The 115343-nt window shown below is 50.5% G+C and carries 118 protein-coding genes, 2 tRNA genes, 2 pseudogenes and 1 riboswitch (1 of these 123 running past the window's edge); of the genes and pseudogenes, 81 read left to right on the top strand and 41 right to left on the bottom strand.

Translation table 11 applies throughout. From position 1 onward, the window contains the following. From H6859_07850 to H6859_07835, 4 genes are all read left to right on the top strand, one after another. A protein-coding gene (locus H6859_07850) for a co-chaperone YbbN (GenBank protein USO05061.1) crosses the window boundary here: on the top strand, positions 1–797 show its 3' portion. 148 nt of this gene lie to the left of the window's left edge; only the last 797 of its 945 coding nucleotides appear in the window; the start codon falls outside the window, past its left edge; it ends in the stop codon at positions 795–797. A 26-nt stretch (positions 798–823) separates the two neighbouring features. Continuing rightward, positions 824–1489 carry an LON peptidase substrate-binding domain-containing protein gene (locus H6859_07845; GenBank protein USO05060.1) on the top strand — a complete coding sequence of 222 codons (666 nt, stop codon included), beginning with the start codon at positions 824–826 and terminating at the stop codon, positions 1487–1489. Between the two features lie 32 nt (positions 1490–1521). Beyond that, entirely contained in the window at positions 1522–1701 is a 180-nt protein-coding gene (locus H6859_07840; protein USO05059.1) for a Trm112 family protein, read from the top strand. A 209-nt stretch (positions 1702–1910) separates the two neighbouring features. Then, positions 1911–3494 (top strand): 2-isopropylmalate synthase, encoded by a 1584-nt coding sequence (locus H6859_07835; protein ID USO05058.1) that lies wholly within the window; start codon positions 1911–1913, stop codon positions 3492–3494. An 81-nt stretch (positions 3495–3575) separates the two neighbouring features. Here the strand turns inward: H6859_07835 and H6859_07830 are convergent, their stop codons facing one another. Then, positions 3576–4199 (bottom strand): uracil-DNA glycosylase, encoded by a 624-nt coding sequence (locus H6859_07830; GenBank protein ID USO05057.1) that lies wholly within the window; start codon positions 4197–4199, stop codon positions 3576–3578. 109 nt (positions 4200–4308) lie between these two features. Between H6859_07830 and H6859_07825 the strand changes: the two genes are divergently transcribed. The 3 genes from H6859_07825 (at position 4309) to H6859_07815 (ending at position 8820) form a co-directional block, all read left to right on the top strand. Continuing rightward, the gene (locus tag H6859_07825) at positions 4309–4713 is read left to right on the top strand and encodes a DNA-directed RNA polymerase subunit omega (protein USO05056.1); all 405 of its coding nucleotides are present in this window, start codon (positions 4309–4311) and stop codon (positions 4711–4713) included. 147 nt (positions 4714–4860) lie between these two features. After that, complete coding sequence (locus H6859_07820) at positions 4861–7020, top strand: bifunctional (p)ppGpp synthetase/guanosine-3',5'-bis(diphosphate) 3'-pyrophosphohydrolase (protein USO05055.1); 2160 nt, start codon at positions 4861–4863, stop codon at positions 7018–7020. Positions 7021–7023: 3 nt separating this feature from the next. Then, entirely contained in the window at positions 7024–8820 is a 1797-nt protein-coding gene (locus H6859_07815; protein ID USO05054.1) for a sodium:proton antiporter, read from the top strand. A 25-nt stretch (positions 8821–8845) separates the two neighbouring features. Here the strand turns inward: H6859_07815 and H6859_07810 are convergent, their stop codons facing one another. Further along, positions 8846–9361 carry an adenine phosphoribosyltransferase gene (locus H6859_07810; protein USO05053.1) on the bottom strand — a complete coding sequence of 172 codons (516 nt, stop codon included), beginning with the start codon at positions 9359–9361 and terminating at the stop codon, positions 8846–8848. A gap of 81 nt (positions 9362–9442) precedes the next feature. Here H6859_07810 and H6859_07805 point away from each other — a divergent pair, with 81 nt between their 5' ends. The 6 genes from H6859_07805 (at position 9443) to H6859_07780 (ending at position 13604) form a co-directional block, all read left to right on the top strand. After that, complete coding sequence (locus H6859_07805) at positions 9443–10027, top strand: DUF2062 domain-containing protein (GenBank protein ID USO05052.1); 585 nt, start codon at positions 9443–9445, stop codon at positions 10025–10027. An 11-nt stretch (positions 10028–10038) separates the two neighbouring features. Beyond that, positions 10039–10446 carry a holo-ACP synthase gene (locus H6859_07800; protein USO05051.1) on the top strand — a complete coding sequence of 136 codons (408 nt, stop codon included), beginning with the start codon at positions 10039–10041 and terminating at the stop codon, positions 10444–10446. Between the two features lie 52 nt (positions 10447–10498). Beyond that, the gene (lepB, locus tag H6859_07795) at positions 10499–11359 is read left to right on the top strand and encodes a signal peptidase I (protein USO05050.1); all 861 of its coding nucleotides are present in this window, start codon (positions 10499–10501) and stop codon (positions 11357–11359) included. Beyond that, positions 11359–12039, top strand: a complete 681-nt coding sequence (gene rnc, locus H6859_07790; GenBank protein ID USO05049.1) for a ribonuclease III — start codon at positions 11359–11361, stop codon at positions 12037–12039. Before lepB ends, rnc begins: the two co-directional genes overlap by 1 nt. Next, positions 12039–12950, top strand: coding sequence for a GTPase Era (gene era, locus H6859_07785; protein USO05048.1), 912 nt, complete (start codon positions 12039–12041; stop codon positions 12948–12950). Before rnc ends, era begins: the two co-directional genes overlap by 1 nt. A 159-nt stretch (positions 12951–13109) precedes the next feature. Then, positions 13110–13604: a gcrA cell cycle regulator family protein gene (locus tag H6859_07780; GenBank protein ID USO05047.1), complete on the top strand. Its 495-nt coding sequence runs from the start codon at positions 13110–13112 to the stop codon at positions 13602–13604. Positions 13605–13677: 73 nt separating this feature from the next. On the opposite strand, the gene H6859_07775 is transcribed toward H6859_07780, so the two are convergent. Continuing rightward, entirely contained in the window at positions 13678–14133 is a 456-nt protein-coding gene (locus tag H6859_07775) for a CspA family cold shock protein (GenBank protein ID USO06734.1), read from the bottom strand. A gap of 288 nt (positions 14134–14421) precedes the next feature. On the opposite strand from H6859_07775, the gene H6859_07770 reads away from it, so the two are divergent. Beyond that, on the top strand, positions 14422–16113 hold the full coding sequence (locus H6859_07770; GenBank protein ID USO05046.1) for a long-chain fatty acid--CoA ligase: 1692 nt from the start codon (positions 14422–14424) through the stop codon (positions 16111–16113). Positions 16114–16250: 137 nt separating this feature from the next. On the opposite strand, the gene H6859_07765 is transcribed toward H6859_07770, so the two are convergent. Both H6859_07765 and H6859_07760 read right to left on the bottom strand, forming a co-directional pair. Then, positions 16251–17000 carry an anaerobic ribonucleoside-triphosphate reductase activating protein gene (locus H6859_07765; GenBank protein ID USO05045.1) on the bottom strand — a complete coding sequence of 250 codons (750 nt, stop codon included), beginning with the start codon at positions 16998–17000 and terminating at the stop codon, positions 16251–16253. Between the two features lie 2 nt (positions 17001–17002). Then, positions 17003–18982: a ribonucleoside triphosphate reductase gene (locus H6859_07760; GenBank protein USO05044.1), complete on the bottom strand. Its 1980-nt coding sequence runs from the start codon at positions 18980–18982 to the stop codon at positions 17003–17005. Positions 18983–19193: 211 nt separating this feature from the next. Between H6859_07760 and H6859_07755 the strand changes: the two genes are divergently transcribed. Next, positions 19194–19814: a hypothetical protein gene (locus H6859_07755; GenBank protein ID USO05043.1), complete on the top strand. Its 621-nt coding sequence runs from the start codon at positions 19194–19196 to the stop codon at positions 19812–19814. After that, the gene (locus H6859_07750) at positions 19804–20529 is read left to right on the top strand and encodes a methyltransferase domain-containing protein (GenBank protein USO05042.1); all 726 of its coding nucleotides are present in this window, start codon (positions 19804–19806) and stop codon (positions 20527–20529) included. Before H6859_07755 ends, H6859_07750 begins: the two co-directional genes overlap by 11 nt. 3 nt (positions 20530–20532) lie before the next feature. Here H6859_07750 and ubiM read toward each other — a convergent pair whose 3' ends face one another. Together ubiM and H6859_07740 are read right to left on the bottom strand one after the other, a co-directional pair. After that, on the bottom strand, positions 20533–21717 hold the full coding sequence (ubiM, locus tag H6859_07745) for a 5-demethoxyubiquinol-8 5-hydroxylase UbiM (GenBank protein USO06733.1): 1185 nt from the start codon (positions 21715–21717) through the stop codon (positions 20533–20535). An 89-nt stretch (positions 21718–21806) separates the two neighbouring features. Further along, entirely contained in the window at positions 21807–22880 is a 1074-nt protein-coding gene (locus tag H6859_07740; GenBank protein ID USO05041.1) for a HesA/MoeB/ThiF family protein, read from the bottom strand. 48 nt (positions 22881–22928) lie between these two features. Here H6859_07740 and H6859_07735 point away from each other — a divergent pair, with 48 nt between their 5' ends. The 8 genes from H6859_07735 (at position 22929) to H6859_07700 (ending at position 28776) form a co-directional block, all read left to right on the top strand. Next, entirely contained in the window at positions 22929–23672 is a 744-nt protein-coding gene (locus tag H6859_07735) for a VIT1/CCC1 transporter family protein (GenBank protein ID USO05040.1), read from the top strand. Positions 23673–23722: 50 nt separating this feature from the next. Next, positions 23723–24652, top strand: coding sequence for a glucokinase (locus H6859_07730; GenBank protein ID USO05039.1), 930 nt, complete (start codon positions 23723–23725; stop codon positions 24650–24652). Next, positions 24649–25356, top strand: a complete 708-nt coding sequence (locus H6859_07725; GenBank protein USO05038.1) for a polysaccharide deacetylase family protein — start codon at positions 24649–24651, stop codon at positions 25354–25356. Before H6859_07730 ends, H6859_07725 begins: the two co-directional genes overlap by 4 nt. 102 nt (positions 25357–25458) lie before the next feature. After that, positions 25459–25533 (top strand) — tRNA-Gly (locus H6859_07720). A gap of 175 nt (positions 25534–25708) precedes the next feature. Continuing rightward, positions 25709–25782: transfer RNA gene (locus H6859_07715), tRNA-Gly, on the top strand. Positions 25783–25919: 137 nt separating this feature from the next. Next, complete coding sequence (gene tuf / locus H6859_07710) at positions 25920–27098, top strand: elongation factor Tu (protein ID USO05037.1); 1179 nt, start codon at positions 25920–25922, stop codon at positions 27096–27098. Between the two features lie 88 nt (positions 27099–27186). Further along, the gene (locus H6859_07705) at positions 27187–27912 is read left to right on the top strand and encodes a hypothetical protein (protein USO05036.1); all 726 of its coding nucleotides are present in this window, start codon (positions 27187–27189) and stop codon (positions 27910–27912) included. A gap of 204 nt (positions 27913–28116) precedes the next feature. Then, positions 28117–28776 (top strand): hypothetical protein, encoded by a 660-nt coding sequence (locus H6859_07700; protein USO05035.1) that lies wholly within the window; start codon positions 28117–28119, stop codon positions 28774–28776. Here H6859_07700 and H6859_07695 read toward each other — a convergent pair. Continuing rightward, positions 28753–29661 carry a 50S ribosomal protein L11 methyltransferase gene (locus tag H6859_07695; GenBank protein USO05034.1) on the bottom strand — a complete coding sequence of 303 codons (909 nt, stop codon included), beginning with the start codon at positions 29659–29661 and terminating at the stop codon, positions 28753–28755. The genes H6859_07700 and H6859_07695 overlap by 24 nt on opposite strands. A gap of 29 nt (positions 29662–29690) precedes the next feature. Beyond that, positions 29691–30161, bottom strand: a complete 471-nt coding sequence (locus H6859_07690; protein ID USO05033.1) for a TIGR02300 family protein — start codon at positions 30159–30161, stop codon at positions 29691–29693. A gap of 189 nt (positions 30162–30350) precedes the next feature. On the opposite strand from H6859_07690, the gene H6859_07685 reads away from it, so the two are divergent. The 6 genes from H6859_07685 to H6859_07660 all read left to right on the top strand — a co-directional run bounded on the left by H6859_07685 (position 30351) and on the right by H6859_07660 (position 38091). Beyond that, entirely contained in the window at positions 30351–31478 is a 1128-nt protein-coding gene (locus H6859_07685) for a thiolase family protein (GenBank protein ID USO05032.1), read from the top strand. 92 nt (positions 31479–31570) lie between these two features. After that, entirely contained in the window at positions 31571–31831 is a 261-nt protein-coding gene (locus tag H6859_07680) for a hypothetical protein (protein USO05031.1), read from the top strand. Positions 31832–31834: 3 nt separating this feature from the next. Then, the gene (locus tag H6859_07675; GenBank protein ID USO05030.1) at positions 31835–32998 is read left to right on the top strand and encodes a hypothetical protein; all 1164 of its coding nucleotides are present in this window, start codon (positions 31835–31837) and stop codon (positions 32996–32998) included. 19 nt (positions 32999–33017) lie between these two features. Next, positions 33018–35435 (top strand): enoyl-CoA hydratase/isomerase family protein, encoded by a 2418-nt coding sequence (locus tag H6859_07670; GenBank protein USO05029.1) that lies wholly within the window; start codon positions 33018–33020, stop codon positions 35433–35435. 527 nt (positions 35436–35962) lie between these two features. Beyond that, a complete protein-coding gene (locus H6859_07665) occupies positions 35963–36232 on the top strand; it encodes a hypothetical protein (protein USO05028.1) in 270 nt (89 codons plus the stop codon). Between the two features lie 65 nt (positions 36233–36297). Further along, positions 36298–38091: an acyl-CoA dehydrogenase C-terminal domain-containing protein gene (locus tag H6859_07660; protein USO05027.1), complete on the top strand. Its 1794-nt coding sequence runs from the start codon at positions 36298–36300 to the stop codon at positions 38089–38091. A gap of 62 nt (positions 38092–38153) precedes the next feature. Here H6859_07660 and H6859_07655 read toward each other — a convergent pair whose 3' ends face one another. Continuing rightward, a complete protein-coding gene (locus H6859_07655) occupies positions 38154–39752 on the bottom strand; it encodes a hypothetical protein (protein USO05026.1) in 1599 nt (532 codons plus the stop codon). Positions 39753–39911: 159 nt separating this feature from the next. Here H6859_07655 and H6859_07650 point away from each other — a divergent pair, with 159 nt between their 5' ends. Then, positions 39912–40214, top strand: a complete 303-nt coding sequence (locus H6859_07650) for an SCP2 sterol-binding domain-containing protein (GenBank protein ID USO05025.1) — start codon at positions 39912–39914, stop codon at positions 40212–40214. Positions 40215–40368: 154 nt separating this feature from the next. On the opposite strand, the gene H6859_07645 is transcribed toward H6859_07650, so the two are convergent. After that, a complete protein-coding gene (locus H6859_07645; GenBank protein USO06732.1) occupies positions 40369–41016 on the bottom strand; it encodes an SCO family protein in 648 nt (215 codons plus the stop codon). A gap of 66 nt (positions 41017–41082) precedes the next feature. Next, complete coding sequence (locus tag H6859_07640) at positions 41083–41583, bottom strand: GNAT family N-acetyltransferase (protein ID USO05024.1); 501 nt, start codon at positions 41581–41583, stop codon at positions 41083–41085. Positions 41584–41724: 141 nt separating this feature from the next. Next, positions 41725–41831: riboswitch (TPP riboswitch) on the top strand. On the opposite strand from H6859_07640, the gene H6859_07635 reads away from it, so the two are divergent. Further along, complete coding sequence (locus H6859_07635) at positions 41826–42170, top strand: 5-carboxymethyl-2-hydroxymuconate Delta-isomerase (protein ID USO05023.1); 345 nt, start codon at positions 41826–41828, stop codon at positions 42168–42170. (Overlaps the previous riboswitch by 6 nt.) An 85-nt stretch (positions 42171–42255) precedes the next feature. Then, positions 42256–44040 carry a phosphomethylpyrimidine synthase ThiC gene (thiC, locus tag H6859_07630; GenBank protein ID USO05022.1) on the top strand — a complete coding sequence of 595 codons (1785 nt, stop codon included), beginning with the start codon at positions 42256–42258 and terminating at the stop codon, positions 44038–44040. Here thiC and H6859_07625 read toward each other — a convergent pair. The 3 genes and pseudogenes from H6859_07625 to H6859_07615 form a co-directional block, all read right to left on the bottom strand. Then, complete coding sequence (locus tag H6859_07625) at positions 44037–44363, bottom strand: DUF4263 domain-containing protein (GenBank protein ID USO05021.1); 327 nt, start codon at positions 44361–44363, stop codon at positions 44037–44039. The genes thiC and H6859_07625 overlap by 4 nt on opposite strands. 191 nt (positions 44364–44554) lie before the next feature. Beyond that, a pseudogene (locus H6859_07620) lies at positions 44555–45660 on the bottom strand (IS3 family transposase). A gap of 134 nt (positions 45661–45794) precedes the next feature. Beyond that, entirely contained in the window at positions 45795–46385 is a 591-nt protein-coding gene (locus H6859_07615; GenBank protein USO05020.1) for a hypothetical protein, read from the bottom strand. A gap of 202 nt (positions 46386–46587) precedes the next feature. Here H6859_07615 and H6859_07610 point away from each other — a divergent pair, with 202 nt between their 5' ends. From H6859_07610 to H6859_07600, 3 genes and pseudogenes are all read left to right on the top strand, one after another. Further along, a complete protein-coding gene (locus H6859_07610) occupies positions 46588–46932 on the top strand; it encodes an alkylphosphonate utilization protein (protein ID USO05019.1) in 345 nt (114 codons plus the stop codon). 153 nt (positions 46933–47085) lie between these two features. Continuing rightward, complete coding sequence (locus H6859_07605; GenBank protein USO05018.1) at positions 47086–47331, top strand: hypothetical protein; 246 nt, start codon at positions 47086–47088, stop codon at positions 47329–47331. 200 nt (positions 47332–47531) lie between these two features. Next, positions 47532–47756 (top strand): annotated as a pseudogene (locus H6859_07600) (transposase). An 18-nt stretch (positions 47757–47774) separates the two neighbouring features. On the opposite strand, the gene H6859_07595 reads toward H6859_07600, so the two are convergent. Further along, positions 47775–50177 carry a phenylalanine--tRNA ligase subunit beta gene (locus tag H6859_07595; GenBank protein ID USO05017.1) on the bottom strand — a complete coding sequence of 801 codons (2403 nt, stop codon included), beginning with the start codon at positions 50175–50177 and terminating at the stop codon, positions 47775–47777. A gap of 207 nt (positions 50178–50384) precedes the next feature. Here H6859_07595 and H6859_07590 point away from each other — a divergent pair, with 207 nt between their 5' ends. Then, positions 50385–51704, top strand: a complete 1320-nt coding sequence (locus H6859_07590; protein USO05016.1) for a peptidoglycan-binding protein — start codon at positions 50385–50387, stop codon at positions 51702–51704. Positions 51705–51758: 54 nt separating this feature from the next. After that, positions 51759–52898, top strand: a complete 1140-nt coding sequence (locus H6859_07585) for a hypothetical protein (GenBank protein USO05015.1) — start codon at positions 51759–51761, stop codon at positions 52896–52898. On the opposite strand, the gene H6859_07580 is transcribed toward H6859_07585, so the two are convergent. Together H6859_07580 and pheS are read right to left on the bottom strand one after the other, a co-directional pair. Next, entirely contained in the window at positions 52895–53332 is a 438-nt protein-coding gene (locus H6859_07580) for a GNAT family N-acetyltransferase (GenBank protein USO05014.1), read from the bottom strand. The genes H6859_07585 and H6859_07580 overlap by 4 nt on opposite strands. A 14-nt stretch (positions 53333–53346) precedes the next feature. Then, positions 53347–54447 (bottom strand): phenylalanine--tRNA ligase subunit alpha, encoded by a 1101-nt coding sequence (gene pheS / locus H6859_07575; GenBank protein USO05013.1) that lies wholly within the window; start codon positions 54445–54447, stop codon positions 53347–53349. A 106-nt stretch (positions 54448–54553) separates the two neighbouring features. On the opposite strand from pheS, the gene H6859_07570 reads away from it, so the two are divergent. Further along, positions 54554–54949, top strand: coding sequence for a hypothetical protein (locus H6859_07570; GenBank protein USO05012.1), 396 nt, complete (start codon positions 54554–54556; stop codon positions 54947–54949). Here H6859_07570 and H6859_07565 read toward each other — a convergent pair. The 5 genes from H6859_07565 to H6859_07545 all read right to left on the bottom strand — a co-directional run bounded on the left by H6859_07565 (position 54941) and on the right by H6859_07545 (position 60845). Beyond that, on the bottom strand, positions 54941–55606 hold the full coding sequence (locus H6859_07565) for an HAD family hydrolase (protein USO05011.1): 666 nt from the start codon (positions 55604–55606) through the stop codon (positions 54941–54943). The two genes, H6859_07570 and H6859_07565, sit on opposite strands and share 9 nt — an antisense overlap. A gap of 101 nt (positions 55607–55707) precedes the next feature. Continuing rightward, a complete protein-coding gene (locus H6859_07560; GenBank protein ID USO05010.1) occupies positions 55708–56457 on the bottom strand; it encodes an SDR family NAD(P)-dependent oxidoreductase in 750 nt (249 codons plus the stop codon). Positions 56458–56479: 22 nt separating this feature from the next. Next, complete coding sequence (locus H6859_07555; protein USO05009.1) at positions 56480–59101, bottom strand: penicillin-binding protein 1A; 2622 nt, start codon at positions 59099–59101, stop codon at positions 56480–56482. A 155-nt stretch (positions 59102–59256) separates the two neighbouring features. Further along, on the bottom strand, positions 59257–60030 hold the full coding sequence (locus H6859_07550; GenBank protein USO05008.1) for an ATP-binding cassette domain-containing protein: 774 nt from the start codon (positions 60028–60030) through the stop codon (positions 59257–59259). After that, on the bottom strand, positions 60027–60845 hold the full coding sequence (locus H6859_07545; protein USO05007.1) for an ABC transporter permease: 819 nt from the start codon (positions 60843–60845) through the stop codon (positions 60027–60029). The genes H6859_07550 and H6859_07545 overlap by 4 nt, the downstream gene beginning before the upstream one ends. A 90-nt stretch (positions 60846–60935) precedes the next feature. On the opposite strand from H6859_07545, the gene H6859_07540 reads away from it, so the two are divergent. Next, on the top strand, positions 60936–61658 hold the full coding sequence (locus H6859_07540; GenBank protein ID USO05006.1) for a D-alanyl-D-alanine carboxypeptidase family protein: 723 nt from the start codon (positions 60936–60938) through the stop codon (positions 61656–61658). A 116-nt stretch (positions 61659–61774) separates the two neighbouring features. On the opposite strand, the gene alr is transcribed toward H6859_07540, so the two are convergent. The 6 genes from alr to H6859_07510 form a co-directional block, all read right to left on the bottom strand. After that, positions 61775–62833, bottom strand: a complete 1059-nt coding sequence (gene alr / locus H6859_07535; protein ID USO05005.1) for an alanine racemase — start codon at positions 62831–62833, stop codon at positions 61775–61777. A gap of 3 nt (positions 62834–62836) precedes the next feature. Next, complete coding sequence (locus tag H6859_07530) at positions 62837–64333, bottom strand: replicative DNA helicase (protein USO05004.1); 1497 nt, start codon at positions 64331–64333, stop codon at positions 62837–62839. A gap of 331 nt (positions 64334–64664) precedes the next feature. After that, complete coding sequence (gene rplI / locus H6859_07525) at positions 64665–65438, bottom strand: 50S ribosomal protein L9 (GenBank protein ID USO05003.1); 774 nt, start codon at positions 65436–65438, stop codon at positions 64665–64667. A gap of 20 nt (positions 65439–65458) precedes the next feature. Beyond that, positions 65459–65743, bottom strand: a complete 285-nt coding sequence (locus H6859_07520; GenBank protein ID USO05002.1) for a 30S ribosomal protein S18 — start codon at positions 65741–65743, stop codon at positions 65459–65461. Next, positions 65743–66108: a 30S ribosomal protein S6 gene (gene rpsF / locus H6859_07515; GenBank protein ID USO05001.1), complete on the bottom strand. Its 366-nt coding sequence runs from the start codon at positions 66106–66108 to the stop codon at positions 65743–65745. Before rpsF ends, H6859_07520 begins: the two co-directional genes overlap by 1 nt. Positions 66109–66286: 178 nt before the next feature. Beyond that, on the bottom strand, positions 66287–66580 hold the full coding sequence (locus tag H6859_07510) for a hypothetical protein (protein ID USO05000.1): 294 nt from the start codon (positions 66578–66580) through the stop codon (positions 66287–66289). Positions 66581–66867: 287 nt separating this feature from the next. On the opposite strand from H6859_07510, the gene fabD reads away from it, so the two are divergent. The 6 genes from fabD to mltG all read left to right on the top strand — a co-directional run bounded on the left by fabD (position 66868) and on the right by mltG (position 72151). Next, on the top strand, positions 66868–67812 hold the full coding sequence (gene fabD / locus H6859_07505; protein USO04999.1) for an ACP S-malonyltransferase: 945 nt from the start codon (positions 66868–66870) through the stop codon (positions 67810–67812). A 107-nt stretch (positions 67813–67919) separates the two neighbouring features. After that, the gene (gene fabG / locus H6859_07500; protein ID USO04998.1) at positions 67920–68657 is read left to right on the top strand and encodes a 3-oxoacyl-[acyl-carrier-protein] reductase; all 738 of its coding nucleotides are present in this window, start codon (positions 67920–67922) and stop codon (positions 68655–68657) included. Further along, positions 68657–69328, top strand: a complete 672-nt coding sequence (locus H6859_07495; protein ID USO04997.1) for an HAD family phosphatase — start codon at positions 68657–68659, stop codon at positions 69326–69328. Before fabG ends, H6859_07495 begins: the two co-directional genes overlap by 1 nt. A 132-nt stretch (positions 69329–69460) precedes the next feature. After that, complete coding sequence (locus H6859_07490; GenBank protein USO04996.1) at positions 69461–69700, top strand: acyl carrier protein; 240 nt, start codon at positions 69461–69463, stop codon at positions 69698–69700. Positions 69701–69796: 96 nt separating this feature from the next. After that, the gene (gene fabF / locus H6859_07485) at positions 69797–71068 is read left to right on the top strand and encodes a beta-ketoacyl-ACP synthase II (protein USO04995.1); all 1272 of its coding nucleotides are present in this window, start codon (positions 69797–69799) and stop codon (positions 71066–71068) included. Between the two features lie 3 nt (positions 71069–71071). Further along, complete coding sequence (mltG, locus tag H6859_07480) at positions 71072–72151, top strand: endolytic transglycosylase MltG (protein USO04994.1); 1080 nt, start codon at positions 71072–71074, stop codon at positions 72149–72151. A 146-nt stretch (positions 72152–72297) separates the two neighbouring features. On the opposite strand, the gene H6859_07475 is transcribed toward mltG, so the two are convergent. After that, positions 72298–72918 (bottom strand): hypothetical protein, encoded by a 621-nt coding sequence (locus H6859_07475; GenBank protein ID USO04993.1) that lies wholly within the window; start codon positions 72916–72918, stop codon positions 72298–72300. A 74-nt stretch (positions 72919–72992) separates the two neighbouring features. Between H6859_07475 and asnB the strand changes: the two genes are divergently transcribed. Genes asnB through H6859_07460 form a run of 3 tightly spaced genes read left to right on the top strand, consistent with a single transcriptional unit; the run spans position 72993 to position 77024 of the window. Next, positions 72993–74897, top strand: a complete 1905-nt coding sequence (asnB, locus tag H6859_07470) for an asparagine synthase (glutamine-hydrolyzing) (protein USO04992.1) — start codon at positions 72993–72995, stop codon at positions 74895–74897. Between the two features lie 15 nt (positions 74898–74912). Continuing rightward, the gene (locus tag H6859_07465; protein ID USO04991.1) at positions 74913–75908 is read left to right on the top strand and encodes an NAD(P)-dependent oxidoreductase; all 996 of its coding nucleotides are present in this window, start codon (positions 74913–74915) and stop codon (positions 75906–75908) included. Further along, entirely contained in the window at positions 75909–77024 is a 1116-nt protein-coding gene (locus H6859_07460; protein USO04990.1) for a glycosyltransferase family 4 protein, read from the top strand. Here H6859_07460 and H6859_07455 read toward each other — a convergent pair. Then, a complete protein-coding gene (locus tag H6859_07455) occupies positions 77021–77482 on the bottom strand; it encodes a hypothetical protein (protein USO04989.1) in 462 nt (153 codons plus the stop codon). The two genes, H6859_07460 and H6859_07455, sit on opposite strands and share 4 nt — an antisense overlap. Before the next feature lie 82 nt (positions 77483–77564). Between H6859_07455 and H6859_07450 the strand changes: the two genes are divergently transcribed. Next, a complete protein-coding gene (locus H6859_07450; GenBank protein USO04988.1) occupies positions 77565–78146 on the top strand; it encodes a YqgE/AlgH family protein in 582 nt (193 codons plus the stop codon). Here the strand turns inward: H6859_07450 and H6859_07445 are convergent. Genes H6859_07445 through H6859_07435 form a run of 3 tightly spaced genes read right to left on the bottom strand, consistent with a single transcriptional unit; the run spans position 78143 to position 81426 of the window. Further along, positions 78143–78748, bottom strand: a complete 606-nt coding sequence (locus tag H6859_07445; GenBank protein USO04987.1) for a GNAT family N-acetyltransferase — start codon at positions 78746–78748, stop codon at positions 78143–78145. The two genes, H6859_07450 and H6859_07445, sit on opposite strands and share 4 nt — an antisense overlap. A 3-nt stretch (positions 78749–78751) precedes the next feature. Then, positions 78752–80014, bottom strand: a complete 1263-nt coding sequence (locus tag H6859_07440; protein ID USO04986.1) for an insulinase family protein — start codon at positions 80012–80014, stop codon at positions 78752–78754. Between the two features lie 5 nt (positions 80015–80019). Continuing rightward, positions 80020–81426, bottom strand: coding sequence for a threonine synthase (locus H6859_07435; GenBank protein USO06731.1), 1407 nt, complete (start codon positions 81424–81426; stop codon positions 80020–80022). Positions 81427–81515: 89 nt separating this feature from the next. Here H6859_07435 and H6859_07430 point away from each other — a divergent pair, with 89 nt between their 5' ends. The 3 genes from H6859_07430 to H6859_07420 are packed head-to-tail and all read left to right on the top strand — an operon-like array spanning position 81516 to position 83230. Continuing rightward, positions 81516–81866: a hypothetical protein gene (locus H6859_07430; GenBank protein USO04985.1), complete on the top strand. Its 351-nt coding sequence runs from the start codon at positions 81516–81518 to the stop codon at positions 81864–81866. Between the two features lie 54 nt (positions 81867–81920). Then, a complete protein-coding gene (locus H6859_07425; protein USO04984.1) occupies positions 81921–82271 on the top strand; it encodes a hypothetical protein in 351 nt (116 codons plus the stop codon). A 44-nt stretch (positions 82272–82315) separates the two neighbouring features. Further along, positions 82316–83230 carry a hypothetical protein gene (locus H6859_07420; protein ID USO04983.1) on the top strand — a complete coding sequence of 305 codons (915 nt, stop codon included), beginning with the start codon at positions 82316–82318 and terminating at the stop codon, positions 83228–83230. Here the strand turns inward: H6859_07420 and pdxT are convergent. The 5 genes from pdxT to H6859_07395 all read right to left on the bottom strand — a co-directional run bounded on the left by pdxT (position 83227) and on the right by H6859_07395 (position 87069). Beyond that, positions 83227–83811, bottom strand: a complete 585-nt coding sequence (gene pdxT, locus H6859_07415; GenBank protein USO04982.1) for a pyridoxal 5'-phosphate synthase glutaminase subunit PdxT — start codon at positions 83809–83811, stop codon at positions 83227–83229. The two genes, H6859_07420 and pdxT, sit on opposite strands and share 4 nt — an antisense overlap. Before the next feature lie 71 nt (positions 83812–83882). Then, a complete protein-coding gene (locus H6859_07410; protein USO04981.1) occupies positions 83883–84107 on the bottom strand; it encodes a hypothetical protein in 225 nt (74 codons plus the stop codon). Positions 84108–84185: 78 nt separating this feature from the next. Beyond that, on the bottom strand, positions 84186–85052 hold the full coding sequence (locus H6859_07405; protein USO04980.1) for a class I SAM-dependent methyltransferase: 867 nt from the start codon (positions 85050–85052) through the stop codon (positions 84186–84188). 6 nt (positions 85053–85058) lie between these two features. Continuing rightward, entirely contained in the window at positions 85059–85958 is a 900-nt protein-coding gene (gene pdxS / locus H6859_07400; GenBank protein USO04979.1) for a pyridoxal 5'-phosphate synthase lyase subunit PdxS, read from the bottom strand. Positions 85959–86058: 100 nt separating this feature from the next. After that, positions 86059–87069 (bottom strand): YeiH family putative sulfate export transporter, encoded by a 1011-nt coding sequence (locus tag H6859_07395; protein ID USO06730.1) that lies wholly within the window; start codon positions 87067–87069, stop codon positions 86059–86061. A gap of 145 nt (positions 87070–87214) precedes the next feature. Here H6859_07395 and H6859_07390 point away from each other — a divergent pair, with 145 nt between their 5' ends. Beyond that, positions 87215–87874: a hypothetical protein gene (locus tag H6859_07390; protein ID USO04978.1), complete on the top strand. Its 660-nt coding sequence runs from the start codon at positions 87215–87217 to the stop codon at positions 87872–87874. 9 nt (positions 87875–87883) lie between these two features. Here the strand turns inward: H6859_07390 and H6859_07385 are convergent, their stop codons facing one another. After that, the gene (locus H6859_07385; GenBank protein ID USO04977.1) at positions 87884–88060 is read right to left on the bottom strand and encodes a hypothetical protein; all 177 of its coding nucleotides are present in this window, start codon (positions 88058–88060) and stop codon (positions 87884–87886) included. Between H6859_07385 and H6859_07380 the strand changes: the two genes are divergently transcribed. From H6859_07380 to gcvPB, 7 genes are all read left to right on the top strand, one after another. Beyond that, positions 88059–88304, top strand: coding sequence for a hypothetical protein (locus tag H6859_07380; protein USO04976.1), 246 nt, complete (start codon positions 88059–88061; stop codon positions 88302–88304). The two genes, H6859_07385 and H6859_07380, sit on opposite strands and share 2 nt — an antisense overlap. Positions 88305–88368: 64 nt before the next feature. Then, positions 88369–89049, top strand: a complete 681-nt coding sequence (locus tag H6859_07375; GenBank protein ID USO04975.1) for an RNA pseudouridine synthase — start codon at positions 88369–88371, stop codon at positions 89047–89049. A 77-nt stretch (positions 89050–89126) separates the two neighbouring features. Further along, positions 89127–90227, top strand: coding sequence for a glycine cleavage system aminomethyltransferase GcvT (gene gcvT / locus H6859_07370; protein USO04974.1), 1101 nt, complete (start codon positions 89127–89129; stop codon positions 90225–90227). Between the two features lie 33 nt (positions 90228–90260). Further along, on the top strand, positions 90261–91634 hold the full coding sequence (locus H6859_07365) for a site-2 protease family protein (GenBank protein USO04973.1): 1374 nt from the start codon (positions 90261–90263) through the stop codon (positions 91632–91634). Continuing rightward, positions 91627–92004, top strand: coding sequence for a glycine cleavage system protein GcvH (gcvH, locus tag H6859_07360; GenBank protein USO04972.1), 378 nt, complete (start codon positions 91627–91629; stop codon positions 92002–92004). Before H6859_07365 ends, gcvH begins: the two co-directional genes overlap by 8 nt. A 99-nt stretch (positions 92005–92103) precedes the next feature. Then, complete coding sequence (gene gcvPA / locus H6859_07355) at positions 92104–93384, top strand: aminomethyl-transferring glycine dehydrogenase subunit GcvPA (protein USO04971.1); 1281 nt, start codon at positions 92104–92106, stop codon at positions 93382–93384. Beyond that, positions 93381–94922: an aminomethyl-transferring glycine dehydrogenase subunit GcvPB gene (gene gcvPB / locus H6859_07350; GenBank protein USO04970.1), complete on the top strand. Its 1542-nt coding sequence runs from the start codon at positions 93381–93383 to the stop codon at positions 94920–94922. The genes gcvPA and gcvPB overlap by 4 nt, the downstream gene beginning before the upstream one ends. Here the strand turns inward: gcvPB and H6859_07345 are convergent. After that, entirely contained in the window at positions 94919–95095 is a 177-nt protein-coding gene (locus tag H6859_07345; GenBank protein ID USO04969.1) for a hypothetical protein, read from the bottom strand. The two genes, gcvPB and H6859_07345, sit on opposite strands and share 4 nt — an antisense overlap. 136 nt (positions 95096–95231) lie before the next feature. Between H6859_07345 and secE the strand changes: the two genes are divergently transcribed. From secE to H6859_07245, 20 genes are all read left to right on the top strand, one after another. After that, a complete protein-coding gene (secE, locus tag H6859_07340) occupies positions 95232–95423 on the top strand; it encodes a preprotein translocase subunit SecE (GenBank protein USO04968.1) in 192 nt (63 codons plus the stop codon). Positions 95424–95448: 25 nt separating this feature from the next. After that, entirely contained in the window at positions 95449–95985 is a 537-nt protein-coding gene (gene nusG, locus H6859_07335) for a transcription termination/antitermination protein NusG (GenBank protein USO04967.1), read from the top strand. Positions 95986–96105: 120 nt separating this feature from the next. Continuing rightward, the gene (gene rplK / locus H6859_07330) at positions 96106–96534 is read left to right on the top strand and encodes a 50S ribosomal protein L11 (protein USO04966.1); all 429 of its coding nucleotides are present in this window, start codon (positions 96106–96108) and stop codon (positions 96532–96534) included. Between the two features lie 3 nt (positions 96535–96537). Next, positions 96538–97242, top strand: coding sequence for a 50S ribosomal protein L1 (gene rplA / locus H6859_07325; GenBank protein ID USO04965.1), 705 nt, complete (start codon positions 96538–96540; stop codon positions 97240–97242). 266 nt (positions 97243–97508) lie between these two features. Continuing rightward, positions 97509–98021: a 50S ribosomal protein L10 gene (rplJ, locus tag H6859_07320; protein ID USO04964.1), complete on the top strand. Its 513-nt coding sequence runs from the start codon at positions 97509–97511 to the stop codon at positions 98019–98021. Positions 98022–98058: 37 nt separating this feature from the next. Beyond that, complete coding sequence (gene rplL, locus H6859_07315; GenBank protein ID USO04963.1) at positions 98059–98439, top strand: 50S ribosomal protein L7/L12; 381 nt, start codon at positions 98059–98061, stop codon at positions 98437–98439. Between the two features lie 328 nt (positions 98440–98767). Beyond that, on the top strand, positions 98768–103030 hold the full coding sequence (rpoB, locus tag H6859_07310) for a DNA-directed RNA polymerase subunit beta (GenBank protein ID USO04962.1): 4263 nt from the start codon (positions 98768–98770) through the stop codon (positions 103028–103030). A 2-nt stretch (positions 103031–103032) separates the two neighbouring features. Further along, complete coding sequence (locus H6859_07305; GenBank protein ID USO04961.1) at positions 103033–103221, top strand: hypothetical protein; 189 nt, start codon at positions 103033–103035, stop codon at positions 103219–103221. 37 nt (positions 103222–103258) lie between these two features. Beyond that, the gene (rpoC, locus tag H6859_07300; protein ID USO04960.1) at positions 103259–107485 is read left to right on the top strand and encodes a DNA-directed RNA polymerase subunit beta'; all 4227 of its coding nucleotides are present in this window, start codon (positions 103259–103261) and stop codon (positions 107483–107485) included. Positions 107486–107611: 126 nt separating this feature from the next. Then, complete coding sequence (locus H6859_07295; protein USO04959.1) at positions 107612–108196, top strand: hypothetical protein; 585 nt, start codon at positions 107612–107614, stop codon at positions 108194–108196. A gap of 229 nt (positions 108197–108425) precedes the next feature. Next, entirely contained in the window at positions 108426–108797 is a 372-nt protein-coding gene (locus H6859_07290) for a 30S ribosomal protein S12 (GenBank protein USO04958.1), read from the top strand. Between the two features lie 15 nt (positions 108798–108812). Beyond that, positions 108813–109007, top strand: a complete 195-nt coding sequence (locus H6859_07285; GenBank protein USO04957.1) for a hypothetical protein — start codon at positions 108813–108815, stop codon at positions 109005–109007. A 13-nt stretch (positions 109008–109020) separates the two neighbouring features. Then, complete coding sequence (gene rpsG, locus H6859_07280; GenBank protein USO04956.1) at positions 109021–109554, top strand: 30S ribosomal protein S7; 534 nt, start codon at positions 109021–109023, stop codon at positions 109552–109554. A 36-nt stretch (positions 109555–109590) separates the two neighbouring features. Continuing rightward, complete coding sequence (gene fusA / locus H6859_07275) at positions 109591–111699, top strand: elongation factor G (GenBank protein ID USO04955.1); 2109 nt, start codon at positions 109591–109593, stop codon at positions 111697–111699. A 69-nt stretch (positions 111700–111768) separates the two neighbouring features. Then, positions 111769–112947 carry an elongation factor Tu gene (gene tuf / locus H6859_07270; GenBank protein ID USO04954.1) on the top strand — a complete coding sequence of 393 codons (1179 nt, stop codon included), beginning with the start codon at positions 111769–111771 and terminating at the stop codon, positions 112945–112947. Between the two features lie 30 nt (positions 112948–112977). Then, positions 112978–113304 (top strand): 30S ribosomal protein S10, encoded by a 327-nt coding sequence (gene rpsJ / locus H6859_07265; GenBank protein USO04953.1) that lies wholly within the window; start codon positions 112978–112980, stop codon positions 113302–113304. Between the two features lie 63 nt (positions 113305–113367). Further along, positions 113368–114138 carry a 50S ribosomal protein L3 gene (gene rplC / locus H6859_07260; GenBank protein ID USO04952.1) on the top strand — a complete coding sequence of 257 codons (771 nt, stop codon included), beginning with the start codon at positions 113368–113370 and terminating at the stop codon, positions 114136–114138. Between the two features lie 3 nt (positions 114139–114141). Beyond that, positions 114142–114765, top strand: coding sequence for a 50S ribosomal protein L4 (rplD, locus tag H6859_07255; protein ID USO04951.1), 624 nt, complete (start codon positions 114142–114144; stop codon positions 114763–114765). A gap of 4 nt (positions 114766–114769) precedes the next feature. After that, on the top strand, positions 114770–115084 hold the full coding sequence (locus H6859_07250; GenBank protein ID USO04950.1) for a 50S ribosomal protein L23: 315 nt from the start codon (positions 114770–114772) through the stop codon (positions 115082–115084). A gap of 21 nt (positions 115085–115105) precedes the next feature. Further along, complete coding sequence (locus H6859_07245) at positions 115106–115312, top strand: hypothetical protein (protein USO04949.1); 207 nt, start codon at positions 115106–115108, stop codon at positions 115310–115312. Positions 115313–115343: the final 31 nt, after the last annotated feature.

Below are 115343 nucleotides of genomic sequence, written 5' to 3'. Positions count from 1 at the left end.
GGGCGCCATGGTGTGGGCCTTGTAAACAGCTTATGCCCGTTTTGGAGCGTGCCGTACAGGCGGCTGGTGGCGAAGTTTTACTGGCCAAGGTCAATCTTGATGAAAATCCTGAGCTGGCAGGCGCCTTGCGCGTTCAATCCGTGCCGACCGTTTTTGGTTTTTGGGGCGGACAGCCGGTTGACGCTTTCCAAGGTGCGCAACCTGAAAGCGCTGTGCAGAGCTTTATTGATAAGCTTGTGCAAGCTGCGCGCGCAGCACGTCCGGATGCGATTGATATTCCGGAAGTTCTTAAAATTGCTGCCGAAGCGCTGGGCGCAAGCGATCTGCAAACGGCACAAAGTGCGTATGCGCAGATTTTGCAACAAGACGAGAAAAATGCGCACGCTTATGCCGGAATGATACGCACTTTTATCGCCGCAGGAATGATTAAACAGGCGCAAGGATTGGTGGCCGGCGCACCGGAAGAGATTACCAAAGCTTCCGAATTTGAAGCAGCACTCACCGCGCTTGAGCTGGCGCAAAACGTCCCTTCATCTGATGAACTGCTCGCTTTAGAGAAAAAGGCAGCAGATAACCCCGAGGATCTTGATGCCAAATGCGCTCTGGCTGAGGTTCAGTTTGGTGCAGACCAGAAAGAGCAAGCGATTGAAACGCTACTGGCGGCGATTGCTCAAGACCGGGAATGGAACGATCAGGAAGCCCGAAAGACGCTGCTACGGTTTTTCGAAGCCCTTGGCCATAGCGATCCGCTTACTATCGCGGGACGTAAAAAATTATCCAGACTCCTTTTTTCTTAAGAATTGCGGACTATTTAATTTGAGTTATGGAACATAATCCTTTCGCGCCGCAATTTGATGATCTTCCGCAGAGTCTGGCGGTCTTTCCGCTTTCCAGCGCGTTTTTGCTGCCTTCCGGGCATCTGCCGCTTAATATTTTTGAACCACGCTATCTGCAAATGGTTGAAGATGCATTGGCTGGCAATCGCCTTATCGGGATGATCCAGCCCCAGCCTCATCAACAGGATCAGGAAAGGCCGGCGCTTGTTAAAACCGGCTGCGCGGGAAAGATTGTTGAGTTTAGTGAAACAACCGATGGGCGCTATCTTGTCAATCTTTGCGGCATATATCGCTTTGATGTTACCGAAGAGATCAGCACACCTAAGGCTTACCGCGTTGTGAAGCCGGATTGGACGCCATATAAGGGTGATGTTAGCGCGCATCGCTGTCTTGATTTGGACCGGGAGAAGCTTAAAGCCTTGCTGCATAATTATTTTGACCAGCATGGCATGGATTGTGACTGGGGTATGCTCGACGAAGCGCCGGATGGACGGCTTATCACCTGCTTATCAATGGTTTGTCCGTTTGAGCAGGCAGAGAGGCAAGCTCTTCTGGAAGCGCCTTGTTGTAAATCGCGCGCGCAGATTTTTATGAGCATGCTGGAAATGGCTGTTCGCTCCGGTAAAGAGCCGCACTCTTGCTATAAGCATTGATTTATCTATTCCTGCGCGCTAAAGCTGTAATTATGAGCGCTAAAATCGATCCAAAATTGTTGGAAATTCTGGTTTGTCCTCTGGCCAAAAGCCCCTTGCGCTATGATAAAGAAGCGCAAGAGCTTGTTTCCGAGCAGGCCAAGCTTGCCTATCCTATTCGTAACGGCATTCCGATTATGCTGGTTGATGAAGCGCGGGCGCTGGATTCATAAAAAAACTTGCATATCCTCGTAAAAATCCGTTTATATACGCTCATGAGCAACGTGCAAACACAATTGCTGCTAGACCTTCTGCTCCTTATGCGCCCCTGAGCGATGCATGAGGCATTTTATGTGCCTGCGCTACAGGGGAAAAATTCCAGACATTGAAATATTAAGACAAGCGCATTAAAAAGAAGCGCATATTTAAGGAGTATACGCACATGACCCGTGCTTTCGATAAAGTACAAGCCGACCCAGGCCGTATCATTATTTTCGATACAACGCTGCGCGATGGTGAACAATCACCGGGCTGTTCAATGAATCTGGAAGAAAAGCTCAAAATGGCCGTGCTGCTTGATGAGCTTGGCGTGGACGTGATTGAAGCGGGCTTCCCGATTGCCTCGCCGGGCGACTTTGAATCGGTCAATGAAATCGCCAAGGTGGTTAAGAATGCCACCGTTGCCGGATTGTGCCGCGCTAAGCAGGCCGATATTGAAGCGGCGGGCAATGCGATCAAACCGGCGGAAAGCCGGCGTATTCATACCTTTATCTCCACCAGTCCTTTGCATATGAAATATAAGCTCAAAATGGGTCCGAATTCGGTAATAGAAGCCGTGCATGAAAGCGTTGCGCTTGCCCGGGGCTTTACTGATGATGTGGAATGGAGCGCAGAAGACGCCAGCCGCACAGAAGATGATTTCCTGTGCCAATGCGTTGAAACGGCGATTGCCGCCGGGGCGACCACGATCAATATTCCCGATACGGTGGGTTATGCTGTCCCTGAAGAATATGGCCGCCAGATCAAAATGCTGTTTGAGCGCGTGCCCAATATCGACAAGGCGATTATTTCGACTCACTGCCATAATGATTTGGGGCTGGCTGTGGCGAACTCGCTGGCAGGCGTACAGAACGGCGCACGGCAGGTTGAATGCACGATTAACGGTATTGGCGAGCGCGCGGGGAATGCGGCGCTGGAGGAAATTGTCATGACTTTGCGCACCCGCGCCGATGCGCTGCCCTATAAAACCGGAATTGAGACCACGCGCATTACCAAAACTTCGCGGACGCTTTCGACCATCACCGGCTTTTCGGTGCAGCCAAACAAAGCGATTGTCGGGGCGAATGCCTTTGCGCATGCCAGCGGCATTCATCAGGACGGTATGCTTAAGAACAACCAGACCTATGAGATCATGACGCCGGAAAGCGTCGGGCTTAATGAATCCAAACTGGTGATGGCGAAACACTCAGGCCGGGCTGCGTTTAAAAACAAGCTTCAAGAGCTGGGCTTTGATCTGGGTGAGCAAGCCTTTCAAGACGCGTTTGTGCGTTTTAAATCGCTGGCAGACAGGAAAAAGGAAATCTTTGAAGATGACCTGATTGCTTTGGTTGAGGATGAGGTTATAAGAGAAAACGAAACGGTACGTTTTGTATCGTTACAGGTGCAGGCCGGGTCTCAGGGTCCGCAAATTGCTGAGCTTTGCGTTAAAATCGATGGCGAAGAGAAATGCGCGCGTGTGGAAGGTAACGGGCCTGTTGACGCTATTTTCAAAGCTATTCGCGAAATACTGCCGCATGAGGGCGCCCGGCTGCAGCTTTATCAGGTTCATGCGGTGACCGGCGGGACGGATGCGCAGGCCGAGGTCACGGTGCGTCTTGAAGAAGACGGCAAGACGGTGAACGGTCAGGGCGCGGATGCCGATACGCTGGTGGCCAGCGCGCGGGCGTATATCCATGCGCTGAACAAGCTGCTGACCAAGCGCGAGAGCATGAACCCGCAAACTGCGGGCGAAGCCCTTGCGCCTTGATTTCAATATCATTGCGAGCGACTGAAAGGAGCGCGGCAATCCAGTTTTCACCCTAACGGACACGAATGGATTGCTTCGTCGTTACACTCCTCGCAATGACGAGAATATCGTTTCAAACATTTCCGTCGTCAGACGTTTTGTTTGGGTGTTGTAGCGTGAGCAATGATACGAATCGACGAGTGTAAACCGGTCATTTAAGTGATGGTGCGCGCCATGGGCAAACTTAAAAGCCGAAATTTTATGGCCGAATATTTTGAGCACCGCATTATGCGAGATCAGCCCCAGTGAAAGGATGGTGCGGAGATTGGGCATCGCGGCAATTTCACTTTTAAGGAAATCCCGGCAGGTATTCATCTCATCTGTTGTCGGTTTGTTTTCCGGTGGGACGCAGCGCACCGCGTTGGTTACACGGCAATCCACCAATTCCAGTCCGTCATCTTTATGCCTGGCATATTCCCCACGCGCAAAGCCAAATTTCAGCAAGGTCGCATACAGCAAATCCCCGGCATAATCGCCGGTAAAGGGGCGCCCGGAAAAATTCGCACCTTTAAGCCCCGGCGCGAGGCCTACGACCAGCACTTGCGCGTTCAGATCGCCGAAAGACGGGACGGGTGCATTGAATTTATCGGGGAATTTGTCTTTATTCTGAGCGCGGAACTCGAATAAACGTGGGCAAAACCGGCAATTCAGGTCAGGGGTTTTCATCGCCCCATCATCGTCAATATCCCTGAAACGTCAAGGGGCTTGCTTTTAAACTCAAAACTGCCTATATATCGGCCTTCAAGTTCTGAAAGTTTAGATGAGGAAGTAACGAATGGCCCGCGTAACCGTTGAAGATTGTATTGATAAAGTTGATAACCGCTTTGAGCTTGTGATGGTCGCGGCGCAAAGAGCGCGTAAAATCGGCTCCGGCGCCGCTCTGACGATTGAGCGCGAGAACGACAAAAACACAGTTGTGGCCTTACGTGAAATTGCTGAGCAAACCGTTGAAGTCGAAACACTGAAAGAAGAGCTCGTACGTTCTCACCAACGCATGATCGCTTATGAAGAAGAAGATGAAAGCATTGACCTAATGGATGGTGAGGAAGAATGGGGCACAATCGCGAGCAATCATGGTAAAGCTGGCGCTTCTGGGATGTATGCAGAAGAAGACATCGCTCAGGATGATGAGCCTTCTTTGGAAGACATGGCTGGCGGCGCTCCGGCAGAGGAAGAATAGTCTTCGCCTAATCATGAATTTGGAAGGCCGGATTTTCCGGCCTTTTTTACGTACGGCTTTTACGATTTATATTCATGCTTTCCAATACGATCCATGTTAGATTTAACGCTTAAAAAAATTTAATATGGCCGACAGGTTTAGTGTGCAATGACAGATCTTCCACCTCTTGTGGATAAAATCAAAAGCTACAATCCCGACTTCAACCCACAAATTGTTGAGGCCGCGATTGCGTTTGCCAAGGATAAGCACGAAGGCCAGACCCGATCATCGGGAGAGCCGTATTATACTCATCCGGTCGCCGTGGCGAGTATTTTGGCGGAAATGAAGTTGGATCTGGGCAGTATTCTGACGGCTATTTTGCACGATACGATTGAAGATACCGATGCGACCTATGACGATCTTAAAGATAAATTCGGCTGTGAAGTCGCCGATCTTGTTGACGGGGTGAGTAAACTCACCCGGATTGAAAGCAAAACAGTCGAGGGCAAGCAGGCGGAAAACTTTCGTAAATTGCTGCTGGCTATGTCCGAAGATATTCGCGTATTGCTTGTCAAGCTGGCTGACCGTCTGCATAACATGCGCACAATTGAAGGGATTAAAAACCCTGAAAAGCGCCGCCGCATTGCGCTGGAAACGCTTGAGATTTACGTGCCGCTAGCCGAACGCATCGGCGTCCATAAAATCAAAGGCGAGTTGGAAGATCTCGCTTTTTCGATTCTCAATCCTGAAGCGCGTGAAAGTATTGCCAAGCGCTTGGCCTTTCTGCGTGCTGAGGGCACCGATTTAGTCGATGACATCATTGCAGAACTTAAAAAATCTCTCGAAGATGTCGGTATAAAGGCTGAAATTTCAGGCCGGGAAAAAACCGGTTACTCGATCTGGAAGAAAATGCAGCGTAAAAATGTGGCCTTTGAACAGCTCTCCGACATCATGGCTTTTCGCATTGTGGTGGGTAGCGTTGAGCAATGCTATGCTACGCTTGGCCTTATCCATAGCCATTATCCTTCTATTCCTGGACGGTTTAAGGATTATATTTCCACGCCCAAGCCCAACGGCTATCGTTCCATCCACACCACCGTGATGGGTCCGGCGCGCCAACGCATTGAGATTCAGATCCGTACCAGCGAAATGCACTATCAGGCCGACATGGGAGTTGCCGCACACTGGGCCTATAAACAGGGCGGCCAGCCCATGGTTCAGGATGTTAAAAAATACCGCTGGCTGCGGGAACTTTTGGAGATTCTCGAACAGGAACAGCAACCTGAAGATTTTTGGGAAAATACAAAGCTGGAATTGTTTCAGGAACATGTCTTTGCCTTCTCTCCAAAAGGTGACTTGATTGAGCTGCCTTCGGGCGCAACACCGATTGATTTTGCCTATGCCATTCACTCTGATATTGGGGATCGCTGTGTCGGCGCCAAAATCAATGGCCGTATTGCCCCGCTTAATACGCGCCTGGCCAATGGGGATCAGGTCGATATCATAACTTCGAAAACGCAGCAACCTTCTCCGACGTGGGAACGTTTTGTGGTTACGGGGAAGGCTCGCTCGCATATCCGAAAATTCGTACGCAACCGGCAGCGCAATGAATATGTCACGCTGGGCAAAGCGATGCTGCAAAAGATTTTTCGCCAGGAAGGCTATGAGTTTAGCGAAAAAGGCGTAAGCGGCATTTTGAAACAATTCAAAGCCGAAGAAAATGATGATATTTATGCGCGCATAGGTTCCGGGACTCTGGTGGCGCGCGATGCTTTTAAGGCTATTTTTCCGGCGCATAAAACCGCGATTGCCAAGCGTCCGTCAGCTGATATGGATCAAGCCGTAATGGTCCGTCCTTTAAGCGGATCTGATGCGCCAATGCCGATCAAGGGGCTTATTCCCGGCATGGCCGTGCATTTTGCGCGGTGTTGTCATCCGCTTCCCGGTGACCGGATTGTGGGAATCGTGACGACAGGAAAAGGCGTGACCATCCACACTATTGATTGTGAAACGCTGGAAACCTTTGCTGACACACCAGAGCGCTGGCTGGATGTTTCCTGGGGCGAAGGACCCGATAGTCCGGAAGCACATGTGGGGCGCATTAATATAACATTGCAGAACGAGCCGGGTACACTGGCCACGCTTTCAACGGTGATCGCTTCGAATGGCGGCAATATCACGAATCTGAAAATCACCAGCCGTTCGGTCGATTTCTGGCAAATTCTGGTTGATGTGTATGTCAACGATACCAAACATTTAAGCAACATCATAGCCGCTCTGCGCGCAACGCCGATTATTTCCAGCGTCGAACGCGCAAAGGGACAATAGAATATGTACGATATCCTTTCCCAAATCGCATGGATTGCGTTTTTCAGTATTGCCGCTCAATGGTTGGGCTGGCGGTTAAAAACCCCGGCGATTGTGTTTTTGCTTATCGGCGGTTTTTTGGCCGGCCCTACTTTGAACCTCGTTCAACCCGAAACCCTGCTCGGTGATTTGTTAAACCCTGTTATATCCCTGGCCGTGGGGATTATTCTGTTTGAAGGTGCGCTCAATCTCAATTTCAAGGAAATCCGCGAGGCGCGTGCCTCCATCCGCCAGGTGATTTTGGTCGGCGCGCCCGTGGCGTGGCTTTTGACAACGCTGGCAGGACATTACGTTGCGGGGTTAAGCCTGCCTGTTGCGCTGACCTTTGGCGCGCTTTTGATTGTCACCGGCCCGACCGTAATCATGCCGCTGCTGAAAAACGCGCATTTAAAAGAACGCCCGGCCTCCATCCTGAAATGGGAAGGGATTATCAACGACCCTATCGGCGCGGTATTAGCTGTTTTATGCTATGAGTTTTTTCGCCTTCAGGCGCTTGAAAATGTAGCCTTATCCGAATTTTTTACCAGCACTGTTCTGGCGATCATCATGATTACGTTTTTCGGCGTGGCAATTGCCTATTCGCTGTCATGGTTGTTTAACCATGATGTGGTTCCCGAATATCTTAAGCCGACCGCTTTGCTCTCTACCGCACTGATTTATTTTGTAATCTGTAATTCGATTGAGCATGATTTCGGCCTGATTGGCGTAACCATTTTGGGTGTGGCGCTGGCCAATATGGGCATAAGCTCGATTGAAGAGCTTAAAAAATTTAAAGAGACCATCTCGATTATGCTGGTTTCAGGCGTGTTTATATTGCTGACCACCAAAATCGATCCGGCCATTCTCTTTTCTATTGACTGGCGCGGCTTTGCGTTTATCGCAATGTTGCTCTTTGTGATCCGTCCGTTGACATTGCTGGCTTCAAGTATTGGCACGAAAATGAGCTGGCAGGAAGTGATCCTTACCGGCTGGATCGCGCCGCGCGGGATTGTCTGCGCCGCAGTGGCCGGGGTTCTTGGGCCATATATGGTCGGCATCGGCTATCAGGACGGGGAGCAAATTCTTGCGCTGGCCTTCGCTATTGTGCTGTTCACCGTTTTTGCTCACGGTCTGAGCGCCAAGCCGGTCGCCCAAAAACTGAAGCTTGCCTATACGGGCAAGGACAGTTTGATTATCGTTGGAGCCTCTGAGTGGGCGGTGCAATTTGCAAAGATGCTTAAAGGCCGTGACGTCGATGTTATGATCGCCGATAAAAACTGGCACGCCTTACGTGAGGCTCGTTTGTCGGATATTCCTACATATTATGGAGAAATTCTGTCTGAAGAAACTGAATATCATCTTGAGCTTGCGCGTTATAATACTTTGTTGGCTGTTAGTAATAACCCAGCCTATAACGCGCTGATTTGCAATATGTTTATTCATGAATTTGGCCGCGACAAGGTCTATCAATTTTTGCCGCATGAAGAAAACGAGCATGAGCGCCGCAAAATTGCCCACACCATTCGCGGACGCACCTTTGGGCAAGCCGATATGGATTATTGGGATATTGCCGGCGATTATATGCAAGGATGGCGCTTTCGTGCCAGCCGCGCCGGGCAGGAAGAAAACCGTATTCAGTTTCAGCAGCGCATTGAAGAGGGCAATTTAAAAATCGTCGGATATATCACACAAAAAGGACGGCTTGATCTTCGTCAGCCTGAGAGCCTCGAGAAATTCGAAGAACAGGACCTGCTTATTTTCTTTGAACAAGGAGATTCGTAGGAAGAGGCTAAAATCAAAAAACAATCTATGCTGGACAGCGAATAACCGATTCCAGGGGTGCTGTGAGTTTATCGCGCCCGTTAAGACCCTCTAGCTCAATGATGCATAAATTTGCCACAACATGCGCGCCGGCCTTATGCAGCAATATTTCAGCCGCCTGCATCGTGCCGCCGGTTGCCAGCAAATCATCAACCAATACAACCTTGGAGCCTGCGGGAATCAGATCCGGCTGGATTTCTATAATATCTTCGCCATATTCAAGCGCGTAACCATGCGCCAACGTTTGGCCCGGTAACTTGCCGTGCTTGCGTACCATGCCAAAACCACAGCCCATCTCATAGGCCAGCGGCGCGGCCACCAAAAACCCCCGCGATTCAATGCCCATCAGCAAATCCGGCTGATAATCCTCCGTTAAACGGTGAAGCCGTGCGATGGTTTCACGCCATGCCGATGGGTTGGCCAGCAAAGTCGCAATGTCATAGAAATTAATCCCCGGCTTGGGAAAATCAGGAATAGTGCGAATGTGGTCTTGAATATTCATGAGATTGCCTTCATCTTTCTAATGCTGAATCTTCGTGATAATAAGCTGAAAACCTTACAACGTAAATGACGGCCTCTATAAATGTTTAAACGGCGAACGCCACGTACAGTTTTACAAAATATCAGAGAACTGTTCTGGCCAAGTATGGGCTGGGTTAGGGCGGCGCATTATACAAAGCACCGGGTGGTCAGGCTTTCTGACAGCACCCAGAAAATCGCTTTCGGGCTGGCTATTGGCGTGGCTATTTCCTTTACGCCTATTTTAGGTACGCATTTTGTACAGGCCGGATTTCTGGCCTATGTCTTGCGCGCTAATTTTTTGGCGGCGCTCATTGGTACTTTTGCGGGAAACCCTTGGACTTTCCCGTTTATGTGGTGGGCGGCTATTTCATTGGGCTCGTTTATATTTCAGCTTTTGGGCTTGCCTGCCGAAGCGGCGCTGCCTGAACACGCTGATTTCTGGGTTATCTGGGACCTGATAAAAAGTGAACCTTATCGGATATTCGCGCCGTGGTTTGTTGGCGGTTATTTACTGGGGGCACTTACTGTTCCGCTCACATACAGTTTGTTTTATCGTTTAGTCGGCAGTGCACAGGCGGCCCGTAAAAAAGCGCGGGAAAACCGTTTGCATAAGGTTGCACGGGAAGTTACCGGGCAGAAAAAATAAGGTACACCTCTATGATCATTGGCATAGGCAACGATCTGATTGATATAAACCGTGTTCAGGAACTCATGGCGCGTTTCGAGACGCGCTTTATAGAGCGCTGCTTTACCGCCCATGAGCGTGAGACAGCCGAGGCGCGGCGCTCAGGCGGCGGGCATATTGCCGCCTATGCCAAGCGTTTTGCCGCTAAGGAAGCCGTTGCCAAAGCGCTTGGCTCCGGTTTCTCCGGTGGCATTACCATGAAAGACATTGGCGTCGTTACGGGCGAAAGAGGTGAACCACGGATACAGCTCAGCGGCGCGGCACAAAAACGTCTGGCGGCTATCACTCCCGGCGGGCATGAAACATTTATCCATCTGGCTTTGAGTGATGAACCGCCGCTTGCTCAAGCTGTGGTCATCATCGAAGCGCGTAGCGCTTGAGTCCGGTCCATAAATCCTGTAAAAGCGCTTTAGAAGGGCGAGAATATACAAAATGAGCCAAGATAATTTTAAAAATTCTGAAGCTAGCCTGCGCGCTGATCCTAACCTGAAAGTTGGAGCAGACGGAAGCGAGCCACCGTTAACAGCCAAGGAAGAGCGGGCTGATCTTTTTAAGACGGCGATGATTGCGGTCTTGCTTGCTCTGGTAATACGCACCTTTTTGTTCGAGCCGTTTAATATCCCTTCCGGGTCCATGAAACCAACTTTGCTGGTTGGCGATTATCTGTTCGTCAGCAAACCGGCCTATGGCTATAGCCGCTATTCCTTTCCTTTTGGTCTGGCACCTTTGGAGGGGCGCGTGTTGGATAAAGAACCGCAACGCGGGGATGTCATTGTCTTTAAATTGCCTAGCAATCCACGCATTGATTACATCAAGCGTCTGGTAGGGTTGCCCGGTGAAACTGTGCAGGTTCGCAATGGCCGCCTTTACATCAATGGCGAGCTCATTCCGCGCGAAGCTATCGGCATAAAAGAAGGTACGCCGCCCGAAGATGAAGGTACGCCGATGTATCATTATATCGAAACCCTGCCCGGGGGAGTTGTTCATGACATTTTCGAAGAAAGCGATAGCGGGCCGCTTGATAACACTCAGGTTTATACCGTTCCGGAGGGGCATTATTTTATGATGGGCGATAATCGCGACAATTCACAAGACAGCCGCGTACAGAATGTTGTCGGCTTTGTGCCCTTTGAAAATTTTGTTGGCCGGGCCGACTTCTTGTTCTTTTCGACAAATGGCAAGGCGCAGCTTTTTGAAATCTGGAAGTGGCCATGGACACTGCGTTATAATCGTTTTTTCAATGACATCGACCCCGTGCGCCTGACGCCAGAGGCCGAGGATTCCCAGTCGTAATGAGTGTTAAACCTGTTACAGAACTTGAAATCCGTATAGCACATCATTTTCAGGATAAAGATTTGATACGCGCCGCGCTTACCCATTCAAGCGCGGCGGCCGGGTATAATTACGAGCGACTTGAATTTCTTGGTGACCGCGTATTGGGGCTGGTGATTGCCGAGCTGCTCTATACGCGTTTTCCCAAAGAGCCCGAAGGGGATTTGGCCAAACGGCTGGCGGCGCTGGTGCAGGGCTCTTTTCTGGCAAAAATATCTCAGGAGCTAGAGCTTGGTGCTTACATCACGCTTTCTGACGCTGAAGCACAAGCCGGTGGGGCGGAAAATGACAATATCCTGGCCGATATTTTTGAATCATTAATTGGAGCGTTATATCTCGACGGCGGTTTTGAGAAATGCCAAAAGCTGATCCATAAATTATGGGCAGACCGCCTTGATGTAATGAAAGAGCCGCCCCAGCACCCCAAAACACAAGTGCAGGAATGGACACAAGGTCAGGGATTGGGGCTGCCTGAGTATAGAATTGTAGCCCAAAGCGGGCCCGATCATGCGCCTGTCTTTGATATTGAACTGCGCGTTGAGGGTTTTGATCCGGTGGTCGCGCAAGGCAAGTCGCGCCAGTTTGCAGAAAAAGAGGCTGCGCGTGAATTTATGAAACAGCGCAAAAGCGGGGTTTCCTGATGAGCACTGACAGATCAGAAGAAACGCGCTGCGGTTTTGTGAGTGTTGTGGGCCTTCCCAATGCCGGGAAATCTACGTTGATTAACCAGCTTGTCGGCACGAAAGTCTCGATTGTTTCCAGCAAGGTGCACACGACCCGTTCGCGCATTCTGGGAATTGCATTGCATGATCAAGCGCAAATTATTCTCATTGATACGCCGGGCATTTTTGATGCCGGAGGGGCGCGCACGATGGAGAAAGCGATGGTGGCTTCCGCGCTTGATGCACTGGAAGATAGCGAATGCGTCATTCATATCGTCGATGCGGCCAGCAAAAATACGCTCAACAAAAATGCCAATCTGATCAAAAAGCTTCCTAAAAATAAGCCCGTTATTCTGGTGCTCAATAAAACCGACAAGGTTCACAAGCCGGACCTGTTGGCTTTGGCAACAAGCTTTAACGATGCTTTTGATTATGCAGCCACTTTTATGGTTTCGTCTCTGAAAGGTCAGGGCACGAAAGAGCTGCTGGATCATCTCGCCGCCGAACTTAAACCGGGGCCGTGGATGTATGATGAAGATCAGATTACCGACCTGCCGATGCGTATGATGGCGGCGGAAATTACCCGCGAAAAAATCTTTAACCAGCTTCATAAGGAACTGCCCTACTCCGCGATGGTTCAGACTGAAACATGGGAAGAGTTTGATAATGGCAGCATCAAAATTACCCAGCTTGTGTTCGTTGAACGCGATAGTCAAAAGGCGATTGTGCTAGGAAAAGGCGGGACGCGCATTAAACAAATCGGAAAGGCTGCCCGTGAAGAAATGCAGGATATTTTTGGCATGCCTGTCCACCTCAAACTCTTTGTCAAAGTGGAAGAAAAATGGGCTGAGCGCAGCGAAAATTTGCGAGAAATGAGGCTTCTTTCCTGAAAATAAATTCAGGATGTGGATAACGCATTTTTTTTCTCATCATAATTTGACCAAAATGATTCGCTGCTGATAGACTGCAGTCTCTAGAGAAAATCGAGTTAATTTTAATGTTTTGTATCAGTGACTTATCTGGTGCAAGCGCCAGTGGGAGAAAAAAGCATGAGTTGGACTGATGAACGCGTTGAGTTGCTGACGAAACTCTGGGGCGAAGGAAAGACAGCCGCAGAAATCGCTAAGGAACTTGGTGGCGTTACGCGCAATGCCGTTATCGGTAAAGCGCACCGCTTAAAACTTTCCAACCGCGTTTCTCCTATTCAGCAAAATAAAAAACCCGCTCCGGTAAAATCACAACCGACCGTAGCAGCACCCGAAAGAAAAATTCAAAAAGCTGCCGCGCAGGATAACCGCCAAGGCGTTCCGCTTGTTGATCTCAAACCCAATCAATGTCGCTGGCCTTTTGGCGATCCGCGTGATGAAAGTTTCGGCTTTTGCGGGCATGCGAACATTGCCGGCCTGCCTTACTGCTCCGAGCACGCCAAGGTCGCTTATCAGGCTGCGACCCGTAATCGCATTCTTAAGGCTGAAGAAGAAGCGGCAAAAGAGGATATCTCTCAGGAAGATCTCGAAATCGTAAAACAAGCCGCTGCAAAATAACTTCAGCTTTATGTATGAATGACAAAGGGCGCGAAAAAAGCGCCCTTTTTTATATGATTGAGATTTACGATTTTTACCGAATAATTTCTATATCGACTGCTTCGCGGCCTTTATCGACAACTTTCAGGCGCACCTTAACGCGCTGGCCGGCTTCGAGATCTTCCATTTCCAGCTTGTCAAGCAGCGTTTTATGGATGAAGACATCCTTCATGCCATCGTCGGGAATGATAAAGCCGAAGCCTTTTTCCGGTTTGTACCATTTTACAAGCCCGCCTAGCGAAAACGTACCGTCTTCACCGATTTCCTCGGGCATCAGATTAACGCTGCCGGACTCGATCACTTCAATTACATCCTGAACCTGCTTGCCTTTGGGACCATCGAATAATGTGCACATCAAAATGGCACCTTCACCCAGTGCGTGCAGACCTGCCTCTTGAAGAGTCGTGATATGCACAAACGCGTCAAAGCTTTCATCCTCGGGTACAACAAAACCAAATCCCTTGGTTCCGTTAAACCATTTCAGATGCATTTTAATCGGTTGAAGTTCACCTTCAGGACGAAGGTCACTCTGCGTGGCAGACAATGGGGAATTCTCCAAATTAACACAATAACTAAGACTAAGCGGACAGGCTTAGGAACAAACCCAAATATAGTGTGCTATATCTTTTAGTAAAAATCTAGAGGCTTGTTTTATAAAATTGAATACAACCATAAAGGTTATGTTTTTTCTAAGAACCAGCCAATATTGCATAACGCATAGAAAGCCTTGCGAAAAACAGTTATAATTAAAGTGTGATTTTTGCACACAGGTATGCTCATGACTGAACAGAACTATCCTTGGCTCGAAACCTATCCACCAAAGCCGGACTGGCATATGGAGATTTCTCCGGGTCTGATGACGGAAGTCTTCGACCAAACGGCGGCGCGCTCACCAAATACGCAGGCTTTTGACTTTCTGGGTAAAACATATGACTGGGCCGCGTTGCATGCTGCCGTAAATAAATTTGCTGCCGGATTGCAAGCCCTCGGCGTAACCAAGGGCGCAAAAGTTGGTTTATTCCTACCCAACTGCCCGCTCTCGCTGATTGCCTATTATGGCATTCTTAAAACCGGTGGAACGGTGGTCAATTTCAACCCACTCTACGCACGTGATGAACTCGCCGCCCAAATCGAGGACAGTGAAACCGACATCATGGTCACGCTCGATCTGGCGATGCTCATGGACAAGATGGAAGAAATGCTGTCCGATACGCGGCTGAGTACGCTGATTGTCGGGACATTTACGGACTATCTTCCTTTTCCAAAAAATCTGCTTTTTCCCATCGTGAAAAGCAAGGATATTGCCCGGCTTGAAGCTTCACCGCGCATTATTTTGCTAGGGGATTTTCTCAAAAATGACGGGCAGGTAAAACCTGTCGAAATCAACCCGCTCGAAGATATAGCCGTGTTGCAATATACCGGCGGTACGACCGGCACGCCCAAGGCGGCGATGCTGACCCATATGAATATTTATGCCAACGCTGTGCAGGCCTATGCCAATTTTCCTGATCCGCAAGGGCATGAAAAAATGCTTGCCGTGTTACCGTTTTTCCACGTGTTTGCCATGACGGTTTGTTTGAATATGGCTGTGCTGGCCGGCATGGAAATCGTGACCATCCCGCGATTTGATCTGAATGATACGCTCGATATTATCCAAAAGAAAAAACCGAACTATATGTGCGGCGTTCCGGCGATTTTCAGCGCCATCAACAACCATCCAAAGCTCAAAAATTTCGACCTGTCTTCGCTGGATTTTTGTATTTCCGGCGGTGCACCGCTGCCTGTTGAAGTTAAGAAAAAATTCGAAACAAAGACGGGATGTACGGTTGTGGAAGGGTATGGTCTGACCGAGTCTTCTCCTGTTGCTACCGTTAATCCGCCGTTTGGTGAAAATGTGGCCGGTTCCATTGGTTTACCCCTGCCGCAAACCATTATCGAGATTATCGATCCGGATGATCAAACGACGCCGATGGTTTTGGGGGAGCGTGGCGAGGTCTGCATCCGCGGGCCGCAGGTGATGAAGGGCTATTTCAAGCGTCCAAACGAAACGGCAAATGTACTGCGCCCTACGGATGATGGCGGGCTGCGCCTGCATACCGGTGATATCGCATATATGGATGAGCGGGGGTATACTTATATTGTTGATCGGATCAAAGATCTCATTATAACCAACGGCTACAACGTTTATCCGCGCCATGTTGAAGAAGCAATCTATAAGCATCCCAATGTCGAAGAATGTATTGTTGCGGGGCTGCCTGATCCTAATCGCGGGGAAATCGTGAAGGCCTGGATTAAGCTTAAGGAGGGCCACGAGTTGACGGCAGAAGATCTGAAAAGCTTTCTGGACGAAAAAATTTCCAAAATCGAAATGCCCAAACGAATCGAGTTTCGTGATAAGCCGCTGCCCAAAACCATGATCGGAAAGCTCAGCCGGAAGGACGTTGTGGCGGAGGAATTGGGAGAAGTCTAACCAAAAACAGGTCATCGCTCCGGGCATCGCCCTTACTCGCAATGACGTCTTATATCTCTGTTATTGCAAGCGGAGCACTCCACAAACATCCCACCCTTTCCGTGTTTAAAATATAACATAATAAGTCCCTGAGAGTTTCAGGGAAAGTTTCGAAATTCTATTGAAAATGCCGTGCTGGCAGGCAAAAGACTCAAAACCAGCGTACGCTTTTGCGGCCCCAACATTCCCAGAGTTTGACCGCAATTGTCGATGTAGTTTTGAATGTAATATACGCCTTTATAATTTCGATTTTCGAGATCCGCTATGATCGTACTCACGTCATATTCATCCATCAAGTCGGTGTGAACGGTGGTCCGGACTTCGAAAGGCACGGCGCTTTGCACGCATAATAAATCGAGTGTTTTTTCAAAATTGTGGAATTTTTTAATACCTGTCACAGTTTTGAACTTTTCCGGCGGCGCTTTGTAATCCAGCGCAACATAATCCAAAAGCCCTTGCTCCAAAAAACCTTGCACCATATCAGGGCGTGTGCCGTTTGTATCAAGTTTGATTGCATAACCCATATCTTTCACGCGGGCTGCAAAACCCGCAAGCCCGGGATAAATAGAGGCCTCACCGCCAGACAAAACAACGCCATCGAGCAGGCTGGCGCGTTTTTCAAGAAACGTCAAAACGTCTTCTATCTTCCTTGTTCCTTTTCCCTTTACTATCTGGGGATTGTGACAATAGCCGCAACGCATATTGCAGCCCGAAAACCAAATAATCGCCGCGCATTTCTCTGGAAAATCGAGCATAGTAAACGGCGTAACGTCATAAACGGAGAGCGCATCGCCATTGCCACCCCCTGTGTTAGGGGGGTGGCTTCCTGAATTTAAATCTCTTGGCATGTTCAGGCCTTCTCAAACAGATCGGCAGATTCGATGCGGCGCTCAAGGAAGTGTTTGCGCTCTTTGTGTTCGCCCTTCTTGCCGGTATTAAAGCTGGCCACGGGGCGGAAATAGCCCATGACGCGCGTCCAGACGTTTGTTTCCTCACCGCAATGCGGGCATTCGGGCTGTTCGCCATTGAGGTAGCCATGCGTCTCGCAGGTCGAAAATACTGGCGTAACAGTGATGTAGGGAAGTTGGTAGTTCTCGATCACTTTTTTGACAAAGCGTTTGCAGGCTTCGGCGGAAGAAAGTTTTTCGCCCATATACAAATGCAGTACTGTCCCTCCTGTATATTTGCATTGCAGTTTGTTTTGCAGCTCCAGCGCTTCGAACGGATCATCCGTATGACCAGCCGGGATTTGGGAAGAGTTCGTATAGTAGATATTTTCGCCCGCCCCTGCTTGAAGAATACCTGGATAGTGTTTGGCATCTTCTTTGGCAAAACGGTATGTCGTCCCTTCTGCCGGCGTGGCTTCCAGATTATAAAGATTCCCGGTGGCTTCCTGATACTCGACCATGCGCGCGCGCATATGATCAAGGATTTCCATGGAGAGTTCAATGCCGCGTTCATCTGTAAGGTCATGTTGATCTTCGGTAAAATTACGGATCATTTCATTCATCCCATTTACGCCGATCGTAGAGAAATGATTGCGAAAGAATGGTAGATAGCGTGCCGTGTAAGGGTAAAGCCCACGATCATACATTTTTTGAACATAGGCGCGCTTTTTCTCCAGCGTGGATCTTGAAATATCCATCAGGCGGTCGAGTTCTTTATACAGCCCGGCCATATCGCCTTTGAAACGATAGCCCAGACGCGCCATGTTGAGCGTGACCACGCCTAAAGAGCCGGTCATTTCCGCCGATCCAAACAGGCCGTTGCCGCGCTTGAGAAGCTCGCGCAGATCCAGTTGCAAACGGCAACACATGGAGCGCACCGCGCCGGGGGAATACGCTTCGGGATTACGCACGCGCTCACCGTTTTTATCACGCGTCCACTGGGAACCCACAAAGTTCTGGAAGTAGGACGAACCGACCTTCGCTGTGTTGTCGAAAATGGCCTGGGCAACTTTCGAGTCCCAGTCAAAATCCTCAGTAATATTTACCGTTGGAATGGGGAAGGTAAAGGGTTTACCGCTGGAATCGCCTTCGGTCATGACTTCGTAATATGCAATTACGATCAGTTCCATTTCCGGAAGGAAGTGTTTGAAGCTGGTGTCTTCAAGCGAGCGCAGCCCCATGTCGCGTTGCTGGGCACGGCGCAGCAGATCGTCATCATCCAGCCCTTTGAACAAATGGAGATTGTTGTTGGTTGGAATTTGATCGGCTAAATCTTCCGGTACGGTGATGTCGAGCGTAATGTTTGTAAAGGGAGACTGCCCCCAGCGCGCCGGAACATTGAGATTGTAAACAAACTGGCGAATGGCTTTTTTAATTTCACTAAATGATAGATTGTCACGAAAAACATAAGGCGCGAGATAGGTGTCAAAAGAGCTGAACGCCTGTGCGCCCGCCCATTCGGACTGGAGAATGCCGAGGAAGTTGCTCATTTGCCCCAGCGCTTCACGGAAGTGACGCGGCGGGCGAGACGAAACGCGCCCATCAACGCCGTTGAAACCCTCGTTCAAAAGCGCACGCAAAGACCACCCAGCGCAATAGCCGGTTAAACAATCCAGATCGTGGATATGGATATCGCCTTTGCGGTGGGCGCCACCTTCTTCAGGTGCGTAAATTTCATCGAGCCAGAAATTGGCGATAACCTTCCCGGCAACATTGTTAATCAGTCCGGCATTGGAATAGCCTGTATTGGCGTTGGCTTTAACGCGCCAATCTGATTCTGATATATACTCACTGACCGCAGCGCTGCAATCAACGTCCGTACCACCGTATAATGAGGTGATTTCATCGGATATTTCAGGTTTGAGGGCAGCAATAATGGTCATGATAAACTCCTGTTACATTGGTTTTGAATAAGATTTGAAAGCGGGCGAAAACCCTAGGAAAAACACAATATATTGCATTTTCAAGAATCACATTACCACTATATATAGTGTTTTAAATTTGATCCAGGTCAATTTTTAAATAGTTTTCTTGAATATAAAACTTGAATGTAAACAAGGGCGTGTTTATTCAATGCCTTAGAAGAGGTAGCGGTTGAGCGCAGATATTATTTTTGTTCATGGCTGGGGGACAGGCTCAGCGTTTTGGGATAGGGTACGCGCACGTTTGCCTGAAATGCAGACAGTGGCGATTGATCTGGAGTTTATTGGCGGGGGGCAAAGCTCCTGCACGGCGATCACACGCGAGTCATCCATTTACATCACACATTCTTTAGGAACGATGTGGGCTTTGAAGAATCATCACCGGAGCGTAAAGGGGCTTATTGCGATTAACGGTTTTAGCTGCTTTCAACATTTTGCGGATGAACGAACCTTGCGTGCCATGAAGACGCGCCTTCAAAGAACCCCGGAAAAACAGATGCAAAACTTTTGGAAAACAAGCGGCCTTCCGCCCAGCGATGATTTGAACGTTCAAAGGCTTAAAGAAGGTCTGGCATGGCTTTCCTCATGGGATGTAAAAGAAGAGCTAAAAGATTTAACGTGCCCCATCTTGTCTTTGGCTGGGGCAGAGGACCCAATTTTGCCGCTCGCGCTCATGAAAGAAGAATGGGCGGGCTATGACATGCCTGTTTGCGAGGGTGCGTGCCACGCCCTCCCCTTAAGCCACCCAGACTGGTGCGCGGAGCATATAAAGGATTTTATTCGTGAGCTTTGAGTGGAAGAAAAACGTTGCGCATAGATTTGATGATTGCGCCAATGAGTATGATCGCCATAGCGCTATTCAGGAAAAAATTGCGCAGACCCTGGCCGCGGATTTACCGGATATTGAAAATCCGTTGGTGCTGGAGATCGGTTGTGGAACGGGGGCTTTGACGCAGCGGCTTTTGAAGTGCTATCCCGGCGGGCGGTTTCACATTACGGATATAAGTGCGCACATGGTTGATCGCGCTCGCTCGCGCATCGGGGAACAAAAAAATGTGCGCTGGAGCGTAATGGATGGCGAAAGTCCGGCGAAAGATCAGCACTATGATATAATTGTCAGCAACATGGCGTTTCAGTGGTTTGGTAATCCGCATGGCACATTTGAAACGCTTTTGGGTTTGCTTGAATCCGGGGGCGTAATTTTTTATACGGTGCCCGCGCCAGAGAGTTTTCCGGAATGGCGCGCAAGTCTGAAGGAATTTTCTTTAGACAACGGATTGCTAAATTTTGAATCCTGGCCCGGTGTTTTTCGGGAAGATGAAATCGTTGAACATCACCAAAGTACACTGCATTTCTTGCGTAATCTGAAAAAAGGAGGAATGAATACGCCACGTATCGGATATAAAACTCTCAGCCGCAAGGACTTACTAAAAACCTGCCGATATGCCGACGAAAGCTTTCACGGGCAGGTTACATGGCACATTCTTTATGGTCGGATTCAAGGATAGGCTTTAAGCAGCCTTATTTTCCGTGAGCTGATTCATAATCAAACGTTTGGCCGGTTTAAGGCGGTTCCCCAATCTCAGCAAGGTCCGGCGAGCAAATTTGGCCGCAGGCGTGTCTTTTGTGTAGAGCTTTACCAGCGCATTTGTACCATGGAAAAGCAGCGCTGAGGCGTGTGTGTGTTTCTGGCTATAGCGCTGTAAAACAGTTTGCGCCGCGTAATCGCTGCCTGTTTGCAAAGCGTCTTTGATTTCTTTAGCCAAAGTGTGTGCGCTGCGCAGACCTAAATTAAAGCCGTGTGCTGTGACCGGGTGCATGCCCACGGCGGCATCGCCGATAACCACAAAACGGTTGGCGCAGAAAGTCTTGGCGAATGTGGCCACCAGAGGATAAGGGAACAGTTCGCTTGTGAGTTTCATTGTGCCCAAACGCCCTTCAAAACGGTGCTGTATATCGGCAGCGAAGTCTTCTTTACCCATCGCAAGCACTTGCGCGCTTTCTTCCGAGCCCAGCGTAATGACAATGGAAACCTGGTTGTTGTTCAGAGGCAACACGGCCAGCGTGCGGTCAAAATGGAAACACTCATAAGCGGTTTCATGATGCGGTAATTCCGCACTCATCGTGCAGACAATGCAGGTGCGGCCAAAATCCAGCATCGAAGTGGAAATTCCCATCATACGCCGCGTCGCGGAAAAACGGGAATCTGCGGCGACGATCAGCGGCGCCTCCAGGCGCTCTCGACTGCTTAGCTCAACCCAACCTTTTTCCTGGTCGGTGCCAAGCGTAGAGACTTCTTTTTCGCTCAGGATTTGAATGTTTTTATATCCGGCCAGCGATTCATAAGCTGCTTTTCGAATTTGGTGGTTTGAAATCATGAAGCCCAGTGTCTCTTCGCCCGCCTCTTCATGATCGAAAGACAGCGCATAAGGCGAGCCGCCATTCAGGACTTTGGCGGTTTTAATCAGGGAAATTTTTTCATCCGGAATTGAGTCCCACATCCCCAGATCGCCCATGATTTTTCGTGAAAGATGGGTGAGCGCGATTTCACGCCCATCATAGGGCGGATTGGCCAGAACGCTTTCGGGCTGTTTTTCAAGCAAAACAATATTTAGCCCCGTTTCGGCCATTTCGCGGGCAAAGCTCAACCCGGCTGGGCCGGCGCCAATGATAATAATGTCGTGTTTCATCGCAATTATCCGAACTCTTTAAGTATAATTATGCGAGACACTATAACAGTATTTTGAAAAATACAAACTTGATGCGAGTCAATAAAGGGCGGTTTTTAAGAGCTTTTGAGCCAAGCTTCGTAGCCACCGGTCATATTCATGATGTTGGTGCAGCCATGGCCCTTAAGGATCTGTGCTGCCTGTAAGCTCCGCATACCTTTTTGACAATATAGAACAATCTCACAATCCGGCGGCAATTCCGGAACGTGGCCTTGGACTAAAACCGATAAGGCGACATGCTGCGCGCCTTCAATATGTCCGGCATTCCATTCGTCGATTTCGCGTACATCAATAAGAAGCGCGGTTTGTTTGTCCTTTGCCTGCTGCGGGGTGATTTCGGGAATAAGACCGCAAGTGGGGGAATTGTAATTCAAGGCAATCTCCTCTTTGGTTTTTGAACAGACTGGACAATCTGATGTTTTTGGCAAGGTTAGTAAACGATTTTCCATGGAATGCATATCGATTGTCCAAAGCTTACCGGCAAGGGGTTTAAAGCTTTCATGGTCTACAATGACTTTGATAGCCTCCATCGCCTGCGCTGTGCCGATCATCCCGGCAACCGCGCCGATTACGCCGGCCTGGGCACAATTGGGAATATGCCCCTTCGGGGCTTCGGGGAATAAACAACGGTAGCACGGACCACCTTTATAATTGAAAACGGCGAGCTGGCCGTCAAAGCCGAGGATAGATCCGTAAACAAAAGGTTTTCCCGCCTTAACAGCAGCATCGCTAATCAGGAATTTAGCTGGAAAATTGTCCGTCCCATCAATAATAATGTCGTATTTTTCAAAAAGAGCGAGCGCATTTTTATCACTCAGCTCTTCCGCGTATGCCTGAATATCAATTTCAGGATTAAGGGCGTTTAGGCGCACTTTAGCAGCCTGCGCCTTGTTCTGGTCAATTTGGCTTGTGTCAAAAAGCACCTGTCTTTGAAGATTTGTTTCTTCTACAACGTCAAAATCAACGATGCCGATGAGCCCTACTCCCGCTGCGGCCAGATACAATAGTGCGGGACACCCCAGACCGCCCGCACCGACACACAAAACGGACGAGGTCGAAATTTTCGTTTGGCCAGCAGCGCCTATCTCCGATAGAATGCGTTGCCTGTCATAGCGGTTTTGTATGCTCATGACTGCATTGTAATCACGCTTCAGCATTTGAAAAGAAAAATCCGTTTCATGCTTAAAGACCATCATCATAGCCCGGAAGAAATCAAAGCACGTCTCAGCGCCGGGCCGGGGGTTTTTTATCTTAAGGAATGGGTCTATGGCGGCATTGACGGGGTTGTGACAACTTTCGCCGTTGTTGCGGGCGTTGTTGGCGCAGGTTTGTCTCCTGCGATTGTCATGGTTCTGGGGCTGGCCAATCTGCTGGCCGACGGGTTTTCGATGGCCGCAAGCGCTTATAGCGCTATGAAGGCGGAAGAAGACAATTATAAACGCCTGCATGCGCGTGAAGTGCGCCATGTTGCACAGCACCACGATGGCGAAATCGAGGAAACCCGCCAGATCTTCGCCAGCAAAGGTTTTAAAGGGGAAGAGCTGGAGCAAATGGTATCAACCATTTCCAGAGATAAAGATATCTGGATTGAATTTATGCTTCAGGAAGAATACGGCATAGCCCGGCCCATACACTCGGCGATGAAAGCGGGCGTACAAACTTTCTGGGCATTTTTTATCTGTGGCGCGATGCCGCTGATTCCGTTTTTGCTGCCGGGCGCAATCCTGCCAACATCATATCAGCCTGTCTTGGCTCTCATCCTTTCGGCTATCACGTTCTTTGCTATAGGTTCTCTCAAAAGCCTGTGGTCCTTGAAATCTTTGCCCCGTGAGGGGTTTGAGACATTATTCATCGGCTTGACGGCAGCGGCAATGGCCTATGGCGTCGGCTATGCCCTGCAAACCTGGGTCCAAGGCGGATAGACCAATAAATCATTATTTTCAAAACGCATTGCTTCGTGCATGATAATGTCATGAGCATTTTGGCAGATATTGGTGGCACGTACGCACGTTTTGCGGTCTCTTCGCCGAAAGGTCCGGAAAAGATTGCAAAATATGAAGCGGCGGATTTCGAAAATCTGCAAGAGGCACTGGCGCATTACTGCAAAGAGCATGAATTAGATCCATCCGGTGCACTCCGGGTTGCGGCGGCGGGTTCACCGGAAAACGGCCTGTGGGCGTTCGTGAATAAGAACACATGGGTTATTGACCCCAAGGAGCTTGAAGGCGAAGGCTGGCAGGTCGAACGCATTGTCAATGATTTTGAAGCGGCTGCTTGGTCGTTGCCGGTTTTGGAAGAATGCGACCTGAAAGCTCTCCGCGCGGGCGCTCCTGCAAGTCCGTCAAAATGCATTCTTGGTCCGGGAACGGGGCTGGGGCTGGCCTATGTGCATCAAGGTGACAAACCAATTGTGCAGCCTACACACGGCGGGCACTTGCCTGTGGCTTGTTTAACCGATGAGCAAGCTCTTGTAATTCAGGCTGTTCAACGCTTTAAAGGTAATGAGACCATTCCTGTCTATGAAAATGTAGTAAGCGGCCCGGGGCTTTATAATCTTTACCGGGCTTTGTGTTTGATTGGCGGCAGTTCAGTGCAAGTGCAAAGCCCAGAAGAAATGATGCGCCAAGCGGATGATTTAAAAGTGAGCACAGCTCTGCGCCTGTTCCATGAATTTTTGGGTCTGTTTGCCGCCTCCAGTGTCATTGCCGGCCATGCTTATGGCGGGCTTTACCTCACTGGCGGGGTTTTAGGGCGATTGATTGAGGCCGGGCAATTTGATCAAGAACATTTCAAGCATTGGTTTTGCCTCAAAGGTATTGCGCCTGTCACCCGTGATCTGCGCGCCATGCCAATCTATCACATCACATATCCCTATCCGGCTCTGAAAGGGCTGAACGCATGAGTGCGCCTAAGGCCTATTTGACGATTGATGACAGCCCATCGCCCGATACGGAAAAGCTGGTTGATTTTCTTACCGCGCGCCACATTCCAGCGCTTTTGTTTGTCCGCGGGGCGTTGCTGGAGCAAAATCCGAGCGCCATTGAGTATGCAATTACTAAGGGCCTGCGGATCGGTAATCATTCTTATGCTCATAAGCCTGCCGGAGATATGCAGCCGCAGGACTGGGCGGATGATCTTGAAAAATGCGATCATTTGATCGAAGCGGCCTATGCACGTTGTGGCATTTCGCGTCCCGCAAAGTATTACCGATTTCCTTATATTGATCGCGGTGACGGCTGCAAGATTGAACAGATTGATAGCGCCGGCATTGTTGAGAACAACAAAACCAGCATCCTCCAGCAATATTTGCATGATCAGGGTTTTTCACAGCCCTTTGCCGATATGCCGTCGTCTTACCCTTCAAATACTGTTGATTGCCTTTATACCTTCACTGCTCGGGACTGGATGCTCAATGATACGCACCGCGGACGCCAGCCTATAAAAACCCGCGAAGATCTAATCGCCCGCGCAGAACAAGATGAGGGACTAAAAGTGGCAGATCATCCTCACATTTTTCTTCTGCACGATCAGCCCGGTATTTTTGAAGATGTATGTGCCCTGATTGATTATTTTTGCGAAAACAATTTCGAATTCCTTGATTTTTAATGAGACTTGCGCGAGCAAAGCGAACGCTTAGACGAGATTATGTCGGCGCAGCCGACGAAGGACTTGATTTCAGATCTAAATCAGATTATTTCTACCCACCACGCGGGAGTAGCTCAGTGGTAGAGCATCAGCTTCCCAAGCTGAGGGCCGCGGGTTCGATCCCCGTCTCCCGCTCCAACGCTTAATTGAAGTGGAGAGTATTTTTTATACCGGCCAGCATCAGGAGTCGTATCGAACCCGCTATTTTATTATAAGGAACGCGCAACGGCGTTGCGCGAGGGGGTTCGATCCCGGTCGCCCGCTCCATAATATGTTGTCAACGGCCAGTGAATGAGTATACTGGCACTCCAATGCGGGCGTAGTTCAATGGTAGAACGTCAGCCTTCCAAGCTGAATATGCCGGTTCGATCCCGGTCGCCCGCTCCATCATTTTAATAACATCTCTGCCAAACCCAAAAAACCCGTTGACTTTATCAGCGGGTTTTTTTACATCAGAGCATTGGTTTAATTACGGCTGGCGTGGCGCCGGTCATCACATCTTAAGACGATGAAGGAACGAAAAGATGTCTAAGGAAAAATTTGAAAGAAACAAGCCGCATGCGAATATTGGTACGATTGGTCACGTTGACCATGGTAAGACGACGCTGACGGCGGCGATTGCGAAGAAGTATGGCAATGGTGAGAGCGTTGACAAGATCGACAAGGCGCCTGAGGAAAAAGCGCGCGGGATCACGATTTCGACGGCTCATGTTGAGTACGAGACGGACAAGCGCCACTATGCGCATGTGGACTGCCCGGGCCACGCGGACTATGTGAAGAACATGATCACGGGTGCGGCGCAGATGGACGGTGCGATTTTGGTTGTGAACGCGGCTGACGGTCCGATGCCGCAGACCCGTGAGCACATCTTGCTGGCGCGTCAGGTTGGCGTTCCTGCTCTGGTTGTTTACCTGAACAAGGTCGACCAGGTTGACGATGAAGAATTGCTGGAGCTGGTTGAGATGGAAGTGCGCGAGTTGCTGTCATCTTATGAATTTCCTGGCGATGAAATTCCAATCATCAAAGGCTCTGCTTTGGCCGCCGTGGAAGGCCGCGATCCTGAGATTGGCGAGAATTCGATTGTTGAGCTGCTCAAGGCTGTTGATGAATATATTCCGACTCCTGCACGTGAAATTGACAAAGACTTCTTGATGCCTGTTGAAGACGTATTCTCGATTTCCGGCCGTGGAACGGTTGTTACGGGTCGTATTGAGCAGGGCGTGATCAATGTAAACGACGAGATTGAAATCGTTGGTATCCGCGACACGCAAAAAACAGTCTGTACGGGCGTTGAAATGTTCCGCAAGCTGCTTGACCGCGGCGAAGCCGGTGACAATGTCGGCGTATTGCTGCGCGGGACCAAGCGTGAGGACGTTGAGCGCGGTCAGGTTTTGTGTAAGCCCGGCTCGATCACTCCGCACAAGAAATTCATGGCCGAAGCCTACATTTTGTCCAAGGATGAAGGCGGTCGTCACACACCATTCTTTACGAAGTACCGCCCGCAGTTTTACTTCAGAACGACGGACGTAACCGGTGAAGTGACATTGCCATCAGGCACCGAAATGGTGATGCCTGGCGATAACATCAACGGTATGGAAGTCGAGTTGATCGCGCCTGTCGCGATGAGTGAAGGCCTGCGCTTTGCTATTCGCGAAGGTGGCCGCACCGTCGGTGCCGGCGTCGTCTCCAAAATCGTCGAGTAAGCTTACTTTAATAAAGAATTCAAAAGGGCCGGGTAATCCGGCCTTTTTTATTGGCCGATTTCAATATTACCGTGGTAAAATAAAAGCCATGAGACATATCTTCTATTACAGTCTTTTTCTTATTTTGAGCTATGTCAGTGGCGGCGGTGTCGCTTATGCGCAGCCAATCAGCGAGGTCAAAGCGACGGATTATCGTCAAAACTATTTAGCAAACCCATATTACAACCAGATGGCAACAGAAGCCCTGGAACTCAAACCGCCGCGTTTTGATTTTATGAAATTCCGTTCCTATTATTCGCAAACGCGTCAATATGACCCTATGGGTACGCGCGTTCTGAAGGATCTGGATGAACTTGCGTTTGTCGTTATGAATGATGATGACCCTGAACGCGCAGCAACAGCGTTGTTTGGTTATAAAACCCTGGTCAGAGACCATCTGGCCCATATTGATGTGGTGCTCCATGCTCTTGCGCTGGCTCGCGAAGATAAACGCTTTGGAGACTATAAATTCTATCAGTGGGTCCGCGATGGATTGATGAACACGGTTGTTATATCCGGCGATGGTTATACGCTGGCCGGGGCCTATGATGTGATTACCCTATCCGAAGAAACCATGCTGTTTAACCGTATGGGCTTTCAGCAAATAGACAGCCAGATGGTGAAGGAAAGCATTATTTATTACAACATGCATGACGTTGTTGATGTCAATACGGGGAAAAAACGTGCTGTTTTCGTAAACACCTCTATTCCTATGAGATATCTTGAAGCGCTTGAAAGAGACCGTAAGGGCAGTTTTTTGCCCGGCTGGCAGTAGCAATAGTTTTAGGACGAGTTTTGACAATGAAGGATATGCCGGAGCATATTCCAGTTTGGAAAAAGCCGAAGACCATATCGTTGCGGAGTTTTTTACACAAGGTAAAAAAAATTGCGCAAATTGCCGAGCAATTTGAAAGAACGAACGGGTCTGTGTACTCCCCTCTTGTGAAGCCCGGCCTTATTGATGAAGAAGAGGTCCAAGATGCTGCATAAAATTTGGTGGCTTTGGGTCCCGTTGCTTATTTTAGCTGCGCAAGCCCTTATTGAACTTTTTGCTTCACAAAAGCTTTTGGGAGAGCTGCATTCAGAATCTGGCCCGCATGAATTCTTCGAATTTATTTTTGTTGGTGCCGCATTTTTTGTTGCGGTGAGTACACTTACAAAGCTCAAGTATCCTCAACAAAAATGGCTTTATGCTTGGGTTGGGCTGGCAGCTATCTGCTGCTTCTATGTGGCAGGTGAAGAGGTGAGTTGGGGGCAGCATTTTCTAAAATGGTCAACGCCCGAATATTGGGCTCATATCAACGATCAGGGCGAAACCAATTTGCACAATACGTCAAGCTGGCTCGATCAAAAACCGCGTTTAATTTTACTGATTGGTTCGGTTACTGGAGGCCTCATCATTCCTTTTTTACAGCGTTTTAAACCCTCAGTATTACCCAAAAGATTTGAGATTATTTATCCACCTGCAATCCTGGGGGTTACGGCAGCTCTGGCTGTAAGCGTAAATCTAATTGATAAAATCTTTGAGCTTTTTACAAAATTTCCTATTCTTTCACGCGGCAGTGAGGTTGAGGAACTCTATCTCTTTTATTTCGTGCTGCTTTATCTGATCGTCTTACGGCGCCGTCTTGCGCAGTAATAATGTTGACCATTCCCTATTTTCCAGCGTCTTGCAATGCTCTAGCCCCAATGCGAGATAAACTCTGAGTACATCTTCTGCTTGTTCGTTAAGAATGCCCGACAAAATCACTGCGCCGTTTTCATCCGTGCAGACCACAAGGTCTGCGGCCATTTCTTTCAACGGGCTGGGCAAAATATTCGCAATAATCAAATCATACGGGCCTTTATCCTGCACAGCGCTCCCTGAAAACCCTTCATTGACCAGCGTTCGCACATTGCCCTTGCCCTCAGGCACGCCGTTAGCTTCCATATGCCGCTGCGTAACGCGAACGCTTTCAGGATCGTTATCAACCGCCAGTACCGGCGTTTTCCAAAGTTTCCATGCCGCAATCGCGAGAATGCCGCTGCCTGTACCCATATCCAGCACATTCCACGGGCATGCCCCTTGTCCTTTCAAATCCAGCATCGCCTGCAAGCAGCCTTTGGTCGTGCCATGCTCACCCGATCCAAATGCCGTGGCGGCATCGATCTGCAAACCCATTTGTCCATCAGGAACGCCGTCGTTATAATGCGCGCCGTAAATAAAAAACGGCCCGACTGAAAAAGGCGGAAATTGTCGATAGGAATACGCCAGCCAATCCCGGTCTGGTACGTCTTCGTTTTGAAAATTAAGAATTTTTGGTAAATCAATACCATGAATCTTGGCCGTAGTTTCAATCCGACCGCTCAAAACCCTCTCTTCAGCCTGCGTATCAAACAGCCATTCCAAAATCCACGGCGCGCTTTCGTTGTTTTCTGTGCGCAGAGCCGAATGCGCGGTGCATAAATCACCCATAGATTCGTTCAAAATGGCTACATCAACGGTGCTCAAATTGGCAGGAAGCTGCAGGAAAACTTTATACACACAACTATCCTTTACTGATAAGCAAAGCGTTAATCCTTTCTTTCGTCATCGCCCTCGTCATCTTCGTCAAGCTCAGCATCAGGGTCGAGATCTTGTAAATCATCCAAATCATTATCGACATCAAGATCATCAAGATCGTCATCATCATCGTCGTCAAGATCGACATTTAGCGCGTCATCATCATCTGTTGTTTCTGCAGTTTCTAAATCATCAAGACTGACAATTTCAGTGTCTTCCGGCTCCTCTTCAATTTCATCCTCGTCATCGCCGTTGGCTTCTTTAGAGGTCTTCTTCGTAACTTGCCCTTCAGCCTCTTCCTGAGCTGTGCTCGCGCGGGACTTACGGCCCTTAAGCTTCATCTCGTTGTTAAACTCCGTATCGCATGAAGGACATATGATCGGACGTTTGTTCATATCATAGAAACGCGCCCCGCAATTCATGCAAATACGCTTAAATCCCCGTGGATCAGAAATCTTCACAGCAGCCTTATTCACGCTCATTCTCCTTGTGCCAAACGCATTAAAAATCATTCAATCTTTAAATCTGAATTGCCTGATTTTATCAGGTGTGTCAAATGCAAAATCAAACTCGTCCCAGGGCTTAATCTCTCCATGCTCTTAAAACATCTCGACCCGGCCTTTATATCATTATAGAATCATGAAAATTTATTCTTACCGGAGGTTCTTCCCATGCAAACACCTGTCGTCATTTGTGGCTTTAAACGCTCTCCCATGCATTTCGCTAATAAGGGCGATCTGGCAAAGGTGCGTCCTGATGATATGGCTGCCGAAGTCATCAAAGCCCTAGTCAAAGATACAGGCGTGAACGCCGAAGACGTCGAAGATTTATTGATGGGTTGCGCTTTTCCTGAAGCCGAGCAGGGCTTTAACATCGCGCGCCTGGTTGTAAATCATGCGGATTTACCAGTCTCAATCGCGGGCGCAACTGTCAATCGCTTTTGTGGTTCGTCCATGAGCGCCATTCATATCGCCGCCGGTGCTATTCAAATGGGTGCGGGCCAGGCCTTTATCTGCGCAGGCGTAGAATCCATGAGCCGCATTCCCATGGGCGGCTTTAACCCGATGCCCAACCCAGCGATTTTTGAGAAATACCCCCAAGCCTATATAGGCATGGGCGAAACGGCTGAAAATCTGGCAAAAAAATATAAAATCACCCGCGCCGAGCAGGAAGAATTCGCTGTTGCTTCTCACAAAAAAGCCGCCGCTGCGGCCGAATCCGGCAAGTTTGATGATGAAATCGTGCCTATCGGCGATGTCAAAACCGACGGCACCATCCGCCCTGATTCGAATGTTGAAAAACTGGCCGAGCTTAAGCCCGCCTTCCTCGAAGACGGCAGCGTTACCGCTGCAACGTCCTCACCGCTCACCGATGGCTCTGCTGCAGTGCTGGTGTGTAGCGAAGAATACGCCGATAAACACAAACTCCCCAAACTCGCGCGGATCAAATCTGTCGCCGTTGCTGGCTGCGCCGCGGAAATCATGGGAATTGGCCCCGTACCCGCCACGCAAAAAGCATTGGAGCGCGCAGGGCTAACGCTGGATGACATCGACATTATCGAACTCAACGAAGCCTTCGCCGCGCAGGGGTTATCTGTGCTGAAAGAACTTGGCGCCGATGTCAGCAAAGTCAACCTCGACGGCGGCGCTATCGCGCTGGGCCACCCGCTGGGCACCTCAGGCGCGCGCATCACCGGCAAAGCCGCAAGCCTGCTGAAGCGCGAGAAAAAGAAATACGCGCTGGCTACCATGTGCATCGGCGGTGGCCAAGGCGTCGCGACTGTTCTGGAGGGGGTTTAAGTGAATTTTTTATCGTTATTGCGAGGAGGGCGAAGCCCGACGCGGCAATCCATCTACAGAGCTGGATTGCTTCGCTGCGCTCGCAATGACGAATGAATCAGATAGAGGAGATAACAAAGCGCAATGCCCGCGTTGAAACCAACAAGGCATGGGAAACCTCATGGACACGCCGCGTCATTATCGCTGCGGGAACATATCTGATCATCGGCGGCTATTTAAGTTTTTTGCACGTCGAGGGCGCCTGGCTTCACGCGCTTGTTCCAGTTATGGCTTATATGCTTTCGACACTTTCATTGCCATTGATACAGGCTCTATGGATTGAAAAAATCTATCTGCGAAATAAGCAAGGCTAAAACATGATGCAGCAGAATTTTCTTCAGGTCATAGGTCTTAAAGACGACGCCGATATAAGCGTTGCTGGTACACGCTTTGTTGAATGCGTGAAAGAATATATCAGCCATGTTGAAAAAACGGCGTCCAAAGACACAATTGCCAAAGAAGAAACAGACGTTACGACACTTTACAAAAGCTTCTTTCCATACTCGGTAGGATGGGCGCGCCAGGAAAGAGAAAAAAACATAAACCAGAAAAACCATCCGAATGCAGCAAAACTAAAAGAAAAAGCTGCAAGCGTTATCGACGATCTGCAAAATAACATTATTGATTTTGCGCTGTGCTATATGGCGATTGGCAGGGCTATCGGCATTATTAACGCTGAGATGAAACGCAGCCCTGAAAGCAATGAAAAAGAAGTGATCTGGACCAGTGAAACAGGCGTAATGCTCAGCAAGCAGCGGAAAAAAAGAGCACAACTTCTCGAAGACAACAAGCGCTTACAACAAGCAAAAGAACTTTTAGAACAAATATATCCGCGCTATGCAGCAGCGGAAAAAGCCGTATCTGAAATATATGGAGCAGACCAAGTAGAAAAACTCCTGCGTTCTTATCGCTCTGGTTTGAGGACAGGAAATTTTGACAAAGCACGCAAAGCCATAGAAAAATTGCTAACAGAAAAAAACAAATTTGCATTCGATAAGAAGAAGGTTGAAGCTGCAAAAGACAAAATTCAGGCTGAAACAAAAGCCTATACAGATTTCCTTGAAGAGCACCGGGAAATCTTAAGCACCGGGGATAAAAAATTATTTTTAAAGCCAACAGAAGTGGACATAATTCTTGATGCAAACCTAATAGAGCTCGCGCAAAGCGAAGCCTTCATAAAAAAATATTTCCGCCCGTTCCTGAAATTTCAGATCGAGTCCTTGAAACATTTACGGACTAAATTGCTTGTTGTCGGCTCGCTCGAAAGCCTTATGACACTTTATATACGTATGATGCGTGGTATTGCTGAACCACTCACAGATATTAAAGCCGTCCGGCTTTATGAATCGGAAGTTATTGAACATGTGATGTATCTTTTGGGCGGACAGTTTCAGGAAGTCAAAAATATCAATGCGCGCATTCAGGAAATACTTCGAGATGTGAGTATAAGCGTACAAAATTATGAAGACGTAAAAGTATGAGCAATGAAAGGACCTCACCATGACAGGGATCAATAAAGTCGCCGTAATCGGATCAGGCGTAATGGGCAGCGGGATTGCCGCGCAGCTCACCAATGCGGGACTGCCGGTTACCTTGCTCGACATTAAGGTCGAAGGCAAAGATCTGGCCGCCGAGGCTGTAGCAAAAATGCTCAAAACTGAACCTGCGCCCTTCATGCGCAAAGCCAATGCGAAGCTGATTACGACTGGCACGATTGACGACGATCTTGATCTTATTAGCGACTGCGACTGGATTATCGAAGTCGTACTCGAAAAACTCGAAATCAAACATGCAACCTATGAAAAAATCGAAAAGGCGCGCAAAAAAGGCTCCATCGTCTCGTCCAATACCTCGACTATTCCGTTGCACAAACTCATCGAAGGCCAGCCCGACTCATTTGCTAAAGACTTTATGATCACTCACTTCTTTAATCCGCCGCGCTATATGCGTCTGCTGGAATTGATTGTCGGTGAAAAAACAGACCCCAAAGCTGTGGAAACCATTCGCGAAATCTGCGATGTTCGCCTCGGCAAAGGCGTTGTGCAATGTCATGATACGCCGGGCTTTATCGCTAACCGCCTAGGCGTCTTCTGGCTTACCGCCGGGGTGAATGAAGCGATCAAACAAAATGTCCAGATTGAGGTTGCCGATGCGGTGATGAGCAAGCCCGTAGGCATCCCCAAAACCGGTGTGTTCGGCCTGATCGATCTGGTCGGCATCGACCTCATGCCTAAACTCTCTGAAAGCCTGCTTTCAACGCTGCCCAAAGATGATGCCTACCGCGATATTTTTATCGATCATAAATTCGTCCACGGCATGATCGAAGCCGGCTATACAGGCCGCAAAGGCAAGGGCGGATTTTACCGCCTCAATCCCGACAACCCGGCAGCAAAAGAAAAGCAGGCCCTCGCCATAAATCCAGACAGCTTCACAGAGGATTCTTCCAAGGGTTCACATTATATAAAATCAATTAAGAAGCAGGCAGAAAACGATTCCGCCGTCTCCGCCGGGCGTAAAGGTTTAAAAGCCGTGGTTGAAACCGACAGTGAAGGCGGGCGCTATGCCTGGGCTGTGCTGCGCGATACGCTGTCCTATGCGGCCAGCCTCGTCGGCGAAATCGCCGAGACAATCTTCGACATCGATGAGGGTATGAAGCTCGGCTACAACTGGAAGCAAGGCCCGTTTGAGATGATTGACGCGCTTGGTCCCAAATACTTCGCCGAAAAGCTCGCCGAAGCAGGCAGGCCTGTTCCAGAAATTCTCTCCAAAGTTGGAGAAGGCACTTTTTATCGCATCGAAGACGGTAAAATCCAGTTCTTCGGACGCGACGGCAAACACCATGATGTGCAGCGCCCTGATGGTGTTCTCTTGCTCCGCGATATAAAACTCTCCAGTCAGCCCGTCATGAAAAACGCTTCAGCCAATCTCTGGGACATCGGCGATGGCGTCCTGTGTTTTGAGCACACTTCCAAAATGAACACCTTTGATGAGCAGACATTCGAAATGCTGGTCAAGGCACAAAAAACCATCGAATCCAGCGATGATTATAAAGCCCTTGTGATTTACAATGAAGCCTCGCATTTTTCCGCCGGAGCCAATCTTGGTCTTGCTATGTTCATGATTAACATCGCGATGTACCCGCAGGTTGAGGAATTTGTCGCCACCGGCCAGCGCGTCTTTATGGGCCTGAAATTCGCGCCCTTCCCGGTTGTCAGCGCTCCATCAGGCATGGCACTGGGCGGCGGCTGTGAAATCTTGCTTTCTTCTGACGCGGTGCAGGCCCATGCCGAAACCTATTGCGGTCTGGTTGAGGTCGGCGTTGGCCTCATACCCGGTTGGGGAGGGTGCAAGGAAATGATCCTGCGCTTTCAGGAGCGCGAGCGGGCTAAATTTGCTGCCGATATGAGCAAGATCGGCAAGGATAATATCTGGTTTTCACCTGATACCACGCCTGTAGGCGCAGTCCGTAAGGCCTTTGAAACCATCGGCATGGCCACTGTCGCCAAATCCGGTCCCGAAGCTGTAGATATTGGCTATCTGCGCAAAACTGACGGCATCACCATGAACCGCGATCGTCTGCTTTACGATGCGAAGGTCCGCGCTCTGGAACTGGCCAAAAATTACGAGCCGCCCGAAAAAGTTAAAGACATCCGCCTCGGCGGCGCTGGTGCAAAAATGGCGCTTGATCTGGCCGTGTCAGACCTGCGCAAATCCGGTAAAGCCACGCCCTATGACGTTGTTGTTTCCGATCACCTCGCCGCTGTACTCTCCGGTGGGGATAAGGGCTATACTGAAACCCTGTCCGAGGATGATCTGCTCAAGCTTGAACTCTCCGAATTCATGCATCTTCTGCACAACGAAGGCACCTTTGCCCGCATCGAACATATGCTTGAAAAAGGTAAGCCTCTGCGGAATTAAACTTTGAAAACAGCCTTCGTCATAATTTATAGGCCCTGACCCTCATAATGAAAATGCGAATAGATTTTTTATGAGAACAAATGTGCAGACTGGAAAACCGAAGCAAGACCAAAACACTGTGTCTGATCGCAGACATAAGTGGCATGTCGGCCTTGCTTGCAGCGCATCGATTGTCGGGGTTCTATCCGCTATTTATGCCATGCACACGGGCGGAGGGAATAAGTTGAATCAGGGCTGGATAACCCAAACGTCATACCCCCATCCCTCAACGTCAGCAAGAACGCAACCACTTCCAAATGCCATTTCAACATATTTTTCCAACGCTGCATCTTTAAATAAATCTTTGGAAAAAGCTACATGTTCGAAACTTCAGCCACCACCTCTTGGTCACTCTTTCAACCAGCCTATTTTTGTTGATCTGCCCTGCCAGAATCGGACGCCGTCTGTCCCTAAATCGCCGCCGCTTTTTAGATAAAATCCAATCTATTGTTCACAGCTTTTTAAACCCTTTCTGTCAGGATGGAAGCATGTTTGGATTTGGAAAAAATAAATCGGACAAACGGAAGAAGCCTAAAGAACTTCAGGCGGGTCGTGTTAAGAGCCAGCGTCTTCGGGAGGAAGCGCTGGCTAACGCACGCGCAGCGCGTGAAACTTTAGGCGATGAAACGGTCCAAAAGATCGCCGAAATCATTGCACGCAAAGAAAACAATCCATTCCAACAAGCTATTCGCCAGCTCGAAAGTGCGGATTCTGACCGTGTGGCCGACGAAATTCTTTATATGCTGGATGAAAAATAATCTTTATTTCCTCTTCGCGCCTTCACGTCTTCGCGGTAGAATAGTCTAAAAAGAGGAGCTTTTTTATGCCCACCTATACCCCGCCAATCGACAATATTAAATTCATTCTTCACGATGTGTTAGGGGCTGCTCAATTGGCAGACCTTCCCGGATATGAAGAAGTCTCCGATGATCTGATGAATCAGATTATCGAAGAAGGCGGCAAGATCTGCGAAGAGGTGCTCTTCCCGCTTAACCTCAGCGGCGATCAGGAAGGCTGCGCCTTTGATGATGGCAATGTGACCACGCCCAAAGGTTTTAAAGAAGCCTACGGCACCTTTGCCGAAGGAGGTTGGTGCGGTCTGTCTGCGACCGGCGAATATGGTGGCATGGGCATGCCAACCCTGCTTAACACGGTGATGCAGGAAATGATCTGCTCGGCGAATATGAGTTTTGGCATGTATCCCGGCCTCTCCCAAGGCGCTTATGAAGCGCTGCACCAATTTGGCACGGATGCGCAAAAAGCGCTCTATTTGCCCAAGCTGATTGAAGGTGTATGGTCGGGAACGATGTGTCTGACCGAGCCGCATTGCGGAACCGATCTCGGCCTTATCAAAACCAAGGCTGAGCCAGTCGATGGCGAAGATAGCTACAAAATCACCGGCACCAAAATTTTTATCTCCGCCGGTGAACACGACCTCACTGAAAATATTGTTCATCTTGTGCTCGCTAAACTGCCCGATGCTCCCGAAGGCGCGCGCGGTATATCACTCTTTGTTGTGCCTAAATTCATGCCTAACGATGATGGCAGCGCAGGGCAGCATAATGGCGTAGCGTGTGGTTCGATCGAACATAAAATGGGCATTCATGCAAACTCCACTTGCGTCATGAATTTCGATGAAGCCTATGGTCAGCTTGTCGGTGAGCCGCACAAAGGCCTCAAAGCGATGTTTATTATGATGAATGCTGCACGCCTTGGCGTTGCAATGCAAGGGCTTGGTATTTCTGAAATCGCCTACCAAAACGGGTTGGCCTATGCAAAAGAGCGCTTACAAATGCGCTCCCTCACCGGTACTAAAGCGCCGGACAAACCTGCCGATCCGATCATCGTTCACCCTGATATTCGCCGCCTGTTGCTTAAATCAAAGTCCATTGTTGAAGCTTCGCGCGCGCTATCTTATTGGACAAGCCTTAATCTCGATATTGCTGAAAAGCATCCCGATGCAGACAAACGCCAGGAAGCCGATGATCTTGTGGCATTGCTCACGCCAATCATAAAAGCGTATCAAACCGATATGGGTCTGGAGATCGCTGTGGATATGCAACAGGTCTATGGCGGCCACGGCTATATCGCCGAATGGGGGATGGAGCAATATGTCCGTGATGCCCGCATTGCCCAGATTTACGAAGGCACCAACGGCATTCAGGCCCTTGATCTGGTGGGGCGCAAAATGCCGCAAAGCTTCGGTCGGTTGCTGCGCAGGTTTTTTCATCCGGTGCAAAAATTTATTGAGTTAAATCAGGCAGATGAGAGCTTGCAGGAATTTATTTTCCCGCTCGCCAAGGCCTTTGCCAAGCTCCAGCAATCCACCGCCATCATTGCCCAAAAAGGCCTAGAAAATCCGGATGAAGCGGGCGCAGCCTCCGTAGATTACCTGCGCCAGTTCGCTCTTGTCGCGCTGGCCTATATGTGGTGTTTGATAGTGCAGGCTGCACAAAAGAAATTGGCAGAGGGTGAAGGGGATGCCGTATTTTACGACTCTAAAATTATCACCGCGCGCTTTTTTATGGCCCGCGTTCTGCCCGAAGCCGATGCGCGTTTTAAGATGGTTATGGCCGGGGCCGAGCCGCTGATGGCACTGGACGAAGCCGCGTTTTAATCTCTTTTCGGGTTTAATTCCTTGCCCCTTGGGGCGAGGTTGTTCATTCCAGTTCGGAGATGTTATTCTGCGCTGGCTCTGCGTTCCAGAGAGCGGATGCGCTCTTCATAGTGTGCGCGTTGATCATCCAGCTCTTTACGCGCCTTCATCAACTGGCTTTCCAGCTCCGCGAGCCGTGCCAGTTGTGCATCGCTGGTCACTTGCGGATCAAACAACATCGCTTCCAGTTCCTGCTTTTCCGCTTTGCATTTGGCGCGCTCTTTTTGCAATTGCTGGCCCATGCGCTTGATCTGGCGTTCAGCTTCGTTGAACTTCATAGTCGCGCTCTCCAAATTCCAGTTCTCCGATGAAATCGACAAGCGTTCCTCTTCAGATTCACGCAACGCGGTCTGCAACTCGTTGGTCAATGCCGTATTCTCGTCCTTCAGATTTTGAACTATATTCTCAAGGCTTAAAACCTGCTTACGCAAATCCTGTGCGGCTATGTTAGACGCCGCTGCTGCTGGCTCTATTTCGGTGAAATCAGCCTCACTGCTATAGCTTTCTTTATGCACTTTTACCGGTGGTGTAGAGGATTGAATGTGCTCAGGCTCTGCTGGCGGCGTTTCAAGTGCAGAAGCTTCAGCAACATCAATCTCTTTTTCCTCTACAGGCTTCAAAAGCGTTTCTGCAGGCGGCGTAGCCTCAGTTTCAACCACGACCAACTTTTCTTCCTGTGCCGATGTCTCTATCGGTGCAGGTGTGAGTGCTTCATCATGCGCAGGGAGCATTTCAGGCATGTTCGGCGGCATACTGAGTGCCTCACGCACCGGTGATGGCTGTTGATTTTGCTCATCCATGTTCACATCAATTAAGGATGGGTCTTCTGCAATCTGCTTTGCAAGTTGTTCAGAAAGACGCTGACGGCCCTTTGTTTCGCCAGTTGGCTTTACAATGCCCTCCACATCCGTTGAAAGAATCTCATCGGTGCCTGCTCTAGATGTTGAAATCGTTTGTTTACCCAGCTTATGTATTGTCTTCTGCGGAATTTCCTGAACAACCGGTTGTGGGTTTTCAGGTGATATTTCAACGACAGCTGCCGCCGGGCCGTGCATCTGTTCTTCCATTGCAATCGTTTCATTGACCATGAACCGGGACTCGCCGGCTTCCGCCATTTCCCCGCCAGCCATGCAGTTTTCAAAATCCCCGGCTGATTTTGAAAAGCCGGTTAAATAAAACCGGAAATCATTGCCCTCAAGATTCATGTCTAAAACAGCAGACTTGCGCAAGGCTTTGTAAAACTCCTTATCGCGCCGCAATCCTATACGCAGCGAATCCCTACCCCGGCTTGTTGCACGGAAATCTGTGTCCTGTACACCCGGTATGCTTAAAGAAATATCATAGTCTTTATCGGGCTCAAAAATATCTTGTGCAAAATTGATCTGCATTCCTTGAACCCATTTTTGGTCGCCCTCAAAACGGATCGTAAAGCCATTATTAAACTGGCTGGCAATGCTGCACATCTGCGCTTCTGACTTCGCAACGGACCATCCTTTGGCAGGATAAAAATAAAGTTCCGGTCCTGACGGGTTTTGCGCTGCCAACGATGGCGCGCTTAAAGCGCCTAATATCAAGGCGCTCGTAAACATTAAATGGGAAGAATAACCAGCAGTGCGTTTCATAACTAATATTTCCGAGTCAAAATTTAAGATGTGAATATAAAGTCCAGTCAAGCCTAGCACTCTGCAGAAATTCAAACAATGATTTTAAATACTGCTCTTTAAAAGTGTTCCCAAATCCCGCACAATGGATTTTATAAAAACGATAAGGAAAAATCCCCAATGTCGCTAGAAAACCTGACATCTAAAATCCAGCAGAAAATGGCGATGGCCGTAGGCCTGAGCGCCAAGGTGAAATTCGACTTCGGTGAAAAGGGCTGTATATTTGTTGATACGACACAAAGCCCGCCAATCATCAATAATACAAACGAAGAGGCCGACACAACGCTTGTTTGCTCTATGGATACATTTCAAAGCATTCTGGATGGAACGCAAGACCCCAACATCGCCTTCATGATGGGCAAGCTGAAAATCAAAGGCTCTATGGGGCTGGCCATGAAGCTTAATAGCATTTTGGAGGAATGAACAACCCCGCCCCAAGGGGCAAGGTATCCCGTCATTGCGAGCCGCCAAAGGCGGTGAAGCAATCCAGAATTTTCTCTTGTAGCACTGGATCGCTTCGCTACGCTCGCGATGACGATTACGCCATAAACGGCGAGGAATTAAACCCGAAAAGAGATTAAAGCCCCAAACGCTTGGCGAGATCTTGATAAATCTGATCAGCCGTATCTTTCATCCGGTACATGCCGATAAGCTCATCGTTCGGTCCCATCAGATAGGTAAAGGACGAATGATCGACCGTGTAATCCTGATTGGTTTCGTCTTCAACCTTGCTTGCAAAAACGCGGTAGCGTTTTTTGACAAGATCTACCTGCGGCGTGGTTCCGGTCAATCCCACCAATCGTGGATGAAATAGCCCGACATATTCTCGCATGACCGGAACCGTATCGCGCTCCGGATCAACAGAAATAAAGAGTGGTTGCACATTCTCCAGCGCCTCCGGATGGTTTTTCTCCAACGCGCTGATGATGCGGCTCATTTTTTGTAGTTCCGTCGGGCAAATCGCCGGGCAGTATGTAAAGCCGAAATAAATCAGTTTATATTTTCCCGCATAAGTTTTCTCGCTAACCGCAGCGCCTGTATGGTCGCTTAAGGTAAACGGCCCGCCGATATTCAGCCCTGCCACCGGCATAATAGTATCTAGTTGCTTACCGTCTTTCGTGGTCACACGCGCCGCTTGCATCTGAATCTGCACCCACCCAACCCCGGCTCCAATAACAAGAGCAATCAGGCTAAACAATGCCGTACGCACCAAGCGCTTTTTTATTTGAGGGTTCATAGAAAGAGAAAATAGTTCTTCGCCGCGTTAAAAACAACCAGGAAATTATAACGATTACGCAGATTGAATATTCAAAGCATTAGCTACGCCGGGTGATTGTTTGATAGTCTTTTTTAAATACAAACCGCCAGAAGCATCTGATGGAATAGGATAAAAACCATTGCGAGTCGCGGCATTCACAGAACGCATATTTTCTCTGGAAATAATAACTTTAGCTGCGCCATATCCTGCCTCGCTTAATGCAAAGATCTGCCCTTCGTAAAGAACATCAACGAGATGTTGCCCCTGAAGGGCTGGTTTTACAAAAAGACCGGTGATCTCAGGAGTGTTATCTGCGCTTACAGATAAATATGTAATTATACTGCGCCCAACAACTTCTTTGTTTTGGCTATCCCATAAAATAAAGCTGGCTTGATCCGGATCATTCAAAGTCGCCCTTAAAATATCAATTCCCGCTTTTCGCGTTCCTTCAGAAATTGCATAAGGAAAATCAAGACGTCTGGCATCAAGCATCATCTCAAGGCCGGCAGGATCATTAAGATCATCCGTTTCCATGAAATAGCATTGATAGCGTGTATCTCCACTTTCAGCCATTAATTGCATAGAATGGCTTATAGCATAAGTTATACATAACGGCAAATATTGTGCCTTAAACAACATTGACAAATTTCATAAATCTGCCAACTTCTAGGGCATTAACAACCTTCGGGGTGCCTCGTCGAAGCCTTGGCAAAGACGGGCTGAGAAAGACCCGTAGAACCTGTTCGGCTAATACCGGCGTAGGGAAAGGAAAACACATGCCGCACATCATTGTTGAATATACAGACACGCTTTCTTCATCCGAAGACATCCCCAAGCTTCTGGCTAAACTGCACAAAGACCTGGCCTCTCGCGAGAGTATCGACATCCACGGTATCAAAACCCGCGCGATTCCTGTGCGCTATACCGTTGTTGGTGACGGCCATGAGCCCGACAAGATGATTCACATCACGCTGCGCCTTTTGCCGGGCCGGGCCGATGATCTCAAAAAACAAATGGCTGCCGGTCTGGTTGAAGTCGCGCGTGAAGTTACTCATCACGATGACCGTATTTCGATTACTGCCGAGGTCGTCGATATGCATGCTGAAAGCTATGTGAAATAAGGAATGATAAATAAGCAGCGGAGTATCCGTATCCTTTAAACAGTTCACATTATGTAAAATAATATAGAAGGAAAGAACTCTAAAAATGTCCCCCAAAGATGGCCCAAACAAAGATGGCATATGCCCATCCACCACCCATGTCACTCGCGGAAGCCTGCCCGCCTCCAAAAAGGTCTATATTGGCGAGCATAAAGTTGCCATGCGCGAAATTTTGCTCACCAACGATGACAAGATCACCGTTTACGACACCTCCGGCCCTTACACGGACGAAGCCAAGGCAGGGAATATTGATATTATGGTCGGATTATGTAAAATACGTGAGGGGTGGATTAGAGGCAGAGGCGATGTTGAAGAGGTTGAAGGCCGGAACGTCCAGCCCATCGATAACGGCTACAAGGATCAGACCGCCCTCGATCGCCGCAAAGTGAAGCACGAGCGCTTCCCCGCGTCCCCTGAAAAACCCCTGCGAGCAAAGCCGGGCCAGAATGTCACCCAAATGCACTACGCCCGCAAAGGCATCATCACCCCCGAAATGGAATATATTGCCATCCGCGAAAATCAGGCGCGTGAACAAGTCCACAACAACAAAGGCGGCGAAGGCTTCGGTGCAAACCTCCCGGACTTCATCACCCCCGAATTCGTCCGTAAGGAAGTCGCCGAAGGCCGCGCTATCATCCCCGCCAATATCAACCACCCTGAATCCGAACCGATGATCATTGGCCGCAACTTCCTTGTGAAGATCAACGCCAATATCGGGAATTCGGCTGTGACCAGCTCCATCGGCGAGGAAGTCGATAAAATGGTTTGGGCCACGCGCTGGGGCGCTGACACCATCATGGACCTTTCAACAGGGAAAGACATCCACGATACCCGCGAATGGATTTTGCGCAATTCGCCCGTACCGCTCGGCACTGTGCCAATCTACCAAGCGTTGGAAAAAGTCGGCGGCATCGCCGAAGACCTCACCTTTGATATCTTTGCCGACACGCTGGAAGAACAGGCGCAGCAGGGCGTGGATTACTTCACGATTCACGCGGGCGTCCGCTTGCCTTTTATTCAATACACTGCGGATCGTATTACTGGAATCGTTTCCCGTGGTGGCTCGATCATGGCCAAATGGTGCATGGCCCACCACCGCGAAAGCTTCCTGTATACAAAATTCGATGAGATTTGCGAAATCATGAAGGCCTACGACGTGAGCTTCTCCCTCGGCGATGGCCTGCGCCCCGGCGCGATCAAGGACGCGAATGACCGCGCGCAATTTGCCGAGCTGAAAACCCTTGGCGAACTGACGCGCATAGCCTGGGACCACGACGTGCAGGTCATGATCGAAGGGCCGGGCCACGTCCCCATGCACCTGATTAAGGAGAACATGGAAAAAGAACTGGCCGAATGTCACGAGGCCCCGTTTTATACCCTCGGGCCGCTCACCACCGACATCGCGCCGGGCTACGACCATATCACTTCTGCGATAGGAGCAGCGCAAATCGGCTGGTACGGCACCGCGATGCTGTGCTACGTAACGCCAAAGGAGCATCTGGGTCTCCCGAATAGAGACGATGTAAAAACCGGCGTCATAACCTACAAAATCGCCGCCCACGCGGCCGATCTCGCCAAGGGGCATCCGGGTGCGCAAAGACGGGATGATGCTTTGAGTCTCGCGCGTTTCGAATTCCGCTGGAACGACCAGTTTAATTTAAGCCTCGACCCCGAGACGGCCAGAAGCATGCACGATGAAACCCTCCCCGCCGAGGGGCACAAAGTCGCCTCCTTCTGCTCCATGTGCGGCCCGAAATTCTGCAGCATGAAGATAACCCAAGACGTGCGCGATTTCGTTGCGGAACGGGATAAAAAGGACGAAGCGGCTTAATATTTACAATAAGCTTGAATGTCACTTAAAATTTGATCCCAAGAATAGACCTTTAGGTTGCGCTCGTCTTCAATAAGACCGAGTGCTTCGTGTTGCTTTGGCTCAGTTGGCAATTGTCTGCCAATGATTATTCCTGCTTTTACAATTTTTAATGTAGTGGCGTTTATCCCTTTACGCAGCCACTCATTATTTCCGCTCAAATTATGCGCATATATTCTTAGCTGTCCAAAACCTGAGATCAGTTTATCTGACTCGACATACATATCCGTTTTGTCTTTGTCAGCTTTTAGAATAGGGTGTGAAGCATTTTTAATTTCATACAAAATTGCTATTTTTTGAAGGGTAAGAGGTGGTCTCGGTTCTTCGGCCAGCTTTGCGGCGAAGTTAAGCTACGATCGGTTGGTTATTGTCATGCCGCCTGCCTGTGGTTTTGTTTCTCCGGGTGAAGGGCGCGGCCGCCGGAGCCGTTAGGCGGAGGCGGCAAGCCCGAGGCCGGAGAAACAAAATTTCGTTCATCATAAACGTCGTCCGGGGTTTGTCCATCAAATACCGAATGCGGCCTCTGCGCGTTGTAAAACGCCAGCCAGCGCCCGATATCCCGCCTGGCTTGCAGGCCGCTCTCGAACGCGTTCAGATACACGCATTCATATTTCAGACTCCGCCACAGCCGCTCGATGAACACATTGTCCATCCAGCGGCCCTTGCCGTCCATCGAGATCGCGATCCCGTTTTCTTTCAGGACGCCCGTCCACGCGTCCGCCGTGAACTGGCTGCCCTGATCGGTATTGAAGATCTCCGGCGGCCCGTAGCGGGCGATGGCTTCCTCCAGCGCCTCCACGCAAAAGCGCGTTTCCATCGTGTTCGACAGCCGCCAGGCCAGCACCTTCCGGCTGGCCCAGTCCATGATCGCTACCAGATACAAAAACCCGCGTTTGACAGGGATGTACGTGATATCCGCGCACCATACATGGTTCGGGCGGGTGATCGTGAGCCCCTTGAGCCGGTAGGGATAAATCCGGTGGCCGGGATGCGGCATCGAAGTGCGCGGCCTTTGATAGACCGCCTCGATTCCCATCAGGCGCATCAGACGCCGCACGCGGGTGCGGCCTACCTCGTACCCCTGACGGCGCAGATGCCGGGCCATCTGACGGGACCCGTAAAACGGGGTTTGCAGGAATTGCGCGTCAATCAGCCGCATCAGCGCCAAATTGTCCGCGCTCTCCCCGCGCCGCTCGTAATACCAGCCAGAGCGGCTGATCCCCAGCAACCGGCACTGCGCCGCGATGCCGATATTGTCATTGGACGGGTCTACCATTTCCTGCCGCCCCCGGACCGCAACCGGGCGGAGGCATCGGCTAAAAAATCACGTTCCACTGTCAGCTGTCCGATCTTGGCGTGCAAGTCCCTGACCTCGGCGTTATGCGCGTCCGCTCGCGATTCCAGCTTGCCCGCAAAACCCGCCTCCAGCGCAGCCAGAGCCTCCTTCTTCCAACGGTGAATGACCGTCGCATGCACCCCGTAACGGGATGACAGCTCCGTGATCGGCGCGTCCTCCCGCAACGCCGCCAGCGCAACCTGCGCTTTAAACTTCGCCGGGTAGTTCTTCCTTGTCTTGCTCATAATCCATGACCCTCCTTCGGTCATAGATCGTAGCTTAACTCACTGTCCGAATTCTTGGGACCACCTCTCTACAATTGATTTGAGATTTTCAAATCTGTTTTGACTATCATCTAAATTATGAGCATCAAACCGTTTCATTTAATATATTTCGGTTGGTGTTTCGGATTATCTTGAACAAGATGTCCTGTCTTAAAATCGCGGTACATAAACTCATTGCCGCGAAATTCCAGATAATTGTTTTTTTCTTTTTGGTAAAAATATTGGGTGAGCTGCTTATTCTCTTGGGAAGTTAGTTTTTTATTGTAGGCTACTGTTTCGAACAACTTAAATTCCTCGAAACAATCGTTATTGGGACTTCCACCAAGGCTAAAGAACTTGTGTACAAAACCCGCTTCTATTTCAGAAGTGACCCTAGCTTCATGTTTGTTTAAATCGATGGCGGCACTGATAAGACATTGATCATCAACCAAGGAATAATCAAAGGTTAGAACAATTGGTGTGTCATAATATTCGGCAACGGGTATTTTGACAGAGTCTTTAAGCACATTATCTGTAATACCCGGCTTTAAAGGATTGCCTTCAATTATGCCATAATACAGGTCACCATCTTCAACATAGGCGGCAATGTTTATGTCCTGATCAAAGTGGGTAAATATAAATCTTTTCCCCTTTGATGGCCTTTTCAGTTCAATATTGAACAATATCGTGAATTCTACTTTTGACATGAGGACAGGTTATCGAGTTATGGTTTTTTATTCAAACCTTAATGACACCTGCCCCGCAGGCCAAACCAAACACCACCTCGACTGCCCCACCTCCAAACACTGGTGCGAATAACCCTCTCGTCATTGCGAGGAGGGCTTTAGCCCGACGCGGCAATCTAGATTTTGGATTGCTTCGCTGCGCTCGGGATGACAATATAACCCCATGACCACCTCTCTCCCCCCATGCCCAAAATGCTCCTCCCCTTATACCTATGAGGACGGTGCGCTGCTCGTCTGCCCCGAATGCGCGCATGAATGGTCCGCCGCGGGCGAAGAAACCGAAATCATCCGCGATTCCGTCGGCAACGAACTGCAAAGCGGTGACACCGTCACCATCGCCAAGGACCTTAAGGTCGGCAACAACACCATAAAAGTCGGCACCAAGGTGAAAAACATCCGTGTCCTGCCCAGGGAAGAATGGATCGGTGACCACGACATCGACGCGCGCGTTCCCGGCTTCGGGCCGATGGGCCTCAAATCCTCCGTCGTTAAGAAGGTCGCTGATTAAATTTTTTCTTGACGAAATCTAAAAAATCGGCGGAGATGGCTACGGGTTTACGGCCTAAGCAAGGCGCCAGGTGGTCTTTGTGGTTTAAAATAAACACTCCCGCCCCCACCGGCAAAAAATGGCGAACAAAAAGGAGGATCAGGCAAAAATGCTATGAAAACAAGAGTTTATAGCGCGTCATTTTTCCTTCTTTTGGCGATTGCGCCGGGCCTTTGCGCTTGCCAATCGCTCCGCGCGCCGTCAATGTCCGGCGATCCGGCGAAGATGAGCAGCGATATGCTGTGTTACCGCGCTCAAACCACCGGTAAGGCCGAACTCAAAGCCGAAGCCGCCCGGCGCAATCTTGATTGCCGCGCTGAAATCGAAAACGACCCGCTCCTGACAAATCAGCGCTATTAATCCTTCATCCGCAAATCCGTCCCCGGCTTTTGAAACAAATAATGCTCGATCATATGCGTCCCCGCACATCGTTTTTGGCGGCAAGAATGCCCGATAGCTTTCTGGAGGCCACACAGCTCTGGCAAGGGACCTGCAACGCGGCTGTCTTCAACGACTGGCTGGAAAGGCAGCTCTGCGCGCTGCTCAACGATAACTGCGTTGTCGTCATGGACAACGCAACCTTCCACAAATCAAACAAAACCAAAACGTTGATTGAAGGAAAAGGAGCTGTCCTGCTCTTCCTGCCACCATACTCTCCCGATCTCAACCCTATCGAGCAAGACTTCGGAGCCCTCAAAACATCAGGCAGTACAATCATGAAAAATCCATCGACGAAATTATTGAAGCGTATAATTAAATATTCAAATGACTATAAAATGCCATAGCCTTCCATCCGAGTTTAATTAACCTCGTAAAACGCCGCCGCATTTTTGTGCTACGAGGTAGATGACTTTTTGCATCATGGCCTCAAGGTCTTTGTCGGTCAGGGTTTCGCCTTTGGGCTGAATGGTGATCGACAGTGCAACCGATTTCTTGTCGTCCTCAACGCCCTTGCCGGTGTAAATGTCGAAGATCGAGGCATCGCTGATTAAGGTTTTATCCGCTGCCATCGCGGCGCGGATCAAATCCGCGGCTTTTACCCCGTCATCGACCAGGAACGCAAAGTCACGCGTCAATGGCTGGAGTGGCTCCAGATTCAGCATCGGTTTTTCGGTCCCTTTTTGTTTGGCTTGCGGGATGTTATTCAGCATGACTTCAAAGCCGACAACCGGGAACTTTATACCCATATCCTCAAGAATGCCGGGATGGATTTCGCCAAATGTGGCCATCACGTTTTTGCCCAGCCGTAAAACGCCGGAGCGACCGGGATGGAAATATGCAGGCGCATCGGCAGTGATTTGAGCATTTTCTCCGGGGGCGCCGCAGGCTTCAAGCGCTGCAATCGCGTCGGCCTTGGCATCATATAAATCGACGCGGCGTGCGGACGTAGCATCAGACCAATGGCGCACAGCGTTTGCGCCGGTGCGAATGCCGCAGGCCACAATGTTTTGGTCTTCAGGTTTTACGCCTGCGAATACTGGTCCGATTTCACACAGAGCTGCATCCGGGTATCCGCGCGCTTCGTTACGCTGCGCCGCTTCAATCAAATTCGGCAGGATTGACGGGCGCATCACATTCATTTCCGAAGATATAGGGTTTTGTAAGGTGAGCGCGGAGGTAGCATTGTCATTCGCACCAAAAGCCTCGGCTTGCTCGCGGCCTAAAAACGACCATGTGACGCATTCGTTTAGCCCTCGGGCGCTCAATGCAGCGCGGCTTTTGCGCATTGCTGCGCCCAAAACAGTTTCAGCCGCCGCAGGCACAACTAGGCCCTGGACAGATTCAGATGGGATCGCATCAAAGCCAATAATGCGCGCAATTTCTTCCGCAATATCGGCGCGACCGAAAACATCCCCGCGCCAGCTTGGCGGCGTGATTTTGAGCGCAGATGCTTTGCCGGAAACCTCAAAACCCAGCGCTTCGAGGATTTCTGCTTGTTGTTCTTGGGGAACATTCAGCCCGATGAGCTGCTCGCAATAAGCCGGATCATATTCAATCGTACGTTGCCAGTCAGGCTGTTCACCCGCTGCAACGACTTCGCTGGCCTGTCCGCCGCAAATTTCCAGCACCATCGCTGTGAAAATTTCCATCGCCTCTGGCAAAAAGGCCGGATCAATGCCGCGTTCGAAACGATAACGTGCATCGCTTTCAATGCCCAGAGCCCGCCCCGTTCGGGCAATGCGCTCAGGCTTGAAATACGCAACTTCAAGGAACACATTTGTCGTGCCTTCATCGCATCCTGTAGATGTGCCACCGACAATCCCGCCCAGTCCGATGACACCGGACTCGTCATTAATCGTAACCGCGCCGGAAGCAAGCTCATAGGATTTATCATTAAGCGCATCCAATTCCTCGCCGCCTTTAGACGTGCCGACCACGATATTACCCTTAAGTTTATCGCCGTCATAGGCATGCAAAGGCCGTCCAAGATCCATACAGATAAAGTTGGTAATATCGACCAGCGCGGAAATCGGGCGCAGGCCTACGGCTTTCAGCTGCTTTTGCAGCCAGTCGGGAGACGGGCCGTTTTTGACGCCTTTGATCTGGCGGCCCAGAAATTGCGGGCAGCCTTCACGATCATCAATTTTTACAGCGATTTCAGATTTAAAGCTGCCTTTAACTGGCGCGGTCTCGAGCGGTTTTAACGTGCCTATACCGGCAGCAGCCAGATCCCGCGCAATGCCGCGAACTCCTGCGCAATCGGCGCGGTTAGGGGTGAGCGCAATATCAATCACCGGATCATCAAGGCCAAACACTTCGGCCATTGGTGTGCCGATTTCGTAGTTACCTTCCAGTTCGATGATGCCTTTATGTTCATCAGAGAGGCACATTTCCTTTTCTGAAACCAGCATGCCGTTGCTTTCTACGCCGCGGATTTTGGTCTTTTTCAAGGTGAGATCAAGACCGGGAATATAACTGCCGTCCGGCGCGAAAATCGCCTTCATTCCGGCCCGAGCATTAGGCGCGCCGCAGACAACCTGAAGGGTGCCATGATTGGCCGTTTTTACGCTGCAGACCTTGAGCTTATCCGCATCAGGATGCTTTTCGGCCTTTTCAACATAAGCGACTGTGAAGGCTTCAAAATCCTTCGCCTGATCGATAATTTCCTCAACCTCCAGACCAATCGCAGTCAGGGCCGTGGAGATCTCTCCCAGTGTTGCATCGGTGTCTAAATGGCGTTTCAGCCAGCTCAGCGTAAATTTCATAATTAAGGCTTTCTTATCTTTAAGGAATGCATTTTTAACCGATATGCCGAGGAATACAAGCATTTGAGGGTGTTATCACTCAAAATTAATCAAATATTAAGGGTTTCAATTTAAAGTTTATGACAACGAGCGGAAAAAGCGGCCGATCATCAAAGAAGAATAAGGCCGCATAAAAACAACAAGGCATTAAAAAACGAGGGTGTAACCATGGCGATATATACAGGCAACAACTTTTCAATAGAGCTCGACAAAAAAAATGCCGGTTTTGTCTTTGAACCCAAGAATTCCGGTGCAAGTGGCCCGGATTCTAGCGCAGACGCGCTCATACTTGCGGAATTGAAGGAAAATGCAGACGCCATCATCGCGAGCATGCAAAGCCATCTTTCTGCATGGATCGACGAAGACATGGAAAATCTAATGAACAACGGTGTTGATCTTGATGATCTTCAAGAAGAAATTCTCACGCCCTTGGCAAAAGCATTAGAAACCAGTATAGCTTCAGGCGATTCCAAAATGATTGCTCTGAGCGCCCTAGCTTTGAAAGCGGCGGATAACAGTATTCAAATTCTGACCCAAACGCCAATATTACCATTTACCCCTTACAATGAATCACTGAAGAGACTGACAGAAGATGAAATCAAAGAATATAAAGAGATATCTGCTGCCAATAACTTAGCTGTAGATAATGCCTATAAAGTCGCCTTCGCGCCGCCGGAAGAGCCAGCTTATGATGCGGCGGCGATAGCTGCTGCTATGAAGCAATCGGATGCACAAGCGGAAGAAAATAATGCCGTGAGGGCACCGGAAGGACCTGCATTAGTAACGCCGCCAGTCGTGGCGCCTGTAGCACCAAAGCAACCCAGCTCAAGCGAAGTGGCAAAGGTGCAGCGTGGCCTGAACAGCTTAAAGGAGCTAGGCGTTATTACAGGGTTTGACCTGGCGACCAGCAAAAACCCTGAAGGTGATGATGGGATAGCCGGTCCAAAAACGAAGAAAGCGGTAGAAATAGCACAAAAAGCCTTGGGAATGGAAGTAGATGGGAAAATCACGCCCGAGTTTACAGCACGTCTGGATCAGAAAATCGCGGCGGTCCAAGCTCAAAAAGCTGATGTTAAAGTTGTTCAGGCTCCCTCAACAACCACAACAGAACGCTTTACCGTAGCAGCAAGCCTCGCCGACAAACAAGAACCGGAAGCGCCGAAGCCAAAAGAGCAGAAATCTGTTCAAGAGCCAAAGCTTTCCGCCATTGATGAACATATACGCATCATGACCGGCGGTATGGATCCGGATAAACAAAATCGCTACGACCCAAACGCGCCGTCGCTCTGGGTAGCCTTTAAAAATGCAGCAGGAAGCCTCTTTGGTTCAGACGATGAAAAGCCTGAAGTCGCCGGGGAGAAACGAGAACCTGCGCCGGTTGACGAACTATCAACCTGGGCCGCAACAGGCGAGCCCGTGGAACCGCCACAGGGTCAACAAAATCTACCTCCGGCAGGAACTGGTGGTGGTCCTATGAGACCGGTTTAAAGACCAAAAACTGACAAAGGGATTGGCGCATTTGAGTATGAAAAGATAACGGGAATGGGAACGAGACAACCAGCCGGAATGGGCTTTGTGAATAACGGGGCACGAGGAACCAAAGATTTTAGGTTCGGTGAGGACGTACTGGCGCGTTCTGAAGTTGCAAAATTTCTCAACGGAAAACCGCTGACTTACGAAACGGCTGAACAATTCAAAGTATTTGTTTCCGGACATGGCGCATTTAATTCTGCAGATCAGGAAATGATCGCTGCGGCCAATCCATATCTCCAACCCGAGGTTTTGGACAAATTCATTTATAAAGAACCGCCTGCCCATCCGCCGCAGAAAACAGCAGAACCGCTAATTCAGAATTTGGAAAAGATCACGCGTGAAGATGGCTCTTTACCTCTGTATTGGGCTCAGAAGATTGCCAAGGATGCCGAACAAAAAGTTCTTAACGGAGAGAATTTTTCCGTAGAAGACCGTAAAATGCTCGAAACTTTGCTTGAGCACAAAATTCATCAGATTCCGGCTTATAAGAAACCGTTGGAAGAGGCTTTAAGATTGGTTAATCAAGGGCTTGAGCGCCAAGCCAATCCAAAAGCAAAAACCGGTCCTTCTGAAAAACCAACAGCTTCTCAAGAACGTCAACAGGAAACAACGCAGGATTTCGGTGCAAAAACATTTCCGGCCAAACCGCCGCCGGTTATAAAGGCAGAACCTTTGCCGCCAGCTGGTGGACAAACCAAGCCTCAAACTCAACCCGTGCCGCCAACGGAGGGAAACCAGACCGGGATTTTGGCACGTATCAGTAAAATTGACGGTCCGCGTGATTATTTACGGGATTTAGATTCCAATCAGGTCAAAGAAATGCAGCGTGTTCTAGGCGTGAATGATGACGGCAAGTGGGGACAAAAAACCATGGCTGCAGCCGCGCAATATATTGCAAAGAATAATTTGCCGCAAAATATAAGCCTCGAAGATCTGCAAAAACATATGCAGGGTGTTAAACCTGTATCAGAGGCACAACAAGGCTATGATGAAGACAGGGCAACGCATTATGCACAAGAGGCGGCAAAAATAGAAAAAGGTGCAACGAAAGAAGAATTTAAGGAAGCCCACGGCAATCCCGTGCCGGACGCAGCGCCGGGAGAACCGAAAGCAACACCGTCAACCACTCCCGTTGTGCGGCTCGCCTAATCCAGTTTCATGACATGTAAGGTGAAATCAAGCTTTTGGCCGAGCGCCCGGTAAAGGCTTTGCGCGGCGGCATTATTGCTTTCGGCCAGCCAATAGATGCGCGCCCATTTTTCGCGCTTGCCGATCTGGCTGATGTAGGTAATCAATTTTTTGGCGATGCCTTCCCGGCGTGCGTCAGGGGAGACGAAAACATCCTGCATATAACATACGTCATGCAAGCTACCGGTGGTGGGATGGAGGATGTAATGAACAAGGCCAACAAGCGCGCCGTCTTTTTCCGCGACCAGTCCGCAGACTTTGGAATTCGGATCGATCAGGCGGCTCCAGGTCTCTGATGTCACCGCTTCATCACGCATGCCGAGATTGTTGCCATTCCACAGCGGCAGCCAGTCAGGAAAATCACGGTTTTCTATGGCGCGGATTTTTACAGCCATAATGGGCCAGCCCTTTATGAACGTGTGGAATTATTAGGCCGGTCCAGCGGATCAAAGCCATAATGCGCAAGCCAGCGCGTATCGCATTCAAAAAAGGTGCGCAAGTCAGGAATGCCGTATTTGAGCATCGTCAGGCGTTCAATGCCCATGCCGAACGCAAAGCCTTGATAAACATCCGCATCCACGCTGCAGTTTTTCAGGACATTGGGGTGCACCATACCGGCGCCCAGCACTTCCATCCATTTTTGTTCTTGCCCATCGGGGGCTTTGCCGAGCTTAATTCCACCATCGGGCTTTTTGATATAGCCGATATCGACTTCCGCACCCGGTTCCACAAACGGGAAGAAGGATGGACGGAATCGCACCGGTAGATCATCCATTTTGAAATAGCTGCGCACGAAATCAGTCAGGCAGCCTTTCAGATGCGCCATGGTAACGTTTTTGTCGATATACAGCCCTTCCATCTGGTGGAACATCGGTGAGTGGGTCATGTCGTAATCGGAACGGTAGGTCCGCCCAAAACACACGATCTTATAGGGTGGTTCATTATCTTTCATATGGCGGATCTGCACGGCGGACGTATGGGTACGCAAAAGTTTTTTGGCCAACTCACCTTCTTCGCTCGGGTCTTCGGGCAGGAAGAATGTATCTTGCATTTCGCGGGCCGGGTGGCCAGGCGGGAAGTTCAGCGCCGTAAAATTATGCCAGTCATCTTCGATATCCGGGCCTTCGGCAACGCTAAAGCCCATGGCCCCGAAAATACCGACCATTTCTTCCATAGTTTGCGAAATCGGGTGGATTTTGCCGCTGCGTTCAGGGCGGGTCGATAAGGTCACATCGAGCGTCTCGGTGGCCAGACGTTCATCGAGCGCTTGTTTCTTCAGGGCCTTTTCCTGACGTTTAATCAACTCGGCGATTTCGTCCTTCAGAACGTTGAGCGCGGCGCCGACGGTTTTACGCTCTTCCGGGTCCATACCGCCCAGCGTCTTCATCAGCGCGGTAATCCGCCCCTTTTTGCCCAGTACGGTGACACGCACATCATCCAGCGCTGCAGGGGTTCTGGCCGCTTCGATTTCACTGGTGATTTCAGTTTTTAATGCATTGATATCAGTCATGAGGTGCTTTTTAGCACCAAGGTCTTGATGCGCCAAGGGTTTTATTTATTGACATATTGTTACACATGTTGTCTATTCGTCCCACAATTCAAAGCTGGAGTAAAAAATGAGTAAAACAAAAGTCGCAGCAAATCATTATCTGGCAGAAGTTTCACAATCTGTTGACGGCGGCGGAAGGCTTGGCCGGGATTTCTGGGTCGCGGTGCGAGATTTTAATAGGTATGAGCCAAGCGACATAACCCTTTCTCAATACTCCCAGCAATACCACACCCCCAGCAATGAACAAGTTCGGCGCAAACAAAAACGCGCTGAGCGGCTTGGGGAATTATACCCGCTTGCCGGAGAGGCCTGGGCTCAAGAAGCATATCGCAATGTGCACGGTTTCTTTAAGCGTTTAGAAGAAGAGCGCTTCACCGAAGCCCAAGCCCAGGATTTAGAAACAGACCTGAGAGAAGGCGTCCAATCCATTGTCCAGGACCTTCTTATCCCGCACTTAAAATAACTTCACGATTTCATCGAGCCGGTGAACGATGTGATCGGGGGCGGCCTGCCGCAAGCGCGCACGCGAAATATAGCCATCGGTAATCCCGATTGAGGTAATCCCCAGCGCCCGCGCAATCTCCGGTTCTTCCATTGTATCGCCGATAATGATTGTGTTTTCCGGAGCATGGCCGGATTCGCTCATATAATCGCGCAGGCGCAAGACTTTGGTTGTACTTTGCAAAATCGTCGTGCCGTTGCAATCATGCGCGGAAACATAAGAAAAATAGTGTTCAATATTCAGGCGCTTCAGATGGCGTTCAATCCGCTCGGTAATGTAATTGGACAAAATAATGCATTCCGCACCCTGTTCGCTCAGATACTCCAGCAAATCCCGCGCGCCGTGGCGGGTGCGTGCACCTGCGGCCAGTTGCTCATAGGTGTCCTGAAACACCGCATTGCCTTCATCGCGGCGCTCCAGCACGGTTTCTTCCGAAACGCCGTGTTTCTCATAAAACGGAATGATCGGAAAGCAAAAGGTCTCGCGGTGGGTTTTGAGCGAGATGGCTTCCGCGCCGTAGAATTCGAGGCAGACATTGCCTGCCTTCCAGCTTGGCACCGTGTCAGCCAGCAGCGTCCCATTCCAATCAAATACAAAGAGTTTGTTATTGAGAATCATGCTCCACATCGTACACGACAGACGCCGTAGTCTAAAAATGATTTCTATAGTCAATCACCGTTTGACTCCTGAACAAAAACATTGATTTTCAGGGCGTTTTTTCAAAGTTTCGAAACGATTTTTCGTGCGACAAAAAAATATAAAGGCGCAGGCAGGAAATATAGGATCTTCATCATCCAGGTAAAACGTTTGGGAAAATGAATTTCAAAGCGCTTTGAACGCAAATCTCCGGCAATCACCTTGGCCGCCGCATCGGCTTCAATCATCATCGGCATGGGAAAATCGTTTTTATCAGTCAGCGGCGTGCGCACAAAACCAGGATTGATAATCTTCACATCAATATTGTGAGGCTCCAGTTCAATTTTAAGGCTCTCGGCATAATTAATCATCGCCGCCTTGGTTGCGCAATAAGGCTGACCATAGGGCAGCCCGCGATAACCAGCCACGCTGCCACATAAGGCGATCTGCCCGTGGCCTTGTTTCTCAAAAATCGGCAAGGTGGCATTGGTGGTATTATACGCGCCGCCCAGATTGACCCTGATCATGTCGTGAATGAAATCGATGTCTTTAGTCTCTTTACCGTGCGGCGCGTATAGTGCGGCCATAAAGATAACGCGATCAAGCTTTGGAATGGCCTTCGCTGCAGCGCTTAACGCCTTATGATCGCCGGCATCTAAAGCGATAACCTGATGCCCCCCGCCAAGCGCATCATTGAGGCTATTTAAAGCATCTTCATTGCGGGCAGATAAAATAAGCGCTCCGCCCCGCGCTGCCAGTTCAATAGCCAAAGCCCGGCCAATACCGCTGCTGGCGCCTATAATCCAAATATGCTCTTTGCTATATTCGCCCATAAAAAAGCTTATCTAAAAATGACTAATAAAGCCCGCCAGTGCCGACATTGGTTTCGCTTGGCGTTGTTGGCGAGGGATTGTAAGGTGGCCTGCTTGGCAGCTGATCCGGGTTTTGCCCTGCTGCTGTTCCCTCAGGCGTATAAAGTCCGCCATCCTGGCCGTTGTCCTGCGGAAAAGGTTCAAGATCATAGCCGCCGGGATTACCCGGACTATAAGCATCGCTCTGAGCGTCATAATCATAATAGGCCGCATTGCCGGTAAACAGATTAATCCCCGTACCATCGAGAATGAACATGTCATGCGTCGGCTCTGTGCCGACCGTAAAAGCTTCCCAGATCACCTTTTTATCGCCGATTTGCGCCCGCGCGCCCGTTTCGGCGTTAATCTGCACATTGCGAATGCCGTTAGGTATCCGAAACGGCAAAATTGGCTCATCGGCCAGCGCTTCTTCCATAAAGCTTTTAAACACGGGCAAGGCAACAGAGGAACCTGTTTCGCGTTTTCCCAGCGAGCGCGGCTCATCAAAACCGACAAACACCCCGGTAACCAGATCAGGGGAAAAGCCCATAAACCAGGTATCTTTGGATTCATTGGTCGTCCCGGTTTTACCGGCCAAAGGCCGCTCCAGCTCTTTGAGGCGTACGCCTGTCCCGCGCTGGACAACGCCTTCCATGATCGAAACAATCTGATAGGCGTGGCGCTCATCGACCAGTTGCTCACGCGGATCAGGAAGTTCCGGCGCTTCTTGTAAATCCCAGCGAATGAGATCACCGCAATTGTGGCACTGCCGGTCATCATGGCGGAAAATGGTCTTGCCACGCCGGTCCTGAATGCGGTCGATAAAGGAAGGCTCTATCTTTTTCCCGCCATTTACCAACTCGCCATAGGCACTGGTTAATTTTAACAATGTGGTTTCACCTGCGCCCAAAGAATTGGCTAGCAGCGGCGGCATATCCTCATCAATGCCAAAGCGCTTCGCATAATCCACGATTGTGTCCATACCAAGATAATCGGCAAGGCGCACCGTCATCAGGTTTCGTGATTTTTCAACCCCCACCCGGATAGGAGTCGGGCCGTAATATTCGTTTGAATAGTTGGTCGGGCTCCAGAAATTCCCCGGTCGGTCTTCAATCACAAAAGGTGCATCTAAAACCAGCGTGGCGGGCGTAAAGTCATTTTCCAGCGCAGCCAGATAAACAAACGGCTTAAACGCGGAACCGGGCTGACGCTGGGCCTGCGTTGCGCGGTTAAACTCCGAACTGCCGTAATGGTAATTCCACCCGCCCTGCATCGCCAAAATGCGACCTGTATGCGGGTCCATGGCAATGATTGCCCCTTGGACCAGCGGAATTTGCTCTAAGACATAATTATTTTTGCTGCCGTCGATTGGTGAAACGGCAATAATGTCGCCCTTGGAGAGCACTTCATCTACAGCCGTAATTTCCGGTCCCAGCGCATAACCTTCATTCAGGGACTTGCGCGCCCATTTTACGCCGTCAAGCGGGAGCGTCCCTTTGGTCCCGTCTTCAAAACCAATCTCGGCGCGCGCACTGCCTACGTCCAAAACAATCGCGATTTTCCATCCGTCGATAATGCCTTGCGGCGCTTTAAATTCTTCAAGCTTACTTTTCCATTCTGCGACATTGGTCACGGTTTTGAGCGGCCCACGGTAGCCATGACGGCGATCATAAGCCATCAACCCCTCGCGCAAAGCGCGCTCGGCAATTTCCTGCAACTTCGGGTCAATCGTGGTGCGCACCGCCAGCCCGCCTTGATACAGGCTGTCCTCACCATAACGCCCGGCCAGCTGGCGGCGCACTTCTTCAGCAAAATACGGTGCATTGACCCGCCTATCTTCATCGCGCGTGATTACTTCCAGCGGTGCCAGTTTGGCAAGCTCTGCCTGACCTTCTGTAATAAAGCCGTTATTTTCCATCCGCCGGATGACCTCGTTGCGCTGCTTAACTGCGCGATCATGATGGCGAGTAGGGTGATAATTATTTGGTGCTTTCGGAAGACCCGCCAGATAAGCAGCTTCAGCCACACTAAGTTCATCCAGAGATTTATTGAAATATTGCAGTCCCGCTGCCGCTACGCCATAAGCCCGATACCCTAGGAAAATTTCGTTCAGGTAAAGCTCAAGGATCTGGTCCTTGGTCATCGCCCGCTCAATGCGGCTGGCTAGAATGGCCTCGCGGATTTTGCGTTCAAATTTTCGCTCATTGGTGAGCAGAAAATTTTTAACGACCTGCTGTGTGATAGTTGACCCGCCAATAACATTGACATCCTTACCCATCAAATGCTGGCCGTAAACATAAGCTGCGCGCACAATTGCCGTTGGATCAACGCCTTGGTGCGTATAAAAATTCTTATCCTCCGCAGCAATAAAGGCGTTTTTTACCAGATCAGGAATCTTTTCGATTGGCATAAATATGCGCTTTTCCTGCGCAAACTCTGCCATCAGCCGACCATCTCCGGCATAAAGCCGCGTAACAATCGGCGGCTGATATGTTTTCAGCTGCTTATAATCCGGCAGGTCGGAACCATAATAATTCAGGATATAAAGGACCCCCGCGACACACACAAGCAACCCCAGAAAACCGAGGGAAAACAATCCGAGAAAAGCGTACCAGATATATTTCATATTTTTAAAAACCACAGATAAACACGGATGGACACAGATATGTCTTTTTAAACACCAACACCATCCAGCGCACCAAAATTTTTATTTATTTTTTCAAGTATGCTGGGTCAACCTAACCTTAAAAGTTTGAATCTGTGTTCATCTGTGGTTAAAAATCAGGCCACGCTGCGCGTAATCGGCCCGTCAGCTTTGCCATGAATAAACTGATCAACATAAGCATTGCCCGAATCATCGAGGTCTTCAACCGGCCCGGTCCAGACAATTTTGCCTTCATGGATCATCGCTACATAATCAGCAATCGTGCGCACAGAGCCCATATCATGGGTAATGGACAGCGCCGTTGCGCCAATATCGTCAACCTGTTCAACGATAAGCTGGTTAATGACGTCAGCCATAATCGGGTCCAGACCGGTTGTCGGTTCATCAAAGAAAATAATTTCTGGGCTTGCCGCTACGGCGCGCGCCAGGCCCACGCGCTTTTGCATGCCGCCCGATAGCTCCGCCGGAAACAGGTCAGACACATCCGGGCGCAAACCGACAGCCTCAATCTTCTGCACGGCAATCTCACGGGCTTGCACCCGGTCCATCCCGCGCCCCTGAATCAGGCCAAAGGCGACATTCTCCCAAATTTTTAAGGAATCAAATAATGCCGCGCCTTGAAACAGCATACCAAACTTGCGCATCAGCGTGTCGCGGTCTTTGGGCGACAAGCCGACAGTTTCCTGTCCGTCAATTTCAATGGAGCCGCTATCCGGGGTCATCAATCCCAAAATACATTTCAGCATCACCGATTTACCCGTGCCCGATCCGCCGATAATCACCATGGATTTGCCTTCCGGCACGACAAGGTCTACGCCGTTAAGTACACGGTTAGAACCAAAGGCCTTGCAGACATTTTTTAGCCCAATTTTTGGCGGTGTATCGCTCATGAGAAAAACACCTGTGTCAACAGATAGTTAAAGATCAAAATCAGGATCGAGGATGATACCACCGCGTTGGTTGTAGCCGCGCCCACCCCTTGCGCCCCGCGCCCGGAATTAAATCCGTTATAACAGCCCATCACCGCAACGATAAAGCCAAACGCACCTGCCTTAACCAAACCGGACACTACATCCATCGTCTCAATAATATCCCAAGTTTGAGTAAGATAAGTACCGGGGCTAAAACCCAGATTATAAATTGAAACAACATAGCCACCATAAACTCCGATAATATCACCAATCAGCACCAAAATTGGTAAAGTAATCGTCGCGGCAATCAAACGCGGCGCAATCAGATATTTAAACGGATTAACCGAAAGCGTGCACAGCGCATCAATTTGCTCAGTCACGCGCATCGTGCCAATTTCTGCAGCAATCGCCGCGCCCACACGTCCCGCAACCATCAGGCCTGCCAAAACAGGTGCCAGCTCGCGCGTTACCGAAAGCACCACCACCCCGGCAATCGCACCCTCGGCATTAAAGCGGGTAAAGCCGGTATAGCTTTGCAGCGCCAGCACCATCCCGGTAAACAGTGCGGTCATACCAACTACAGGCAGCGAGTAATAACCAATATCGACCAATTGTCGCCAAAGTTGGGCGGGGAAAAATGGTGGTGTAAAACTGTGGTAAATTGCACGTCCAATAAAAATAGATAAGGCCCCGGCGCGCTGAAAAAAATTTAAAATAAACGCACCGACCGCCTGAAAGACATTCAATAACGGATCAAAAAGACCTGATGATTGTATAGACGATTGTGGTTCCATGAATAGTTTCTGTTATAGTTCAAAAATGCACAGTAAAACATTGCTCCGCAATGGTCCAGCGTGAAAGCACGAGGTTAAGACTTCAATCACATGAAAACACTGCACAATATAAATCCGGCAGATCTGGTTGATATGAGTGCACAGGAAAGCGCCCATCCTTACCGCGTGGAAGTCGCCTATGCGTGCGATGATAATTTATTGTTTGGCCAGCAGATTTACCGCTCTGACGCGCATTTATGGCTGCATCAGGATTTGGCCGATATTGTTTCGAAAGCCGCAGCTGACCTAAACGATCAAGGGTATTGCCTGATCCTCTATGACGGATTGCGTACGGTTGACGCACAGGCAGCCATGCTTGAAACCCGCGCGGTAAAAGAAAATCCGCATTGGCTGGAAGAGCCGCGGCTGCTCTCTCCACCCGGCGCAGGCGCACACCCGAGGGGGATGGCGATTGATTGTTCGCTTGAAACGCTGGAGGGCCGACTTTTGGATATGGGTACGCCCTTTGATTATCTCAGCACCGATCCCGCGCCGGAAAGCAATCCCGCCCACCGCGCATACACAGATCTCACCGAAGAGGCGCGCACGAACCGTAAAATCCTTGACACTGCAATGGCCAAAGCCGCGCAAGAATCTGGAACGCCGCTCTGGCCGCTGCCGCAAGAATGGTGGGATTTTCGCCTGCCGTTAGAGGTGAGCGAAACCTACGCCCCTCTAAGCGACGCCGATTTACCGCCAGAAATCCGCATGGTACGCTATTCCCAACTTTCTTCTTTTCAGCGAAATACAAAACTTGTGAAACCCCGCACTTGATGCGGGGTCCAATACGATACATAATTAAACCCTATGGGCCCCGGCTTAAAGCCGGGGTTTCTTTTTTCTTTTTATTTCAATCATTTAAAAGAAGTTGAGAATTGGGTGATGATCGGTTAATCAATATAGCGGCGCAAATGCCGCGCCCCCAGGCTGGTGAGAATTTCATAACCGATTGTCCCGGCATCGCGGGCCAGGTCATCCGCGCTTTGATGCATCCCAATCACCTCCATCATACCACCCGGTGTCGGCAAAGCCCTTTCCGCCACAGCGCTCAAATCGACAATGGTCAGATCCATAGAAACGCGTCCGCGCACAGGGCAAGGAATGCCTTGCCAATACAACACCCCGCCATTCGAGAGACTACGCAAAAACCCGTCCGCATAGCCAAGCGCGACCACGGCCAGCCTTGTTTTATTTTTAAAACGATACGTAGCGTTATATCCGCAGGTCTCGCCTGGCGCCGTGTCACGGATTTGCAAAATGGGAACCGACAGGCTGACCACTGCCTCCATCGGATTTTCCGTTTCCGGCTTGGGGTTCAGACCATACAAACACATACCAGGGCGAACCATATCGAAGTGATACGCATTGGAGCGAAAAGCCCCGGAGGAATTGGCGAGCGATTTCTTCGTTCGGGGAAAATGTTTTGCAGCGGCTTGAAAGACTTCAAACTGCGCCGCGTTCATTGAATGGTCTTTTTCATCCGCGCAGGCAAAATGGCTCATCACAAGACTGAAATCATGCCCCTGTAACGCATCCAGCCTATCCATGCGAATACCCAAACGATTCATCCCCGTATCAATATGCAGCGCTGGAGCAGGGAGGTCCTGCCCATGCGCACCGAAATCCTGCACATCTTCAAGTGAATTCAAAACCGGGATAATCTGTTCAGATTGATAAACATGAGCGCCCCGCGCATCAAAGCCATTAAGCGTATAAATCACTGGCCCTTCGCCAAGTATGCCACGCAGCGCCGCTGCCTCATCCAGATTGGCAACGAAAAAATCCTGTGCTCCCGCACCCTTTAAAGCCTTGGCCACCGCCGCGACGCCTAAGCCATAACCATCGGCCTTAACCACCGCTGCCGCCGTGCAGTTTTCACCAACCATGTTTTGAATTGTACGATAATTACGCGCCAATGCGCCAAGATCAATGCTGAGGCGCCCGCGCATCGCTTACTCTCCGAAACTCGCCCCGATATGATTGGGGTCAAGATCCGAAAATTTCGTCAGGTTCGGATCAAAGAACATCTTTACAATGCCGATCGGGCCGTGGCGCTGCTTGGCCACAATACATTCGCCAACATTATGCGCGCGTTCCATGCTTTCCTGCCACTTCATATGTTTTTCCGTACCCGGCTCAGGTTCCGCCCGCGATAGATAATATTCCTCGCGGTAGACAAACATCACCACATCCGCATCTTGCTCAATTGATCCTGATTCCCGAAGATCCGAGAGTTGCGGGCGTTTATCTTCACGCTGTTCCACCGCCCGTGAAAGCTGCGACAGCGCAATCACTGGAATTTCCAGCTCTTTGGCAATGGCCTTAAGCCCCCGCGTAATCTCGGAAATTTCCAGCACCCTATTAGATTCAGACTGGCGCGAACCCGTGCCGCGCAAAAGTTGCAAATAATCCACCACGATCATATCCAGCCCGTGCTGGCGCTTGAGCCTGCGTGAACGCGTTCGCACCGCGCCAATCGACAGGGCAGGGGTATCATCAATATACAGCGGCACCTGACTCATCTTTTGTGAAGCTTCAACAAAGGCGCGGAAATCTTCCTGCTTGATATTGCCCTTGCGAATCGCATCACCGGAAATGCCCGATTGCTCCGACAAAATCCGCCCGGCAAGCTGTTCCGCCGCCATCTCCAAAGAGAAAAACGCCACGCGCCCGCCTTGCTTTCCGCCGCTTTCCGCATAGGCCTTGGCCGCATTAAACGCCCAGTTCACCGCCAGCGCGGTTTTCCCCATCGAAGGCCGCCCGGCTAAAATGAGCAGATCGGAATTTTGAAACCCGCCCAGCTTCTTATCAACATCAAGCAAACCGGACGTAATCCCCGTTACATGCCCGTCAGACTGAAACGCTTTTTCGGCATGCTCAATCGCAGTCAAAACCGAATCGCGCAATGTAATGAATCCGCCTTTGACATCGCCCGTCTCGGCCAGCGCAAACAGCCGTGACTCTGCGCGCTCAACCGTGGTCATTGCATCCGAATCCAGCGAATGTTCATAAGCTTCATTGACCACATCTTCACCCAGCGTAATAAGCTGGCGGCGCAAATGTAGCTCGTAAATTGTGCGGGCATAATCGCCCGTGTTAATGATGCTTACTACATTGCCCGCCAAATCTGCCAGATAGACAGCCCCACCGACTTCCCTGAGATCCTCGTCATTTTCGAAATAATTTTTCAGCGTCACCGGCGAAGCATTTTGCCCCCGCTCAATGAGCGTCAAAATCGTTTCAAAAATCCGTTGATGCGCGGGCATAAAGAAATGCGCAGGCTTAAGGAAGTCGCCCATTTTCTCCACGGCGCGGTTATCCACCAAAAGCGCGCCCAGCAAACCCTGCTCGGCATCAAGGTTATGCGGCAAAATGCGGTAATTCGGCGTGGCGTCTCCAGAAACGTGAGAGACGCCTTCGAGCGCCTGAAATGCAAGATCGTGTACCATGTCCCCACCATAACCGAGCACCCGCATCCATACCAGAAAAGCTGTAAACATGTCTGTGAATAACGGGGATGGATTGCATTCAACCCAAACTTCGCCAAGTCATACAGTTTGAAGAAACCCCGTTTTAAAAACGGGGGCCATGTGAAGGGCCCCGAACTGCAAGGGACCGCACATTAAATGCGGAGTTCCAGCGCTGGACGGTATTGGGACGGATTTTGAAGTCACATATACTCTCAAAACCCTGCGAACTTTGTGTGTTTTACATTGAAATAAAATCCAAACAAAAAGGCCCGCGCGTGGCGGACCTTTTTAAAATTCCAAGTGAAGAAGCTTAAGCTTCGCTCTCTTCTTCTGCCGGGGTGTCTTCACCAGATTCAGCCTCAGCTGCTGCTTCTTCAGCTTCGGCAGCAGCGGCTTTCGCAGCATCTTTCTCGGCCTTTTTCGTAGCACGCTCCTCAGCCTTCGCAGCATCTTCCGCAGCTTTTTCTTCGGCTTCTGCCTGACGCTCTTTTTCAGCTTCCAAAGCGCCTTCTTCCAAAGCATCTTCCAAAACTTCATCCGCCGCTGCAGCGCGCTCATCCTCAGATGGCTCATCGCCATGACCTTCAGCAACCAGAGCTTTGCCAGTCTTGGCCTGGATTTCAGCCTCTTCCGGTGAGCGGGCAATGTTGATCGTGATTTCGGCCGTCACTTCAGGGTGAAGTGTTACGTCAATCGGGAACAGGCCGATCAGTTTATAGTTTTGATTAAGCTTGACCATAGAGCGATCAATACTCTCGCCCGTGGCTTCGGTAAGGGCTGCCGCAATATCGCGAGAGGCAACTGAACCATAAAGTTGGCCACTTTCAGAAGCCTGACGAATGAGAGCAACTTTTGTGCCGGCAAGCTTCTTGGCGCGTTTTTCAGCTTCTTTTTTCTGCTTGTCGCTTTCCGCCTGCAGATGTTTTTTCTGTGCTTCAAAGTAAGCAACATTGTCCTTGCTGGCGCGCAGAGCTTTTTTCTGCGGCAACAAGTAGTTACGTGCATAGCCTGGCTTCACGGACACAACATCGCCCATATTGCCCAGCTTTTCCACGCGCTCTAACAAAATAACCTGTGTAGACATATCTTATATCTCCTTAAACCTTAAGAGCGAGGCGGGCGCGCTTGGCGTTGCTCGGTCTCAGTTTGTACATAAGGCAAAAGACCCATGAAGCGGGCGCGCTTGATGGCTTTGGCCAGTTCACGCTGTTTCTTTTGCGACACGGCCGTAATGCGGCTTGGGATAATCTTCCCGCGCTCGGAAATATAACGGCTCAGTGTTTTTGTATCTTTCCAGTCAATCGCCGGGGCGTATGGGCCTGTAAAAGGGCACGTTTTTTTACGACGGAAAAATGGACGTTTTACAGTCGGTACATCTGCTGCGGACATTATGCAGCCTCCTTCTTCATAGTTGTGTCATCATCGCGATCGCGGTTTTTTTCCATCATGACAGACGGGCCTTCGGTTGGAGCATCCAAACGCAAGGACAGGCAGCGCATAACGTCTTCGTCAATACGCATCAGGCGCTCAAGCTCAATAACAGCCGCGCCTGGCGCTTCAAATTCCACCAGCGTGTAATTCGCCTTGCGGGCTTTATTGATTTTGTAAGCCAGCGTGCGCAGGCCCCATTGCTCAGTTTTCAGGATTTTACCGCCTTGGTCGGTGATGACTTTGGCGTATTTGTCGGTGAGGTCTTTGACCTGACCTTCGGTAAGATCTTGCCGTGTCATAAACACGGTTTCGTAAGTTGGCATATTGCCCTCCTCTCGGTTACTTTACGTGCCCCCCCAAAAAGACCGAACAATTCGGCATGGAACGCACTAAAAAAGCTGGCTTAAACCTTCTTAAACCAGCGAGGTTATGAATTGAGGCGGACTATAAGCCCAGCCAGCAGTTAAAATCAAGGACTTTCTTTATAAATTTCGCCAAGATCTATAGCGTACACTGTTCTTTAAGATTTTGGTTGGCATTGCGAGCAACGTAATGAGCAATAAAGCTTGCCCAGCAGCCGTTAGGATCCTTCAAGCGGCGTTTTTTCTCACCGCTACGGATCACGCGGCGCAGTTCCATATCCGTAAGATCCGGATTACCCAGCAAGTTTTTAAAATCAGACAGCGCCATCGCCGCAAATCCGGCATAATCCATATTAATCGTACCGCTGCTTGCAAAAGCATCGTTAGTCTCTTCAAGCAAATGCTTGATGCGTGTGTGAATATTCTGTGTCATGTCGTCTCCTCCGTTCATCCTCAAAACCGGCCTACTTTTTATGGGGTGTCTCATTCAGGTGAGACTTCTTATTGATACTCCGCAGTTGAAAATTTTCTCTCAGCGCTATAGGAACTAAAAACACCAGATTATGCGAAGCAGATAAAAACTCGCATATTTACAAAAAAAATGCAAACTTTTTGCAAAGGTTTTGTAACGATAGGTGATATAAAATTCTTATTTACCATTATAAATAGGAAATTATATTTCGCTAATATGATTGAAAAAACAAAAGATTGGAGCTAAAAATGACGCGGGCTTTTATATTCCCGGGACAAGGATCACAAAGCGTAGGCATGGGAGCAGATTTGTATGCAACTTTTCCTGAAGCGCGCGAAGTTTTCGAAGAAATTGACGAATCACTCGGGCAAAATCTTTCGAAATTGATGTTTGAAGGGCCCGAAGAAGACCTTAATCTCACCGAAAATACGCAGCCCGCCTTGATGGCCGTTTCCATGGCCGTGGTGCAGGTCTTAAAAAAACAGGGCGGCATTGATTTTAAAACCGCCGCCCGGTTCGTCGCCGGCCACTCTTTGGGCGAATATGCGGCCCTGACCGCCGCTGAAAGTTTCACCATCGCAGATGCCGCCAGACTGCTAAAGCTTCGCGGCCAAGCGATGCAAAAGGCCGTGCCGGTGGGTATTGGCTCCATGGCCGCGATTATCGGCCCGTCTTTCGAGGATGTGCAGGCCATTGCGCAAGAAGCTGCAGGCAGTGACATTTGCGCTGCTGCCAATGATAACTCCGTCGGCCAAGTCGTGGTCAGCGGCCACAAGGACGCCGTGGCCCGCGCCGTCGAACTGGCCACCGCGCGCGGCGCGAAAAAGGCTGTGACCCTGCCTGTATCCGCCCCGTTTCACTGCGCGCTGATGCAACCGGCCGCCGATGCCATGGCCGAAGCCCTCGCCGCGACCGATATCAAAGCCCCGATCGTGCCGGTTGTTGCCAACGTGACAGCCGCAGCCACCAGCGACCCGGATGAAATTCGCGGGCTTCTGGTCGAGCAGGTCACCGGCACAGTCCGTTGGCGCGAATCTGTCCTCTGGATGAAAGATCAGGGCGTTGATGAAATGATCGAACTGGGTGCGGGCAAAGTGCTTTGCGGGCTTGTGCGGCGTATCGATCGTGATATATCCTGCGCCAATACAGGCACGCCGGAAGAAATTGAAACGATTATCAATTCATTGAAGTAACTGCGTCATTGCGAGGAGGGTGCAGCCCGACGCGGCAATCCAGTTTTTAAGCTTGTCGCAGATGAATTGCTTCGCTACGCTCGCAATGACGATTTTAAGGAGAAAACATGTTCGATCTAACAGGAAAAACAGCCCTCGTAACCGGTGCCACAGGTGGGATTGGCGGGGCCATTGCCAAGGCTCTGCATAGCGCGGGCGCAACCGTCGGCATCTCCGGGCGCAACACGGAAAAGCTTAATACGCTGGCCACCGAACTGGGCAAGCGTGTTTTTGTCCTGCCTGCGGATCTCTCTCAGGAAAACGCCATCGCCGATTTGGTAAAGGCTGCCGATGAAGCGCTTGGCCAGGTCGATATTCTGGTCAATAACGCCGGCCTGACCCGTGACGGTCTGTCGATGCGCATGAGCGACGAAGACTGGCAAACCGTCATTGACGTCAATATGACCGCGACCTTTAAACTCGCCAAGGCCCTCCAGCGCGGCATGATGAAACGCCGCCATGGCCGCATCATTAGTATCGCTTCCGTTGTCGGCGTAACGGGAAATCCGGGCCAGTGCAACTATGTCGCCTCCAAGGCCGGGATGATCGGCTGGTCCAAGGCTATGGCCGCCGAAGTTGCGTCGCGCGGCATCACCGTCAACTGCATCGCGCCGGGCTTTATCGCCACGGCCATGACCGATGCGCTCAACGATGATCAAAAAGAAAAAATCAGCGCCAATATTCCCGCCGGGAAAATGGGCACGTCCGAGGACATTGCCGCCGCTGCGCTCTATCTGGCTTCCGATGAAGCCGGTTACGTCACCGGCCAGACGATCCACGTCAATGGCGGCATGGCGATGATTTAGTGGGTATGCATTCCCTCATCATCTTCGATTGCGACGGGACGCTGGTCGACAGCGAGAGGCTCTATAACACCGTCACTGCCGAGCTGCTCAATGAAATCGGCTATGATGAATACACCCCGCAGCTCTGTCTCGAGCGTTTTTCAGGCAAAAGCTGGTCCACCATCCGCGATGAACTTGAAGAACACCACGGCGAGCCGATGCCCGCAGACATCGTCCAGCGCTATATCAAAATCGCCGGATCGCGCATGGATACGGACCTGAAAGCCGCCCGCCATGCCAGTGCGGTCTTAAAAAACCTGAAAGCCCAAACCCAAATTTGTATTGGCTCCAACGGTGAACGCGGCAATGTTATAAAAAGCCTTGCTGTCACCAGCCTTTTGTCATATTTCGAGGAAGACCGGATTTTCACCAAAATCCAGGTCGAGCGCCCGAAACCTGCGCCGGACATTTTCCTCTTTGCTTGCGATAAAATGCAAACTCCGCCCGCAAACGCGCTGGTGATCGAAGACAGCCCCGCAGGGGTAAACGCAGCGCGCGCTGCCGGAATTGATGTATTGGGTTTTATCGGCACGGCCCATGATAAGGCTGCGCAGGGTCAGGCGTTAAAAGATGCCGGGGCAAATGCAATAATCGACGAGCTTATCCACATTGAGCATCACCTCAAACGTTGAAAATGATTTGGCATTCCATGCCCTTATGCTAATCAGACAAAATGTCTTGCAATCGGGAAATGGGCTGGTAAAGTTCGGACCTATTAAATTACAAAGACGAAAACGATTTCTAATTAAGGACAAGGAAGAACGATGAGTGACATTGCAGAGCGCGTAAAGAAAATTGTAGTCGAGCACCTGGGCGTAGATGCTGACAAGGTCTCAGAAGGCGCGAGCTTTATTGATGATTTGGGCGCAGACTCACTGGATACGGTTGAGTTGGTTATGGCTTTTGAAGAAGAATTCAGCGTGGAAATTCCTGATGACGCCGCCGAAAAAATTCAAACAGTCGGCGATGCTGTAAGCTTCATCAAAGAAAATGCTGCTGAATAAGCTGTTTTAAAAGCACTTGAGGTGCAATTTATTGCACATAATTTTAATGCCAGCCGCCGTTTGTGCGGCTGTCTTTACATTTAAAAGGTAAGTAGTATGAGAAGAGTCGTTGTCACCGGATTGGGTATGGTTTCACCGCTGGGCGTGGGCGTAGACCATAACTGGAATGAAATCACTTCCGGCAAGAGCGGCATTAAAAAGATCGAGCATTTCGATGTATCTGATATTACATCGAAAATCGCTGGAATCATTCCACGCACAGACAGTGAAAATCCAGCCGATGGCGCATTTAACCCGGATCTGTTCGTCGAACCGAAAGAACAGCGAAAAATCGATGATTTTATTACCTATGGCATCGCCGCCGCTAAAGAAGCTATTGAAAATTCCGGCTGGAAGCCCGAAGGCGAGGAAGATCAGAATCGCACGGGTGTGTTGATAGGCTCTGGTATTGGCGGGCTGGAAACGATTTACCAGACTTCTACCCTAATGAATGATCGCGGCCCCCGGCGCATTTCGCCGTTTTTTGTCCCTGCTGCCCTGATTAATCTGATCTCTGGCCATGTCTCTATTAAATACGGTTTCCGCGGTCCCAACCATTCCGTCGTCACGGCCTGCGCAACCGGAACCCATGCTATTGGCGACGCTGCGCGCTTAATCGCGCTGGATGATGCCGACGTTATGGTTGCTGGCGGCGCGGAAGGGGCTGTCTGCCGCCTTGGTGTGGCTGGCTTTGCCGCCGCGCGTGCCTTGACAACTAGCTATAATGATCGCCCTGAAGAAGCTTCCCGCCCGTGGGACCAAGACCGCGATGGTTTTGTGATTGGCGAAGGCGCCGGGATCGTCGTGCTGGAAGAATATGAGCATGCGAAGCGGCGCGGCGCGACCATTTACGGTGAAATTATCGGCTATGGCCTGTCCGGCGATGCCCACCACATCACCTCTCCCGCAGAAGACGGCAATGGCGGCTACCGAGCGATGGAAGCTGCATTGAAACGGGCGCAGGTCAACCCCGAAGACATCGACTACATCAACGCTCATGGCACCTCAACCCCTGTCGGCGATGGTATAGAGTTCGGCGCGGTCCAGCGCCTGTTTGTAAATGCGCTGGACACGGTCTCCATGTCATCAACCAAATCGGCCATCGGCCATTTGCTTGGCGCGGCTGGCGCAGTCGAGGCGATCTATACACTTAAAGCCATGCAAACCTCAACATTGCCGCCGACCCTTAACCTTGAGAAGCCATCCGAGAATTGCACCGGAATGGATCTAGTCCCTAAAGTGGCTAAAGAGAAAAAGGTGACCACGGCCCTGTCCAACTCCTTTGGTTTTGGCGGCACAAATGCCTCGCTGGTTATGAAAGCCGTTTAAATCATGGGTGACAAAGAAGCCAGAATCGGACTCAAGCTTGTTCTTGGCCTGTTTGTCTACAGCCTGACAAGCGTTATCGTGCTAGCTGCGCTGGGTTTCTGGTGGGCGGCACATGAATTTCAGAAACCCGGCACATTGAAAGAACCAGCGGCCCTGATTGTTCCGTCTGGAACAGGATTTAATGGTATCGCCGAGCTTTTACTTTATCACGGCATCATCGAAGACACGACAGACTTTTTCGTTTTCAGGGCCATGGGCCGTTTAACAGGACAGGCCACCCGCCTTAAAGCCGGAGAATATGAAATCCCCGCCCACGCTTCAATGAAAGACATTATGACGCAATTGCTCGAGGGTAAAACCGTTCAGCGCCGCTTTACCATCCGGGAAGGCTTGACCAGCTATGAAATCGTTCAGCATTTGAAAACGCTGGAAGGCCTTTCCGGTGAAATTGCAACCATTCCCCCCGAAGGCGCTTTGCTGCCCAACACCTATGACTATCAGTTAAACGAACCGCGCGGCGATATTCTCAAACGCCTCGAAGAAGAAATGATCACCGAATTAACCGTCGTTTGTGGCGTCGAGGCTCAAATCCGCGGCTTTGATGATTTACTGACCCTCGATTGCCCGGGCGTGAGTGCGCCGCTCAAAACCGTCGGCGATGTTCTCACGCTGGCCTCGATCGTTGAAAAGGAAACCGGCGTGAACGAAGAACGCCGCCGCGTTGCGGGCGTGTTTATCAACCGCCTGAAAAAGGGCATCCCGCTGCAAACCGACCCCACCGTGATCTACGCACTCACCAAAGGCCAGCATAAGAATGATGGGAAAGGCCCACTCGGACGGCGCTTACTGAAAAAAGACCTCCAGATCGACAGCCCTTATAACACCTATAAATATGCCGGACTTCCCCCTTCGCCCATCGCCAATCCGGGCAAAGCATCAATTGAGGCGGTCCTGAACCCCGAAGAGCATGACTATATCTATTTTGTCGCCGACGGCACCGGCGGGCATGTCTTTGCCAAAACGCTGAAAGAGCACAACGCCAACGTCGTGCGGTGGCGCAAAATCCGCCGCCAGAAACAATAAAAAATTGTCATCCCGTTGGCGCGCCCGCAAGGGGGTTCGCACGAACGGGATCCATATGCGAGCGGCAAAGCCGCTCACTTTTTCTGGATTTCCGCCGTTTAAGCACGCCTTCGGCGTGCCGCGGGAATGACAATCATTAATGATAGTCACTCATCCCGCTTTTTCGGCGGAATCGTATTGCCGGTGCCGCGCGTGATGCGGCCAATGGCACTACCGCTGGCATGGCCCCCACCTGCGCCCAAACCGGGCATCGTCGGTCCCGGTGCATTCGGCGCAGATTTTGGCGCGATTTCCATCTGATGCCGCCGTGCCAGATGCGGCGCAAATTGCAAAGCGCTGGGCACCGCATCGCCTAGAACGCAGCCCATCGCGCTTTCATCGCCCAAATCCTCGCGGTGAACGGGCTGCCCAAACACGGTGGATTTCACGAAATAGTCAAAAGCTTCCAGCGGCTGAGACGGCGGGGCGAGGCCTTGAAAGGCCTCACCACGATACGGATCATCCAGAAACATAAACGGCACCTGATAAGCCTGGGCAATATTACCGTCTTTAATTGCGCCGATATGAATTTGCGGGCACACATCCAACGCTGCGTTAAATTCCTTTTCCACCGGGATATTCAATTCCAGAAAATCCATATCGACATATTCAAACGTCAAAGTCCCTGTAGCAATGTCGAACACAACGCCAGCAACCTTCTTCACCAGGTTTTCACTGGAAATCAGACCCGCTTCTCCCGCGGCCGTAAAAAGAAGATCAATATTCATGAGATTGTTTAACCCTCTGCGTATAGTATAATTCATTTTATCAGATATTCAGCCTGACGAGAAACAGTGAATTTATGTGTGGTATAACAGGTTTTTATACATTTAAAGCAGACCGGCCTCGCACCGAGTTGCACGTCATCGGCAAAAATATGGCCGATGCGTTGAGCCATCGCGGCCCCGACGCAGGCGGGCTCTGGCAAGACCCGGACTTGCCGCTGGTGTTAGGTCACCGCCGCCTGTCAATCATAGATCTGAGCGAAGACGGCGCGCAGCCGATGATCTCCGCGAGTGAGCGCTACGTCACAGTATTCAACGGCGAAATTTATAATTTCCGTACCCTGAAAAAGGATCTCGAAAAGCATGGCCATACTTTTAAGGGCCGCAGCGATACTGAAGTCATTCTCGCCGCCATTGAAGCATGGGGTCTCAGCCTCGCGCTGCAAAAACTGAGCGGCATGTTTGCCTTCGCCTTGTGGGATCGCAAAGACCGCACGCTCAGCTTTGCCCGCGACCGGCTGGGGAAAAAACCACTCTATATCGGCTGGGCCGGGGCCAATCTCATCTTCGGCTCGCAACTCGAAGCCCTGCGCACGCATCCGGATTTCATCCCGGCCCTGAATCCCGAAGCGCTGCAAGCATTTCTGACGCTCGGTTATGTCGAAGCGCCGTTGTCAATTTATGAGCAAATCTGGCAGCTTCCACCCGGCCACCGTCTTACGCTTGATTTAACAGCGCTCAGGCCCGGAGAAAATCTGCCCGCGCAGATGAAACCCTATTGGCAGGCCTCTAGCGCGTTGGAGCAAGCCAAAACCCGGCCTAATCCCTTAAACGAAAATGCGCTCATCGACGAATTCGAATCGCTGCTCAGCCAGTGCGTCAGCGATCGTATGATCTCTGATGTTCCACTCGGCGCGTTTCTCTCGGGCGGCATCGACAGCTCATCAATTGTTGCGCTGATGCAAAAACATGCGAGCCAGCCCGTGAAGACCTATGCCATCGGTTTCGAAGATGCAGGCTATAACGAAGCACCTTTTGCCGCAAAAATCGCCGCGCATCTGGGCACCGATCACCACGAACATTTCTGCACACAAAAGGATGCGCTGGATCTCATCCCGCGCTTGCCGGAAATTTACGACGAACCCTTCGCCGATATTTCAGCTATTCCCACCTTGCTGGTCAGCCGCTTTGCCCGCGAAAGCGTGAGCGTAGCGCTTTCCGGTGACGGCGGCGATGAAATGCTGGGTGGTTATAGCCGCCATGTTCAGGGGCCCCAAATCTGGAAAAACATGCACAAAATGCCCCGTATTTTGCGCATCGGCTTATCCAATATAATCACTCGCATGCCGGTCAATTCACTGGACCAGCTAAACCGCAAACACCCGCAATTAGGCGTTAAACTCCACAAAGTCGCAGACATTCTCTCGCTGAGCTCACAAGAAGACATCTATCGCCGCCTGATTGGTAAAGGCGCGCAAGGGTACTACCAAAAAGAACTCAGCCTGCCTGGCGTCGAACTCTCCTTTGCCGAAAAAATGATGTTCTGGGACACGACCGGCTATTTGCCACACGACATCCTTACCAAAGTTGACCGGGCATCCATGGCCTATGGTCTGGAAGCGCGCGCGCCGTTGCTCGATACACGGATCTTCGATTATGTCTGGTCCTTGCCGGAAAATATCAAAATTCGAGGCGGGCAGGGCAAATGGCTGTTGCGCCAGGTTCTAAAACGGCACGTTCCTGAAAAACTTTTTCAGCGCCCCAAGCAGGGTTTTAACATGCCGGTCGGTGATTGGCTGCGCGGTGATTTACGCGATTGGGCCGAAAGCCTGCTCGATGAAAAACATCTGCGCGAAGAAGGGCTGCTTGATGTACAAAAAACGCGGAAACTCTGGCAGTCGCATCTGGGCGCGCAGGGTGCGCATGGCGAAGCGCTTTGGTGTATTTTAATGTTTCAGGCCTGGCATAAACGCTGGATGTGAGGTAGAACAGAGGCCATGAAAATAGCAATTACAGGTGGGGCGGGGTTTATCGGGACGCAACTGGCAAAGCTACTGAAAAGTGACGGCCATGAATTGGTTTTGATCGACCTCAAAAAATCGGAAAGTTTTCCGGATGATAGCATCATTGCCGATATTCGGGATTTAGACACCCTCACTAAAGCCTTGGAAGGTGCAGACGCCATCTACCACCTTGCCGCCGAGCACCGCGATGACGTGACTCCGCTTTCTCTCTACACCGATGTCAATGTTACCGGCGGCCAAAACGTGATCGAGGCTGCCAAGGCTAATGGCATTAAAAAAATTATCTTCACCAGCTCGGTCGCGGTCTATCCACTCGTTCCGGCCGATCTAAAAAAAGGCTCCTCCGAAGAGCATCCGCCCGCCCCCTTTAACCCATACGGGCAATCGAAATGTGACAGCGAAAAGACCTTCGAATATTGGGCCTCCCAAGACCCGGCCCGCAGTCTGACCATCATCCGCCTTGTCGCCACCTTTGGCCCCGGCAATCGCGGCAACATCTTTACCCTGATAAATCAGATCGCCAGCGGCAAATTCATTATGATCGGCGATGGAAAGAACTGTAAATCCATCGCCTATGTTGGCAATGTCGCAGCCTTCCTTCACCATGCTTTGGGCTTTAAAGCGGGTGCGCATCTTTATAACTACGCCGATAAGCCGGATATAAATATGCGCGATTTTGTTGCTTCCATCCGCAAAGCTCTGGGCTATAGGGGCCTCGGCCCGCAAATGTCTTATGCGCTGGGTCTACTCGGCGGCAGCGTGTTTGATGTCGCGGCGAAAGTCACTGGCAAAAAATTTCCAATCAGCATTATCCGTATCAAAAAATTCTGCGCCGATACGATTGTAAATGCCGATAAGCTCAAAGAAGAAACCGGTTTTAAAGCGCCTTATTCCCTTCATGACGGGCTGGAAGAAATGATTGAATGCGAATTTCAGGATAAAAAACAAGATCATAAAAGGGCTGCATAAATGGCAGCCAAAAAACTTCTTCTCGTTATCAATCACATTGACTGGTTTTGGTCGCATCGTCTACCGCTGGCCAAAGGCGCGCAAGTTAAAGGCTGGGACGTCAGCGTTGCTGTGACCGGCGCGGATAGCGATCCCGACCTCGCCCCGCAACATTTCACAGGACATGAACTCCCCGCATCCGGCCCGGCCAAAATCATCTGGGCTATCTACAAAATTATTAAGCGCGAACATCCGGCGATCATCCATGCCATCACACTGAAATATGCATTTTTCGCCGGTCTCGCCGCAAGGCTTTATAAAGACGTTCGGGTCGTCCATACGCTGGCCGGACTGGGTTATCTGTTTTCCGGCGAAGGTGCAAAGCCGCAAATTTTGCGTATAGCGATTGGCCCGTTCCTAAAATTAGCCCTCAAACAAAAACGCACGCATCTGATCTTTCAAAACCCCGATGATATGGCACTGATGATCCGCCGTAGATTTGCCGTTCCCGAACGCTGTACACTTATTCGCGGTTCGGGCGTTGATTTAACGCAATATCCGTTGATGCCGCTGCCGGAAGACAAGCGCCCAATCGTGCTCATGCCCACACGCCTTATCCATGAAAAAGGCGTCGCGGTGTTTATCAAGGCGGCCAATATTCTCAAAAAACGTGGAATAAATGCACGGTTTAAAATTGCCGGAGGATTGAGTGCCACAACCCCCAGCGCAATTTCAAAAGAAGAAATGGAAACGATGCTGGCTGAAAGTGAGGTGGAATGGCTTGGCAAAGTCGCCGATATGCCTGCACTTTACCAATCCGCCAGCCTGATTTGCTACCCATCCTGGTATGGCGAAGGTGTGCCGAAAGTTTTACTGGAAGCCGCCGCCACAGGCCGCGCGATTGTCACAACCGATCACCCGGGCTGCCGCGAGGCGGTCGAGCATGAAGTGAATGGTCTATTGGTGCCGGTCAAAGACCCGCTGGCCACGGCTGATGCGATGCGGGTGCTGCTTGAAGACCGCCCTTGCTTAGAAGCAATGGGCCGTGCCAGCCATGATCTGGCCGCACGTAACTTTGACGTCGAAAGTGTCGTTGCACACACACTGAAAATTTACGAGGAAATTTCTAAAGCTTAAGGGGCTGGCCAAGCAGGTTTCAAATCCAGCGCCAGATCCAATGTGCTCGGAATGCAAATATCCTTGCATACCATCAGCTTCAAGCCCAGTTTAAGCGCAACATCGCCCTGCACATCAACGGGTATAATCGTCAATGGAAACTGAATGGCGCCTTCATATGCATTCACCGTGAACATATCCATTTCACGTTTTTCAAACGTCTCCGGCCAACTGATCTGGGCGCGCTCAAGATTGCTTGAGCCTTCCCACTCAAAGCGCGGCGGCAAACCCGCATCACCTGGATCTTGCCCATAGCTATGCCAACCGTCCTCCAATTCAACTTCCAAAACAGCCATTTTATTTCCAGCATCAGGCACAGCGGCCAGACGTGCGCGCACATGCTCGCCATCCACCCAATCCGAAGCCCATGCAGGCATTGCAAAAGCAAAGACAATTAGAAAAATAAAAAACTTTGACATCTAACCGCTCATTCCTGTTAATGTGAACCGCCTCTTTTAAGGATAATCTTTTTGCACATGCGAGGCAAACGAAGAGGTGACGATGACAGAAACAAAGACGGGTTATCTAACCGGAAAGCTGCTCTTGGCCATGCCGACGATCGGTGATCCACGTTTTCACCGCGCTGTGATTTATCTATGCGCCCATGATGAAAACGGCGCTATGGGGCTGGTGATCAATGCTCCTGTACCTGCATTAAAATTTGACGATCTGCTCAAACAACTCGGCATTGAATCGGATATTGAAATCAAGGCCAAAGACTTGAACCTACCTGTCTTAAACGGCGGACCTGTCGAAACGGCACGTGGATTTTTGCTCCATTCAACCGAATTCAAACAAGATGACACCGTGCAGGTCGATGAAGATTTCAGCATCACCGGCACCACCGATGCGCTTAAGGCCGTGGCCAAAGGCGAAGGCCCGGACCAGGCGCTCTTTATTTTAGGCTATGCCGGATGGACGCCCGGCCAGCTTGAAGCGGAATTACAGCAAAATGCCTGGCTTGTTTCACAGCCAGACCCGGCGCTGATCTTTACAGATAAAGCCGAAGAAAAATGGGAACACGCTGTGCACAAGCTTGGTTTTGATCCTGCGTTGCTCTCGGGTGAAATGGGCCGCGCTTAATCGCCACCCTCAACCTCTTTCCAATGCTCAATCGGCAGACCGAATAAAATATGGTCCTGCCATTCCCCGTTGATTTGTAGATATTTCTCCGCCATGCCCTCTTCCTGAAACCCAGCCTTTACCAGCACATTGCGGCTGCGCGTATTGTGCGCCAAACACGACGCATTCACCCGGTGCAGTCCCAGCGTTTCAAAACAATAACGCAAAGTAAGTGCAAGGCTTTCTGCCATATAGCCCCGGCCTTCATGATTCCAATCAATCCAGTAACCCAAAGAAGCATACTGCGCCGCGCCGCGGCAGATATTGTTGATATTCATCCCGCCGATCAATTGGCCATTGTCGCGCTTAAAAATCAAAAATGCATTTGCATGCCCCAATTCCCATTCGCGAATCTGACGCGCCAGACGGCGTTTAAAAAGGTCTTGGGTAAACGGTTCGCTCGGCCATAGCGGCTCAAAAGGCTGAATATGATCTTGATTGACCGCGCGCACTTTTACCCATTCCGGCCAGTCGGTCAAAGTCGGCGGGCGCATCAAAACGCGCGCGCATTGCAGTGAAATATCGGGAAACTCAGAATCTTGTTTTTTAAAACCGAGCAACATCTTTTAGGCGGCCAATCGTTTCCGAACTTGCTCAAATGCTTCAAGCTTTTCAAGCGGGCCGAGCGCTGCTAGCGTTGGTTTTGTAGAAAATATTTTTTCGGCAACGCGCGCAATCGCCGCCCTGTCAATTTTCTCAATAGCTCCCGTCAAACTTTCCAAATCAAAAACCTTATTGCGGAACAATAGACATTTAGCTTGTTGATCGGCGCGGGTCATCATCGATTCCCTTCCCATCAACAGTCCCGCTTTAAGTTGTGATTTCGCTCGGGCCAGTTCTTCCTCCATCACATCGCTGCCAACCTTCAGCACCTCATCGCAAACAATTGGAATAATCTCATCCAGTTTGTCCGGCCCGGTTCCGGCATAAATCCCGAATGTGCCATTATCCTGATAACCGCTGTGATAGGAAAAAATCGAATAGACCAGCCCGCGTTTTTCCCGCACTTCCTGAAACAGGTGCGAAGACATGCCCGACCCCAGCACCGTCGAAAGCGCTTGTGCTGCATAATAATCGTCTTCATGACGGCCAAGCCCCTGAAAACCAAGAATGAAATGGCTCTGCTCAAGATCCTTATTCAGCCGCGTTTCTCCGCCTTTATAGGCCGCTGCTTCATAAGTGCAGGCTCTCGAAGCCGCTTTATCGGCAAAGGCATCCTCCGCCTGCGCCACAAATGCATCATGATCAACCGCGCCCGCCGCTGAAACCACCGTGTTGGCGGGCGTGTAAAACCGATCGATATAATCGCGCAGATGGTCCTGACTCATGGCTTCAATATTATGCGCCCGGCCTAAAATCGGCGCGCCCAAAGCCTGATCCGGATAAGCCGTTTCAGAAAAAACATCAAACACCAGATCATCGGGTGTATCATTACACATCCCGATTTCCTGCAAAATCACTTCGCGCTCGCGCTCGATCTCATCTTCAGGCAGCGTCGAGTTCAGATACATATCGCACATCACATCCAGCCCCAACCGCATGTCTTCGGCCAGTAAATGCACGTGATAGCTGGTCACTTCACGCCCTGTATACGCATTCATAGATCCGCCAACATTCTCCAGCTCTTCGGCAATCTGGAGCGCATCGCGCATCTCCGTGCCTTTAAACAGCATATGTTCCACCATATGCGCCACGCCGTTTTGCGCGAGGTTTTCATGCCGCGTACCCACACCAGCCCAGATGCCGAGCGCCACCGAATGCATACTCGGCACATGGTCGGTAATAACCCGCAGGCCGTTGGGAAGAGTTGTCGTTTGAATATTACTCATAGAGGTTAAGCCGCATTTTGTTTGGATATATGTGAATGCTCGCGCACAAAATCCTGCACGACTTTAATGTCATTTGGCAATTCTTCAAGCCGCTCGGCGCGGTCAAACAAATCCGCCAGATGCTCAGGCAGGGCAGGGCGCAGACCAATTGCTTTTTCCACCGCATCAGGAAACTTCGCCGGATGCGCCGTGGCCAGCGTCACCACCGGCCCGTCAACTTCAGGCGCAACGTCCAGCGCCACCTTCATCGCCACCGCCGTATGCGGATCGAGAATATAATCAGTGTCCTCATAGACCTGTTTAATTGTCGCCAGCGTCTCGCTTTGATCCGTGCGTCCGGCCGCGAAATCTTCACGCGCCCGCGCCAGTTGTTCAGGCGATACTTCAAAATGCCCGGTGTCCTTAAAGCGGCGCATCATCGCGGCCAACGCATCCTCATCCCTATCCAGAAGATCAAAGAGATAACGCTCAAAATTGCTCGAAATCTCAATATCCATCGACGGCGTAATCGTCGCCACGCACCCCGCAGCCTTCATCTGTCCGCTTTCAAAAAATCGCGTCAGGATGTCATTCTCATTCGTCGCCACGACCAGCTTGATTGGAAGGCCCATCTTACGCGCGCAATACGCCGCAAACACATTGCCGTAATTGCCCGTCGGCACAACATAAGTCACCTGTTTGTCCGGCGCGCCCAGTTCCAAAGCGCTGGTCACATAATAAACAATCTGCGCCATCACCCGCGCCCAGTTGATAGAGTTCACGGCAGCCAGATTCATCTCTTTACGAAACTCCGCATCATTAAACATCGCCTTAACCATGTTCTGGCAATCATCAAACGATCCCTCCAGCGCGATGTTATGCACATTCTCGCCCTCTACGGTGGTCATCTGCCTACGCTGCACATCTGAAACGCGCCCCTTCGGGTGCAGGATAAAAATATCCAGCTGATCGGAAACCTTGCACCCTTCAATCGCCGCGCTGCCCGTATCGCCCGAGGTCGCGCCGACAATCGTGATATGCTCACCGCGCTTTTTCAAAACATGGTCAAACAATCGCCCTAACAATTGCAACGCCACATCCTTAAACGCAATCGTCGGCCCGTGGAACTGCTCCAAAATATAGTGATTGTCTTTAAGAGGGTGTAGTGGCACGACATCTTTGTGACGGAAAAATTCCGGCCCATAGGTCTCACGCACAATCGTCGCAAATTCATCGCGGTCCAAAGACCCTTCCACAAACGGATACATCACCTCTATGGCAACATCGATATACGGTTTACCTTTAAGTGCATCCAGATCAAGGCGCGGCCAGCTTTCCGGCACATACAAGCCGCCATCAGGCGCCAGCCCACTCAGTAAAGCTTGTTCAAAGTCTCTCGGCTCGCCGCCCCCGCGCGTGGAAATATAATTAATCATAAAGGCAGTTTGTAAGGGGTTTCATATAGGGTGTCAATCACATGCGATTACGCTATACTGCAGAGAATAAATAAAGGCTGGCATCCATGGAATTCGTTAACAAAGACGCTGATATGGTTTTGGTAAACACAACGCCCGAAGAACTGAAAAAGCTCGCGGCGATTATGCGGGCGTGTCATTCCTATGACCCTGTTTTGTGTGAAATGGACAGTGACGATCTGTTAGATCTCGCAGATCGTCTTGATAAGGCAGAACAGGATAGCTGGGTTTTTCATGATTTAGAGATACTCTATCTCTATAATATTCTTATATTTGCCCGCAGCCTTGGAGACGAGTGTCGTTCTTCATCCCATTATTTTAATAATGTTACAGAGCAAGATATAGTGTACATGTGGGCACAATTAAAAAAAATTGATGAACTCAGGCATCTTGCATAGCTTTGCAGTTTGTCTGATAGTTTATCGCATAAGAACATACAAAGATCAGAATCCATGGAATTTGTTAACAAAGACGCCGATATGATTTTGGTCAACACAACGCCTGAAGAACTGAAAAAGCTCGCGGCGATTATGCGGGCGTGCCACGAATTTGATTTTGTATTATGCGAGATGGATTCGGAGCATTTACTCGCCTTGGCCGAACGTTTTGAAAAGACCGAAGAAAACAGCTGGGTGTTTCACGATATGGAGCTGTTTTACATACGTAATATTTTAAATTTGGCCATTCGCGGGATGGGTATTGAACGATTTAATAGATTTTGTCAAAAAACTTTTACCCGTGAAGAGCTTGAAAAAATAGAGCATGATATCGATCAAGCCTATGATTTAGCTCGAAAATCTTAAAACTTTCTTTACGCCCCTGCCCTATACTATTGGCAGGGTATGTAATGAGTGAAAAAACCACGATAGAACAAGCGGTTGAACGCTTTTTAGATCATGCACATGAGGGGCATGTGCTCGGTACGCGAAACGGTTATAACGAATTTGCCGAATTTGGTGTGGAAAATGCGGATCAACTTCGAGATTTTATTCATGCAACTCTTAATGATCCTGAAACGCGGGCTTTCATAACAAGTAAAGATGGAAGCCATATCTCTTTTTACAATGACCGTGATAATGTCTTTATCGCGATAGAACCCAAATCCGGCGGAACGATTCACCGGCCCGATCTCAAAAAATATCCTGATTATTTTGATAACAAGCTTGCTTCATGGAAGGCGCAATTGGGCGATAATTTTCTTGAGGTGAAGTCCGGCGGGCTACCGGCCCTACAAGAAGCTTTCACAGAAAAATTTGGCCATGTCATGAAAATCGGGCCTTTGGCACGGCTGGGCCAAGCTTTTGATGTGGCGATAGATGTGGCGCCGAGGGTATTAGGGCGTACATTTAAATTCATCCCCCTCGCCGGGACGGCAGCAACATTCATGATCGCCCGCGCCGAAGCCGCCGATTTGCGTGAAAAGGCCTATGAAGCTGTTGCTGATGGAAAATTGCCCGAAAATGCTCTGAATCATTATGAAGGTGTACTCAAGGCGCGCCAGTTACAGGCCAATTTGGACGTTTCAATCATTGGCCGCGAAGTCGAAGTTCAGGAATATTACGCAAATTTCGTTGCGGCATATCCGGAGTTTTTCAAACAATCCCCCGAATTGATAGAAAATCTGGAACCGCCATCGCTGGCCGAAGATCTATTTGGTCAGGAACTTGATCATAACATGCCGGAATGGGCACAAAATCCTGTTGCTGCGAATAATCCCAGCCAACCCCAAGCCATACAGACACTCCCACTAACCAAGCCTTAAGCTGCTTTCTGCATTTGCTTGCTGACAATCTCCACAAACGTGCGGTGCATCGGTGAAGGAAAATCCTGCGTCAATTCCGGGTGAAAAGTACTGGCCATATATTGCCCGCGTTTAACCCAGACCGGTGTATCTTCATGACGGGCCAGAACCTCCACGCTCTCATCAACGGCTGCAATCACCGGCGCGCGGATCAACGAAACTTCATACCCTTCAATGACCGCGTGATGGCTGTCAATCTGCCGCCCATAGCCGTTGCGCTGCACCGTGATGGGGAGCAGACCAAAGGATTTCTGGTTTGGATTTTCAACTTTTTCGGCAATCAAAATTGATCCCGCGCAAATCCCCCACACCGGGTTCTTCGCAAATTGCCCGGCCAAAACGTCCCACAGATCAAACCGCTCAATCAGCTTGAGCATCGTTGTGCTTTCCCCGCCGGGCAGGATAAATCCATCCACCTCTTCAAACTGCGCCGGGGTTTTAACCGCGCGAAATTCCGCCCCGCAGGCCTCAATATGTGGCCGGTGCAACTCCACCGCCCCTTGCAGGGCCAGACAACCAATGATGGGTTTTTGTTGAATCATGAACGCCCTTATACAGAAAATAAAAATCCCCGCAAGTGCGAGGATTTAATTCTTAAACTAAAAGGTTTTTCTTAAAGATATCTGTAATATCTATCAAGTTCTTGCTCTGCCTTCTTCATCCCTGCTGGGAGTTCTTGACCTTTTGATCTCATTTTATGAGCTTGGTCTTCAAACATACCTGCTGGTTCCAGATAGCCTTCCCCTGTTTCATCTACTGCATGCGTCCAGTGAACATAAAAAGCGTCCTTAATTCTTTCAATACCAGAAAACTGATCTGTTTTTGGGCTTGTAGGCATAGTTCTTCCTTTTTCTCGTATAAGTTTGAGGCAATACGAACAAAGTTAAATATTATGTCAACAATATTTTGTTGGCCCCTATTCACTATCTTCCCCTGCGCTTTGCATCACCAACGCCAAAGAAGTCTGGTTTGAGCCTTGCTTCGTCGGCCAGGCAAGCGCCCCCAATGGCTCAACAACCGCATGGGGTGATTGTTTTTGAATGCGCTCCAGAGCCTTGAACGGCCCATATATTATATTGCCGTCCTGAAACAAGGCTTGCCCGCCCGGATAATAATCATGCAACAAAACCACCCCGCCGGGCTTTAAAATTTTCAGCGCCAGCGCCATTTCATGATAAACGCCCTTGGCCGTATGATCGCCATCAAGGAAAATAAAATCAAAACGTTTTCCGTCGTCATCAGCTAGCGCCGCCATATAGTCTTGCGCCGAATTGACAACAAAATTGCACAATTCCCCGCAGTCCAGCGCTTCCAGGTTTCCCTGCGGAGAACGCTCCATCCCTAGGCCGGCCCAAGCGCCTGTTTGCGGGTCGTTAACGTCCAGAATATCCACGGTTGTCAGGCTTGCTTCTTCTTGCGCATAGCGAGACATCGCTTTGGCGATATAGACGCTGGAAGCCCCGATATGCGTGCCAACCTCCAGCACATTTTGCGGTTTTAACGCGCTGATCAGATAATAAAGCGCACGCCGATCACCGGGATTAATGCCGCCCCATTTGTCACTTTCAGGAAATACACTGGAAATTTCGTCGCAGTCTTTTTGCCAGCATGTGGCAATATCTTTGTCTGCCCAAATGGATGAAAACTCAAGGCTATTGGCAGGTTTTAAATTTTCTGCCGTAAAATTAAGCGGAGCCAGCGTGTTAACAGCATGCCCATCGCGTAAGGCACGCGCTGCGTTTATAACAGACTGAGGCAAAAGCTTTTTGATGGCGCTTTTCATAGCGCTTTACCACCCTCTGTTGGCCATTTTCATCGGCTCTTCAATCTCGGAAATTTCCGTGCCGCGCATTGCCACACCTTCCAGCTCTTTCGATGCTTCCAGTACAACCGCCGGATCATCGAAATGCGCGGTCGCTTTCACGATGGCACGCGCGAATTTTTCAGGGTTATCGGATTTGAAAATCCCGGAACCGACAAACACGGTTTCTGCGCCAAGTTGCATACACAGCGCTGCATCTGCTGGTGTAGCTACGCCGCCTGCCGCAAAGTTCGGCACCGGTAATTTACCTTCGGCCCGCACCATTTTCAAAATTTCATACGGCGCGCCCAGATCCCGCGCATAGCTCATCAGCTCAGATTCATCCATGTTGGTCACGCGGGAAATCTGCGCGTTAATTTTGCGCATGTGGCGCACAGCTTCAACAATATTGCCAGTGCCCGGCTCACCCTTGGTGCGCATCAGCGCCGCACCCTCGCCAATCCGGCGGCATGCTTCTCCCAGATCCTTCGCGCCACAGACAAACGGCACTTTAAAATCATGCTTGTTGATATGATATTCCTCATCCGCAGGCGTTAGAACTTCGCTCTCGTCGATAAAGTCAACGCCCATGGCCTCAAGAATTTGAGCTTCGGCAAAATGCCCGATCCGGCACTTGGCCATTACGGGGATCGACACCGCCGCCATCACCTGCTCGATAACTTCCGGCGGACTCATCCGCGCAACGCCACCAGCCTTGCGAATATCCGAAGGAACGCGTTCCAAAGCCATAACAGCCACCGCGCCAGCATCCTCGGCCACCTTGGCTTGCTCTGCCGTTACAACGTCCATAATGACGCCGCCTTTCAGCATCTCGGCCAGGCCGGTCTTTATATTGATTACGGTGTTAGAGCCGCTCGTTTTGCCCATGACTATACAATCCTTATATTGTGTGCGCTCCGGCACTTAAATCTACGAAAGAGCGCTATTTATACATATCTATGGCGTAAATGCAAAGAGTCTATCGTGTCTAAATACCACCCAGCGCGCCCATGACGATTTTGGTAATAAAAAATCCGCCAAAAATCAGCCAGATGAATAGGAGCAAGGCCAGATAGACGGGCTTAAGGCCTACGCCTTTGAATTTCGTAATGCTGGTTTCCATGCCCAGCGCACCCATCGCCATGGTCAGCAAAAACGTATCAAAGCTGATGAGGCTGCTGACCATCTGCGCAGGCAACAAATGCAAGGAGTTAAATCCGGCCACCGCAATAAAATATATTGCGAACCATGGAATCAGAGCAGGCTTTTGCCCTTCCTCATTTTTTTGTGCAATATTCTCGGCCCCGCGCCAGAACCATAAACCCAGCAAGATCAGGAATGGCGCCAGCATCATTACCCGCACCATTTTTACAATCACCGCCGCATCTGAAGTGGCTGGATCCACCGCTGCGCTGGCCGCGACCACATGGGCGACTTCGTGGACCGATCCACCAATATACACGCCCATTTCATCCAGATTCATGGGCACTAGCTCAAGACGGTATGCGGCGGGATACAAAAACATAGCCAGAGTTCCAAAGATGACAACCGTTGCCACGGCGACCATGCTCTTATAGGGCTTGGCTTTGATAACAGCCTCGGTCGCCAGCACCGCCGCCGCGCCACAAATCGCCGCCCCCGCAGCCGTGAGAATAGTAACCTCCCTATCAATCTTGAGCAGCTTTACCCCAACCACATAACCAATCAGGAAGGTCAGCCCCACCATCAGTGCGCTGATCACAACCCCGGAAACGCCTATGGCTGCAATGTCCTGAAAGGTCAGGCGAAACCCGTAGAGCACAATTGCCAGCCGCAAAACCCGCCGCGCCGCATAATCAATCCCGCTGATCCAGCTCTCCGGTATGTATTTGCGAGCGGAATTCGCGTAAACCATGCCCAAGACCATCGCGATGATCAGGCCGTGGATATGCAGCGTCTTAAGAACAGGCAGGGCGGTCAAAGCACCCGCGCAGGCTGCCAGCATAACCACCATCCCCATGCCCTTTAAAAAAGGTCCATCAATTTTGGGAATTATCGCGCTCATAAACAAACCTATAAAATTATGAAAATATTGACATTTTGTCTTTTTGGTTTTACAAGCTCGATACTACAATAAAATACCGTTTAAAACCTGAGTTAAGGCCATGACTGATAATAAGTCGATAGGCATCATGCCGGGATCCTATAATCCAGTTCATCCTGGTCACGTTGATACAGCACAGAAAGTCAGAGATCAACACAGACTTTCTGAGATTTGGTTGTTGCCAATCACACAATCTACGACAAAACGGAGCTTACAGGCTGAATTTAATCAAAAAGTTCAAATGTGCAAGATTATAGCCATGCCGCATTCTCAGTGGCTTAAAGTTTCAACGGCGTATCGTGATCACGGAAGCGGCCTGATTGGACAGTTACAATCATACAAAAGAACAATTGAAGACATATCAGAAAAAAATCTGGACACCGATTTATATATTGTGGGTGGAGAAGACTTTGCCAAAAGATTGTTATGGGCCGCGCGTATGCTCCACATTGCTGCTGCAATGAGCAATGTTGTGAGTGCGGGTAAAAAAATAAACTGGGGAGTGGTCATTAATGCTAGCAAACGTTTGGAAAAAGCATCAGATATTTTAAGAACACCCATACTAACAACAGGCCGAAGCACACTGACATCTTCAAGTGAAATCAGGCAGCAATTTGCCGCAGGAAGTACGCCTGGGGTTCTTCCAGAAGAATTGGCAACCTACATTGCCGAGCATAAGCTCTACAAAGATAAAGACCCCGATTACTCATTAGTAGCATAGACTTTGAGTTTATTGGTCATTCTCTTCCTCCGGCATGCAGCACGCGCATCCCGCTCCATGCCCCTTCGGCGCAATATGCACTCCGGTTAGCGGCTTAATATCTTCTTTTTCGAGATCTTTATCTTGCGTGCTCATAGCGCTGTTTGATAAATCATTTGAAAGAACAAATAAAGGATGATTACGCATGAGCGCCCCCCTTGTCGAAACCCTTTCACTCGAACAGGCCAAAGAAGCCATTTACACCTCGCTGACCAACGACAATGAGGACATAGATCTGCATATAGCCAATCTCAAGGCTGCCATGAACGCTGCTGGTGAAAAGGAAGCGGTCTTTGCGCCTGATCGTTTAAGTCAGAATAACCGCGCAGGCCGGAAAATGATGCAAAGCTATTTCAAAAAGCGCGGCGTGAAAGTTGTCTTTGCGAGCTAGCTCTTTCATTTACGCGCCCTCGCAAGAGGCGCTCAATATTCTCCATCAAGATGGAGACGTGCTGGTGCTCTCTAAACCCGCCGGGCTGCTCAGCGTTCCGGGCAAAGCGCCGGAACATGCCGATTGCCTTGAAACACGCGCCAAAGAACAATTCCCCGGAAGCCTGCTGGTCCACCGCCTCGATATGGATACTTCCGGCATATTCGTTATGGCGATGAATAAGGCTGCTCAGGCCAATCTCGGCAAACAGTTCGAACGCCGAAAAGTGCAAAAAACCTATATCGCCCGCGTTTGGGGCGTGCCGGAGGAGCGCGAAGGCTGCGTCGATCTTCCCCTGCGCTGCAATTGGGAAAACCGCCCGCTACAGATGGTCTGTCACGAACATGGGCGCCTTTCTCAAACCGACTGGCGGATAATCGAGCATAGCGCCTCTCCGTTATTACGAGCGCAGCGAAGCAATCCAGAATGTCCCGGTATGGATGGCCGCGTCGGGTCTGATGACCCTTCTCGCAATGACGAAATATTCAAAATATCCCGCGTTGAACTCAAGCCCCTCACCGGCCGTTCTCACCAACTCCGCGTGCATATGGCGGCGCTGGGCCATCCCATTCTGGGTGATCGCTTTTATGCTCATGAACGCGCACTCAATGCCGCAGACCGCCTCCAACTCCATGCTGAAAGCATCACGCTTCACCACCCCAAAGACGGCACGCTCACCACCTTCACCGATACTTGTCCATTTTAATAACCAAATAGCATGACTTTACAATTCTGCCGATCACATTAATGTTTGGTACTGAACAGATAAACAGGAGAACGCTCATGCTCAAACACACCGCCTTACATGATTTGCATACGAAGCTGGGCGCTAAAATGGGGGAGTTTGCAGGTTATGATATGCCGCTTTATTACGGCGAAGGCGTAATCAAAGAGCATGAGTGGGTGCGTGAATCCTGCGGTTTGTTCGACGTTTCCCACATGGGCCAGGCAATGGTGCAAGGAGCAGACGCACTGGAGTTTGTCCAAAAACTAACCCCCTCATCTTTTGAAAAGCTTGGGAATATGCGTACCAAATACACCGTGCTGCTAAACGAGGAGGGCGGCATTATCGACGATCTGATGATCACAAAAACCGGCGAGAATGCTTTCCATTTTGTCATCAATGCCGGATGCAAAGACAAAGACATCGCCTGGATGAAACAGCATTTAACCCCGAATCTCGAATTTACCCACTTCGATGACTGGGCTCTTTTGGCCCTGCAAGGCCCCGAATCGGAAAGCGTTATCTGCAAGATTCTGGGCACGGATCTGTCAGATTTACCCTATATGGGGCTATGGGCTAAAGACGATCATAAGATGTTTATTAGCCGTCTCGGTTACACGGGCGAAGATGGTTTTGAGATAGCCGTGCCGAACGCGGACGCCGCAGCGCTGGCAGAAAAATTCCTCGCCCACGATGCGGTCAAACCCATCGGCCTAGCCGCGCGCGATTCGCTGCGTATGGAAATGGGCTATGCGCTTTATGGTCATGAAATAACCGCCGAAACCTCGCCTGTTGAGGCAGGATTGAGTTGGGTGATAGGCAAAAACGCCAGCGGCTATTTTGGCTATGATCGCATCCAAAAAGAATTGGCTCAGGGCACTGCCCGCAAGCTCGTCGGGATCAAACTCACCGATAAAGGCGTTGCCCGTGAAGGGGCTGAAATCCGGGATGAAGCCGATGAAGTTATCGGTGTTCTAACTTCCGGCGGTCATTCCCCCACACTCAAAGAATCAATCGGAATGGGGTATATAAACAGTGACTTGGCCAATGTTGGTCAAAAAATATTCATCAATGTACGTGGGCGAAATATTGCGGCTGTCGTGGCCAAACTGCCCTTCGTTCCGGCCAAAACCAAATCAATGAAAAAGGCTGCAGCCTAAAGGGCCCAGCATCAGGAAAGTAAACACAATAAAATGGAAGAAGACTGGTTTAAAATCGAATATCTGATCGGCCCGCCGGTTTTTTTGCTGCTGATTTTTATCGCATTGATCTTACATGAACTGGGTCATTACTGGGCCGCGCGCCTGTTCAAAATGCCTGTCGATTCCGTTGTCATTGGCCGCGGTCGTACCCTCAGACATTGGGGTGATCACCACGGTACACGCTGGTCGTTTCGCCGTTGGCCGCTCGGCGCTCATGTGCATCTTCAAGGGTTGGAGGGCCTGTCCGAGGGCGGTTCTTTCGCCGCTCGGCCTTTTTGGCAACGCACCGTAACCATCCTCGCCGGCCCCTTGGCAAATCTTGCAATCCTGCCATTCCTGTTTTTCGCTTTCTATATATTGGTCGGTCAACCCTCAACGCCGCCGGTTTTGGTCGGTATTGAACCGGGGCTGGCTGCTGATAAAGCCGGCATGCAGGTCGGCGATCGTTTCCTCGCCGTTGATGGGAAACCCGTCGCAAATTTTCAGGACATCTGGCGCGTTGCCTATTCCAAAGGCGCGGTTCAAAGCATCTATACGATCCAGCGCGGCGATAAAATTTTTGATATACCTTTCACGCCGGGCTGGACGGAATATAAAGACGAAGATGGCATTGAGCGCAAAAATGCCCGCTTCGGTGTCACCTGGCAACATTCTCCCCTTAAGCTCAGTGCGGTGATGAGCGTCAAAGGGCAAAACACCGAAGACGATGAAGACAAAGCGCGCAGGTTACTGCTCAAAAACATGGGCAAGGAAATAATCGTCGGCTTTGAAGGCCCTGATGGAAAAGAAAAACCGGCCCGCGTAATACTCTCTACCGCGCAGAACGTCAATCTCGATAACCCCGATCATGACGACTATGAACGCGTGTTTTTTGGCCAAACGCGCGGCAATATCTATCTTGATCGCCCGGCCTTTGAATATGCCATAGAAGCACTGCGCAAAAGCGCGACAATGATCAAGAATGTTGCAGGAACACCGTTTCAATTATTGCCTATCGATCCTTACAAGCTCAAAGATTCCAGTGAAGTGATGCACGAAGATACACGCGCCCTCAATGTATTTTACAAATACATGCACCTCTTTGCATTGACCTGCGTCATAATTGCTTTGGTAAACCTTTTGCCGCTTCCCTATATGGATGGCGGCCACTTTTTGACGCAAACCATCGAACGCGTTCTTAAAAAGCCGTTGAGTCGCAAAAGAAAAGCAACGCTCTTTGTGCTGATATTTTTCAGTCTCTATGCCATAGTTGTCGTCTCTAATATGGATAAAGTACCGGGCTACATTGACTCGCGTCTGGAAAAAGTCCACGACTTTATAGATAAATCACAACCAAAATATAAGGACGAGGCAAGCAATGGCTGAGTTAAAATTTACCACCGATCACGAAGCGATATATGTTGATGGTGATCTCGCATGGGTGGGTATCACAGAATATGCGCGCGAAGCGCTGGGCGATCTGGTCTTTGTCGAATTGCCTGAAATAGGCAAACAGGTGAGCAAGGGTGATGAATTCGCCGTCGTCGAATCGGTCAAAACCGCTGCCGAAGTGTATTCCCCCATCGATGGCGAAGTCGTTGAGGCCAACGACAATATGCCAGATGATCTAGAACTGATCGCCAAGCCGCTGGCCGACGGCGGCTGGATCGCCAAAATCAAAATCACCGATCCGGCGCAGCTGGGCGACCTGATGGATGAGGCCACGTATAAGGATTATTTGAAGACTTTGGATTAAAATGAAGACGTCATTGCGAGCGCAGCGAAGCAATCCAGTTTTCCGATTTATAGATTGCTTCGTCACTGCGCTCCTCGCAATGACAGAGAGAAAGAAAACATGCGTTACCTCCCCCAGACCCAAAATGCGCGCGCGGCGATGCTTAAAACCATCGGCGTGGGCAGTATTGATGATCTTTATGTTGACGTTCCGGCTACTGAGATGGGCCACAAATTCAACCTGCCTGATCATCAAGGCGAGCTTGACGTTGAGCGTCATTTAAACGCCTATGCAAACCAAAATCACGCCGCCAGCGCCGGGCCGTTTTTCCTCGGCGCCGGGGCGTATTACCACCACATTCCGGCTAGCGTTGATTACATCATCCAGCGCAGCGAATTCCTCACCGCCTACACGCCCTACCAACCCGAAATCGCCCAAGGCACATTGCAGGCGATTTTCGAATTCCAGACCTTCATCGCCCAGCTTACCGGCCAGGACGTCGCCAACGCCAGCATGTATGACGGTGCGACCGCCACTACCGAAGCCGCACTTATGGCCTTGCGCGTGACCAAGCGCAAAAAGATCGTTATTGGAAACGCTCTGCATCCTGATTATCGCGGTGTGCTCAAATCCTACATGTGGAATCTCGATGGCGATGTTAAAATCACCGACGGCGCGCCCGATGAGCAGACTGCCTGCGTCATTATTCAGTCACCCGATTTCTACGGCGCGCCGCATAAATATGATGCCCTGCGCAAATCCTGCGATGAAACCGGTGCTCTGCTGATCGTCGTCGTCACAGAAATCGTCTCCCTTGGCCTGCTGCCTGCTCCCGCCGAAGCCGACATCGTTTGCGGCGAAGCCCAATCCATCGGTATTCCGCTCAGCTATGGCGGGCCATATCTTGGGTTTTTCGCCTGTAAGGAAAAATACTTGCGCCAGATGCCCGGACGCCTGTGCGGCATGACCGAAGATGCCGATGGAAAGCGCGGCTTTGTCCTCACGCTTTCCACCCGCGAGCAGCATATCCGCCGCGACAAGGCCACCTCTAACATCTGCACCAACCAGGGCCTGTGCGCGCTCGCCTTTACCGTGCATATGAGCCTGCTGGGTGAAGATGGCTTTAAACGTCTTGCGCGCCTCAACCACGAAGCGGCCTGCCGTACCGCCGACGCGCTGACTCAAATCCCTGGTGTGAAGCTCCTCACCGAGAACTTCTTCAACGAATTCACACTGGAATTGCCGCGGGCCTCAAAAGGCATCGTCAAAGCTCTTGCCGGGCAGGGCATCATTGCTGGGTACGATCTCGATGAAAATCAGCTCCTCATCGCCGCCACCGAAATGACCACGGATGAAGACATTGCTGCCCTGACCACGGCTATGAAAGAGGCATTAGCATGAGCGCGGAAAACAAAATTGTAGAAACTATGGACACAAAAATGAACGACGATAACCGCGGCCTGCATTACGAAGAAAACCTGCTCTGGGAAAAGGAACGTTCCGATCACCCCGGCGTGGATTTGCCAGCCCCCGCGGGCATGCCATTACGCACCGGCCAACAGGCGCGCGAGAATATCGGCCTGCCACAGGTCAGCGAACCTCAGGCCCTGCGTCACTTTGTCCGCATGAGCACATGGAACTATTCCATCGATCACGGCTTCTTCCCGCTCGGCTCCTGCACGATGAAACACAACCCGCGCCTGAATGAAAAACTCGCGCGCCTGCCCGGTTTTGCGCATTTGCATCCGCTGCAGCCCGAATCCACCACCCAAGGCGCGCTCGCCCTGATGTATGAACTTCAACAATGGCTGGCCGAGCTCACCAATCTGTCCGGCGTGTGCCTGTCGCCCGCCGCTGGAGCGCATGGCGAGCTGGCCGGGATGATGACCATCCGCCGCGCCCACGAACAAAAAGGCGACGGGAAAAAGCGCAAGATTGTACTGACCCCCGATTCCGCCCACGGCACCAATCCGGCCACCGCCACCACCTGCGGCTATGAGGTCCGCAACATCCCAACCAAAGACACCGGGATGCTTACCGTAGAAGCCTTTAAAAAAGCGCTCTATAAAACCGATCCGGCTGGCGGTGATATTGCCGGGATGATGGTCACCAATCCCAACACTTGCGGCCTGTTCGAAAAAGATATTCTCGAAATTGCCAATCTTCTGCATAAGGCCGGCGGGTACTTCTATATGGACGGCGCAAACTTTAATGCGCTGGTCGGTAAAATCCGCCCCGGCGATTTCGGTGTCGATGTCATGCACATCAATTTGCACAAAACCTTTTCAACGCCCCATGGCGGCGGCGGACCCGGCTCCGGCCCGATCTGCTGCACCGAAGAACTTGGCGCTTACATGCCCGTACCCACTGTGTTGAAAGAGGGTGAAACCTATCGATTGGAAACCGAAATCGACCGCCTGACAAACTGTGGCCGACTCAAAGGCTTCCATGGCCAGTTCGGCATGCATGTCCGCGCGCTGGCCTATATGCTTTCCCACGGCGCCGACGGGCTAAAACAGGTCTCCGAAGACGCGGTATTGAATGCCAATTATATCCTGCGCAGCCTCGAAGGCGACTACCATGCGCCCTTTTCTGCCCAAGGCCCATGCATGCACGAAGCGCTCCTGACCGATAAAAAGCAAAAAGAATGTGGCGTCCAGACCCTCGATATCGCCAAGGCGCTGATCGAAAAAGGTTTCCACCCGATGACCGTGTATTTCCCGCTCGTCGTCCCCGGCACGATGCTGATTGAACCGACCGATACGGAAAGCAAGGACAGCCTCGACCGCTTTATAACCGCGATGAAGGATATCGCTGGCGAGGCGGAGCAACGCAGTGATGCCGAAGACCACTTCCATAGTTTCCCGCATTCCACACCGCGCCGCCGCCTCGACGAAGTTAAGGCTGCCCGCAATCCGGTTTTAAGATGGAAAAATTAGTCGCCACTGCCAGCGCCAATGTCAAGGGTGGGGCCGCTGCCGGAGCTGTCTTTTTTTCCGTCCACACCAGTTATATCATGCGAGCGCGTCAGGTAAGGCAAAACAGCCTCTTGACTGGCTTCAAGAACTTCATTCAGACCGGATAATTTAAAAATTGCAGATAACATGAGCACAATCTAGCACTTTTTGCTTTCTTTTTCAATCCGTATACGTTAAACAGTCTCATTCCCTGACACGGTGGAGATCAACAAAAGCGCCAAAGCGCTCTACGAATTGTGTCTCGGAGCAAACAAAAAGGATTTTTAGAACATGGCCAGCCCCGTCGAATTTTTTAAACAGGTCCGCTCCGAAGCCAAAAAGGTCACTTGGCCTTCACGCCATGAAACAACCGTCAGCACAATCGCTGTGTTCATCATGGTCTTTATTGCCTCGGTGTTTCTGTATTTTTCAGATCAGATCATTGCATGGATTGTGCGTTTGATCATGGGTTTTGGTCTATAATAATTTTTAAAAAGAGAGAAAAACAATGTCTGCAGCAAAATGGTACGTTCTTCACGTTTATTCCGGCTTTGAACAAAAAGTCGCCGAAGCCATCAAGGAAAAAGCCCGCAAGCAGGGCCTCGAAAGCCATGTTGAAGAAATCATGGTCCCGACCGAAGAAGTCGTGGAAGTCAAACGCGGCCAGCGTGTAAATGCCGAGCGCAAATTCTTCCCCGGCTATGTGCTGGCCAAACTCGATATGAACGACAATGTCTGGCATTTGATCAAAGATACACCGAAAGTCAGTGGCTTTTTAGGAGCGGGGGGCAATAAGCCAGTGCCGATCACCGAGGCCGAAGCCAATCGCTTGATCCAGCAGGTTCAGGAAGGCATTGACCGTCCGCGTCCATCCGTCGTCTACGATATTGGTGAGGAAATCAAGGTCACTGACGGTCCGTTCGCGTCCTTCAGCGGCATTGTCGAGGAAATCGACGAAGAAAAACAAAAACTCAAAGTCTCTGTTTCTATCTTTGGCCGTGCCACGCCGGTGGAACTCGAATACGGGCAGGTTGAGAAAGTTTAACTTGATTTATAAAGTGATGCTGGGCTATAAAGCGCAGCACTAAATATGTGGGAGGCTTTCATCCGTCAAGTCCATGGATGAGCCGTACCACAAAACTCTTTGTTAATAAGGAGAAATACAATGGCAAAGAAAGTCTCAGGTTACATCAACCTGACAATTACGGGTGGCGCAGCCAACCCATCCCCGCCGGTGGGGCCCGCTTTGGGTCAGCACGGCGTCAATATCATGGAATTCTGCAAGGCCTTTAACGCCAAGACAGAAGACTCAAAAGGCATTCCGATACCTGTGGTGATCACGGTTTTTGAAGATCGCTCTTTTGATTTCATCACCAAAACACCGCCAGCCAGCTATTTCATCAAGCAGGCCACCAAGCAGAAAAAAGGATCTGGTGCACCGGGGCGTGACATTATCGGAACAATCCGCACGTCACAATTGAAAGAAATCGCTGAGAAAAAGATGGAAGATCTCAATGCCAATGACATTGACGCCGCCATCAAAATTATCGCTGGCAGCGCCCGCTCTATGGGCATCGACGTGGTGGAGGACTAGACAATGCCTAAACAAACGAAAAAAATGAAAGCGGCTTTGGAAGGTGTAGACCGTAACAAGGAATATACACTCGAAGATGCTGTCAAAGCATTGAAGAGTGCGGCCAAAGCTCGCAACTTCGATGAAACATTCGAAATCGCCATCAACCTCAACGTTGATCCACGCCACGCCGATCAGGCTGTGCGCGGCATGATTTCCCTGCCCAACGGCACAGGCTCGTCCGTGCGCGTTGCGGTTTTTGCTAAAGACGACAAAGCCAAGGCCGCGAAAGCTGCCGGTGCGGATATCGTCGGCGCTGAAGATCTGGCTGAGAAAATCAAAGCCGGTGAAATGGACTTCGATCGCTGCATCGCCACGCCGGACATGATGGTGATTGTCGGTCAGCTTGGTAAAGTTTTGGGTCCGAAAGGCCTGATGCCGAACCCGAAACTTGGCACCGTGACACCTGATGTTGAAAAGGCCGTGAAAGATGCTAAAGGCGGCGCGATTGAATTCCGCGCTGAAAAAGCAGGCGTGGTTCATGCGGGCGTTGGTAAGGCTTCATTCGATGACAAGAAGCTGGCTGAAAATATCCGTGCTTTCTACGCCGCAATTATCAAAGCCAAGCCATCAGGCGCAAAAGGCACCTACGTGAAGAAAGTCTCTTTGACTTCCACAATGGGTCCGGGCCTAAAGATCGACACGGCCAGCTTGTCCGCAGCGGCATAAAAAATATCTTGACGGGCCGATGATAAAGCTTTAATTGTCGGCCCCGATATACAACCTGTCCGAGATTGTAGGCATCTATAAGTCCTGCATAGATAGAGTGAAAAACACTGGTCTGCGTTGCAGATTTATTATTTCATTTATTCGGATGGGTGGCTCTTTGGAAATCAAAGGGGCCACTTTTTTATTCTCACACGCCGTTATCCCTGCGGCGAACAAAGTGAGCTTAAACAGCGGGGATCTGGAATTTAAGGAGAAAAGCGATGGGCATGAGTCGCGCACAGAAAAAAACAGAAATACAGTCTCTGAATGAGCGTTTCGCCAATGATGAATTGGTTGTTGTGACACATTATTCCGGCCTGACTGTTAAAGAAATGGCTGACCTGCGCGCCGGTCTGCGCAGCGAAGGTGCTTCGTTTAAAGTCACCAAGAACACATTGGCAAAAATTGCGCTTAAAGGCACAAAATTTGAAGCGATCAGCGACATGTTCACAGGACCGACCGGCGTTGCGACGTCTCAGGACTTTGTAGCTGCCGCGAAAGCCGCTTATAAATTTGCCAAGGGCAATGATAAATTGATCATCCTCGGAGGGGCTCTGGGTGAGCTGGTCCTGGATGCCGCAGGGATTGAGGCGTTGGCGAAATTGCCAAGCCTTGATGAAGTTCGCTCCAAGCTTGTTGGTCTGTTGCAGGCCCCGGCCACGAAACTGGCTGGACTGATGCAGGCGCCGGCACGCGAGCTTGTTGGTGTTACGAAAGCCTATGGAGAAAAAGGCGAGTAGGAATTTTAAATTTTAGCTATATATAAGGAGAAAAATTATGGCTGCTAATCTGGAAAAAATTGTTGAACAACTCTCAGAACTGTCTGTTTTGGAAGCTGCTGAACTCTCAAAATTGCTTGAAGACAAGTGGGGTGTAACAGCCGCTGCTGCAGCGCCCGTTGCTGTCGCTGCCGTTGCTGGCGGTGATGCCGCTGGCGCCGCAGAAGAAAAAGACTCATTTGATGTTGTTCTTGAATCGGCTGGTGGTAACAAAATCGCTGTGATCAAAGAAGTCCGCGCAATCACAGGCCTTGGCTTGAAAGAAGCTAAAGACCTTGTTGAAGCTGGTGGTAACATCAAAGAAGGTGCGAAAAAAGACGAAGCCGAAGAAATCAAGAAAAAACTTGAAGAAGCTGGCGCAAGCGTCGCTCTTAAATAAGGACGCCTTATTTACATCAAAAGCATTTCCCGCACTTTTTAGCGGGGAATGCTTTTTTGCTATTCGGCGCTTGACAAGGCGGTTCGTGTAGGCCATATATCCATCAAACTTTCGGGAATGACATTGAAAACCCAGTTTGAATATTTTGGGATTTCCGCTTTAGCCTTGGGCTTGCGGTAAGTTTTAACCACTTTCAGCCTTTCTGCTTAAAGGGAAAGGATGCTGGTGGGTTTATGCTTTGGATTTTTGCCTTTTGCCCAGCGCATTGCAGACAAAAAGCTTAAAGCACTTGTAAAGATTTTTAAAAGATTGAAAGACGGGATCGATCATGAGCGCAGCAAAAACCACGACTAAAACAAACAAACAATCATCAGCTAAAATTCCACCGGCAAACAATATTGAAAGCTTTACCGGCCGCAAGCGCGTTCGCCGCAGTTATGGCCGCATTAATGAAGTTGCTGAAATGCCGAATCTGATTGAAGTTCAGCGCCATTCTTATGAATTGTTCCTACAAGATGGTATCCCCGCCGAAGACCGTACGCTGCAAGGTCTGCAGGAAGTTCTCGCCACAGTTTTCCCGATCAAGGACTTCTCCGATAAAGCGGAAGTCGACTTTGTGAAATATGAACTCGAAGCGCCAAAATACGATGTCGAAGAATGCCAGACTCGCGGCATGACTTATGCTGCGCCGCTGCGCGTTACGCTTCGCTTGTCTGTCTTCGATGTTGATGAAGATACCGGCCTGCGCTCTATCCGCGACATTAAAGAACAAGATGTCTATCTCGTTGATATGCCGCTGATGACCCAAAACGGTACATTTGTGGTCAACGGTACGGAGCGCGTCATCGTTTCTCAAATGCACCGCTCTCCGGGCGTGTTTTTCGACCATGATGGCGGCAAAACCCACACCTCTGGTAAATATCTGTTTGCAGCGCGCGTTATTCCCTACCGTGGGTCTTGGCTAGACTTCGAGTTCGATGCCAAGGACCACATGTATGTGCGCATTGACCGCCGTCGTAAATTGCCGGTCACAACGCTTTTACGTGCTCTTGATGGTGTGGAAACAGCCACCTACCGTCAGCAATGTGAAGAAAATGATGAGCAGGTGGATCCGTTGATGATTCAAGGCATGGCCAATGAAGAAATCTTGAGCACATTTTATGAAACGCGCATCTATAACAAAGATAAAAAGGGCTGGAAAACATCATTCAATCCAGAAGCAATGCGCGGCGTAAAATTGGTGGCGGATCTTATTGATGCTAAAACCGGCAAGGTCGTCGCCGAAGAGGGTGATAAAATCACACCACGTAAAGCAAAAAAGCTTGTTGAAGATGGTCTGAAAGATATTCTGGTTTCTGCAGAGCAATTGGTCGGTCAGTATTTGGCCGCCGACCTGTTTGACGCCAAAACCGGTCAGGTTACCCATGAAGCCGGCCACGAAATCACCGAAGAAGATTTGGCCGCCATCAATGAAGCCGGAATCAAGGAATTGCCGATTTTGGCAATCGACCACCTCAATGTCGGGCCTTATATCCGCAATACAATGCTGATTGATAAATGCGATACACGTGAAGAAGCGCTCATCGATATTTATCGTGTCATGCGCCCCGGTGAGCCGCCAACGGTTGAATCTGCCGATGCGCTGTTCCAGTCACTCTTCTTTGATCCTGAACGTTATGACCTCTCGCCGGTTGGCCGTGTCAAAATGAATGCGCGCCTCGATCTCGAAGCGGACGACCAGTTCCGCGTACTTGAAAAAGCCGACATTCTCGCCATTCTAAAATATCTCCACGGATTGAAAGACGGTCAGGGCGAAGTCGATGACATTGACAACCTCGGTAACCGCCGCGTACGCTCTGTTGGTGAATTGATGGAAAACCAGATCCGCATCGGCCTGCTGCGTATGGAGCGCGCAATTCGTGAGCGTATGTCTTCCGTTGAAATCGACACCTACATGCCGCACGATCTGATCAACTCTAAACCGGCGCAAGCCGCTGTGCGTGAGTTCTTTGGCTCATCCCAGCTCTCCCAGTTCATGGACCAGACCAACCCGCTCTCGGAAATTACGCACAAACGCCGCCTTTCAGCACTCGGTCCCGGCGGTCTGACCCGCGAACGCGCAGGCTTTGAAGTCCGCGACGTGCACCCGACTCACTATGGCCGCATTTGCCCGATTGAAACGCCCGAAGGTCCGAACATCGGTTTGATCAACTCTCTGGCCACCTTTGCCCGCGTCAACCAGTATGGTTTCATCGAAAGCCCCTATCGTCGCGTTGAAAATGGCAAAGTCACCGACGAAGTGGTCTACATGTCTGCGATGGAAGAGGCAAAATGGACAATCGCTCAGGCCAACTCACAACTCGATAAATCCGGCAAGTTTCTCAACGACCTCGTATCATGTCGCCGCGCCGGTGAAAACGAAATGACTCCGCCTGACCAAATCGAATTTATCGACGTGTCGCCGAAGCAAATGGTGTCTGTGGCCGCATCCCTTATCCCGTTCTTGGAAAACGATGATGCCAACCGTGCGCTGATGGGCTCCAACATGATGCGCCAGGCTGTGCCGTTGCTCAAATCTTCTGCCCCGATCGTCGGAACAGGCATGGAGGGCACTGTGGCTCGTGATTCTGGCGCTGCTGTCTCTGCACGCCGCGCTGGTGTGGTGACCAAGGTTGATGCCACGCGGATCGTGGTTCAGGCCACGGAAGAACTGCACGCGGATGAACCGGTTGTGGACATTTACAAGCTCGCGAAATTCCAGCGTTCAAACCAAAGCACCTGTATCAACCAGAAACCTCTGGTGAAGGTAGGTGATAAGGTGAAGGCTGGTGACATCATCGCCGATGGTCCGTCAACCGATATGGGTGAACTGGCGCTGGGGAAAAACATCCTCGTCGCCTTCATGCCCTGGAATGGCTACAACTACGAAGATTCCATCCTCGTATCCGAGCGCATCGTGCGTGATGACGTTTACACCTCAATCCACCTTGAGGAATTCGAAGTCATGGCCCGCGACACCAAGCTGGGCACCGAAGAAATCACCCGTGACATCCCGAATGTCGGGGAAGAGGCTCTACGCCACCTTGACGAAGCCGGGATCGTGCATATCGGCGCTGAAGTCGGCCCCGGTGATATTCTCGTCGGTAAGGTTACGCCAAAAGGCGAAAGCCCGATGACGCCGGAAGAAAAACTCCTGCGCGCCATCTTTGGTGAAAAAGCCGCCGATGTGAAGGATACATCTCTACGTCTGCCACCCGGCGCTGTTGGCACCATCGTCGATGTGCGCGTATTTAACCGCCGTGGCGTCGATAAAGATGCTCGCGCCTTGTCCATCGAGGCGCAGGAAATCGAACGCCTCGCCAAAGACCGCGACGACGAACGCCGTATTCTGGAAGACGGCTTCTATGGCCGTCTGCGCGACATCCTGATTGGCAACACGGTCGCAAGCGCGCCGAAAGATGCCAAACTGAAAAAAGGCACGAAGCTTACTGCCGCTGACATCGACGCTATCGAGAAACGCGGTCTGTGGCGTCAGATCGCCATTGAAAACGAAAAACGCATGGAAGAAATCGAAGCCATGTCCAGAACGTTTGACGATGCGGTTGACAACATCAAGGAGCGTTTCGAGAATAAAGTCGAAAAACTCCAGCGGGGTGACGAACTGCCTCCGGGTGTAATGAAGATGGTCAAGGTCTTCGTGGCTGTGAAACGTAAAATGCAGCCCGGTGACAAAATGGCCGGTCGTCACGGAAACAAAGGGGTGGTCTCGAAAGTGATCCCGCAAGAAGACATGCCCTACACCGAAGACGGAACGCCCGTTGACATCGTGCTCAACCCGCTTGGCGTGCCTTCACGGATGAATGTGGGGCAGATCCTTGAAACCCACCTTGGCTGGGCTGCGGCTTCTATGGGCCGCCAGATCGGTGAAATCATCGATGCCTTCCAGTCCAATAAGAAAATGAGCGACGCCGAGAAGAAAAAACTCACAGCCAAGCTCGAAGACGCTTACGGTGACAGCGAGTACAAAGGCAAGGTCTCCAAGCTTGATGATAAGGAACTCGTCGAAATGGCAGGCAATTTGCGCGAAGGCGTGCCGATGGCCACGCCTGTCTTTGACGGGGCGCACGATGCCGACATCTCCGAGCTGCTCGAAAAAGCCGGTCTCAAAACCTCCGGTCAGGTCCGCCTGATCGATGGCCGCACCGGAGATTACTTCCACCGCGATGTGACCGTGGGCTACATGTACATGCTTAAACTGCACCACTTGGTGGATGATAAAATCCACGCCCGCTCCATCGGGCCGTACTCTCTGGTCACGCAACAACCGCTGGGCGGTAAAGCCCAGTTCGGGGGTCAGCGCTTCGGAGAGATGGAGGTTTGGGCTCTGCAGGCTTACGGCGCGGCTTACACCTTGCAGGAAATGCTCACCGTCAAGTCCGATGACGTGGCCGGTCGCTCCAAAGTTTACGAGTCCATCGTCCGCGGCGAAGACAACTTCGAAATCGGTATTCCGGAATCCTTCAACGTTCTGACCAAGGAATTGAAGGCCCTATGCCTCAATGTCGATTTGAAACAGTCAAGCGGGAGCTAGTAATGCAACAAGTTTTTAGCGTAATAGCAAGACCAGATGATGAAGAAGCGGCAACGCTATTGGAAAATATATCTGAGTTGCATATGACTAATTTTGATGGTGAGCAAGCTGTTTATTCAGGGCGCGGTTCGCCAGAACAAGTTAATGCACTTCAGGCAGCAGGTAATCTGACTGTCATTTGCCACGAGTAAAGATATAAAAATTAGCCCAAATTAAGGAGCACGAAAAATGAACGAACTCATGAACCTCTTTGGCCAGCCGACAGGGCCGCAGTCTTTTGACTCCATCCGTATTTCGATTGCAAGCCCGGAGCAAATCCGCAGCTGGTCGTTCGGTGAGGTCAAAAAGCCTGAGACGATTAACTATCGGACCTTCAAGCCGGAAAAAGACGGTCTGTTCTGCGCGCGCATCTTTGGCCCAATCAAGGATTACGAATGTCTGTGCGGCAAATACAAGCGTATGAAATATAAAGGCATCATCTGCGAAAAATGTGGCGTTGAAGTCACCCTGACCAAAGTCCGCCGCGAGCGCATGGGCCACATCGACCTGGCCAGCCCGGTCGCTCACATCTGGTTCTTGAAATCCTTGCCATCGCGCATCGGCTTGATTATGGACATGACACTTAAGGACCTTGAGCGCGTATTGTATTTCGAAAACTTCATTGTCGTCGAACCGGGCATGACCCCGCTCAAGCAATACCAGCTTTTGAACGAAGAAGAATACTACGCCGCGCAGGACGAATACGGCGAAGATAATTTCCGCGCCGGTATCGGCGCCGAGGCCATGAAGGAAATTCTCTCCAGTCTCGATCTGGAAGAAATCAAGGTGCAGGTCGAAGAAGATCTACGCGAAACCGGCTCCGAAGCCAAACGCAAGAAACTCGTCAAGCGCCTGAAACTGCTCGACAGCTTCCTCGAATCCGGCGCGCGCCCTGAATGGATGATCCTCGATATCATTCCCGTGCTGCCGCCCGAACTACGCCCGCTGGTGCCTTTGGATGGTGGCCGTTTTGCAACGTCTGATTTGAACGATCTGTATCGTCGCGTTATCAACCGCAACAACCGCCTGAAACGCCTGATCGAACTGCGCGCCCCCGACATTATCGTCCGGAACGAAAAACGCATGCTCCAGGAATCCGTGGATGCACTCTTCGATAACGGTCGCCGTGGCCGCGTCATTACCGGCGCCAACAAACGCCCGTTGAAATCTCTTTCTGACATGCTCAAAGGGAAACAGGGCCGTTTCCGCCAGAACTTGCTCGGAAAACGCGTCGACTATTCTGGCCGTTCCGTCATCGTGGTCGGTCCTGAGCTGAAACTGCACCAGTGCGGTATTCCGAAGAAAATGGCGCTCGAGCTGTTCAAGCCCTTCATCTACCACAAACTTGAACTTTACGGCATGGCCTCCACGGTCAAGGCTGCCAAAAAAATGGTTGAAAAAGAGCGCCCCGAAGTTTGGGATATCCTCGAAGAAGTCATCCGCGAACACCCGGTGATGCTTAACCGCGCGCCAACGCTCCACCGACTTGGAATCCAGGCCTTCGAACCTGTACTGATCGAAGGTAAGGCGATCAACTTACATCCGCTGGTATGTACCGCCTTCAACGCCGACTTTGACGGTGACCAGATGGCCGTTCACGTGCCGCTATCCATTGAAGCCCAGCTTGAAGCGCGCTGCTTGATGATGGCAACCAACAACATCCTTTCGCCCGCAAACGGCAAACCCGTGATTGTGCCGACGCAGGATATTATTCTGGGTCTGTATTATTTGTCATTGGCGCGCGATGGCGAACCCGGCGAAGGTATGATCTTCCGCGGCGCAGGTGAAATTACCCATGCCTTGGAACAAAAAGTACTCTCCCTGCACGCAAAAATTAAGTGCCGTTATCACACAGTTGACGAAAATGGTGACCCGAAAACAGAAATCGTTGAATCGACTCCGGGTCGGATTTTAATCTCTGATCTCTTGCCGCGCCATCCGGAACTTCCGTTTTCCATGATCAACCAGGTTCTGACCAAAAAAGAACTCTCCTGTGTGATCGAGGAATCCTATCGTCACTGCGGCCAGAAAGACACTGTGATCTTCGCTGACCGTTTGATGAAGCTCGGCTTCCGCTATGCGTGTATCGCTGGGATTTCCTTCGGTAAAGACGACCTCATCATCCCCGATGAGAAGCAGAAACTGGTTGGTGAAGCCAATGACAAGGTCAAGGAATTTGAGCAGCAATATCAAGACGGTCTGATCACCAAAGGTGAGAAATACAACAAGGTCGTTGATATCTGGTCGAAATGTACCGATGACGTAGCCGACGCGATGATGAGCAAAATCTCTAATATAGAAAGCGGCAACCTCAATGCCGTTTACATGATGGCTCACTCCGGAGCACGGGGATCTGCAGCGCAGATCCGCCAGCTCGCCGGGATGCGCGGCTTGATGGCCAAGCCGTCTGGTGAGATTATCGAAACGCCGATTATCTCAAACTTTAAAGAAGGTCTGTCCGTGCTGGAATACTTCAACTCCACGCACGGTGCGCGTAAAGGTCTGGCCGATACGGCTCTGAAAACAGCCAACTCCGGTTACCTGACCCGCCGCCTTGTTGACGTGGCCCAGGATGCCATCGTTACCGAAGAAGATTGCGGCACGGAAAAAGGCATTTCTATGCGCGCAGTCATGAACGGTGCTGACGTGGTAGTATCCTTGTCCGAACGTATCATGGGCCGTTGCGCCTCTGTCGATGTCATCAACCCGCTTGACGGTAATACAATCGTTAAAGCCGCCGAAATGTTTGATGAAAACAATACCGAAGCAATCGAAACCGCCGGAATTGATGAAGTGCTCGTTCGCTCTGTCCTGACCTGTGAAGGCGAACATAACGGCATCTGCGCCAAATGTTACGGCCGGGATTTGGCCCGCGGCACCGAGGTCAATATCGGCGAAGCGATCGGCGTTATGGCGGCGCAATCTATCGGCGAGCCTGGTACGCAGCTGACAATGCGAACTTTCCACATTGGCGGTGCGGCGCAAAAAGGTGCCGAGCGTTCTCATGTTGATGCCAACATCGATGCCACCATCGAAGTGCGCAATCAAAACGTTGTAAAAAACTCGGAAGGGCTCACCATCGTCATGGGCCGCAATACCGAAATTGTCCTGAAAGACAAAAAAGGCCACGAAAAAGCCACGCACCGCGTTCCATACGGTGCAAAACTTCTGGTCGAGGATGGCAAAAAGGTCAAAGCCGGCGACAAAATGGCCGAATGGGACCCATACACATTGCCTGTCATCACCGAAAAAGACGGTGTGGCCCACTATTTCGATCTCGTTGACGGCGTTTCCGTCACTGACGATGTTGATGAAGCAACAGGGATTACATCCAAGAAAATTATCGACTGGCGTTCCCAGCCAAAAGGCGGCGATCTGAAACCACGCATCAGCCTGCTCGATAAGAAAGGTAAAGTGATTAACCTGCCAAACGGCTTGCCTGCGAACTACTATCTGTCTGTGGATACGATTTTGAGTGCCGAAAATGAGCAGGAAGTCAAAGCGGGTGACATCATCGCACGTATTCCGCGTGAGACATCGAAAACCCGTGACATTACCGGCGGTCTGCCGCGCGTGGCCGAGCTGTTCGAAGCCCGCATGCCCAAAGACTTCGCCGTCATTTCCGAGATCGATGGTTACGTTGAATTCGGAAAAGACTATAAGTCCAAGCGCCGCATCGCTGTGAAGCCGGCCAACACCGATGATGGCGAACCGCGCGAATATCTTGTGCCGAAGGGGCGTCACCTGGCCGTGCATGAAGGTGACTTCGTCCGCAAAGGCGACCCGATCCTCGACGGGGCTCTGGTGCCGCACGACATCCTCGATGTTATGGGCGTGGAAGCCTTGGCAGACTACCTCACCAATGAAGTGCAGGATGTTTATCGCCTGCAAGGGGTGAAAATCAACGACAAGCATATCGAGGTGATTGTACGCCAGATGATGCAAAAGGTTGAAATCACCGAAGTCGGCGACTCGACATTCCTTGTCGGAGAACATGTCGAGCGCAGTGAATTCGACGAGATCACCGCCAAATACGAATCTGAAGGTAAGCGCCCGCCGGTTGGCAAGCCCGTTCTGCAGGGGATCACCAAAGCATCTCTGCAAACGCGCAGCTTTATCTCGGCCGCGTCCTTCCAGGAAACAACACGCGTTCTGACCGAAGCTGCCGTACAAGGCAAGGTCGACAAGCTGTTTGGACTGAAAGAAAACGTCATTGTTGGCCGCCTCATCCCGGCTGGGACAGGTGCTTATACTGCGGGCGTTAAACGCATCGCGGCCGAGCGGGATCAGGTGATCCTGGATAGCCAGCCCCAGCCTGAAGAGGAAATCCTCGAAGGTGCCAATGACGCCGCCGCGCTTTCCGCCGCTGATACGTCCGCGCCCGAAGAAGAGGCCAAAGAAGCCGCCAACGGTTAAACCAAACCGGTCAATCGTAAAAATATAAGAAAAGGGGCTTTGCAGCCCCTTTTTGTTTATTTATTGACATATAACAATGGAGCTACTAAAAACGCGCATTCCTACAGCACACAAAAAGGGCCGTTAATGAGCATCCTCAATGAAAAAACCTTAAAGGAAATAAGCGCAGATCCGGAACAACTCTCAATAGACATTCCAGATTTTGCCTCTTTGGTCGAACATATGGGTTTTTCCTTCTTTGAAGGGATAGCGCAGCAATCCGGCGCGGAAAATAACTTTGTTCTGCCGGTGCTTTCAAAGATCAAGGCTCTTGTTCGCACCGCACAGGAACAGGAAAAAAAACTGCCGCAGGCCCTCTATCTGGGCCTTGAGGTGACGGTAAAGCCGTATATATTTGAAGTTCTTCCGAATGGAGCGGGGCAAGTGGAGACAGAGACGCACAGCTTTAACATCCCGCGCATAAGCGCTGAATTTACAAGCGCCGCCGCCGGTTTTATGTGCTTTAAGTCCTATGATGCGGCAAAAGATTTTATAGAAGCGGTCGACCCGCAAGGAAGTGCCATTGCACCACTGGCTTCCCACAGGTGCTTAGATGCATGGAAAATCGGAGCTTTATACGAGGTTGAAAACATGCATGTGACGAGGCCTAAAACCTCAAATACATGGCCAGTTGATTTGTCCAAAAACACTGAACCAGATCAGCCCCGATGATTCGTAAAATAAACCCTTGACGCCGGAATCGATTCCTCCTATATTCCCGCCAGAATCTGTTGGGCCTTAAGGGTTTGAACCCGTTTGGTGCAACATCCTGAAAGAAACAGGATGCTCTGCAATAAAAAGTCCTTTTCACTTTGTGAAAAAAAGTTCTGGACTTGCGTGTCTTTCTGACGCTATATGCAGCCATCCTTAAAAATGAGATTTAAAAAGAGGCTTTAGAAATATGCCAACTATTCAACAGCTCGTGCGCAAGCCGAGACAAAAAGTTGTAAAAGCAAAGAAAAACCGGGCGCTGAAAAGCAACCCGCAACGCCGCGGCGTCTGCACCCGCGTTTATACAACAACGCCGAAGAAACCGAACTCCGCTTTGCGTAAGGTCGCCAAGGTGCGTTTGACGACAGGCTTGGAAGTGATTTGCTACATTCCCGGTGAAGGTCACAATTTGCAGGAGCACTCCGTTGTTCTTGTGCGTGGCGGTCGTGTGAAAGACTTGCCCGGTGTGCGCTACACCATTATTCGTGGAACGCTCGATACCCAAGGCGTTAAAGATCGTAAACAGGCCCGTTCACGCTACGGCGCGAAACGTCCGAAATAGGAGTGGTTTTTAAAGATGTCTGAGTACAAACATTTTGAACAGGGTATGGATATTGTGGCGCAGCACACGGCGGCTGTGGCTCTCGGGGGGCTTAATGCAGAACAACGCTTGGAGTTGGATAGTGTTTATGCGCCTCGCCATGAGAATTATACGGCAGCAGTGCGAGAGTATTTAGAAATTTATGGTCCAGATATTTGTGGAATTAAATAGATAGGTAAAAACAATGAGCAGAAGACGCAGAGCAGAAAAACGAGAAATCTTGCCCGATCCGAAATTCGCGGATCTGGTCCTTTCGAAATTCATCAATAATTTGATGGTCGATGGTAAAAAATCGATCGCGGAAGGGATCGTCTATAAAGCGATTGATATTCTCGAAACCAAAGCTGGTAACGATAATAAATCTTCTGACGAAGGGAACTCCGGTGAAGGTGATGTCGCCGTTGCGATGAAGAGCAAGGGCCTGGCCCTGTTCCACAATGCTCTGAAAAACGTAAAACCGAAACTTGAAGTGCGATCACGGCGCGTTGGTGGTGCGACATATCAGGTGCCTGTCGAGGTCCGTCACGATCGCGCCATGGCGCTGGCTATGCGCTGGATTATCGATGCCGCCCGCAAACGCAGTGAAAACACAATGGTGGATCGCGTGGCGAGCGAATTGCTTGATGCAGCCAATGAGCGTGGCAACGCCGTTAAGAAACGTGACGATACGCATAAAATGGCTGAGGCCAACAAAGCCTTCGCGCATTACCGCTGGTAAACCGCTAACTGATTAACCGCTAACTGGAAACTGAAAATGACACGCGAACACGCAATTGAGAACTACCGGAACTTCGGCATTATGGCGCACATCGATGCGGGTAAAACCACAACGACCGAGCGTATTTTGTTTTATTCCGGTAAGTCCCACAAAATTGGTGAAGTGCATGATGGTGCGGCCACCATGGACTGGATGGAGCAGGAGCAGGAACGTGGCATCACGATTACCTCTGCTGCGACCACCACCTTCTGGGACGCGCCGAAGGACGGTCCGTTCTCTGGTCAGCGTTTTCGCCTGAATATTATCGACACGCCGGGCCACGTGGACTTCACAATTGAGGTTGAGCGCTCCTTGCGCGTGCTTGACGGCGCGATTGCCGTGTTTGATGCGAACGCCGGCGTTGAGCCGCAAACCGAAACCGTGTGGCGTCAGGCTGATAAATACCATGTGCCGCGCATGTGTTTCGTGAACAAAATGGATAAAATCGGCGCAGATTTTTACAACACAGTTGATATGATCATTGATCGCCTCGGCGCTGTGCCTTGCGTAATCCAGCTTCCGATCGGTGCCGAAAACAATTATGTCGGCCATGTGGATCTTGTGCGCATGAAGGCCGTTGTCTGGGACGGCGAGGCGCTGGGCGCGACATATGCTTACGAAGATATCCCGGCCGATCTGGCTGACAAAGCTGCTGAGTACCGCGAAAAGCTGGTTGAACTGGCTGTTGAACAAGATGATGCGGCCATGGAAGCCTACCTCGAAGGCAATGAACCCGATGAGGAAACCTTGAAAAAATGCATCCGTAAAGGCACGATCGCGGGCGCATTCGTTCCTGTCATGTGCGGAACGGCGTTCAAGAACAAAGGCGTTCAGCCGATGCTCGATGCTGTTGTCGAATATTTGCCGTCTCCGTTGGACATCGGCGCGGTAAAGGGGCATAAGGTTGACTCTGACGAACCGGAAACCCGTGCGCCTGATGACGCTGCGCCATTCTCTGCGCTGGCCTTTAAAATCATGAACGACCCGTTTGTCGGCTCTTTGACATTTGCGCGTATATATTCCGGGACCATCGAATCCGGTTCCTACGTCATGAACTCTGTAAAAGACAAGCGCGAACGTGTGGGCCGGATGCTCTTGATGCACTCAAATAACCGCGAAGAGCTTTCTATCGCCCATGCCGGTGACATCGTAGCGTTCGTGGGCATGAAAGATACAACGACCGGTGACACACTTTGCGATAAAGATAAGCCGGTTGTGCTTGAGCGCATGGAATTCCCTGAGCCGGTGATCGAAATTGCCGTCGAGCCAAAAACCAAGGCTGACCAGGAAAAAATGTCACAAGCCCTGCAACGTTTGGCCGCAGAAGACCCGTCCTTCCGCGTCAAGGTTGACCATGAATCCGGTCAAACCATCATTGCCGGTATGGGTGAACTGCACCTCGACATTCTTGTCGACCGCATGAAGCGCGAATTTAAAGTCGAAGCGAATATCGGTGCGCCGCAAGTAGCCTATCGTGAGACAATCACCAAAGTCACCGAACTGTCCTACACCCACAAAAAACAAACGGGTGGCTCCGGTCAGTTCGCGAAAATCGACATGGTTTTTGAACCTGCCGAAGCTGGCGAAGGCTTCTCATTCGAAAGCAAGGTCGTTGGCGGAAACGTACCGAAAGAATACATTCCCGGCGTTGAAAAAGGTCTGCAAATGGCCAAGGAAACCGGCATTATCGCGGGCTTCCCGGTTGTCGACTTCAAAGCCACGCTGGTGGACGGTGCCTATCACGATGTTGACTCCTCTGTCATGGCCTTTGAAATTGCCGCCAAAGCCGCGTTTAAAGAAGCGATGCAAAAGGCCGGCCCGCAATTGCTTGAGCCCATGATGAAGGTTGAAGTGGTGACCCCTGAAGAATATATGGGCGACATTATCGGCGACTTGAACTCTCGCCGCGGTCAGGTGGCGGGCATGGGTGATCGCGGAAACGCAAAAGTCATCGACGCGCACGTGCCGCTGGCCAACATGTTCGGCTATATCAATACATTGCGCTCAATGTCGCAAGGCCGCGCGCAATATACGATGCAGTTCGACCACTACGAACCGGTTCCGGCAAATGTGGCGGCGGAAGTGAAAGAAAGTTTAGGAGCTTAGAGCGAGTAAATTCCCGAGAAAGCGGGAACCTATAAGAATTTAATAGTTTTTAAAAAGGAGCATTGAAAAATGAGCAAGGAAAAATTTGAAAGAAACAAGCCGCATGCGAATATTGGTACGATTGGTCACGTTGACCATGGTAAGACGACGCTGACGGCGGCGATTGCGAAGAAGTATGGCAATGGTGAGAGCGTTGACAAGATCGACAAGGCGCCTGAGGAAAAAGCGCGCGGGATCACGATTTCGACGGCTCATGTTGAGTACGAGACGGACAAGCGCCACTATGCGCATGTGGACTGCCCGGGCCACGCGGACTATGTGAAGAACATGATCACGGGTGCGGCGCAGATGGACGGTGCGATTTTGGTTGTGAACGCGGCTGACGGTCCGATGCCGCAGACCCGTGAGCACATCTTGCTGGCGCGTCAGGTGGGCGTTCCTGCTCTGGTGGTGTACCTGAACAAGGTCGACCAGGTTGACGATGAAGAATTGCTGGAGCTGGTTGAGATGGAAGTGCGTGAATTGCTCTCTTCCTATGAATTCCCCGGCGATGAAATTCCGATTATCAAAGGCTCGGCTTTGGCTGCTGTGGAAGGGCGCGATCCTGAGATTGGTGAGAATTCGATTGTTGAGCTGCTCAAGGCTGTCGATGAATATATTCCGACACCTGCGCGTGAAATTGACAAAGACTTCCTGATGCCTGTTGAAGACGTATTCTCGATTTCCGGCCGTGGAACGGTTGTTACGGGTCGTATTGAGCAAGGCGTGATCAATGTGAACGACGAGATTGAAATCGTTGGTATCCGCGACACGCAAAAGACTGTCTGCACGGGCGTTGAAATGTTCCGCAAGCTGCTTGATCGCGGCGAAGCCGGTGACAATGTTGGTGTCTTGCTGCGCGGGACCAAGCGTGAGGAAGTTGAGCGCGGTCAGGTTTTGTGTAAGCCCGGCTCGATCACGCCGCACAAGAAATTCATGGCCGAAGCCTACATTCTGTCGAAGGATGAAGGCGGTCGTCACACACCATTCTTTACGAAGTATCGCCCGCAGTTCTACTTCAGAACGACGGACGTGACCGGTGAAGTGACGTTGCCAAGCGGCACCGAGATGGTGATGCCCGGCGATAACATCAACGGTATGGAAGTCGAGCTGATCGCGCCTGTCGCGATGAGCGAAGGTCTGCGCTTTGCAATCCGCGAAGGCGGCCGCACCGTCGGTGCCGGCGTCGTCTCCAAAATCGTCGAGTAAGTGATTAAAGCGTAAGAAGGAAACAAAGTTATGGACGCGCAAAGCATTCGGATCACATTAAAGGCATTTGATCATCGCATTCTGGATACCGCCAGCAGCGAGATCCTGAACACCGCAAAGCGCACCGGCGCTTCTGTACGTGGTCCGGTGCCTTTGCCCAACCGTATTACAAAGTTTTCTGTCATTCGCTCTCCGCACGTGAACAAAAACTCGCAAGAGCAGTTCGAAATGCGGACTCACAAAAGACTTTTAGATGTAATTGACCCCACTCCGCAGACAATCGACGCTTTGATGAAGCTTGATTTGCCCGCAGGCGTGGACGTTGAAATCAAGATTGGCCAGATGCAAGCCGCTTAAAATAATGGATTGTTTTGACTCTACGTTGGTTACTTAAGGCCAACCTCTGGGAAGGAAAAGAAAATGAGTGTTGAAAGACAAAGAACAGGACTGATTGCACGTAAGGAAGGCATGACTCGCATTTTTGACGAGGATGGCCGTCATGTGCCTGTAACAGTATTAAAGCTCGATGAGTGTCAGGTTGTAGGCGTGCGCACCGAAGAAAAAGACGGCTATAGCGCTGTCGCGCTCGGTGCGGGTAAAGCCAAGATCAAGCGGACATCCAAGGCCAATCGTGGTGTGTTTGCCAAGGCAAAAATCGAGCCAAAGAAAAAAGTCGTGGAATTCCGCGTTGCCAATGAGAACCTCCTCGAAATCGGCGCGCAGCTCAGCGTGAACCACTTTGTCTCCGGTCAGTTTGTTGATGTCACGGCAACGTCCAAGGGTAAAGGCTTCGCCGGCGGGATGAAGCGCCACAACTTCGGCGGTCTGCGGGCTTCGCACGGCGTGTCGGTTTCCCACCGTGCGCACGGCTCAACCGGCCAGTGTCAGGAACCGGGCCGGGTCTTTAAAGGCAAGAAAATGGCCGGTCACCTTGGCGATGAACGCGTGACAACACAAAATCTGCAAATCGTTGCTGTTGATGAAGAAGACGGTTTGATTTTGGTTAAGGGCGCAGTCCCCGGCGCAAAACAGGGATGGGTTCTGATCAATGATGCGGTTAAGAAGCCTGCGCATAAAGACGCACCGTTTCCCGCCGGTTTGAAAGAAACTGCCAAGCCTCAAGCTGCTAAAGAAGAAGCTCCGGCTGAAGAAACAAAAACTGAAGAAACTTCAGAAAAGAAGGAAGACTAAGAGATGAAAATCGCAGTCAAAACATTGGATGGTAAAGCTTCAGGCGAAATTACGCTTGATAAAGACATCTTTGGCGCCGAAGTCCGTCAGGACATTTTGCACCAGATGGTGAATTACCAACTGGCGGCGCGCCGCTCTGGCAATCACAAAGCCAAAACACGTTGTGAAGTGTCCGGCACCGGTAAAAAACCCTGGAGCCAAAAAGGCACAGGCCGTGCCCGCGCAGGCGACCTGAAGCGCAATATCGACCGTGGCGGCGCTGTTGTCCATGGTCCGGTTGTTCGCTCACACGCGATCCAATTGCCGAAGAAAATTCGTCAATTGGCAATGAAATCAGCACTTTCAAGCAAGGCTGCCCAAGGCAAGCTGATCATCCTGGATGAAGCCAAAGCCAAGGATCACAAAACCAAGCCGATGGCTGCAGCACTGAAAAAGCTCGAACTGGACAACGCCTTGATCGTTGGCGGCAAGGAAGTGGACGTCAATTTCGCCCGCGCCACCGCCAACCTGCCGCGCATAGATGTATTGCCAAGCGCTGGTGCAAATGTTTACGACATCCTGCGCCGCGATGTTCTGGTGCTGACAAAAGATGCCGTCAAGGACATCACAGAGAAATTGAAAGGTTAAGGCCATGGCAAAAGCAAAAAAACAAGAAGCGACCGTCAAGAACTACAACACCGTTATCGCGCCGCATATCACGGAAAAAGCGACAATGGGTTCCGAGCACGGTCAGGTGACATTTAAAGTCGCCAAAGACGCAACCAAGCCTGAAATCAAAGAAGCGGTCGAAGCCCTCTTCGATGTCAAGGTCAAGGCTGTCAATACGCTCATTCAAAAGGGTAAGACCAAACGCTTTAAAGGCATCATGGGCAAGCGCTCCGATTTCAAAAAAGCGATTGTAACCTTGGAAGATGGCCAGACAATTGATACAGGCACCGGAGTTTAAACTGAGTAAAGGAGAAAAAAGATGAGTTTTGTTAAAGCAGCAAGAAAAACAGCAGAACAGCTGGCATTGAGAGATATCCAAAATGATGCGGCGCGTGGTGAAGGACTCGGCATTACAGACAGTCTTGTAGCTGCCGCTACGAGAGATGCGCGGCAAGGTGAGGGTCCGGTAGAGTGCTGTCTTTTAGGAGAGGTACAACAAGACTACGAAAGTCATTTTGGGCTTTAGCCTCTGATAAGGAATTTTAACTATGGTGGCC

The sequence above is a fragment of the Rhodospirillales bacterium genome (assembly GCA_023898785.1).
Lineage (GTDB): Bacteria > Pseudomonadota > Alphaproteobacteria > Micavibrionales > Micavibrionaceae > TMED27.
Note: the sequence above shows the minus strand (reverse complement) of the source record. Positions and strands in the feature narration are given on the sequence as shown.

What these genes read in the sequence shown, in the direction of transcription:
- H6859_07845 (USO05060.1), top strand. Translation starts at nt 824, where the DNA reads ATGGAACATAATCCTTTCGCGCCGCAATTTGATGATCTTCCGCAGAGT.
- H6859_07840 (USO05059.1), top strand. Translation starts at nt 1,522, where the DNA reads ATGAGCGCTAAAATCGATCCAAAATTGTTGGAAATTCTGGTTTGTCCT.
- H6859_07835 (USO05058.1), top strand. Translation starts at nt 1,911, where the DNA reads ATGACCCGTGCTTTCGATAAAGTACAAGCCGACCCAGGCCGTATCATT.
- H6859_07830 (USO05057.1), bottom strand. Translation starts at nt 4,199, where the DNA reads ATGAAAACCCCTGACCTGAATTGCCGGTTTTGCCCACGTTTATTCGAG.
- H6859_07825 (USO05056.1), top strand. Translation starts at nt 4,309, where the DNA reads ATGGCCCGCGTAACCGTTGAAGATTGTATTGATAAAGTTGATAACCGC.
- H6859_07820 (USO05055.1), top strand. Translation starts at nt 4,861, where the DNA reads ATGACAGATCTTCCACCTCTTGTGGATAAAATCAAAAGCTACAATCCC.
- H6859_07815 (USO05054.1), top strand. Translation starts at nt 7,024, where the DNA reads ATGTACGATATCCTTTCCCAAATCGCATGGATTGCGTTTTTCAGTATT.
- H6859_07810 (USO05053.1), bottom strand. Translation starts at nt 9,361, where the DNA reads ATGAATATTCAAGACCACATTCGCACTATTCCTGATTTTCCCAAGCCG.
- H6859_07805 (USO05052.1), top strand. Translation starts at nt 9,443, where the DNA reads ATGTTTAAACGGCGAACGCCACGTACAGTTTTACAAAATATCAGAGAA.
- H6859_07800 (USO05051.1), top strand. Translation starts at nt 10,039, where the DNA reads ATGATCATTGGCATAGGCAACGATCTGATTGATATAAACCGTGTTCAG.
- lepB (USO05050.1), top strand. Translation starts at nt 10,499, where the DNA reads ATGAGCCAAGATAATTTTAAAAATTCTGAAGCTAGCCTGCGCGCTGAT.
- rnc (USO05049.1), top strand. Translation starts at nt 11,359, where the DNA reads ATGAGTGTTAAACCTGTTACAGAACTTGAAATCCGTATAGCACATCAT.
- era (USO05048.1), top strand. Translation starts at nt 12,039, where the DNA reads ATGAGCACTGACAGATCAGAAGAAACGCGCTGCGGTTTTGTGAGTGTT.
- H6859_07780 (USO05047.1), top strand. Translation starts at nt 13,110, where the DNA reads ATGAGTTGGACTGATGAACGCGTTGAGTTGCTGACGAAACTCTGGGGC.
- H6859_07775 (USO06734.1), bottom strand. Translation starts at nt 14,133, where the DNA reads ATGCATCTGAAATGGTTTAACGGAACCAAGGGATTTGGTTTTGTTGTA.
- H6859_07770 (USO05046.1), top strand. Translation starts at nt 14,422, where the DNA reads ATGACTGAACAGAACTATCCTTGGCTCGAAACCTATCCACCAAAGCCG.
- H6859_07765 (USO05045.1), bottom strand. Translation starts at nt 17,000, where the DNA reads ATGCCAAGAGATTTAAATTCAGGAAGCCACCCCCCTAACACAGGGGGT.
- H6859_07760 (USO05044.1), bottom strand. Translation starts at nt 18,982, where the DNA reads ATGACCATTATTGCTGCCCTCAAACCTGAAATATCCGATGAAATCACC.
- H6859_07740 (USO05041.1), bottom strand. Translation starts at nt 22,880, where the DNA reads ATGAGCATACAAAACCGCTATGACAGGCAACGCATTCTATCGGAGATA.
- H6859_07735 (USO05040.1), top strand. Translation starts at nt 22,929, where the DNA reads ATGCTTAAAGACCATCATCATAGCCCGGAAGAAATCAAAGCACGTCTC.
- H6859_07730 (USO05039.1), top strand. Translation starts at nt 23,723, where the DNA reads ATGAGCATTTTGGCAGATATTGGTGGCACGTACGCACGTTTTGCGGTC.
- H6859_07725 (USO05038.1), top strand. Translation starts at nt 24,649, where the DNA reads ATGAGTGCGCCTAAGGCCTATTTGACGATTGATGACAGCCCATCGCCC.
- tuf (USO05037.1), top strand. Translation starts at nt 25,920, where the DNA reads ATGTCTAAGGAAAAATTTGAAAGAAACAAGCCGCATGCGAATATTGGT.
- H6859_07705 (USO05036.1), top strand. Translation starts at nt 27,187, where the DNA reads ATGAGACATATCTTCTATTACAGTCTTTTTCTTATTTTGAGCTATGTC.
- H6859_07700 (USO05035.1), top strand. Translation starts at nt 28,117, where the DNA reads ATGCTGCATAAAATTTGGTGGCTTTGGGTCCCGTTGCTTATTTTAGCT.
- H6859_07690 (USO05033.1), bottom strand. Translation starts at nt 30,161, where the DNA reads ATGAGCGTGAATAAGGCTGCTGTGAAGATTTCTGATCCACGGGGATTT.
- H6859_07685 (USO05032.1), top strand. Translation starts at nt 30,351, where the DNA reads ATGCAAACACCTGTCGTCATTTGTGGCTTTAAACGCTCTCCCATGCAT.
- H6859_07680 (USO05031.1), top strand. Translation starts at nt 31,571, where the DNA reads ATGAATCAGATAGAGGAGATAACAAAGCGCAATGCCCGCGTTGAAACC.
- H6859_07675 (USO05030.1), top strand. Translation starts at nt 31,835, where the DNA reads ATGATGCAGCAGAATTTTCTTCAGGTCATAGGTCTTAAAGACGACGCC.
- H6859_07670 (USO05029.1), top strand. Translation starts at nt 33,018, where the DNA reads ATGACAGGGATCAATAAAGTCGCCGTAATCGGATCAGGCGTAATGGGC.
- H6859_07665 (USO05028.1), top strand. Translation starts at nt 35,963, where the DNA reads ATGTTTGGATTTGGAAAAAATAAATCGGACAAACGGAAGAAGCCTAAA.
- H6859_07660 (USO05027.1), top strand. Translation starts at nt 36,298, where the DNA reads ATGCCCACCTATACCCCGCCAATCGACAATATTAAATTCATTCTTCAC.
- H6859_07655 (USO05026.1), bottom strand. Translation starts at nt 39,752, where the DNA reads ATGAAACGCACTGCTGGTTATTCTTCCCATTTAATGTTTACGAGCGCC.
- H6859_07650 (USO05025.1), top strand. Translation starts at nt 39,912, where the DNA reads ATGTCGCTAGAAAACCTGACATCTAAAATCCAGCAGAAAATGGCGATG.
- H6859_07640 (USO05024.1), bottom strand. Translation starts at nt 41,583, where the DNA reads ATGGAAACGGATGATCTTAATGATCCTGCCGGCCTTGAGATGATGCTT.
- H6859_07635 (USO05023.1), top strand. Translation starts at nt 41,826, where the DNA reads ATGCCGCACATCATTGTTGAATATACAGACACGCTTTCTTCATCCGAA.
- thiC (USO05022.1), top strand. Translation starts at nt 42,256, where the DNA reads ATGTCCCCCAAAGATGGCCCAAACAAAGATGGCATATGCCCATCCACC.
- H6859_07615 (USO05020.1), bottom strand. Translation starts at nt 46,385, where the DNA reads ATGTCAAAAGTAGAATTCACGATATTGTTCAATATTGAACTGAAAAGG.
- H6859_07610 (USO05019.1), top strand. Translation starts at nt 46,588, where the DNA reads ATGACCACCTCTCTCCCCCCATGCCCAAAATGCTCCTCCCCTTATACC.
- H6859_07605 (USO05018.1), top strand. Translation starts at nt 47,086, where the DNA reads ATGAAAACAAGAGTTTATAGCGCGTCATTTTTCCTTCTTTTGGCGATT.
- H6859_07595 (USO05017.1), bottom strand. Translation starts at nt 50,177, where the DNA reads ATGAAATTTACGCTGAGCTGGCTGAAACGCCATTTAGACACCGATGCA.
- H6859_07590 (USO05016.1), top strand. Translation starts at nt 50,385, where the DNA reads ATGGCGATATATACAGGCAACAACTTTTCAATAGAGCTCGACAAAAAA.
- H6859_07585 (USO05015.1), top strand. Translation starts at nt 51,759, where the DNA reads ATGGGAACGAGACAACCAGCCGGAATGGGCTTTGTGAATAACGGGGCA.
- H6859_07580 (USO05014.1), bottom strand. Translation starts at nt 53,332, where the DNA reads ATGGCTGTAAAAATCCGCGCCATAGAAAACCGTGATTTTCCTGACTGG.
- pheS (USO05013.1), bottom strand. Translation starts at nt 54,447, where the DNA reads ATGACTGATATCAATGCATTAAAAACTGAAATCACCAGTGAAATCGAA.
- H6859_07570 (USO05012.1), top strand. Translation starts at nt 54,554, where the DNA reads ATGAGTAAAACAAAAGTCGCAGCAAATCATTATCTGGCAGAAGTTTCA.
- H6859_07565 (USO05011.1), bottom strand. Translation starts at nt 55,606, where the DNA reads ATGATTCTCAATAACAAACTCTTTGTATTTGATTGGAATGGGACGCTG.
- H6859_07560 (USO05010.1), bottom strand. Translation starts at nt 56,457, where the DNA reads ATGGGCGAATATAGCAAAGAGCATATTTGGATTATAGGCGCCAGCAGC.
- H6859_07555 (USO05009.1), bottom strand. Translation starts at nt 59,101, where the DNA reads ATGAAATATATCTGGTACGCTTTTCTCGGATTGTTTTCCCTCGGTTTT.
- H6859_07550 (USO05008.1), bottom strand. Translation starts at nt 60,030, where the DNA reads ATGAGCGATACACCGCCAAAAATTGGGCTAAAAAATGTCTGCAAGGCC.
- H6859_07545 (USO05007.1), bottom strand. Translation starts at nt 60,845, where the DNA reads ATGGAACCACAATCGTCTATACAATCATCAGGTCTTTTTGATCCGTTA.
- H6859_07540 (USO05006.1), top strand. Translation starts at nt 60,936, where the DNA reads ATGAAAACACTGCACAATATAAATCCGGCAGATCTGGTTGATATGAGT.
- alr (USO05005.1), bottom strand. Translation starts at nt 62,833, where the DNA reads ATGCGCGGGCGCCTCAGCATTGATCTTGGCGCATTGGCGCGTAATTAT.
- H6859_07530 (USO05004.1), bottom strand. Translation starts at nt 64,333, where the DNA reads ATGGTACACGATCTTGCATTTCAGGCGCTCGAAGGCGTCTCTCACGTT.
- rplI (USO05003.1), bottom strand. Translation starts at nt 65,438, where the DNA reads ATGTCTACACAGGTTATTTTGTTAGAGCGCGTGGAAAAGCTGGGCAAT.
- H6859_07520 (USO05002.1), bottom strand. Translation starts at nt 65,743, where the DNA reads ATGTCCGCAGCAGATGTACCGACTGTAAAACGTCCATTTTTCCGTCGT.
- rpsF (USO05001.1), bottom strand. Translation starts at nt 66,108, where the DNA reads ATGCCAACTTACGAAACCGTGTTTATGACACGGCAAGATCTTACCGAA.
- H6859_07510 (USO05000.1), bottom strand. Translation starts at nt 66,580, where the DNA reads ATGACACAGAATATTCACACACGCATCAAGCATTTGCTTGAAGAGACT.
- fabD (USO04999.1), top strand. Translation starts at nt 66,868, where the DNA reads ATGACGCGGGCTTTTATATTCCCGGGACAAGGATCACAAAGCGTAGGC.
- fabG (USO04998.1), top strand. Translation starts at nt 67,920, where the DNA reads ATGTTCGATCTAACAGGAAAAACAGCCCTCGTAACCGGTGCCACAGGT.
- H6859_07490 (USO04996.1), top strand. Translation starts at nt 69,461, where the DNA reads ATGAGTGACATTGCAGAGCGCGTAAAGAAAATTGTAGTCGAGCACCTG.
- fabF (USO04995.1), top strand. Translation starts at nt 69,797, where the DNA reads ATGAGAAGAGTCGTTGTCACCGGATTGGGTATGGTTTCACCGCTGGGC.
- mltG (USO04994.1), top strand. Translation starts at nt 71,072, where the DNA reads ATGGGTGACAAAGAAGCCAGAATCGGACTCAAGCTTGTTCTTGGCCTG.
- H6859_07475 (USO04993.1), bottom strand. Translation starts at nt 72,918, where the DNA reads ATGAATATTGATCTTCTTTTTACGGCCGCGGGAGAAGCGGGTCTGATT.
- asnB (USO04992.1), top strand. Translation starts at nt 72,993, where the DNA reads ATGTGTGGTATAACAGGTTTTTATACATTTAAAGCAGACCGGCCTCGC.
- H6859_07465 (USO04991.1), top strand. Translation starts at nt 74,913, where the DNA reads ATGAAAATAGCAATTACAGGTGGGGCGGGGTTTATCGGGACGCAACTG.
- H6859_07460 (USO04990.1), top strand. Translation starts at nt 75,909, where the DNA reads ATGGCAGCCAAAAAACTTCTTCTCGTTATCAATCACATTGACTGGTTT.
- H6859_07455 (USO04989.1), bottom strand. Translation starts at nt 77,482, where the DNA reads ATGTCAAAGTTTTTTATTTTTCTAATTGTCTTTGCTTTTGCAATGCCT.
- H6859_07450 (USO04988.1), top strand. Translation starts at nt 77,565, where the DNA reads ATGACAGAAACAAAGACGGGTTATCTAACCGGAAAGCTGCTCTTGGCC.
- H6859_07445 (USO04987.1), bottom strand. Translation starts at nt 78,748, where the DNA reads ATGTTGCTCGGTTTTAAAAAACAAGATTCTGAGTTTCCCGATATTTCA.
- H6859_07440 (USO04986.1), bottom strand. Translation starts at nt 80,014, where the DNA reads ATGAGTAATATTCAAACGACAACTCTTCCCAACGGCCTGCGGGTTATT.
- H6859_07430 (USO04985.1), top strand. Translation starts at nt 81,516, where the DNA reads ATGGAATTCGTTAACAAAGACGCTGATATGGTTTTGGTAAACACAACG.
- H6859_07425 (USO04984.1), top strand. Translation starts at nt 81,921, where the DNA reads ATGGAATTTGTTAACAAAGACGCCGATATGATTTTGGTCAACACAACG.
- H6859_07420 (USO04983.1), top strand. Translation starts at nt 82,316, where the DNA reads ATGAGTGAAAAAACCACGATAGAACAAGCGGTTGAACGCTTTTTAGAT.
- pdxT (USO04982.1), bottom strand. Translation starts at nt 83,811, where the DNA reads ATGATTCAACAAAAACCCATCATTGGTTGTCTGGCCCTGCAAGGGGCG.
- H6859_07410 (USO04981.1), bottom strand. Translation starts at nt 84,107, where the DNA reads ATGCCTACAAGCCCAAAAACAGATCAGTTTTCTGGTATTGAAAGAATT.
- H6859_07405 (USO04980.1), bottom strand. Translation starts at nt 85,052, where the DNA reads ATGAAAAGCGCCATCAAAAAGCTTTTGCCTCAGTCTGTTATAAACGCA.
- pdxS (USO04979.1), bottom strand. Translation starts at nt 85,958, where the DNA reads ATGGGCAAAACGAGCGGCTCTAACACCGTAATCAATATAAAGACCGGC.
- H6859_07395 (USO06730.1), bottom strand. Translation starts at nt 87,069, where the DNA reads ATGGGGATGGTGGTTATGCTGGCAGCCTGCGCGGGTGCTTTGACCGCC.
- H6859_07390 (USO04978.1), top strand. Translation starts at nt 87,215, where the DNA reads ATGACTGATAATAAGTCGATAGGCATCATGCCGGGATCCTATAATCCA.
- H6859_07380 (USO04976.1), top strand. Translation starts at nt 88,059, where the DNA reads ATGAGCGCCCCCCTTGTCGAAACCCTTTCACTCGAACAGGCCAAAGAA.
- H6859_07385 (USO04977.1), bottom strand. Translation starts at nt 88,060, where the DNA reads ATGCGTAATCATCCTTTATTTGTTCTTTCAAATGATTTATCAAACAGC.
- gcvT (USO04974.1), top strand. Translation starts at nt 89,127, where the DNA reads ATGCTCAAACACACCGCCTTACATGATTTGCATACGAAGCTGGGCGCT.
- H6859_07365 (USO04973.1), top strand. Translation starts at nt 90,261, where the DNA reads ATGGAAGAAGACTGGTTTAAAATCGAATATCTGATCGGCCCGCCGGTT.
- gcvH (USO04972.1), top strand. Translation starts at nt 91,627, where the DNA reads ATGGCTGAGTTAAAATTTACCACCGATCACGAAGCGATATATGTTGAT.
- gcvPA (USO04971.1), top strand. Translation starts at nt 92,104, where the DNA reads ATGCGTTACCTCCCCCAGACCCAAAATGCGCGCGCGGCGATGCTTAAA.
- gcvPB (USO04970.1), top strand. Translation starts at nt 93,381, where the DNA reads ATGAGCGCGGAAAACAAAATTGTAGAAACTATGGACACAAAAATGAAC.
- secE (USO04968.1), top strand. Translation starts at nt 95,232, where the DNA reads ATGGCCAGCCCCGTCGAATTTTTTAAACAGGTCCGCTCCGAAGCCAAA.
- nusG (USO04967.1), top strand. Translation starts at nt 95,449, where the DNA reads ATGTCTGCAGCAAAATGGTACGTTCTTCACGTTTATTCCGGCTTTGAA.
- rplK (USO04966.1), top strand. Translation starts at nt 96,106, where the DNA reads ATGGCAAAGAAAGTCTCAGGTTACATCAACCTGACAATTACGGGTGGC.
- rplA (USO04965.1), top strand. Translation starts at nt 96,538, where the DNA reads ATGCCTAAACAAACGAAAAAAATGAAAGCGGCTTTGGAAGGTGTAGAC.
- rplJ (USO04964.1), top strand. Translation starts at nt 97,509, where the DNA reads ATGAGTCGCGCACAGAAAAAAACAGAAATACAGTCTCTGAATGAGCGT.
- rplL (USO04963.1), top strand. Translation starts at nt 98,059, where the DNA reads ATGGCTGCTAATCTGGAAAAAATTGTTGAACAACTCTCAGAACTGTCT.
- rpoB (USO04962.1), top strand. Translation starts at nt 98,768, where the DNA reads ATGAGCGCAGCAAAAACCACGACTAAAACAAACAAACAATCATCAGCT.
- H6859_07305 (USO04961.1), top strand. Translation starts at nt 103,033, where the DNA reads ATGCAACAAGTTTTTAGCGTAATAGCAAGACCAGATGATGAAGAAGCG.
- rpoC (USO04960.1), top strand. Translation starts at nt 103,259, where the DNA reads ATGAACGAACTCATGAACCTCTTTGGCCAGCCGACAGGGCCGCAGTCT.
- H6859_07295 (USO04959.1), top strand. Translation starts at nt 107,612, where the DNA reads ATGAGCATCCTCAATGAAAAAACCTTAAAGGAAATAAGCGCAGATCCG.
- H6859_07290 (USO04958.1), top strand. Translation starts at nt 108,426, where the DNA reads ATGCCAACTATTCAACAGCTCGTGCGCAAGCCGAGACAAAAAGTTGTA.
- H6859_07285 (USO04957.1), top strand. Translation starts at nt 108,813, where the DNA reads ATGTCTGAGTACAAACATTTTGAACAGGGTATGGATATTGTGGCGCAG.
- rpsG (USO04956.1), top strand. Translation starts at nt 109,021, where the DNA reads ATGAGCAGAAGACGCAGAGCAGAAAAACGAGAAATCTTGCCCGATCCG.
- fusA (USO04955.1), top strand. Translation starts at nt 109,591, where the DNA reads ATGACACGCGAACACGCAATTGAGAACTACCGGAACTTCGGCATTATG.
- tuf (USO04954.1), top strand. Translation starts at nt 111,769, where the DNA reads ATGAGCAAGGAAAAATTTGAAAGAAACAAGCCGCATGCGAATATTGGT.
- rpsJ (USO04953.1), top strand. Translation starts at nt 112,978, where the DNA reads ATGGACGCGCAAAGCATTCGGATCACATTAAAGGCATTTGATCATCGC.
- rplC (USO04952.1), top strand. Translation starts at nt 113,368, where the DNA reads ATGAGTGTTGAAAGACAAAGAACAGGACTGATTGCACGTAAGGAAGGC.
- rplD (USO04951.1), top strand. Translation starts at nt 114,142, where the DNA reads ATGAAAATCGCAGTCAAAACATTGGATGGTAAAGCTTCAGGCGAAATT.
- H6859_07250 (USO04950.1), top strand. Translation starts at nt 114,770, where the DNA reads ATGGCAAAAGCAAAAAAACAAGAAGCGACCGTCAAGAACTACAACACC.
- H6859_07245 (USO04949.1), top strand. Translation starts at nt 115,106, where the DNA reads ATGAGTTTTGTTAAAGCAGCAAGAAAAACAGCAGAACAGCTGGCATTG.